Raw genomic sequence first — 115,343 nt, forward strand, 5'->3', positions numbered from 1 at the left:
CGCGTCCGCGCCGATGTCGCCGAAGAGGGTCCACCACCACCAGGCGTTCGTCCCGGAGTTGACCACCACGTCGGGCAGTACGGTCACCCCCCGCGTGCGGTCGTGTTACTGCATGACGGCCATGGCGAGCGCACGGCGAGCACGCATGGAGGCGCGCTCGGCCCGGCGCTGCATCCGGCGGGCGGTCGCCAGGCGGATCGCCCGGCGTTCCTGCTCGGCCTCAAGCAGCCGGTCGTGCATATGCGCACGAGCCAGGGCTTCTGGGATGAGTTGCATCTCTCGGGTCCTGTTCTGACGCGAGTCGTTCGCGTCGGTGGTGGTGAAGTCTGGGATCGCGGAGCCTGCGGGCTCGCTGGTGGACGGCTTCATCGGGGCCTGCTTCGTGGGGTCGTTCGTGAGGGGGCGGTCGATCGTTCCTGCGATGTTCATGCTGTGACCGGGTTCTTGCGCGGGCGACCACGCGGCCGCTTCCGGGCGACGACGACACCCTGGACGAACAGCTCCCCACCCCAGACACCCCAGGGCTCACGCCGCTCCTTGGCGCCGGCGAGGCAGGCCTCCATGAGCGGGCAGGTGCGGCAGAGGGACTTGGCGTACTCGACGTCGGCCGGCGACTCGGCGAAGAAGACCTCCGGGTCGTAGGAACGGCAGGGGACGGGTACGCCGAGGTTCTCGATGGCGTCGTCGAGCGCGGTGAGCGCGGTGAGCGGGATCAAGGCGGAGTCCTCCGTGGGGCCGGGCGGGGGGATCGTTTCGGAAGGCGGTACGGACGGGGCGTGCGCTTCGAGTTGCACGGTTCGTCTTCCTCGTCTGTTCGGTCCGGCCCTGTTGGACCGGTAGTCGCTTGGTACCGGGTTCTTTTCTTGTCCCGAGGCCCCTTCGCTCCGCTCTCCCCGTTCGGGGAAAACAGAAGGGCCGCGGATCCCGGATGGGGTTCCGCGGCCCTGAAGGCGCCGGCCTGATCGACGATCAGGCTGGATCACTCCAGGGTTCTGGCCCACGGAAGGCCCACATCTGGTGGTGCTGCGTCGTCTGCTTCCGGAATCCGGCACCGGCCGCCGCAAAGGCATAGGCGTGCGCCTGTGCCACTACTGCTTCCAGTGCCTTGGTCGGTCGCTCATTGCGCTCACGGACGGGAAGGACCGCGAGAGACAGGGCGGACGCCGGACGCGCGGCAGAAATGCCGGACATACCGGTGCCCAGGTTCGAAACGCCGAGCATGCACGTGGAGACGACCGAGAGATCGGTCATTTTGGCGGTGCTGATGGCCGTGCTGCTGTTGATGCTGATCACTTCAATCGCCTCCTCTCGGCGTCTCTGGGGACGGCGGCGCGAGCCGCTGTCCGACGGATATGCAAGTAGAACACGGAATCGGGGCCTCCGAGAAGGCCTCCGTCCCCGTGGCTAAGAACCTATGGGGATTGCTGGGGCATGCGCAAACTATTTTTCCGACGAGTTGGGATCAGTCCTCATCTTCTTCTTCCGCAACCTCCTGGCCTGCGCAGATGGTCAGCACATCGGCTCCGTACCGGTTGAGCTTGCGCATGCCGACGCCCGGGATGCGCGCCAACTCGTGCTCGTCGTCGGGCACCGCCTCGGCGATCGCCATCAGGGTTTTGTCCGTGAAGACGCAGAACGCCGGCTGGCCACTGCGCTGCGCCTGTACGGCACGCCAGTCGCGCAGCCGCTCATAGAGCCCCTCGTCCATGTCGGAGGGGCAGTCCTCGCAACGCATCAGCTTCAACTCGCCCGCGTCGGTGAGCGTGCGCCCGCACACCCGGCAGCGCGCCGGGGTGCGCTGGGTGCGTCTCGGGCTGACGCCGACGGGGCTTGTGAAGCCGCGCTCGACGCCTCCGGGACCGCCGCCGGCGGTTCGCCCCGTGGTGGCGGTGGAGCCGGGGCGCAGTCCGTCGAGGAAGCGGCTGGGGCGGCGGTTGGCGCGGCCGCCGGGCGAGCGGGAGAGCGACCAGGAGACATGGAGGCGCTCGCGGGCCCGGGTGACGCCGACATAGAGGAGCCGACGCTCCTCCTCGACCTGCTCGTCGGTCTTCGCGTAGCTGATCGGCATCATGCCCTCGGCGACACCGACCAGGAAGACGGCGTCCCACTCCAGGCCCTTGGCCGAGTGCAGGGAGGCGAGGGTGACGCCCTCGACGGTCGGGGCGTGCTGGACACTGGCCCGCTCGTCGAGTTCGGCCACGAGGTCGTTCAGGGTGGCGCCGGATCGCGCGGCGGCGAAGTCCTGCGCGAGGTTCACCAGGGCGGTCAGGGACTCCCAGCGCTCCCTGACGGCGCCGGAGCCGGCCGGCGGCTCAGTGGTCCAGCCCTCGCCCGACAGCACGGCACGTACCTGGGAGGGCAGGTCGACGGCGTCGTCCAGCTGTGAGTCGTTGCCGCCGAAGCGGGCGGCGCCCCGGAGCTTGACGATGGCCCTGCGCACCTCGGGCCGGTCGAAGAACCGCTCGGCGCCGCGCAGCTGGTAGGGCACTCCGGCGTCGGCGAGGGCCTGTTCGTAGGTCTCGGACTGGGAGTTGGTGCGGAACAGGATGGCGATCTCACTGGCCCGGACGCCCGCGTCCATGAGCTCCCGGATACGGCGGGCGGCACCCTCGGCCTCGGCGGGCTCGTCGGTGTACTCGGTGTAGACGGGCTCGGGACCGGGTCGACGCTGGGAGATCAGTTCCAGCCGGTGGTCTGCGGCGCGGCCGCGGGCCTGGGCGAGCAGACCGTTGGCGAGATGAACGACCTGAGGGGTGGAGCGGTAGTCGCGGACCAGCTTGACGACGGTGGCACCGGGGTGGCGGGTACGGAAGTCGAGCAGATGGTCGGGAGTTGCACCGGTGAACGAGTAGATCGTCTGGCTGGCGTCGCCCACGACGCACAGGCTGTCGCGCCGCCCGAGCCACAGCTCCAGGAGGCGCTGCTGGAGGGGGCTGACGTCCTGGTACTCGTCGACGACGAAGTGCTGGTACTGGGAACGGACCTGTTCGGCGATGTCGTGCCGGTCCTGGAGGATGGCGACGGTCAGCAGCAGGACGTCCTCGAAGTCGATGACGGCGCGGTCGCGCTTGAGGTCCTCGTAGGCGGCGTAGAGCTGGGCGATCTCGGCCGCGGCGCGAGGGGTCTCACGGCCGGCCTTCGCGGCTGCGAGGGCGTAGTCGGACGGCACGGTCTGGGTGACCTTGGACCACTCGATCTCGCCGGTGACGTCCCTGAGCTCGCCCCGGTCGAGGCGGATGCGGCAGGCGGCGGCCGCGTCCGCGACGAGCTGGATCTTGCGGTCGACGAGCCGGGGCATGGATCCGCCGACGGCTTTCGGCCAGAAGTACTGGAGCTGTCGCAGGGCCGCCGAGTGGAACGTACGAGCCTGCACGCCCGCGGCGCCGAGCTGGCGCAGCCGTCCGCGCATCTCCCCGGCGGCGCGGTTGGTGAAGGTGACGGCGAGCACGCTGGAGGGCTGGAGGATTCCGGCCCGCACCCCGTAGGCGATGCGGTGGGTGATCGCCCGGGTCTTGCCGGTGCCGGCGCCCGCCAGCACGCACACCGGCCCGTGCAGGGCGGTGGCCACCTCGCGCTGCTCGGGGTCGAGCCCTTCGAGCACCGCGTCGGCCGAGTCCGGTGTGCGCGGGAAGAGCGTGGAGTGCGTTGCTGCTGTCACACGGCCATGCTGCCAGGTCGGCGGAGACGGGTGAGCCGGTTGTCCACAGGCAACCAGCCGCAGTCGTACTAATGCGGCAGGCGTCACCTGGCCAGCAGCTTGGGTCGGGAATGGCGCCCCGGTCGCATACGTTCCCTCATCGGACGACCTCTTCCCCGAGCCACCGAAGGAGCGCGCGAGACATGCAGGGCACTGTGACGATGTACAGCACCACGTGGTGCGGTTACTGCCAGCGGCTGAAGAAGCAGATGGACCGCGAAGGCATCGCGTACACCGAGATCAACATCGAGCAGGACCCGGCGTCCGCGGCGTTCGTGGAGAAGGCGAACGGCGGGAATCAGACGGTTCCCACCGTGCTGTTCGCCGACGGTTCGACGCTCACGAACCCGTCGCTGGCACAGGTGAAGCAGAAGATCAGCGCGTAAGCACTGCGGGCATGGAGGCGGTTCCTGAGACGGCTCAGGGGCCGCCTTCTTGTGGTTTGTCCCACACCGCCGTGTAGCGCCACAGCAGGTGGCGCCGGTAGCGGCAGCCGGGCAGGAGGCGACGGGCAGCCCCGCGGGCCTCGGCCCAGTGCACGGGCGGGTCCTCCATGGGCATGTCCGCCGGGGCCCGCTTGCCGCCCCGCAGCCGTCTGATGAGCAGGCTCGCGGGCAGGCCGCAGCCGCTGATGACCCAGTCCAGGGCGGTCTCGTTGTACGCCATCCCGACGATCACCAGCCGTCCGCCGGGAGCCAGCAGCCGGACCAGGCCGGCGACCGCGTCCTCGAAGGGCGCGTGGTGCACCACGGCGACCGCGCTGACGAAGTCGTACTTGCCCTTGGGCAGGGTCGTTCCGTCGAGGTAGTCCGCCTCCAGGAACGTGATGTTCCCGGAGGCGACCGCGCGCGCCTGCCGGATCATCTCCGGTGAGCGGTCGACGCCCGTGACGGACGCGGCCTTCCGAGCCAGCTTGCGGGCGAGCAGGCCGTCCCCGCACCCGACGTCCAGCGCCTCCCGGCAACCGTCCGGGACGGCGTCGAGCACACGGGAGTGGTAGTGGACGTTGTGGTTCCAGTACGGGTCCGGCATGCCCGTCCTCTCAGACAAAACTCCTGGTCGGCAATGGCTTCCCGTACCAGAGCTCGATCAGACGGGCCGCGATGGAGATGCCGTACGGCGGGAGGACCTCGCCGGACTCGAAGGCGGCCTGGAGTTCATCCCGGGAGAACCAGCGGGCTTCGTGGATCTCGTCGCCGTCGACGTCGATGTCGGTGGAGGTGGCGCGGGCCATGAAACCGAGCATGAGGCTGGAAGGGAACGGCCAGGGCTGGCTGGCGACGTACTCGACCGGGCCGACGGTGATGCCGGCCTCCTCGAAGACCTCGCGCCGCACCGACTGCTCGATGGACTCGCCCGGTTCGACGAAGCCGGCGAGGGTCGAGAAGCGGCCCTCCGGCCAGTGCACCTGGCGGCCGAGCAGGATGCGGTCCTGATCGTCCGTGACGGCCATGATCACGGCCGGGTCGGTGCGCGGGTAGTGCTCGGCGCCGCAGGCCTGGCAGCGGCGGATGTGGCCGGCCGCGGCGATGACGGTGCGCTCTCCGCAGCGGGAGCAGAAACGGTGGGTGCGCTGCCAGTTCTCCAGGCCGACGGCGTGCACCATCAGGCCCGCCTCGCGCGCGGACAGCAGCAGGCCGGCCTCGCGCAGACCGGCGGGGCGCGCGGACTGGTCGATGCGGCCGGGCAGCGCGTCCTTCTGGAGGGCGAAGTAGCGGACGCCGTCCTCGTCGATGCCGAGGAAGTAGCGGTGCGCCTCGGTGAGCGGGGCCTCGAAGGACGGGGTCATGACGAGTTCGGTACGGCCGTCCGCCGTCTCGTCTATGAGGACCTGACCGCCGGAGACCACGAAGCAGCGGGTCGTGGGGTGGCTCCACGCCGCCGCGAGCCAGGCCTCGTCGAGCCGGTGGTGCGCGGCGCGGTCGATGCCGCTGGGAGCGGTGAGCGAGACAGGACGGTCGGCGGTGTGGTCGGTCCAGGTGGTCACGGGTGCTTCCAACTCCCCCGGTGCAGCGGATTGTTTCGGCGGGCGGTTCGGCGGGACGTATGGCGCGGGGCGACCGGGTCCGGCGGGGCTACGCGGTGCGGGGCGGCCCTTTCAGTGTGCCCCGCGCGCTGCCGGTCCGGCGGCGTGAGCCGGTCAGGGCGCATGGCTCCAGTGCTCGGCCAGATCACCCCACAGGTACGCGGAGGTCTCGACGCCCTTGAGCAGCAGATCGAGCTCGACCTTCTCGTTCGGCGCGTGCCAGCCGTCGGAGGGAACGGAGATGCCGAGGAACAGCACGGGCGCGCCGAGGACTTCCTGGAGGTCGGCGGCGGGGCCCGAGCCGCCCTCGCGGGTGAAGCGGACCGGCTGGTCGAAGGCGCGGCCCATGGCCCGTACGACGGACTGCAGCGCCGGGTGGTCCAGCGGGGTCAGGCATGGGCGCGTGGCGGCACCGAAGATGATCTCCAGCCGGATGCCGGCGGGCACCTGTTCGGCGGCCCAGGCGCGGACCGCCTTCTCGATGTGGACCGGGTCCTGCCCTGCGACCAGCCGGAAGGAGAGCTTGACCATCGCGGAGGACGGGACGACCGTCTTGCTGCCGGGGCCCTGGTAGCCGCCGCCGATGCCGTTGACCTCGGCGGTCGGTCGGGCCCAGACGCGCTCAAGGGTGGTGTAACCGGCCTCGCCGTGGGTGGCGTGCGACTTGGCCGTGCGCAGCCACCGCTCCTCGTCGAAGGGCAGCTCGGCGAAGAGCTCCCGCTCACGGTCGGTCAGTTCGACGATGCCGTCGTAGAAGCCGGGGACCGCCACGCGCGCGTGCTCGTCGTGCAGGGCGGCGACCAAGCGGGCGGCGGCCGTGGCCGGGTTGGGGACGGCTCCGCCGAAGGAGCCGGAATGGATGTCCTGGTCCGGACCGTACAGCCGGATCTCGCACTCGGCGAGGCCACGCATCCCGGTGCACACGGTGGGGGTGTCCTCGGACCACATGCCGGTGTCGGAGACGATCACGGCGTCGGCCGCGAGCCTTTGCGCGTGCTCCTCGACCAGTGCGCGGAAGTGCGGGGAGCCGGACTCCTCCTCGCCCTCGACGAGCAGCTTGAGGTTCACCGCTGGGGCGGTGCCGCCGGTGGTGGCGAGGTGGGCGCGGACACCGAGGGTGTGGAAGAGGACCTGGCCCTTGTCGTCGGCCGCCCCGCGCGCGTAGAGACGGTTGTCGCGGACGACCGGCTCGAAGGGGTCGCTGTCCCAGCCGTCCTCGCGGGCGGCGGGCTGTACGTCGTGGTGGCCGTAGACGAGGACCGTGGGCGCCGCGGGGTCCGCGGCGGGCCACTCGGCGAAGACGGCGGGCGCGCCCGGGGTCTCCCAGACCTCGGCCGTGGGGAACCCGGTCTCCTTGAGCTTGGCGGCGAGCCAGTCGGCGCTGCGGCGTACATCGGGTCCGTGGTCGGGCTGGGCCGAGACGGACGGGATGCGCAGCCATTCGGCGAGGTCGTCGAGGAAGGCGGCGCGGTATTGCTCGATGTACGTACGGACAGCGCTGACGACACTGTCAACGGGTTGGCTCATGGTCACGAGCCTATCGGCCCGCACCGACATCCTCGTTGGGCGGTTCCTCACAGTCCGCTTGCCGGGAACCGTCCGACCGCCCTCCCGGTTCCTGTGTCAGCAGCCGCTCCAGGGCGGCCCGGTCCGGCAGATTCCTCGGCCGTACGACGTCTCCGGAGCGGACGTACAGGAACGCCGCCGTGACCGATTCCACAGGGACGCCCTGCCGCTCGGCCCAGGCCAGCCGGTACACGGCGAGCTGGAGGGGGTCGGCGGTGCGGGTGCGGCTGGTCTTCCAGTCGACGATCTCGTACGTCGTGGTGTCCCCGTCGCTCTCCCGGTAGACGGCGTCGATACGGCCCCGGACCACGCGGCCCGCGATGGCGAGCTGGAAGGGCGTCTCGAGGCGGTAGGGGGTGCGGTGGGCGTACTCGCTGCGCTCGAAGGCGTCCTTGAGTGCTTCCAGATCGCGTTCATCGGCGATCTCGGCCTCGCTGCCGGGCAGGTCGTCCGGCTCCAGCAGGGGCAGGGTCAGGGCTTCGAAGCGGGCCTCGACCCAGGCGTGGAAGCGGGTGCCCTGACGTGCGGCGGGTTGCGGAGGGTGCGGCATGGGGCGCGCGAGTTCCTGCGCGAGCCCGTCGGGGTCGGCGGCCAGGCGAAGCACCTGGGACGCGGTGAGCGATGCGGGCAGGGGTACGTCGGTGACGGCTTCCCGCGCGCGCAGGAGTTCGCCGGTGAGGGCGTCGAGGTCGCGGTCCCAGGAGGCGATGGCGCGGGCTTCCTCGGGGGTGAGGGCTTCCGGCTCAGCGGGGTGGGGGCGGGCCGGCGTGGTGGGGATCTCCGGCGCGGTGGCCTGGTGCGGGACGGCGGGGCGGTCCGTCGTCAAGGTGTCCCAGTCCGCGGAGACGTCAACCCCGACGAGCTCGTCGTCGAAGGGAGCCTCTTCGGCGTACAGCGGCTCGTCGTCGTCCGGCGGCGGGGGCCAGTCCGGGTCGTCGTAGGTGTCCGGGTCGTGTACGGCCGCGGGGTGGGTGTCCGTGTGGGCGGCGAGGTCCTCCAGGTGGTCCAGGACCGTCTGAGCGGCCGCCCGGCGTCGGGCGAGGGCTCGGTCGTCCAGGGGGAGGGGCCAGACCTGGTCCTCGGTCCGGCTGTGCAGGACGGGGTTCTCCTCGTCCTCGGCGGGCTCGTCGGCCCATGCCTCGATCTCGCCGTGGCCGGCCGTGCAGTGGTCGTACAGGGCCTGGAGGAAGTCGGACGGTCCTCGGGGCTTCTTCTGTGAGGGCCCCCACCAGTGGCCGGAGCCGAGCAGGAGGGAGCGGGGCCGGGTGAAGGTGACGTAGCCGAGGCGGAGTTCCTCGGTGTGCTGGTGGTCCTTCATGGCCTCGTGGAAGGCCTTCATGCCCCGTGCGTCCCAGGACGCGATGTCGGGGAGGGTGTCGGTGTCGCCGCGCAGCGCGTGCGGCAGCACCTTGCCCTGGGCGGTCCACTTCTCGCGTCCCTGGGTGCTCGGGAACGTCCCGGTGACCAGGCCCGGGACGGCGACGACGTCCCACTCCAGGCCCTTGGACTTGTGCGCGGTGAGCACCTTGACGGTGTTCTCGCCGCCGGGCAACGCGTTGTCCAGGCCCTTCTCGTACTGGGCGGCGGTGCGCAGGAAGGCGAGGAAGGCGAGGAGGGTCGCCTCGTTGTCCCCGGCCGCGAACGAGGCGGCGATGTCGAGGAAGTTGGACAGGGTTTCGCGGCGGCGGGCGGCCAACGCGTGCGGGGAAGCCGACAGTTCGACCTCCAGCCCGGTCACGGCGAGGACGCGGTGCAGAACGTCCATCAGGGGGTCGGCGAGCGAGCGGCGAAGATCGCGCAGTTCGGCGGCCAGGCGCGCGAACCGCACGCGCGCGTCCGGCGAGAAGGGCAGCCCGTCGTCGTCCTCGTCGTCGCTGTAGAGGGGCGTCTCCAGGAAGGTCTCCAGGGCGTCGGCGAGCGATATCACCTCGGCCGGGTCGACCCCCTCGACGGCCTCGGCGAGCCGGCGGTCGGGGTCGTCGTCGCCGTCGACACGCGTGTGGGAGACCAGCCGCCGGGCGCGCCTGCCGAGGAGGGCGAGGTCGCGGGGGCCGATGCGCCAGCGCGGGCCGGTCAGCAGACGGACCAGGGAGGCGTTGGCGCCGGGGTCCTGGAGGACCTCGCAGACGGCGACCAGGTCGGCGATCTCGGGCAGGTGCAGCAGGCCCGAGAGGCCGACCACCTCCACCGGGACGTCCCGCTCGACGAGGGCGCCCTGGATCTCGGCGAAGTCGGTCGCCGTGCGGCACAGGACGGCGATCTCGCCGGGCTCCTTGCCGGTCCGCACGAGATGGGCGATGGAGTCCGCGAGCCAGTCGATCTCCTCGGCGTGGGTGGGCAGGAGAGCGCAGCGCACCATGCCGTCGCGTTCGGCGCCGGGGGCCGGGCGGAGGGCCTCCACGCCCGCGTGCATGGCGCGCAGGGGCTCGGCGAGGCCGTTGGCGAGGTCGAGGAGGCGGCCGCCGCTGCGGCGGTTCTCGCTGAGGGACTGGCGGGTGGCGGGCCGGCCGTCGGGATGGGCGAAGTGCTCGGGGAAGTCGTCGAGGTTGGCGACGGAGGCTCCCCGCCAGCCGTAGATGGCCTGGCAGGGGTCGCCGACGGCGGTGACCGGGTGGCCGGAGCCCGCGCCGAACAGCCCCGCCAGCAGGACGCGCTGGGCGACCGAGGTGTCCTGGTACTCGTCGAGCAGCACCACCCGGAACTCGTCACGCAGGACGCGGCCCACCTCCGGGATCCCCGCGAGGCGTGCGGACAGGGCGATCTGGTCGCCGAAGTCGAGCAGGTCGCGTTCGCGTTTGGCGGAGCGGTAGCGGACGACCAGGTCGGCGAGTTCACGGCGGGACGCGGCCGCCTCGGGGACCTTGCGCAGGGCGTCGTTGGTGAGTTTGGCGCCCTGCAGGGTGAGCAGCAGCTCGGCGTCGTGGGCCCGCAACTGCTCGGGGCGGACCAGGTGCTCGGCGAGTTCGGCGTCGAGGGTGAGGAGATCGCTGACCAGGTCGGCGAAGGAGCGGGTCAGGGCCGGGTAGGGGCCGGGGGCCTCGCGCAGCACGCGCGCGGCGAGCTGGTAGCGGGTGGCGTCGGCGAGGAGGCGGGAGGTCGGTTCGAGGCCGATACGAAGGCCGTGGTCGGTCAGCAGGCGGCCCGCGAAGGCGTGGTAGGTGGAGATCACGGGTTCGCCCGGCGGGTTGTCCGGGTCGATGACGTCGGGGTCGGTGACGCCCGCCCTGATGAGTGCCTTGCGGACGCGCTCGGCGAGTTCACCGGCGGCCTTGTTGGTGAAGGTGAGGCCGAGGACCTGTTCGGGGGCGACCTGGCCGGTGCCGACCAGCCAGACCACGCGTGCCGCCATCACCGTCGTCTTGCCCGAGCCGGCGCCGGCCACGATCACCTGCGGGGCGGGCGGCGCGGTGATGCAGGCCGTCTGCTCCGGGGTGAACGGGATGCCGAGGAGCTCCTTGAGCTGATCGGGATCGGTGATACGGGCGGGCATGTCGCAGAGGCTAGCGGCGCGCACTGACAGCGGAGGACGAATCGCCTCTCGCGGCGGAAGATGTGCAGGTCAGCACGTGTGGTGCGACTGATCACACCGGCATGCTCACCTCACTCCACGACGTGCCGTCCCTCCGGCTGGGCGCTGCACGACGCCCGGAACGCGCAGTGGCCGCAGTGCTGGCCGGCGCTCGGCGTGAACCGTTCGTCGAGGACCTTGCCGGCCGCCGTGGCGAGCAGGTCACCGACCCACTCCCCCTCCAGCGGCTCCTGGGCCTGCACCTTGGGCAGGGTCTCGCCGCCGTCCCGCTTGGGGGCGCCCTGGCGCAGTTGGACGAGTTCGGCGCCACCCGGCTCGGGCCGTACGCCGTCGAAGGCCTCGTCGACGGCGCCTTCACGGACGGCGAGCTGGTAGACGGCGAGCTGGGGGTGGCGTTCCACTTCGGCGGAACTCACCGGCTGCTTGCCGGTCTTGAAGTCGACGACGTACGCGCGCCCCTCGCCGTCGGCCTCGACGCGGTCCATCTGGCCGCGGATGCGCACCTCGACCTCGCCCGCTTCGAGGGTGACGTCGAAGTCGTGCTCGCTGGCCACCGGTGTGCGGCCGGTGCGGTCCATGACGTGCCACTTGAGGAAGCGTTCGAGCGCCACGCGCGCGTTCTCCTTCTCCTGCGCCGACTTCCAGGGCGCGTCGAAGGCGAGCGCGTTCCACACGGAGTCGAGGCGCTCCATGAGGACGTCGAGGTCGGCGGGGGTGTGCCCGGAGGCGACCTCGTCGGCGAGGACGTGCACGACGTTGCCGAAGCCCTGGGCGACCGTCGCGGGCGCGTCGGCCTTCACCTCGCGGCCCAGGAACCACTGCAGGGCGCAGGTGTTGGCGAGCTGGTCGAGGGCGCTGCCGGAGAGCACGACGGGCTCATCACGGTTGCGCAGCGGCACCTTGGACTCGGTCGGCTCGAACATGCCCCACCAGCGGTAGGGGTGGGCCGAGGGGACGAGCGGGCGGCCGTCCTCGTCGGCGAGGGCGGCGAGCCGGGCGAGGCGACGGGCGGCGGCCTGCCTCAGAGTGTCGGAGACGCGCGGGTCGACGGTGGTGGCGCGGAGTTCGGCGACGAGGGCGGCGACCGAGAGGGGGCGGCGCGGGCGGCCGGTCACATCCTCGGGTTCGACGCCGAGTTCGGTCAGGAAGCGGGAGGGCTGGTCGCCGTCGTCGGCCGGTGCCTTCACCGCCGTGACGACGAGTCGCTCACGCGCACGCGTGGCGGCCACGTAGAACAGGCGGCGCTCCTCGGCGAGCAGGGCGCCCGGGGTGAGCGGTTCGGCGAGTCCGTCGCGGCCGATGCGGTCGGCCTCCAGGAGCGAGCCGCGGCGACGCAGATCCGGCCACAGGCCCTCCTGGACGCCCGCGACGACGACCAGCCGCCACTCCAGGCCCTTGGAGCGGTGCGCGGTCATCAGACGGACGGCGTCGGGGCGTATGGCTCGCCGGGTGAGGGTGTCGGCGGCGATGTCCTCGGAGTCGATCTCCTCCAGGAAGTTCAGGGCGCCGCGGCCTCCGGTGCGCTCCTCCGCGCGGGCGGCCGTCGCGAACAGCGCACAGACGGCGTCGAGATCCCGGTCCGCGTTGCGCCCCGCGGCGCCGCCGCGCCGGGCGGCCCGCTCCAGACGCCCGGGCCACGGCGTGCCCTCCCACAGGTCCCACAGCGCCTCCTCGGCGCTGCCGCCGTTCGCGAGACGCTGCCGGGCCTTGCCGAGCAGTGCGCCGAGCCGCTGGGCCCCGCGCGCGTACGCGGGGTCGTGCACGGCCAGGCGTTCGGGCTCGGCGAGGGCCCGCGCGAGCAGCACGTCGGAGGGCGGCGGCAGGGCGTTGCCCGCGGCCCGCTCCTCGTCCCGCAGGGCCCGCCCGAGGCGGCGCAGGTCGGCGGCGTCCATCCCGGCGAGGGGGGAGGTGAGGAGGGTGAGCGCGGTCTCGGTGTCGAGCCAGGAGGTCTCCGCCGACGGTTCTTCGGGGGCGGGCCGCGGCTCGTCGTCCGGGTCCGGTTGCGGCTCTGCGTCGGACACTGGCTGCGGCTCGACGTCCGGCACCGGTTGCGGCTCTACGTCCGACCCCTGTTGCGACTCGCCATCCGACACCGGCTGCGGCTCTGCGTCCGACCCCTGTTGCGGCTCGCCGTCCGATACCAGCTCCGGCTCTGCGTCCGGGCCCTGCTGCGTCTCGCCGCCGGACACCGGCTGCAGCTCATCGCCGGACACCCGCTGGAGCTCATCTCCGGATACCTGCCGCGGCTCGTCGCCGGACGCCCGCTGCGGCTCGCCGGCGACGCCGCCCTCCGTAAGCCGTGCGGCACCCTCCGCCGCCTCCGCCGTGGCCACCGCGCGCAACGCCGTCAGCAGCGGCGCCACCGCCGGTTCGTGTCGCAGCGCCAGGTCGTCGCCATCGATGTCGAGGGGGACGCCGGCCGCCGTGAGAGCGCGCCGGGCCGTCGGAATCGTGCGGGATCCCGCGCGTACCAGGACCGCCATCTCGCCCCAGGGGACGCCGTCCTCCAGATGCGCCCGGCGCAAAATGTCCGCGATGTTGTCCAGTTCGGTGCCGGACGTCGGGTACGTGTACACCTCCACGCGTCCCCCGTCCCGGACCGGGGCGAGCTCGCGATGGGCGCGGACTTTCTCCGCCGGCAGCCGGGTCAGAGGCATGCGCTGGGTCACCAGGCGGGTCGCGGCCAGCAGGTCGGCGCCGGAGCGGCGGGCGGTGCGCAGGACCTCGACGGGGGCCGGCAGGCCGTCCGCGCGGGGGAAGGCGTACGGGAAGTCGAGGATGCCGTTCACGTCCGCGCCCCGGAACGCGTAGATCGACTGGTCGGGGTCGCCGAAGGCGACGAGGGTGCGTCCGCCGCCGGCGAGGGCGCGCAGCAGCCGTACCTGGGCCGGGTCGGTGTCCTGGTACTCGTCGACGAACACGGCGTCGTACTGGGCGGCGAGTCGCTCGGCGACCTCGGGGCGGCGGGCGAGGAGCACCGCGCGGTGGACGAGTTCGGCGTAGTCGAGGACGCCCTGGAGATCGAGGACGTCGAGGTACTCGGCGAGGAAGGCGGCTGCGGCCCGCCAGTCGGGACGGCCGATGCGGCGGGCGAAGGCGTCCAGGGCGCCGGGGCCGAGTCCCAGTTCGCGGCTGCGGGCGAGGACCGCGCGGACCTCGTCGGCGAAGCCGCGGGTGGTCAGGCAGGCACGCAGTTCGTCCGGCCAGCGCACGTGCGCGAGGCCGAGCCGCTCCAGGTCGGGCTGGCCCGCGAGCAGTTCGCGGACGGTGACGTCCTGCTCGGGCCCCGACAGCAGTCGCAGCGGCTCCACGAAAAGGTCGCTGTCCTGGTGGGCGCGGACCAGGGCGTAGCAGAACGAGTGGAAGGTCGTCGCCTGCGGAGCGCGCGCCGCTCCTATGCGCAGGGCCATGCGGTCACGCAGTTCGACGGCCGCCTTGCGGCTGAACGTCAGCACGAGCACGCGCGCGGGGTCCCCTCCACGGGCGATTCGCGACGCCACCGACTCGACGAGCGTGGTGGTCTTCCCGGTGCCCGGGCCTGCGAGAACGAGCAAAGGGCCGCTTCCGTGCTCAACCACGGCCCGTTGTGCGGCGTCCAGACGAGGGGGAGCCACGCGGGCCGGTGGGGTACGCACCAGTCGGTAAGCGCCACGGGTCCCCTGGCGCACCTGGGAGTGCGACAGACGCCTGGTGGAGGAAGAGGAGCTCACGTGGTTCGCCGGTCCTGGTGGGTGTGCTGTTGGGCGGCCCGCCGCGCGGGAGGGCGGTGGACGGGGGGTGAGGGGGACGCGTGCCGCCGACGCTACGCCGACGCCGAGTGCGGAAGCAGGGCTTCCGCTTCTTCCCGTGCGACCCATGCGGCCCACGGGACGCTCGCGACCCGTACGTCCCTCACCCCACGAACGTACGGCATGCCACAGACGTGCCGGGTTTCCCCCGTACGGGCCTCAGGGTGTTCCCGGGCCCCGGGGATGGCGGAAGCTGTCAGGTGTGACCCTCCGCCCGATGGCCGCCGTCCCAGCGCGCCCGCCTCATGTCGAGGCGCGGCAGATGGCCCTCGGTGGCCCTGCTCGCCTCCTTCAGGGGCGTGCCCTCGGCGCGGTACCGGTCGAGCGCCCGCAGTTCGTGTCCCGGGAGCAGGACGCCGTCCGCGCGGACGACACGCCACCACGCGACGGCTCCGCCGTACAGGGCCATCACCCGGCCGACCTGGCGGGGTCCGCCCTCCTCCAGCCACTCGGCGACGTCGCCGTACGTCATGACGCGCCCGGGCGGAATGCGTTCGGCGACGTCGAGGACCCGCTCGGCGTACTCCGGCAGCTCGTCCGCGTACTCCGGGCGGGCGTCGTGAGGAAGGCTCTGCTCGCTCATCCGCCCCATCCTGCACCACCCCACCGACAATGTGACGGGCTCGCGACCGTGCGTATACCTCCCCCGGGGACAGCGCTTCCGGCAGACTGTGCGCCCCCGCATACGCACCCTGACACCCTTGTGTGTCGGTGGGGCATGCCACCATCGTGCGGGCGGTGACTGGTGATACGAGATCAAGAAGAGACGATGAAGCCACAGGGTGTGCACCCGGAGGACGCCGAGAGCACCTCTGACGCTTCGTCGCGCCCCGACACCGCCGACGCCGAAGAAGTGCACGCCGACGCGGTCGAGAGCGACGAACCGCTCCTCCCCGCGCGCGTGCACCGGCCGTCCGACCTCATGCGGCTGCTGGTCGGCGTGCTGGCCGTCGTCATCCTGCTCGCGATCGCCGCGTTCGCGCACGGCACCACCTCCGGTCTCGAACAGGACATCAACAAGGGCACCGGGCAGGCGCCCGACCTGCTCATCAAGATCGCCGGTCTCGCCTCCAGCATCGCGATCCTCCTGGTCCCGGTCGCGTTCGCGATCGAACGGCTGATCAAGCGCGACGGACTGCGGATCGCCGACGGTGTGCTCGCCGCGGTCCTGGCCCACGGTGTGACACTCGCCACCGACCTGTGGGTCGCCAAGGCGGCCCCGGGCTCGATCCAGGAGGCGCTCACCCAGCCCTCCCCCGGCGACATCCACGCCCTCACCGATCCCGTGCACGGCTATCTGGCGCCCGTCATCGCCTATATGACGGCCGTCGGCATGTCCCGCAGGCCGCGCTGGCGGGCGGTGCTGTGGATCGTGCTGATGCTCGACGCGTTCTCGATGCTCGTCACCGGCTACACCACACCGTTCTCGATCATCCTGACGGTGCTGATCGGCTGGACGGTCGCCTACGGCACGCTGTACGCGGTCGGCTCACCCAATGTCCGGCCCACCGGGCGGACGCTGATCGCGGGCCTGCGGACCGTCGGCTTCCACCCGGTCAGCGCGGCCCGCGAGGAGGCCTCGGAGACCGCGGAGAATGGCGACCGCGGCCGACGCTACTTCGTCACCCTGGAGGATGGCCCGCCGCTGGACGTGACGGTGGTCGACCGGGAGCAGCAGGCGCAGGGGTTCTTCTACCGTGTGTGGCGCAACCTGACGCTGCGCGGTTTCGCCACCCGCAGCAGCCTCCAGTCGCTCCGGCAGGCGCTGGAGCAGGAGGCGCTGCTCGCCTACGCGGCGATCGCGGCCGGTGCCAACGCGCCCAAGCTGATCGCCACCTCCGAACTGGGCCCCGACGCCGTGATGCTCGTCTACGAGCACACCGGCGGGCGCACACTCGAGTCGCTGGCCGAGGACGAGATCACCGACGAACTGCTGCGCAACACCTGGCGTCAGGTGCAGGCGCTGCAGTCTCGGCGCATCGCGCACCGCAGGCTCGCGGGTGACGCGATCTTGGTGGATCGTTCCGGCGCGGTGATCCTCACCGATCTGCGCGGCGGTGAGATCGCGGCCAGCACCCTGCTGCTGCGCATGGACGTCGCCCAGCTGGTGACGACCCTGGGGCTGCTGGCGGGCGCGGAACGCGCGGTGGCCTCGGCGGTCAGCATCCTCGGCCCCGACGCCGTGGCCGACTGTCTGCCGATGCTCCAGCCCATCGCGCTGACGCGCTCCACGCGCGCGACGCTGCGCAGACTGGCCCGGGAGCGGGCCCAGCGGGAGCGCGAGGCGGTCCTGGACGCGTCCCAGCAGGCCAAGCAGGCCCGTCTGGAGGAAGCACCGGACGACACCAGGCCCGTACTCGAGAAGCCCGACAAGAAGACCGTCAAGGCGGAGGCCCGGGCGGAGAAGCGGGCTATCGACGAGGCCATCGAAGAGTCCCGCGAGGAGGACCTGCTGACGCAGATCCGCCACCAGGTGCTCCTGATCAGGCCGCAGGCGCCGGTCGAACCGGCCCGTCTGGAGCGGGTGAAGCCGCGCACGCTGATCAGTTTCATCGCGGGTGCCATCGGCGCGTACTTCCTGCTGACGCAGCTCACCCACATCGAGTTGGGGCCCCTCGTCGCCAACGCCGAGTGGGGCTGGGTCGCCGCGGCCGTGCTGTTCTCCGCGGCCAGTTACTTCGCCGCCGCCATGGCCCTGCTGGGCTTCGTGCCCGAGCGGGTGGGGTTCCTGCGGACGGTCGCGGCCCAGGTCGCCGGTTCGTTCGTGAAGATCGTCGCCCCGGCCGCGGTCGGCGGTGTGGCGCTCAACACACGCTTCCTGCAACGCCAAGGGGTGCGGCCGGGGCTCGCGGTGGCCAGTGTCGGCGCCTCGCAGTTGTTCGGGCTCGGCTGCCACATCCTGATGCTCCTGTCCTTCGGCTATCTGACCGGTACCGAGAAGACGCCGTCGCTGTCGCCGTCCAGGACCGTCATCGCAGGTCTGCTGACGGTGGCGGTGCTCGTGCTCGTGGTCACCTCGGTGCCGTTCCTCAGGAAGTTCGTCGTCACGCGCGTGAGGTCGCTGTTCGCGGGTGTCGTGCCGCGCATGCTGGACGTGCTCCAGCGTCCGCAGAAGCTGATCACCGGCATCGGCGGCATGCTGCTGCTGACGGCCTGCTTCGTGATGTGCCTGGACGCCTCCATCCGCGCCTTCGGCAGCGAGGGCACCTCGCTCAGCATCGCCAGCGTCGCCGTCGTCTTCCTCGCCGGCAACGCGCTCGGTTCGGCGGCCCCGACACCGGGCGGTGTGGGCGCCGTGGAGGCCACCTTGACGGTCGGTCTGATCGCCGTGGGGCTCCCCAAGGAGGTCGCCGCACCGGCCGTTCTGCTGTTCCGCCTGCTGACGCTGTGGCTGCCGGTGCTGCCGGGCTGGCTGGCCTTCAACCAGCTGTCCCGGAAGGGCGCCCTGTAGTCGTACCGCGCCGGCCGAGAGGGGTACCTCTTACGCCTCGCGCCCCGGGCATTCCCGCCCGCGCGAGCGCAGGATGGGTGCATGCCGAAGCCTCCTCGACCGCGCGTCGCCGCCCTGACCGCCACCGCCCTTCTGCTGGCCTCCGCCCTGGCGGGCTGCGGCAACGACGCCAAGGACGAGGACCTGTCGGCCCAGAAGCTGAGCTGGAAGGACTGCCCCGCCCCCTCCCGGACGGAGGGCGGCGGCGACGCCCCCTCACCGCTGCCGGGCGGCGACGAGTGGCAGTGCGCCACCCTCAAGGCCCCTCTCGACTGGGCGAAGCCCAAGGGCGACACGATCGGCATCGCGCTGATCCGGGCCGAGGCCAGTGGCCCGGAGAACGAACGCATCGGCTCGCTCGTCTTCAACTTCGGCGGTCCCGGGGGCTCGGGCGTCAGCACACTGCCCGCCTTCGGCTCCGACTACGCGAAACTGCGCACCCGCTACGACCTGGTGAGCTTCGACCCCCGCGGGGTCGGCCGCAGCGCCCCGGTGGAGTGCCTGAACGACCTCCAGCTCGACGCGTACTTCGAGCAGGACGGAACCCCCGACGACTCGGCCGAACGCGCCAAGCTGCTGGCCGACACCAAGGAGTTCAACGCTGCCTGCGAGGAGAACTCCAAGAAGATGCTGCCGCATGTGCGCACGACCGACGCCGCCCGCGACATGGACCTGATGCGTCAGGTCCTCGGCGACGCCAAGCTGCACTACTTCGGCATCTCGTACGGCACCGAACTCGGCGGCGTCTACGCCCACCTGTTCCCGAAGCACGTGGGGCGCGCGGTCTTCGACGGGGTCGTCGACCCGACGCAGAACAGCGAGCAGGGTTCGCTCGGACAGGCCGAGGGCTTCCAGCTCGCGCTCGACAACTTCGCCGAGGACTGCACCTCGCAGCCCACGGACTGCCCCGTCGGCGACACCGCGCGTGACGTCAGGAACCGCATCGCGAAACTCCTGACCGACCTCGACGGGACACCGATCCCCGGCATCGGGCAGCGGGTGCTGACCCAGACCGCCGCGACCAACGGCATCGCCCAGGCCCTGTACTCGAAGGACTTCTGGGAATACCTGACCGAAGGCCTGGAGCAGGCGTACGACGGTGACGGCAGGGTCCTGATGCTGCTGTCGGACTCGATGAACGGCCGCAGCGAGAACGGCGAGTACAGCAACATCGCCGCGGCCAACATCTCCATCAACTGCGCCGACACCAAGCCCCGGTACACCACCACCGAGGTCGAGCGGAAACTGCCCGAGTTCCGTGCCGCCTCACCGCTGTTCGGTGACTTCATGGCCTGGTCGATGCTGAACTGCACCGACTGGGCCGTGGCGGGCGCCGCCGACCATCCCGACGTGAGCGCCGCCGGCTCGGCGCCGATCCTGGTCGTGGGCAACACCGGGGACCCGGCGACCCCGTACGAGGGCGCCCGCAAGATGGCGGGGGCGCTCGGTCAGGGCGTCGGCGTCGAGCTGACGTACAAGGGGCAGGGGCACGGGGCGTACGAAAGCAAGAACAAGTGCGTCCAGGACGCGGTGAACGGCTATCTCCTGAGCGGGAAGGTGCCGGCGGCCGGGACCGTCTGCTCGTAGCGCGACCTCAGCCGCCCCGAAGTTCCCATGAAACCGCTGGTCAGAAGGTTATCCACAGGCCCCGGCGGGTGTCATGTGATCGGCCTACCATGGCCGGACCGACGTTCGTGGCTCGGCACGGACGGCTTGGGAGGGGGACTGGAATGGGGCGTTTCGTACGGTGGGTGGCCGTGACCGCCGCGGCCGCACTGCTGGCGGTCGGCTGCGGCGGCGGCTCGTCCGGCGACGGTGAGAAGGACGAGCGGTCGGGCAGCGCGAGGCCCACCACGACCGGCGCGAAAGCGCTGCCCACCGCGCTGACCTCGCAAAAGCTCGGCTGGGAGCGCTGCAAGGCCACCGCGAACTCCTCCGCGCCCGGCAGGGACTGGCAGTGCGCGACGCTGAAGGTGCCGCTCGACTGGTCGAAGCCGGACGGCGAGACGATCGGCCTCGCACTGATCCGCTCCCAGGCCCGCGGCGGCGACCGCATCGGCTCTCTCCTGTTCAACTTCGGCGGCCCCGGCGCGTCGGGCATCGCCGGAATGCCCGGGTACGCCGCAACCGTCTCCCTGCTGCGCGAGCGGTACGACCTGGTGAGCTGGGATCCGCGCGGGGTCGGTGCCAGCGAGGGCGTCCGTTGCCGCAGCGACCAGGAGACGCAGGCGGCCGAGGCGGTGGACCCCACTCCGGACACCCCGGCCGAGGAGCGGGCGTTCCTGCGGGACGCCGCCGACTTCGCCGAGGGCTGCGAGAAGGACGCGGGCCACCTGCTGGCCCACGTCTCCACCACGGACACCGCACGGGACATGGACCTGATGCGCCAGGTCCTCGGCGACACCGAGCTGCACTACTTCGGCATCTCGTACGGCACCGAACTCGGCGGCGTCTACGCCCACCTGTTCCCCGCGAACGTGGGGCGGCTGGTGCTCGACGCGGTCGTCGACCCCGGCGCCGACACGGTGGCCCACCGGAAGAACCAGGCCCGCGGCTTCCAGCGCGCGCTCGACGACTACCTGACAGCCAAGGGCCAGGACCCCGAGCAGGGCACCCGGAAGATCGCGGACCTGCTGGATCGGATCGACGCGGAACCGCTGGACACCTATTCCGGGCGGAAGCTGACCCAGGTGCTCGCGTTCACCGGCATTGTCTGGCCGCTGTACCGCCAGGACAGCTGGCCCTCGCTGACCAGCGCTCTCGACACGGCCGCCCAGGGGGACGGCTCCGAACTGCTGGCGCTCGCCGACGGTTACAACGAACGTGACCGCTCAGGGCGCTACGGCCTGCTCCCGCAGGCACAACGGGTCATATCGTGCTTGGACGACAAGCAGCGGCCCACGCTCGCGGAGGCGAAGAGGCTGCTGCCCGAGTTCGCGAGGATCTCGCCCGTGTTCGGCCCCTTCCTCGGCTGGGACGCGGCCGGCTGGTGCCACGACTGGCCGGTGTCCGGGCAGTACGAGACCCCGGAGGTGAGCGCGCCCGGGGCGGCACCGGTGCTGGTGATCGGCAACACGGGCGACCCGGCGACGCCCTACGAGGGTGCCCGGAGGATGGCGGACGAGTTGGGCAAGGGGGTCGGTGTGGAGCTCACCTGGAAGGGCGAGGGGCATGGGGCGTACGGGAACGGGAGCGACTGTGTGGACGCGACGGTGAACGCGTACCTGCTGAAGGGCACGGTGCCGAAGGACGGCAAGGTCTGCGCCCGGCGCCGGTAAGGGAAAGGGGCCCGGCACACGTGGTGCCGAGCCCCTCCCGGGCAGACGTGGGTCTAGTAGACCGGCTTGTCCGGCTCGATCTGGTTGACCCAGCCGATCACACCGCCGCCGACGTGCACGGCGTCGGAGAAGCCCGCGGACTTCAGGACCGCGAGGACTTCCGCACTGCGGACACCCGTCTTGCAGTGCAGGACGATCTTCTTGTCCTGCGGGAGACCCTCCAGGGCGGTGCCCATCAGGAACTCGTTCTTGGGGATCAGCTTGGCGCCCGGGATGGAGACGATCTCGTACTCGTTGATCTCGCGGACGTCGATGATCTCGATGTTCTCGCCGTCGTCGATCCACTCCTTGAGCTGCTTGGGAGTGATCGTCGCGCCGGCGGCCGCCTCCTGGGCCTCTTCGGAGACGACGCCGCAGAAGGCCTCGTAGTCGATGAGCTCGGTGACGGTCGGGTTCTCGCCGCAGACCGCGCAGTTCGGGTCCTTGCGGACCTTGACCTGGCGGTACTGCATCTCCAGGGCGTCGTAGATCATCAGTCGGCCGACGAGGGGCTCACCGATGCCCGCGAGAAGCTTGATGGCCTCGTTGACCTGGATGGAACCGATGGACGCGCACAGCACGCCCAGGACGCCGCCCTCGGCGCAGGAGGGGACCATGCCGGGGGGCGGGGGCTCCGGGTAGAGGCAGCGGTAGCAGGGACCGTGCTCGGACCAGAAGACCGAGGCCTGACCGTCGAAGCGGTAGATCGAACCCCACACGTACGGCTTGTTCAGCAGCACGCACGCGTCGTTGACCAGGTAGCGCGTCGCGAAGTTGTCCGTGCCGTCGACGATCAGGTCGTACTGGCTGAAGATGTCCATCACGTTCTCGGCCTCGAGCCGCTCTTCGTGCAGGACCACGTTCACGTACGGGTTGATGCCGAGGACGGAGTCGCGGGCGGACTCGGCCTTGGAGCGGCCGATGTCGGCCTGGCTGTGGATGATCTGGCGCTGCAGGTTCGACTCGTCGACCTCGTCGAACTCCACGATGCCGAGCGTGCCGACGCCCGCCGCGGCCAGGTACATCAGCGCCGGCGAGCCCAGGCCGCCAGCGCCCACGCAGAGCACCTTGGCGTTCTTCAGCCGCTTCTGCCCGTCCATCCCCACGTCGGGGATGATCAGGTGGCGGGAGTACCTGCGGACCTCGTCTACGGTGAGCTCGGCAGCGGGCTCGACCAGGGGTGGCAGCGACACGGGGACTCCGTTGGTCGGTCAATCACTACGGTTGTTCTTCCCGTAACACTGCCATGGGCTTCTTCATTCCGAGACACCCGTTCCGATCTGCGAGACGATTTCGTCCCAGTAGCCGGGCAGGGTCTCCCAGGGGTCGACGCGGCCGCCCCGGTCCGTGCGGTCGGTGAACCAGATCGTGGCGGCGCCCTGCCAGCGGGCGATCCGCAAAGCCTCCTCGAGGTGCGGGCCGGGCACTCCGTGGACGAGGTGGCAGAAGCGGTCGGGCGGGTAGTCGGCGGTCCACTCCGCCACCTGCGACCACCGGTAGTCGCTCCAGGGGCCGGAGAAGGTGACCAACTGGTCGGCGTTCTCGGCGTAGCCGGGGTGGGGGTGGGTGCCGTGGCCGAGGACGATGTGGGCATCGTCACGGACCGCGCGGAGCGTGGTGACGGTGCGGCGGACCTCGGGAAGGTCCTCGCGTCCGGTGGGGCAGCGGTCCAGAAGGAAGCCGTCGACCCGGTACCAGTCGATGTAGCGCTGGGCCTCGGAGACCGTCTCGCCGTAGCTGCGGGATCCGTAGGCGGTGTCGAGGTGGCCGAGGACGCGGACGCCCGCGTTGCGCAGCCGGCCGGCCGCTTCGAGGCAGTGCGGGTCCAGGCGGGCGCCGGGGCCGTCGGCGACGTTGAGGACGGCCCAGTGCACCGGCGTGCCGGGGCGGGTGAGTTCGGCCCACTCGGTGGGAGCGACCAGGGGGTGGGCGAAACCGGGGACGCCGAGGCCGGTGCGCAGTTCGGTGCTCGACGTGGTGCTCTTCGTGCTGGTCAGATGCGGCATGCCGCCTCCATCCAGATGTCGGCGAGAGACTCCTCGAGGTTGATGCGGGGGCGCCAGCCGAGCCGGTCGCGTGCGGTGCGCACGTCGGCCTGCTGCCAGCTGCCGCAGCCGTCGGGGTACGGGTACGCGACCGGCGCCGCGTGGTCGGACTCGGAGCGGGGATGCCCGATGGTCGCCCGCAGCGGGCCGGGAGGGCCGTCGAGTTCATGGAGGGCACCGCCGTATCCGGCCACCCGGGCCAGCACCGCGGCGGCGTCGCGGAGGCGGACGGCTCGGCCCGAGCCGATGTTGATGACGCCCTGCGCGGCGGAGAGTGAGGCCGCGTGGACGGCGCGGGCGACATCGCGGACATCGACGAAGTCGCGCTGGGCACCGAGTCCGCCGAGCTTCAGCTCCCCGTCGCCGGACTGCATCGCGCGGCGCATGGCCTCCGCGAGACGGCCGAGCGGAGAGCCGGCGGGGGTGCCGGGACCGGCCGGAGAGAAGACGCGCAGGACGACCGCGTCCAGACCGGAGCCGAGGACCAGTTCGGTGGCGGCGAGTTTGCTGACGCCGTACGGGCCACCGGGTCGGGGGACGGCGTCCTCGGCCGTGGAGGAGCCCGGCTGGCTGGGCCCGTACTCGGCTCCGCAGCCGATCTGCACCAGACGGGCCCCGCAGCCGCTGCGCCGCAGGGCCTCGCAGACGGTGGCGACGGCGACCGTGTTGTGGCGGGTGAGTTCGCGGGCACCGCCGCGGGTGGCGCCGGCGCAGTTGACGACGACGCCGGGGTGGACCGCGTCCAGGAAGCGGGTGAGGGCACCGGGGCTGCCGGACGCGAGGTCGAAGCGGACGTCCGCGTCGTCGCCGCGGCCGAGGGCGGTGAGCTGGACGGCGGGGTCGGCGAGCAGACGGTCGGCGACGAAGCGGCCGAGGTAGCCGTTGGCTCCGATCAGCAGGACTCTCATCGGGCTGCTCCCGGGGCCTCGGGGGCGGGTCGGGAGGTGGTCATTGCGGGTTCTCCTTCGGGAGGGACTTGCGAGTTGTCTCCGGCGGTGGGCCGGGTGCCTGCGGCGGTGTGTGCGGGTTCGACGGGGCGGTTCCCCCACGGTGGGTCGCACCCAGGAGGTCACGCCCACGGCGGGCGGGTGTTCACGCCCACGACGGCTGTGTGCTGCGCCTACGGCGGGTGGGTGGCTCGGGGGCGGGTCAGCACGGGGCCTCCGTCTGGGCGTGGGCCGACGCTCTCGTGAGCTTGCGGGTCCCGTGGATCAACAGGGCCAGGGCGCCCAGCCCGCAGGAAAGGGTCTGGATGCCACCCGGGCCCCAGAGGTCCACGAGGGCGTCCACCGGTGCGGCGAGGAAGCCGCAGCCCGGCAGGCGGTAGGTGAAGACCGCGGCCAGGGTGGTCGCCTGGGCTGTGCCGGCGGCGGTGAGGACCACCGCGGGGGCGTGGGTGAAGCCGTGGACGGTGAGGAGGCGGGCGAGGAAGAGGAGGGCGCCCAGGGCGATGACCTGCGGGTGGGCGGCCGGTTCGTCCAGGACGGCCCCTGACAGGGCCGTCAAAGCCGTCAGTGCGCACAGGTACAGGGCGAACGTGCCGAACAGCAGGGGGCGTACGGAGGCCGCGAAGTCCTCCAGGCCCCGGCTGGAGGTGAGTTTGCGGCGGGCGCGGGCCGCGAAGAGGTGGGCGGACCAGGCCGCCGGGACGCAGGACAGGGTGACTGCGAGGACGGGGACCGCGGCCAGGGGCCAGGGAGCGTCGGCGGCACCGGTGGGCAAGGCGTCGGGGCCACCGGTCACGGCCGCCGCGAGCAGGCCGTCGCCGAGGGCGGCGTACGCGAGGAGCCAGTAGGTCCAGGTGGAGGTGCCGGTGGTGGGTGCGCGGTCAGGGGTGCCGAGGGGGCCGCGGGACAGGGCCGCGCGCACGGCGAGGGAGACGGCCAGGAAGCCCACCAGGGCGGCGACCAGGCGGGGCTGGCCGTCGGTGAGGCGGATGCCGGCCACCGTGGCCCCGCAGAGGGCGCCGGGGAGGAGGGTGAGCAGGGCCCAGTCGGCGCGGGCCCGGGTTGCCTGCTCCACCGCGGGGGGCGGGGGCGTCTCGCCGTCCCTCGGGACACGGGCGTACATCTCCTCGGCGAGGGAGAAGACGTCCCGGTGCCGGAAGCGGACGGCGGTGCGGTCGGTGACGCCGTGGGCCTCCAGACCCGCCGCGATCTCCAGAGGGTCGACGGCCCGTTCGCACAGCTCGCGATGACGGTGCATCAGGGCCTTCACCGGGTCGGCGGCGGAACGGCGGGCGGAGGCGGGAGTGGTGGGCTTGACGCCGGTGGGGATCCCGGGGGCGCGGGGGGCGGGAGCCGGCAGGGCGGCGTTCTCGGAAACCTCGGGCGGGGGCGTGGGCGTGTCGGCGTCGTCCGGCTCGGCCTCTTCGGGCACCTCGGATACGCCGGGCTCCTTGGGCACGCTGGAGTCCCTCACAGCTCGCGGCGCCGACGTCGCCGCCGTTGCTGGTGCTCCCACGTGCCCTGTACCGCCATCCGTGCCGCGCTCGCCGGCCCCGGGCCTGTCGCCCACAGCCGTCTCCCCCGTCAGCCACTCCTTCTTCGACCCGCTGTCCCCCGCATCGGGGCTGCCCGGGGTGCCGGAGCGGTCGAGTCCCAGGTCGCTCATCCGGTCGCTCCTTCCGTGGCGGCGAGGGGAGGCGTCGCGCTGACCGGGGGCCCGGCGGCCCAGCCGGGGCAGCCCCGGGCGACGACGCGGGTGCTGCGCTCGGTCCAGCGGCCGGGTACGTGGGCTTCGGCGGGGGCGGCGAAGGGCAGTGGCTCTCCGGTGCCGTCCAGGACGACCCGGCGGACCGGGGTGCTGGAGACGATCTCCAGGTAAATGCTGTGAAATGCCGTGATGTTCTGTTCCACGGTGAACAGTTCGAGTGCGCGCGCCCGTGCGGCGGCTCCCAGGCGCTCACGGCGCTCGGCGTCGCGCAGCAACGTGACGCAAGCCTCCGCGAGCGCCTTCGGGTTGCGCGGCGGTACGACGAGCCCTGTGCCGCCGATGACCTCCAGGACCGCGCCGACGTCGGTGGACACGGTGGCCCGGCCGCAGAACATGGCCTCGACGAGACTCATCGGGAAGCCCTCGACGACGCTGGACAGGACGGTCACCGCACCCGAGGCGTACGCGTCGGCGAGCGTCGGCACCTCGGGTCCGCCGATCTCCTCGAAGGAGACGGGATTGTCGCCGACGGCGTGCAGCCCCGCCGCCTCGTCCGGGAAGAGCTGCGCGGCCAGCGCCTTGCAGTGCCCCAGATAGGCCGCACCCTCGGGACCGGTGGGGGCGCCGATGATTCTCAGCCGTGTCTTGGGTTCCTCCTTGCGGATCTCCGCGAAGGCGTGGAGCAGCGAGATCAGGTCCTTGGCGGGTTCCACCCGGCCGACCCAGACCAGCGTGTCCGGGTCCACGCACTCCGTGGACTCGCCCACCTGCGTGAAGCGGGTGGCGTCCATGCCCGGGTAGACCGTGCGCAGCTTCTCGCGGTCGGCGCCGCAGCGCTCCTGCCAGCGGCGGGCATGGGTGTTGCCGGGCGTGACGACCGCGGCCCGCCGGTAGGTCTCGGTGGCCAGCCGGCCGTGGAAGGCGGCGAGCAGCGTCCGTACGGCGGGCGGGGCCTCGGTGTCGGCAAGGTAGTGCGTGCGCAGCCGTACGCCGTACTCGGTCACCAGCAGCGGGACGCCGGTGAAGTGGTGCGCGAGGAGGCCGGGCAGGGCGGCCGGGCCGCCCGAGGCCGCGTGGCACAGGTCGACCGCGCCGAGGGCGTCGTCCTCGTACCAGTCGAGTGAGAGGGGGCGCAGGGCGCGCTCCAGGTGGGCGGCGACGGCGAGCAGATCCGGTACCCGCGCCGCGCGCGCCGTCTGCCGGGCGCCGGGCGCACGACAGCCACGCTCCAGGGCGCGTACGGCGGTCTCGGAGCGGAGCGCTCCCACCAGCCCGCCCTCGTCGCGGGCGAGTTCGGCGAGTCCGTACAGGGCGTTGGCGAAACGGTCCGCCTCCGTGGCCGACGACTCCCCCGAGGCGTCGCCGACCGTCCCTTCGCACAGTGCGGCCGCCAACTCGCCGTAGGACTCGGCGAACCGGCGGCGCGCGCGGCGCCCGTACACCACACCGTCGTCCTCGGCGGTCCACAGCGGGGCCGTGATGACCCTGCCGACCTGGGGCGGCAGCTGGACCCAGCCCTCGACCTCCTGGTGCTCGCTGCGGCTGAGCGCGTAGATGTCGAACTCGTGCTGCTCGAGCCCGCGCACGAGCCGGTCGCACCAGAGTCTGGCGTCACCGCTCACATACGGATAGCCACCCTCCGTAAGCAGTCCTATGCGCACGAGTGCACCCCCGATCTCCCGTATCAGGAGCCGCCGTTGGCCCGGCGGCTCGCAGCGGGACGAACGTATGCGGACAAGGCGGTGGCGCGACGGACGGTTGTCCATCGCGCCACCAAAAGGGGTGAACGCTCGTAACTTTCCCGTGCGGGTCGCGTTCGGTCGCGCTAAGAGATCACCCGGACACGGAACGTCAGGTCACGGGCCACTTCCCGGCGCTCAGCCCGGCGCCGGGCCGCGATCCGCGGATCGAGCGCCGGTACGGCGGCCAGGAGTTGCTCGGTGTACGGGTCCCGCGGGCTGTCGTAGACCTCGTCGGCCGGGCCCTGTTCGACGATCCGGCCACGGCGCATCACGGCGACACGGTCGCTGACCTGGCGTACGACGGCGAGGTCGTGCGCGACGAAGACCAGCGCGAGTCCGAGTTCCCGCTGCAACTCGCCGAGCAGGGCCACGACCTGGGCCTGGGTGGTGACGTCGAGCGCGGAGACCGGCTCGTCGCAGACGATGACGCGCGGGTCGGCCGCGAGCGCCCGGGCGATGCCCACGCGCTGGCGCTGGCCGCCGCTGAACTCGTGCGGGTAGCGGTCGTAGTGCGCCCCTTCGAGCCCCACGCGCTCCAGGAGTTCCGTCACCCGTTCCCTGATCCGCTTCTCGTCCCTCTCGCCACGCGCGCGCAGTGGGTCGGCGATGGACTCGCCCACGCTGCGGCGGGGGTTGAGGGAGGAGACGGGGTCCTGGAAGACCATCTGCACGGCCGAATTCACGCCCACGCGCGCGTGGCCGTCGTGGCGGACCTCCCCCGCCGTCGGCTCCAGCAGCCCGACCAGCATCCGTCCCAGCGTCGTCTTGCCGCTGCCGCTCTCGCCGACGACGCCGAGGGTCTCGCCCCGGCGGACGGTCAGCGAGACGTCGTCGACGGCCGCGAAGGCCTTCCTGCCACGGCCGAACTCGCGCCGCAGACCCTTCGCCTCGAGGACCACCTCACCGGATGCCCGGGACGGTGCCCGTTTCGCGTCCAGGCGCGGTACCGCCGCGAGCAGTGCGCGCGTGTACGCCTCCCCCGGGGCCCCGAGCACCGCGCCGACCGGCCCCTGCTCGACCGCGCGACCGTGCCGCATGACGAGCACGTCGTCGACGCTCTCGGCGGCGACACCCACGTCGTGCGTGACGAGCAGCAGGCCCATGCCGGTCTCCTGGCGCAGCGTGTGCAGCAGGTCGAGGATCTGGGCCTGGACGGTCACGTCGAGCGCGGTCGTCGGCTCGTCGGCGATCAGCAGGTGCGGCCGGCAGGCCAGTGCCATCGCGATGAGAGCGCGCTGGCGCATGCCGCCGCTGAACTCGTGCGGACGGGACCGGGATCGCCGTACGGCGTCCGGGATGCCGACCCGGTCCAGCACCTCCACCGCACGCGCGCGTGCCGTTCGTCGCGACACACGCGTGTGCACGCGATACACCTCGGCGATCTGGTCGCCGATCGCGTAGTACGGGTCCAGGGACGACAGCGGGTCCTGGAAGACCATCGCGGCCTTGGCGCCCCGCAGCCGCCGCAGTTCGTCCTCCGACGCCTGTTGTACGTCCACCCCGGCGACCTCGACCGAGCCGCCCACGCGCGCGCCCGTGCCGCGGTGCAGCCCGAGCAGGGCCGAGGCGACGGTGGACTTGCCGGAGCCGGACTCGCCGACCAGGGCGAGGGCGGCGCCCCGCTCCAGGCGGAAGGAGAGGCCGTCGACGGCGCGCAGGTCGCCGAACCCGACGGTCAGGTCCGTGACATGGACGAGACTCATGCGAGCACCACCCGTCGGTCGGCCACCGCGTACAGGACGTCCGCGACGGCGTTGGCGAGCACCACGAAGAAGCCGATGACCAGGACCATGCCGACGACGACCGGGAGGTCGACGACGTTGACGGCGTGGACCAGTTCCTGACCGATGCCGGGAAGGCCGAAGAGGGTCTCGGTGAGGACGGCTCCGCCGATGGCCGAGCCGACGTTGTTGGCGTTCAGGGCGATGACCGGCGCCAACGCGCCCCGCAGGGCGTGCCGTCCCACGACGGTCCGCTCGGCGACGCCGTACGCGCGGAAGGTGCGGATGTGGTCCTCGGCCAGCGTCTCCAGCATGGCCGCCCTGGTGAGGCGGGCGAACGCGGCGGCCTCGATGAGGGCGAGCGAGAGCCAGGGCAGCAGGAGGTTCCACGCCCATTGCTCGGGGTCGTCGGTGAGCTTCACGTACTGCGGGAAGGGCAGCAGTTGCAGTTCGCCGCAGACGACGATCATCAGGACCAGGCCGATGACGAAGACCGGGGTGGCCCAGCCCGCCAGGGTGAAGGCGGTCAGCACCCGCTCGGTGAACCGGCCGCGTCGCCACGCGGAGAGCACTCCGGTGCCGACACCGAGGACCAGCCAGAGCACCATCGCGCCGAACACGAGCGAGAGGCTGACCGGGAGCTTGGTGAGGATGAGGGTCAGGACCTGCTGGTCGGTCTGGTACGACAGCCCGAGGCAGGGCGCCGGGCAGTGCTCCACCGAGGTGCCCGTGGAGTAGTCCTGGCCGGCGATCAGGCCCGCCAGGAAGTGCCAGTAGCGCACCCACAGCGGGTCGTCGAGCCTGAGTTGCCGGGCCACCTGGTGCACCTGCTCCGGGGAGCAGCGTGGGCCGCAGGTGATCTGGGCGACGTTGCCGGGAGTGGCGTAGAAGACGACGTAGACGATCACCGAGATGGCCAGCAGGGTGATCACGGAGCCGACGGCACGACGGAGCAGAAAGCCACCGAAGCCGCTCATGCGGTTTCCTCCTTGGCGGCCTTGGCCTCGCGCCGGCGGCCGGTACCGACGCTCAGCCGCGAGGCCGCGCGCGGGTCGAGGGCGGTGCGGACGCCGTCGCCGAGGACGGTGAGGGCGAGGACGGTCACGAACAGCGCGCTCGCGGGCAGCAGCAGGTACTGGGGAGCCGCCTGGTACCAGACGTCCGCGGCGGTGAGCATCTGGCCCCAGGACGGCGTGGGCGGCTTCACCCCGACGCCGAGGAACGACAGGGCGGCCTCGACGCTGATGTTGACCGGCATGAGGATCGCGGCGTACGTGATGACCGGTGCGGCCAGCCCCGGCAGCAGTTCCCTGCGGGCGATGTGCCAGGTGTTCCAGCCACTGAGGCGGGCGGCCGAGACGTAGTCGAGCCCCTTCAGGGTGAGGGTCTGGGCCCGCACGATCTTCGCGATGTTGCCCCAGGCTATGAACCCGATGACGAGGGTGACCAGAACGGTTCGCGGGAAGCTGTCGGGGACGATCGCGAGCAGCGCCAACGACATGATCATCAACGGCATGGCGACGAAGATGTCGGTGATCCGGCTCAACAGTTGATCAACCCATCCACTGCCGAGCGCGGCGGCGACACCCATCACCACCCCCACGACGATCTGGATGACGGTCGCGGCCAGCGCGACGCCCAGCGACACCCGGGCCCCGTAGGCCAGGCGCGCGAACAGATCACGCCCTGTCTGCGGCTCGACGCCGAGCCAGTGGTCCCCGCTGACGCCTCCGAAGGACCCGATGGGCACGCCTCCGCGCGCGGAGTCGATCAGGGAAGGGTGGTAGGTGGTGGGGTCCTGGCCCTCCAGCACGGTGAGCAGGGGCGCCGCGAGGGCGACCAGGACGAGCAGTGCGACGACCGACGCCGCGACCATGGCGGCCCGCTGCGCCCGCAGCCGCCGCCAGAACTGACGGGCCCCCGAGGCCCCCGGGACGGATGCCACGGGGACCTCGGTGGCGACAAGTGCCTCGCTCATCGGGTTACTTGACCGCGACCTGCGAGATGTCCAGAACACCGGTCCAGTCGCTGATCACGACGTTCTTGACGTCCTTGCCGTACAGGCGCTTGTAGACCGGGTGGAACAGCGGCACGGTCAGTGCCTGCTCCCCGATCTTCTTGTCCAGTGCACCCCATCGCTTGGCGGCAGCGTCAAGATCGGTCAACTTGTTGATCGCGTCAATCTCGTCATTGACCGACTTGTCATTGAGCAAGCCCGTGTTGAAGTTCGCGCCGTCCTTGACGATCTGCCGGCCGTCGAAGATCGGGGCGAGGAAGGGACCGCCGGAGGGCCAGTCGGCACCCCAGTGGGCGAGGAAGAACCCGGGCTCGGTCTTCACGCTGTGGATCGTGTCCGAGTAGTCGTTCTCTTCCAGGCCCTGGAGCTTGACCGTGACGCCGGCCTTCTTGAGCGCGTCCTGGATCGCGGTCGCGATCTCGGGGCTGGTCTCGAAGTCCTTGGCGTTGGAGTGCGTCAGGGTGACCGTCAGCCCGTTCGGGTGACCGGCCTCCTTCAGCAGCTCCCTGGCCTTCGCCGCGTTGCCCGTCGCGCCCGCCGGGAAGAGGTCGTACGGCTCGTGGCCGAAGGACTTCTGGTTCGGCAGGAAGGTGGTGGCGGACTCGGCGAGCGCGCTGCCGCCGGCCGCGTTGACCACGGAGGAGCGGTCGATGGCGTACGAGATCGCCTGCCGCACCTTGACGTCGTCGAACGGCTTGACCGTCGGGTTGAACCCTATGTAGTTCGTGTAGCCGAAGTGCCCGGTGCCGACCCGGGAGGCGAGCTCCTTGTCGCCGGTCACCTTCGCGAGTTCGGCCGGGCCGAGGTTGGTGTCCGTGGTGACCGCCGCCGCGTCCGCGCCCTGGGACGCGGACAGCCGCTGGTTGATCACCGACGAGTCGATCCCGGACCTGACGTCGATCCTGTCCGGGTACGCCTTGCGCTCGGCGTCCGTCGAAGTGGACCAGTACGCGTTGCGCTCCAGGACGAGATGCTCGCCGTCGTTCTCGTTCGTGACGACCTTGTACGGGCCGGACGAGACGGGGTGCTCCTCGTACTTCGTACCGGTGTCCTTGGCCTTCGGGACGGGCGTGAACTGCGTCTGCGTGGCCAGGTACGGGAACTCGCCCTCGGGCTTGTTCAGGTGGAACACAAGGGTGCGGTCGTCCGGCGTCCCGATCGCCGCGAGGCCCTTCTTGTCCTTGTACGGCCCCTGGTAGTCGGCCGCACCGACCAGCCAGTCCCGCAGATAGGGCGCGCCGCCGGAGAGTTCGGGCGCGAAGGAGCGCTCGATGCCGTACTTGATGTCTGCCGAGGTGATCGCGGTGCCGTCCTCGTACTTGAGGCCCTTCTTCAAGGTGTACGTCCACACGGTCGCGTCCTTGCTGGGGCGCCCGGTGTCGGTGGCGAGGTCGGGGACGACCTTGGCACCGGCGGCGCCGTTCTCGCGGTTGCGGGTGGTGAGGGTGCGGAAGACGAGGGAGGGCACGTTGCCGCCGCCGGAGGTGTACAGGCGGGCCGGGTCGAAGTCCTGCTGCGGGTTGGAGTTCAGGACCGTCAGGGTGCCGCCCTTGTGGGGCGCGGAGTCGCCACCGGAGCTCTTGGCATCGTTGTCCTCAGGGCCGCAGGCGGCGGCGCCCGCTGCCAGTACCAGGCTTACGGATACCGCGGCCACACGGCGCGCTGTGAGGGACGGTTGACGCATCGGAGACGACCTCTCGAATGATGTGTCTCGAAGAGTGAGACGAATTGACGAAGGGTGAGACGGACGTGGACAGACGTCTGCCCCGGCGTCGGGTCGTCGGAAAAACGTGACTCGGGGTCACGGAGAAATGCGGGATTCGCGACGCGCGCGCCTGGGGGCGGGCGTCAGCGACAGAGAATGTCGGCCACGCAGAGCGGGGTCACACCGATGAGCGCCAGCTCGATGGCGGCGCTGCTCTCGACGGCATGACTAGACCACATGGGCAGCAATATGTACGACCGATCAACACATGTCAACGTGACGTATATGCCATCTGTCAACTCCCGGGGTACGCCCAGGGATTGGCCCGGCAGTGGATCCCGTCGTGGTCGAGGAACTTGGTCTGCTGCTGCATGACCGGCGCGAGTTCGCCGTCCTTGTCGCAGGTCACGTGGGAGTAGCCGAGGCGGTGGCCGACTTCATGGTTGATCAACATCTGCCGGTACGCATGGATCTGATCACCGTATGTGGTTGATCCCTGGGCCCATCGGTACGCATTGATCATCACGCGTTCGGTGGCGGCCGAGTCGCACGAGACGTTGTCCTCCGTGGTGTCGAGGCCGGACTTGGCGCACCAGTCGGCCGTGGTGCCGGGGCTGGCGAGCGTGATCACGAAGTCGGGCTTGCCGGAGTAGATGCGCTCGAAGGTCCGGGCCCCGTCGTGGGCCCAGCTGCGGTCGTCGTTGAGCGTCTTCTGCACGGCCTCGGCGAAGAGTTGGCCGTCGAGTCCGAGACCCTGTTCCACGTCCACGCGGTAGGTGTACTTCTGTCCCTTGCCGGGCGCCTTGTCGACCCCCTGGATCGCGTCGAACTTCCCCGAACCGTCGAGCTTGGCACTCAGCGGGTACTTCGTGTCCATCTTCTGCTCGTACGTCAGCGGCACCACGACGGCCGAGGACGACGGCGAGGGCTGCCCTGCCGCGCCCGTGCCGGCGTCCCGGGCGTCCCGCGCCTGGTCGGTCGCGGACCGGGCGCCCGAGGCGGTGTCGCGCCCGTCGGTGACCTGTCCGGCCACGACGACGGCGAGCACGGTGACGACGGCGGCGGCCGCGATGCCGGTGAACGCCCGGCCCTTGCCGCCCTTGGCCGGCGGCTGGTCGTCCGGCGGTGCGTCGCCGGAGTCCGGGCGGGCGCCCTCGTCGGTGTGGACGTCGGTGCGGACGTCGGCGTCGCCGGGCCAGTCGGTGACGGAGCCGTACGGGTCGGAGGGGTGCGCGGCGGACGGATGCGCGGCGCTGGGCTCTCCGCCCCCTCTGACGGGACCGTTCGCGGGAACAGGAGCGCGGCGTCCGCCGGGACCCCGAGGGCCGCCTGGCGCGAAGAGGTCGACGTCGTCGGTGAACGCGTCGACGTAGTCCTGGCGTGGCCCCGACCGCGATCCCGGCGGGCCCTGGCGCTGCCGTGGCAGAGCGACCTCCGGACCGGCGGCATGTCCGTCCGGCCCCGGACCGCTCAACTCCCCCCAGCCGCCCCCGGATTCACGCTGCTCGGGATGCCCACCACGGACACGGGGCACGCCCTGGGCGGGCGTGCCGTCGGGAAGCCGCGGGACTCCACGCGGGGGCGTCCCGTCCGGGGACCGCCGCACCCCCTGGCCGGACGGCCCGTCGGGCACACCCGGGACTCCACGCGCCTGCGTACCCCCGGGCAACCGGGGAAATCCATGCGCGGGCGTGCCGTCCGGAAGCCGAGGAACGCCCCGCGCGGGCGTGCCCTCAGGAACCCGACGGGAGCCAGACCCAGCCGTCCCCCCGTCCGGAACCCCGGGAAACCCATGCGCAGGCGTCCCGTCCGGAACCCGGGGAAACCCGTGCGCGGGCGTCCCGTCCGGGAGGCCCTGGCCGCCCTGCGCGGGTACCCGGTATCCGGCAGCGCCGCTCCCGGGTCCAGCCCCTGACGCCCCGTACTCGGGGCCCCGGCCCCACTGCCGAGCAGCCTGCGGCGCCGGAGCGGAGGGAGTGGGGGTCCGTTCCCGGCCCGTCGGCTCCGCGGCGAGGCCCTTGGCGCCCCGTACTGCCTCGGTGGCCGCCTGGACCGTATCGCTGTGTACCGAACTGCCTTTGTCGGACCCCTTCTTGGGAGCGGGCCCGCGTCGACTGTGGCGTCCCACGCCGCGCCTCAGCTCCCCACGATGGTGGTGTCGGCCCCGGTGCCGGAAGCCGTTGCGGCGTCTCTCCCGTCACCCGAGGCCCCCTCACCGGAGGTGCCCACGGAGCCGTCACGCCGGACAGAGCCTCCCACAGAACCGTCAGAAGCCCCCGTGTCCCCCTTGGCCCCCATGTCTCCCTTGTGCGCGACGAAGTCCCGGAACGCCCCCGCCACCGTCTCCGGGTACTCCATCATCGCCACGTGCCCCGCCTCCGGCAGGGTCAGCAGACGGGAGTCGCGGAAGGCGCGGGCCGCCTTCTGGGCCATGCGGAAGCCGACGAGCTGGTCGCGACCGCCGTACACGAGCAGCGTAGGGGCGAGGACCCGCTCGGCCTGGCGCCACAGCGCGTGCTGGCCGCCCAGCGTGTACGCGTTCACCAGCCCGCGCGCGGAACGCGTCAGCGCGTCCCAGAAGTACGGCAGTTGCAGGCGCCGCTCCATCTCCTCGACGGCGTACTGGAAGCCCTCGGGAGTGACCCGCCCGGGATCGCCGTAGCAGAGAGCGGTGACCCCGCGGACGCGCTGCTCGGCCGTCCAGTCCCTGCTGAAGCGAGTGAAGAGACCGGCCACACCCGGCAGCGCCAGCAGCCCCGTGGGCACGGCGCTGCGCTGGACGCGGATCTCCGGGAGGGCCGGCGAGACGAGGGTGAGGGTGCGCACCAGGTCGGGCCGCACCGCTGCGACGCGCGTGGACACCGCGCCGCCGAGGGAGTTGCCGAAGAGGTGGACGGGCCCGCGGCCGGACGCGTCGAGAAAACGGATCACCGCGCGCGCGTGAGCGGTGATCGAGTAGTTGCCGTCGTCCGGTGGCGGGGAGTCCCCGAAGCCCGGCAGGTCCACGGCCTCGCCGTCGACGTCGCCCTCCAGCTGCTCCATCAACGCCGACCAGTTCTGCGAGGAACCGCCGAGGCCATGGACGTACAGCGCGGGGGGCAGCCCCTCGCGCGCGGGTGGCCTCGAACGCACCGTCAGCGTGATCCCCGGCAGCCCCACCGACCTGAGCCGCTCACCCGCACCGACCCTGACGGGTGCCACTTTCGGTAGGACGGTGGCGGGCGGCACGAGAGGCAGCTCGGTCGAAGACATGCGGCAATGTTACGAGACGATCACGCAGTGGTTCACGTGTTCGCCATCACAGAGCACATGTGCGAGGCGTGCGAGGTGTGCGCAGTGCGGAACGCGCGGTCGGCACGGACATCGCATGGCGTCCAGATCGTGTGTCTCCTAGGCTCGTACGCAGGGCACCCGGATGTGGCCCCCTGTGTACATCAGGGACGTTCTAGGAAGGGAGCCCACCATGGCCTACGACCCCACCGACCCCGAGGCCCTCGCAGCCCTCGAGGCGCTGGAGAACGAGGACGACGCCGACGAGCTCGACGTCGAGGCGCCGGAGGTCGACGCGGCTGAGCAGCGCGCCGACGTCACACCCGACCGCGACGACCCGCTGACCGGCGTCGACCCCGACCGGGCCAACGAGGCCGACCTCGTCGAACAGGCCCGGGTCGTCTCGATCGACGAGGACGACTATCGGTGACCTCGGCAGGGCGTGAGGCGGCCGACGAAGCACTCATCAGGGCATTCCTGAGCAGGACCGGGACGGCCCTTGCCCGCCAGATGCCCGTTTGAAACCTTTGTGCGGCTTTCGTCACCGTCCGGTCCGTGAAATTCTGCGTTCGTACCGCGCACAGCACGGTTACCGAAAAGTACGATGGCGGCGCGGCGCACACCGCATGTGGACGACATTGGGAGGCGGCGTGACAGCCATCGAGCAGACAGAGGCGGCACGCCCGCGGGGGACGCGCCTGCCGCGCCGTGCCCGACGGAACCAGCTGCTGGGCGCCGCGCAGGAAGTCTTCGTGGCACAGGGCTACCACGCGGCCGCGATGGACGACATCGCCGAGCGGGCCGGCGTCAGCAAGCCGGTGCTCTACCAGCACTTCCCGGGCAAGCTCGACCTCTATCTCGCGCTGCTGGACCAGCACTGCGAGTCCCTGATCCAGGCGGTGCGCGCCGCGCTCGCGTCGACGACCGACAACAAGCAGCGCGTACGGGCGACCATGGACGCCTATTTCGCGTACGTCGAGGACGACGGCGGCGCCTTCCGCCTGGTCTTCGAGTCGGACCTGACGAACGAGCCCGCGGTGCGCGAGCGCGTCGACAAGGTCACCGTGGAGTGCGCCGAGGCGATCTCCGAGGTCATCGCGGAGGACACCGGCCTCTCGCGCGCGGAGTCGATGCTGCTCGCGTCGGGCCTCGGCGGTCTCGCCCAGGTGGTGGCCCGGTCCTGGCTGCACAGCGACCGCAGCGTCCCCCGCGACCAGGCGGTCCAGCTGCTGACGTCGCTGGCGTGGCGGGGCATCGCCGGATTCCCGCTGCACGGCACCGAGCACCACTAGGGACGCGGAGCACCACCAGAGGTCCTCAAGGATCACAGACGACCCGCACGCACGCGTGCGGGTCGTCTGTTCCCGCCCGTTGTTCGCTGTTGGCGTTCTTGCGCGGAGCGTGGACGTCCCCTCACCGGGCTAATGTGTGCTGGGTACGGCGCGGAAGGTCGCGCACTTCACTGACCGTCGGAGGGACATAGCCGTGGAGGTCAAGATCGGCGTGCAGCACGCGCCCCGCGAGATCGTTCTGGAGAGCGGTCAGAGCGCCGAGGAGGTCGAGCGGGCTGTGGCCGAGGCGCTGGCCGGCAAGTCTCAGCTGCTGAGCCTGGTGGACGAGCACGGCCGCAAGGTCCTCGTCCCGGCCGACCGTCTCGCGTACGTCGAGCTCGGCGAGCCGGCTCCGCGCAAGGTGGGCTTCGGCGCGCTGTAGGCAGACAGACGAAGAGGGGCCCGGCGACCGGAAGTCGCCGGGCCCCTCTTCGTGCGGTGGGCAGGATTCCCTCCCCGTATGGAGCACGAACAGCCCCGGCAGGAGGATTGCATTCCGCAGGTCACGGGTATGACGGGCTACGACCGTAATGCGCAGTGTGGCCGTGTGGGAGGGACCCCATGATGTTGATCGAAACGCTCGGCTCCGCTCTGCTCGGTCTCGTACTGGCAGGGGTGGCGGCGCACCGCCTCGCCCATCGCCTGCCGACCCGTTCCCTGGTCCTCGCGACGGGCACCGCGGGAGCCCTCTTCGGCGCCTTCGTGACCCACACCGCGCTGGACCCCGGCAACATCCTGCTGATCCTCCTGGGCGCGGCGGTGGTATCGGTGGCGTCGCTGTCGCTGCTCCTGCGGCCGTCAGGCAGACTCCGCCGCTCAGCAACCGCCTAGGCGACCCCCGCCGGTGGCGCGGGGTTCGCCCGGCCGGCCGCGGACGACCCGCGGCCGCCCGGCATCCCGGGGCCTCCGGGAACCCCACCCCTGCGGCGCTACGCCGCCAGGCCCAGCGCGGCCATCCGCTTGGTGTGCGCCTCGGTGATCCGGGAGAACATCCGCCCCACCTCGGCGAGGTCGAACCCGTCCGCGACGCCCCCGACGAGCATGGTCGACAGCGCGTCCCGATCCGCGACGACCCGCTGCGACTGCGACAGCGCCTCGCCCATCAACCGCCGTGCCCACAGGGCGAGTCGCCCGCCCACCCGCGGCTCCGCGTCGATCGCCGCCCGCACCTTCTCGACGGCGAACCCGGCGTGCCCGGTGTCGTCGAGCACCGCCAGCACCAGCTCGCGCGAGTTCGTGTCGAGCCGCGCGGCGACCTCCCGGTAGAAGTCACTGGCGATCGAGTCGCCGACGTACGCCTTGACGAGCCCTTCCAGCCAGTCCGACGGCGCCGTCTGCCGGTGGAAGCCGTCGAGCGCCGCGACGAACGGCTCCATCGCGAGCGTCGGCTCCTCACCGATCTCCGTCAGCCGGTCGCGCAGCTTCTCGTAGTGGTGGAACTCCGCCGACGCCATCTTCGCCAGCTCCGCCTTGTCCGCCAGCGTGGGCGCCAGCTTCGCGTCCTCCGCGAGCCGCTCGAAGGCCGCCAGTTCGCCGTACGCGAGCGCGCCGAGCAGGTCGACGACCGCGGCTCGGTACTGCGGGTCGGCGGAGGCCTTCGTCCAGTCCTGGGCGGCGACTCCGGTGGGTTCGGCAGGGGTCTCGGAGGCGTGGTCGGGCTTGTCAGAGGTCGTCATGAAGCGCACAATAGCCCGCTCTCCGGACGCCGGAAGGTCCTGGTCAATCAGTGTGACGACGACTACGTGACCAAATCGGCCATCACATGTGCGCGATTCCGGGGTATGGTGGTAATGCGCCTGCTGGTACGACAGTCCTTCATGAGTGCGCCACTTCATGAGTGCGCCGTACCTCGACAGGCCGCACGTATGAGGATGCCCGGTCGGAGGCCCGATCGGCTCCGACCCGACAGCCCTCCTCGCCCGTACGGCACAGTGCGTACGGAGTTCGGAGGGGGACCCTCAGCGGTACGAGCGCTAGAGCGTCGGCAGTGATCCCGTGCCATTACGGCTTAGCCCGTAAGGCAGCCGACGTCCCCAGCACGGTAGACGACACCCCGCGCTCGCCTCGCACCGCGCACACAGAAGAGGCAGCACCCTGACTACGACTTTCCGCGATCTCGGAATTCTGACCGAGACGGCCGAGGCCCTCGAAGCCGTCGGCATCATCACCCCCTTCCCCATCCAGGAGATGACGCTCCCGGTCGCCCTCTCCGGCTCCGACGTCATCGGCCAGGCCAAGACCGGCACCGGCAAGACGCTGGGCTTCGGTCTCCCGCTCCTGGAGCGCGTCACCGTCCCCGCCGACGTCGAGGCCGGCCGCGCCAGGCCCGAGGACCTCACCGACGCCCCGCAGGCGCTCGTCGTCGTCCCCACGCGCGAGCTGTGCACGCAGGTCACCAACGACCTGCAGACCGCGGGCAAGGTACGCAACGTCCGCGTTCTCGCCATCTACGGCGGCCGCGCCTACGAGCCCCAGGTCGAGGCCCTCAAGAAGGGCGTCGACGTCGTCGTCGGCACCCCGGGCCGGCTCCTGGACCTCGCGGGCCAGAAGAAGCTCAACCTCGGTCACATCCGGGCCCTCGTCCTCGACGAGGCCGACGAGATGCTCGACCTGGGCTTCCTGCCCGACGTCGAGAAGATCATCAACATGCTGCCGGCCCGCCGCCAGACGATGCTGTTCTCGGCGACCATGCCGGGCGCCGTCATCGGTCTCGCGCGCCGCTACATGTCGCAGCCCACGCACATCAACGCCACCTCGCCCGACGACGCGGGCAGGACGGTCGCGAACACCAAGCAGCACGTGTACCGCGCGCACAACATGGACAAGCCCGAGATGGTCTCGCGCATCCTGCAGGCCGACGGCCGGGGACTGGTCATGGTCTTCTGCCGCACCAAGCGCACCGCGGCCGACCTGGCCGATCAGCTCCAGCAGCGCGGCTTCGCGGCCGGCGCGGTCCACGGCGACCTGGGCCAGGGCGCCCGTGAGCAGGCGCTGCGCGCCTTCCGCAACGGCAAGGTGGACGTCCTCGTCTGCACCGACGTCGCCGCCCGCGGCATCGACGTCGAGGGCGTCACGCACGTCATCAACTACCAGTGCCCGGAAGAGGAGAAGACGTACCTGCACCGCATCGGCCGTACCGGCCGCGCGGGTGCCAAGGGCATCGCGATCACCCTCGTCGACTGGGACGACATCCCCCGCTGGCAGCTGATCAACAAGGCGCTCGAGCTCAACCACAACGACCCGCCGGAGACGTACTCCACCTCCCCGCACTTCTACGAGGAGTTGGGCATCCCCGCGGGCACCAAGGGTGTCCTGCCGCGGGCCGACCGCACGCGCGCGGGGCTCGACGCGGAGCAGCTCGAGGACCTGGGCGAGCCGGGCGGACGCGGTGCACGCGGCCGAGGTGACCGTGACCGCGGTGACCGTGACCGGGGCCGCGGACGGGGTGGCCGGGACGAGTCCCGCTCCGCCGACCGCGAGCGTGCGGACCGTACGCCGCGCCGTCGCCGCCGTACCCGCAGCGGGACCCCGCTGGACGCGAACGCCCCCGCCGAGGCGGTCGCCCCGTCGGAGACCGCCGCGACCGAGGACGCCCCCGCGACCCGCACCCCTCGCCGTCGGCGCCGCACCCGCGGCGCGGCGTCCGACTCGGCGCCGGCCACGGTGACCACGGCGACGGCGACGGTCGAGCCGGCCGTGTCCGAGGCCGCGGAGTCCGCCGTCACGACGGCGGAGGGCCCGGCCCTCGACACCGCCGAGACCCCGGCCAAGCCGCGCCGCCGCCGGACCCGCAAGTCCGCGGAGACGCCGGCCGCGGTGGAGACGGTCGTCGAGGCCGCACCGGTCACGGAGACCGCACCTGTCACGGAGACCGCTCCGGTCGCCGAGACCGCTCCGGCGACGGAGGCCCCGGCCACGAAGCCGCGCCGTACGCGCAAGACGGCTGCCGCGGCCCCCGCCGAAGCCGCCGTCGACACGGCCGAGGCCACGGAGACCAAGCCGCGGCGGACGCGGAAGACCGCGGCCACGACCGCCGCCGAAGCCGCCGTGGACACCGCGGAGGGCACGGTCACCAAGCCGCGCCGCACCCGCAAGATCGCGGCCGCGACGACGGAGACCGCAGCCGACACCGCGGAAGCCGTCGAGGCCAAGCCCCGCCGCACGCGCAAGACCGCGACTGCCGCCACGACCACCGCCGAGACCGCGGTGGACACGGCCGAGGCCACCGAGGCCAAGCCGCGTCGCCGCACCCGCAAGGTCGCCGAGCCCGCCGTGACCGCCGAGATCCCGGTCCAGACGGTCCCGGAGACGGAGTCGGCCGAGGCGGCCAAGCCCCGGCGTACGCGGAAGACGGCGAGCACCGCGAAGGCGGCCGAGGCGGCAGTGGACACCGCGGAGGGCACGGTCACCAAGCCGCGCCGCACCCGCAAGGCCACGGCGGCCCCGGCGGAGACCGCAGCGGACACGGCGGAGACCGCGGAGGCCAAGCCGCGCCGCACCCGCAAGACCGCGGCCGCCACCGCCGAGGTCGCCTCGGACACGGCCGAGGCCGAGGCCAAGCCCCGTCGGCGTACCACCCGCAAGGCCGCCGAGCCCGTGGTGACCGCCGACATCCCGGCCCAGGCGGGCCAGGAGCCGAAGGCTGCCGCACCGCGCCGCCGGACCCGCAAGACGGCCGCCGCGGAGCCCGCGGACAGCTGATCCCACACCGAACGGCCCGGCCCCTCACCAGGGGCCGGGCCGTCGGCGTTCCCGGCAGCGGCCCGTGGCAGCCCCCACGGCGCCGGTTTTCGTCGACCGGGCCCACGCGCCGGGCGTCCGCGTCGTCGTGTACCTGTGCTGCGCGGTCGGGTGCGGTCCCCGCCGCGCCGTGTCCGGTCGAGCCGTACGCCACCATCGACCCGCCGCGGTGCACCGCGCTCTCCGCAACACCGGGCGCGGGCGGCCGGGTCCACACCGGCGACCTCGCCCCGCCACCCCGCCCGATACCCTCACCCCGTGAGCACCCGAGCCGTCTTCCCTCCGCCGCCCGGCGCCCGCGTCCACCCCCTGCGCACCGCTCGCGGTGAGTTCGCGGCGGTGGATTCTGCCGTGGTCCCCGGTGTCGCCCGGAAGGGCACCGCGCTGCTGCTGCCCGGGTTCACGGGGAGCAAGGAGGACTTCACGCTGCTTCACGAGCCGCTCACCGCGCGCGGGTACCGGGTCGTGGCCGTGGACGGGCGGGGGCAGTTCGAGTCGGACGGCCCGGAGACCGACGAATCCGCTTACGCACGCGGCGAGTTGGCGCGCGACGTGCTGGCCCAGGCCGCCGCCCTCGACACCCCCGTGCACCTGGTCGGACATTCGCTGGGCGGTCAGATCGGGCGCGCCGCCGTACTGCTCGACCACTCCCCCTTCCTCTCCTTCACCCTCGTCTCCTCGGGCCCCGCGCAGATCTCCGACTCCCAGCAGCAGCGCGTGAAGCTGCTGCGGGACGCGCTCGGGGTGATGACGATGGCCGAGGTGTGGGACGCGATCCTGGCCATGGGCCCGCCCGAGGAGGTCGGCGGTCCCGCCAAGGGCATCGGGGACGTCGCACAGCTCCGCCGCCGCTGGCTCGGCAACAAACCCGCCCAACTCCTCGCGACGGGGCGTCAGTTGTGCACGGAGCCGGATCTGGTCGGCGAACTCGCCGCCGTCCCGCTGCCGTTCCACGTCCTGTCCGGCTCGCAGGACGACACCTGGCCGGTTCATCTCCTCGACGACATGGCCGTACGACTGCGCGCCCGCCGCACGGTGATCCCGGGAGCCGACCACTCCCCCAACGCCGACGAGCCCCTCCCCACGGCCCACGCCCTGGCCGACTTCTGGGACGCCGTCGGCCACTGAGCGGTCAGTACTGCCCCTGCAGGTGCTCCCAGAACCCGTCCCGCAGCGCCCGCCGCAGATCCGCCTGCCCCCGCAGGGAGTACTGGAGACGTCCCTCCGCCTCCACCAGCAGGTCCTGGTCCACCGAGCCCGGCAGATAGGGGTGCCCGGGCAGGAGTTCCTGCAGCGCCGCCCGCCCCCGCTCCCCGAGCCACTTCGCGGCGATCTGCGCGCCCACGAACCGGACGTCGTCGCGGGTGGGACGGGTGGCCGTCGCCTCGTAGGGGACGGCGGCCCGCCGCGAGACGTACGGCTTGACGAAGTCGAGGTCGAGGGTGCGCTGGCTGTCGACCTCCCACAGCAGCGGTTCCGCCTGGTTGCGGCCCTCCGGGGCCTCGATGCCCCACAGGTGGACGCGGGCGCCGTAGCCCTGGGCCGCCTCGACCGCCGAGACCAGGTCCTCGTCGCCGCCCAGAAGTGCCGCGTCGCTGATCGCGCGGTGCCGGGCCAGGGACTCCAGGTCGGAGCGGATCAGCGAGTCGACGCCCTTCTGCTGGTTGTTGGCGTTGAGGTTGCCCAACCGGACCTTCACGTCCGGGAGTTCGGCGATGGTCTGCTGCTCCGCCGTGTGGATACGGCGTCTCGCGCCGTCGTACCAGTAGACCCTCAGCAGTCTGCTGTCCGCGAAGATGGTCCGCGCCCGGTCGATGAGGGCCTCGATCAGGCCCTCGGCGTCGAGGTCGAAGGCGCGACGGTCCTCCGTGCCGGCGACGAGTCGTCCCGCGGCCGCGTAGAGATATCCCGCGTCGACGAAGATCGCATGCGTCGAGGGTGTCTTCGCCACCTCGGCGAGCATGCGCGTGAGCAGCTCGTTGGTGCGGTCGATGCGGGCGCTCAGGGACGCCAGGTCGTCGTTCATCGCCCCCATTGTCCCGGCGGTCACGCTGCGAACACAACCGGTCCCAAGGAGTCTCCGAAGACTCACTTACCGGTCAGTAGTTAGCCGTTCGAAAAATTTCTTTAGCGTAGGGAATGTTTGTAACACGCACCCCGTTGACTACCTGTGTACGCAGTAATTCTCCGCAGGAGGATGACCAGACGAAGGGAGAAGCCATGCGCTTCGAAATCATGCGACTCGACGACGTCGACGGCACGCCCGTGGACAGTACTGTCGTGGACGCCGCCTCCGTCAACCGGATCGTTCAGCAGGCCGCGTCCGTAGGACAGCGGCTCTGGATCCGTCCGGCCGACACTTCGGCCTCATAACCCGAACACTACAGACGCGGATCACCGCTGAAGCTTCAGAGCCCCCGCCTGGCATCGACGCCGGGCGGGGGCTCTGCGCATGCGCACGGGCCGCTCAGCTCCCCTGGATCACCTGGGTGATCCCGTTGATGATCTGCTGCACTGCGATCGCGGAGAGCATCATGCCCGCGAGCCGGGTCACCAGCACGACCCCGCCGTCCTTGATGACCCGGATGATCAGCAGCGAGTACCGCATCACCAGCCACAGCACGACGTGGATGGCGAGGATCGCCGTCCACACCGAGACCTGCGTGGCGACGCTGTGGGCCTTCTGCACGGCCAGGATGACGGAGACGATCGCACCCGGACCGGCCAGCAACGGCATGCCCAGGGGTACGAGCGCCACGTTGACGTCCTTGGTCTGCTTCGGCTCGTCGGTCTTGCCGGTGAGCAGGTCGAGTGCGATCAGCAGGAGCAGCAGCCCGCCCGCGATCATCAGCGCGGGTACGGAGACGTGCAGGTAGTTCAGGATCTGGTGGCCCAGCAGCCCGAAGACGGCGATGACACCGCCCGCCACACAGACGGCCTGGAAGGCCATCCGCTTCTGCACCTTGCCGGGCCGGCCGGCGGTCAGCGCGAGGAAGATCGGGGTGATCCCGGGGGGATCCATGATGACGAACAGGGTGAGGAAGAGCGAGCCGAAGACGGCGACGTCGAACATGACGGAACTGGCCTTACCGAAAGGGAGGGAACACGGAGCCGGGCACGGGCACGGCCTGCGGCGCCGGGTGATGGGGAGCGGGGTCGGGCCTCAGATTCCGCCGGTGCCGGGGACGGGGAACGCCCCCGTCGCCCGTCGCGTGATCTCCCCGTAGACCTCGGGGTGCGTCGTGTACTCGCCGAGGGCGACCGTCTTGCGGCTGCCGTGGTAGTCGCTGGAGCCGGTGACGAGCAGTCCCAGGTCGGCGGCGAGTCCGCGCAGCCGTACGCGCGTGTCCTCGTCGTGGTCCATGTGGTCGACCTCGATGCCGTCGAGGCCGGCGGCGGCCATCTCGGCGATCGCGGACTCCGGGACGGTGCGGCCGCGCTTGCTGGCGCCCGGGTGGGCGAACACGGTGACCCCGCCGGCCCCCTTGACCAGCCGGATCGCCTCGAAGGGGTCGGTCTCGTGCTTCTTCACATGGGCCCGGCCGCCGTCGGCCAGCCAGTCGGTCGTGAAGGCCTCGTCCACACTCGGTACGACCCCGAGCTCGACGAGCGCGGTGGCGACATGCGGCCGCCCGACGGACCCGTCTCCGGCGATCCGCGCCACCTGCTCCCAGGTGACCGGCACGCCCAGCTCCTGAAGCCTGGCCACCATCGCGCGCGCCCGGGGCACCCGGTCGTCCCGCACCAGCTCCCGCTCTGCGAGCAGTTCCGGCTCCTCGGGATCGAAGAGGTAGGCCAGCATGTGCATCGAGACCCCGTCGATCCGGCAGGACAGCTCGGCCCCGGTGACGAGGGTGAGTCTCGCGGGCAGGGCGGCCATGGCCTCGCCGTACCCACGGGTCGTGTCGTGATCGGTGAGGGCGACGACGTCCAGCCCGGCAGCGGCGGCGTTGCGCACCAGCTCGGCGGGCGTGTCGGTCCCGTCGGACGCGGTGGAGTGGCAGTGCAGATCGATACGCACGACACGGACTCCAGACGCTGACAGGACAGAAGAGGACGCTCAAGGATAACCGGATTTTCGGGCTCCCCTGTCACACCCGCAGCAGGGGTACAACCCCTACAGTCAGGGCTTCAGCAGTCGGGGCGACAGTGCCCCACAGGGCACCAGTTCGACTTCCGCCCCGGCATCGCGCAGATCCGTCAGCACCAGCTCGTCGTACATCAGCAACCCGGACTGCTCGGGCCATACGACCGCCCACAACCACAGCCCCAGCGCCTCCCCCGCGAACACCGCCCGGTCCTCCGGCGCCCCGGAGACATGCCACAGCGGAGTCGGCCGGCCGGCGGCGAGCACCTTCGCCTGCGCCGGCTTGTCCACGCTCATGTACGGCCCCGGATCCGGTCCGTCGATGCCCGCGTAGCGCGCCCCGAGCCCGACGCCGAGCTCCTCGGCCACCAGAATCAGCTCGCCGACACCCCCGAGCGGCCCGGGTCCCGTGCACGCCACGGCCGTGGCACGACCGCCGCTGCGGTCGTCACCCGCGCAGGCCACGCCCGTGAACAGCCAGCCGACCGGCAGCGGCCACGGCATCCACACCGGCACCTGCGTGCGATGCACCACGACATCGAGGGCCTCGACGCTCGGCGGGATCACGGGCTGCAGCGGATGCACCGTCCCGTGCACATCGCACTGCCAGGAATCGGCGAAGAGTCCGGGAGCCCTGACCCGGCCACCACACTTCGGGCAACTGGGTTCGCCCCTCATAGGGCCCCACGGTCCTACCCTCGCTCCGCCACGTCAAGGACGATCACCCGTCCGGACGGAACGGGTTCACCCCGGCTTCACCAGGAAGAACTAGGTGTAGCTTGCATTATTTAGCAGACCTAACTTAGTATGTGCATATACCAACTATCTCCGTGTGGAGTGGAGGAACGACCATGGACCCCTTCGATGCGGGAGCCGGCGGCATCCTGCGCCAGCCGAAGGCCGTGTGGGCGACGGCGGGCGCATCCGTCGTCGCCTTCATGGGCATCGGACTCGTGGACCCGATCCTGCCGTCGATCGCCCAGGGCCTGGACGCCACGGCGAGCCAGGTCTCCCTCCTGTTCACCTCGTACTTCCTGATCACCGCGATCGCGATGCTGGTCACCGGATTCGTCTCCAGCCGCATCGGCGGCAAGAAGACCCTGCTGCTCGGCCTCGCCCTCGTCGTGGTCTTCGCCGGGCTCGCGGGCACCTCGGGCTCGGTCCAGGAACTGGTGGGCTTCCGGGCCGGCTGGGGCCTCGGCAACGCGCTGTTCGTCTCCACCGCCCTGGCCGTCATCGTCGGCGCGGCGGCCGGCGGCAGCGCGGCGGCGATCCTGCTGTACGAGTCCGCCCTCGGCCTCGGCATGGCGTGCGGCCCGCTGCTCGGCGCCCTGCTCGGTGACGCCAGCTGGCGCTACCCGTTCTTCGGTACGGCCTTCCTGATGGCCATCGGCTTCCTGTGCGTCACGGTGTTCCTGAAGGAGCAGCCGAAGCCGGCCCGCAAGACGTCCCTGCTCGACCCGATCAAGGCACTCGGTCACGGCGGGCTCGCCTCGGCCGCGGTGTCGTCCTTCTTCTACAACTACACGTTCTTCACCGTGCTGGCCTTCACGCCGTTCGTGCTGGACATGACCCCGTACAAGTCGGGTGCCGTGTTCTTCGCCTGGGGCGTACTGCTCGCCGTCTTCTCGGTGTTCGCCGCGCCGCGCCTCCAGGAGCGGTTCGGTTCGCTCAAGGTGCTCGGCGGTTCGCTCGTCCTGCTCGCGCTCGACGTGCTCGTCCTCGGCTACGGCAACCACACGGCGGCCATCGTCTGCACAATCCTGTCCGGCGCCTTCATCGGCGTGAACAACACGGTCTACACGGAGCTGGCGCTCGGCGTCTCGGACGCCCCGCGGCCCGTGGCGAGCGCGGGCTACAACTTCGTGCGCTGGTTCGCGGCGGCCGCGGCGCCCTACTTCGCGCCGAAGATCGAGGAGTGGACCGACATCCACGTCCCCTTCGTGGTGGCGGCGGTGACCGCGGTGCTGGGCGCGCTCGTGGTCGTCGTGCGGCGCAAGGCCCTCACCCACGAGGCGGAGGAGCTGGAGCCGAGGCACGCGACCGAGGACAGCGTCGCCGTCTTCGCCAACTGACGACTTCCGGCCACCACTTGGTGACCTTGCTCACGCGAAGGTCACTCCAGCGGGACGGACTTGCGGGACGGATCCCTCAGGTCCGTCCCGTTGGTCAGCCAGCGCTCCTGGAGGGCCTGGGCGCCGTGGACGCGCTTCCAGGCCGCCTCGTTCGGCGTCATGGGGAGCAACGGCAGGAAGTGGACCGGGTCGAGGGGCTCGTCGAGCTCCAGGTCCTCGACCAGGCCGCCCGGCTCGGCGACCAGGACCGAGGTGAACGGGGCGCCGGGCCACAGGGGTTCACCCACGTCGAGGGACGCACCCGGCGCCACGACCACGCCCTCGACCTGCGGGGACGCGGCGAGCACGGCGAGCGGACGGAGCACCTTGCCGGTGTCGGCGAGCCCTGCCCGTACGGAGAGGAGCAGCTCGGCGCGCGGGCCCTTGACGGGGTCGGCGAGCATCGCGGTGGGGTCGCCCATCGGCTGGGCCGACATGCCGAGAGTGGCGTAACGGACGATGTCCCCGTCGCTGAAGCGGAGCACCTCGATGCGGTCCGTGCCGAGGAAGGTGACCGCCGCGCGCGCGTCCGGCTCGCCCAGCGCGCTGCGCAACCGGGCCTCGACCAGAGGAAGAACATCTGCCATGCGGCGAGCATAGAACTCGTCAGCACCGGGCAAAGCAGCGCCTTGACACTTCGGCCTGCTGGTACTCTGGCCCGGTCGTCGGGGCAGCACGCAGAAGCGTTGCGCATCGAGTCCCGACGCCAGCGAGACTCCCTTGCGGGAATGGATCGTCCCTTACGAGGGACCGGCCGGAGGAGGTGGGGCTGTCATGGATCGAAGTCGACCTGGTAGTACCACTCGTTCTTCCGGCCGCTGATGCAGCTCTGTGACTTTCGGCAACCGCCGCCTTTCACGTTCGCGTCTTCGTGCGGAAGAGCACTTCGTTCGTTTTGCCTGATCTGTCTGATCTGTAGCAGTAGCTGAATCAGTACTTCAGCAACGAAGTCCGCCACCGCGATGATGCGGTGCTCCCCGCTTTGTGGACGTGCCAAACACCCACAGCAGGACGTCCTCATTCCGGGTAGTTCCACCCGTCGCCGGGGCCCTTTGTTGCCCGTCACGAAGGAGCCTGCCATGTCGATGATCCGTGACCTGCGCGCCGCCGTGCGCCCGTCGCGTCCCTCGCTGCGCAAGGACACCGGCGCGTACGACGCGACGCGCGACCCCTCGACGCCCTCCGCCGTCGTCGACTGCGCCGTCTACCGCGACGGCCGGCGCGTGCAGAGCGACCAGCAGCTGAGCCCGCACGAGGCGATGCGCCAGGTGCGCCGCGACGGCGGGTTCGTGTGGATCGGTCTGCACGAGCCGAGCGAGGCCGAATTCTCGGGTATCGCTGGGGAGTTCGGGCTCCACCCGCTCGCCGTCGAGGACGCCGTCCAGGCCCACCAGCGGCCCAAGCTGGAGCGCTACGACGACTCCCTGTTCACCGTCTTCAAGACCATCCACTACGTCGAGCACGACGAACTCACCGCCAACAGCGAGATCGTCGAGACCGGCGAGGTCATGTGCTTCACCGGCCGGGACTTCTTCATCACCGTCCGGCACGGCGGCCAGGGCTCGCTCAGGGCGCTGCGCCACCGTCTCCAGGACGACCCCGAACTGCTCGCCAAGGGCCCCTCGGCGGTGCTGCACTCGATCGCCGACCATGTCGTCGACGGCTATGTCGCGGTCGCCGACGCGGTGCAGGACGACATCGACGAGGTGGAGACCGAGGTGTTCACCCCGGGGCGCGGCGGCAAGGTCTCGCGCGGTGTCGACTCGGCCCGGATCTACCAGCTCAAGCGCGAGGTGCTGGAGTTCAAGCGTGCCGTCGCCCCGCTGCTGCGGCCCATGCAGCTGCTCAGCGAGCGGCCGATGCGGCTGGTGGACCCCGACATCCAGAAGTACTTCCGGGACGTCGCCGACCACCTGGCCCGGGTCCAGGAGCAGGTCCTCGGCTTCGACGAGCTTCTCAACTCCATCCTCCAGGCCAACCTCGCGCAGGCGTCCGTCGCACAGAACGAGGACATGCGGAAGATCACGTCCTGGGCCGCGATCATCGCCGTACCGACGATGGTGTGCGGGGTCTACGGCATGAACTTCGACTACATGCCGGAGACGCACTGGAAGCTCGGCTACCCCGTGATCATGGCGATCACCGGAGTCATCTGCCTGGGCATCCACCGCACCCTCAAGCGCAACGGCTGGCTCTAGGGTGGGCCTCATGACAAGTGAGCTGCTCGACCGGGCCCTCGTCGAGGAGGCCACGAAGAAGTCCGGCCTCATCTGGGTCAAGGGTTCCGAAGGTTCGGCGCGCGCTCTGTGGCACGTGTGGCACGAGGGTGCGGCGTGCCTGGTCGGCGACGGGTCCGGGGAGCAGCCGCTGCCGGGGCTGAGCGACGGGGGCGCCGCCGAGGTGACCGTCCGCAGCAAGGACAAGGGGGGCCGGCTGGTCTCCTGGACGGCGAAGGTCGTGGAGCTCGCTCCCGGCTCCGAGGCATGGGAAGCGGCTGTCGCCGAGCTCAAGGGGAAACGGCTGAACGCCCCCGACGGCGAGGCCATGACGGAACGCTGGTCCCGCGAGTGCCGGGTGCTGCGGCTCGAACCGACCGGGGTCACGGCGGCGCTGCCCGACGGCGACCTGGCCGAACCGCCGCTGCCGACACCGGCGACCACGCGTGAGCCGATCCCCGCGGGTCTTCCCCGGCTGCTTCTGAAGCGCCGCAAACGCGGCTAGGACGTCGGCAGCTGCTTGCCGTAGTCCACGGTCTCGTCCTTGTTCGGCGCGGTCAGGGGGAAGTTCCTGCCCCAGGCCGAGAAGGTCAGGGTGCCCGCGCCGCCGGCCCGGGCCAGGCGCAGGGGGTACGGCTGCCCCTCCAGGGAGACGTCCAGCGTGCCGCCGTCGCCCTTGTCGCCCGTGATGCGGATCGTGCGGGTACCCGCCTGCTCGTGGTGGCCGTCGGTGTCCAGGCCGCCGTGCAGCGTCAGAAGTCCGTCGAGGAGAACGTCCTTGTCCGTGAAACCGCTGAACTTCCTGTACGCCGGGTCGCCCGACGGCACCTTGACGTACTTGCCGTCGAGCTTGTCGGCGGCCGCGTCGGAGTCGTCGCCCTTTCCGTCGGCCTGGGTCCAGAAGTCCGCGCCGGCCTTCAGATACAGCTCCTTGCCGATCCGCAGCAACTGGAAGGTGGTTCCCTCCGCGGTGACGGATCCTGAGCCGCCGTCGGAATTCAGGCGCATGTCGAGTTTGTACGTGCGCCCGCTGGTGACCACGTTCCCCGACAGGCGCAGCGCGTCGGCGGACTCGGCGGCCGCTCGCGTCTTCGACTGGATCTGGTCGGCGGGCAGTTTGCCGACCCCGTTGGTGCCCGCGTCGGGGTCCTCGCTGCAGCCCGTCAGGCCCGTTCCCGTCACGACCAGGGCGCACATCGCGCCCACCACAACGGTCCTGCGGGCACGGCCCCGGGGAATCGCGGTCACAGGTGGGGCTGCCTTTCCGACGACGGTCCTTCAGCGGCGTACGGCAGCGTACCGGGGCTCCGGGCCCCGGGCGGAGCCAGACCGTCCGCACCGCTCACCAGGGCGTATCCGATCGGTACGGGCTAGCCTGAAGCCCTCCCGAGCGGGCAATCCGGACAACGAACGACGAACCGAAGGAAGCACAGCCATGGCAGCGGGAGCCCCCCGGATCTTCGTCTCGCACCTCGCCGGTGTCGCCGTCTTCGATCCCAACGGCGACCAGGTGGGCCGCGTGCGGGATCTGGTCGTCGTCCTGCGCGTGGGGCGCCGGCCGCCCCGGGTGCTCGGCCTGGTCGTCGAACTGTCCACCCGGCGCCGCATCTTCCTGCCCATGACCCGGGTGACGAGCATCGAGTCCGGACAGGTCATCACCACCGGCGTCCTCAACGTCCGCCGCTTCGAGCAACGCCCCACCGAGCGCCTCGTCTTCGGCGAGCTCCTCGACCGGCGCGTCACCCTCGTGGAGAGCGGCGAACAGGTCACCGTCCTCGACGCGTCGGTGCACCACCTGCCGGCCCGCCGGGACTGGGAGATCGACCGCGTCTTCGTCCGCAAGGGCGGCAAGGGCGGGGCGTTCCGGCGCAAGGGCGAGGCGCTGACCGTCGAGTGGTCCGCCGTCACCGGCTTCACGCTGGAGGAACACGGACAGGGCGCCGAGAGCCTCCTCGCCACCTTCGAGCAGCTGCGCGCGGCCGACCTCGCCAACGTCCTGCACCACCTCTCCGCCAAGCGGCGCGCCGAGGTGGCCGCCGCCCTCGACGACGACCGCCTGGCCGACGTGCTGGAAGAGCTCCCCGAGGACGACCAGATCGAGATCCTCGGCAAGCTGAAGGAGGAACGGGCCGCCGACGTCCTGGAGGCCATGGACCCCGACGACGCGGCCGACCTGCTCGCCGAGCTGCCCACGGAGGAACAGGAGCGGCTGCTGAGCCTGATGCAGCCGGGTGACGCGGCCGACATGCGGCGTCTGATGGCGTACGAGGAGCACACGGCCGGCGGTCTGATGACGACGGAACCGATCGTCCTGCGGCCGGACGCGACCGTCGCCGACGCGCTCGCCCGCGTCCGCAACCGGGACCTCTCCCCGGCCCTCGCCGCCCAGGTCTACGTGTGCCGCCCGCCCGACGAGACCCCGACCGGCAAGTACCTCGGCACGGTCCACTTCCAGCGGCTGCTGCGCGACCCTCCGTACACCCTGGTCAGCGCGCTCGTCGACGACGACCTCCAGGCCCTCGACCCGGACGCGACCCTGCCCGTCATCGCCGGGTTCTTCGCGACCTACGACATGGTCGCGGCGCCCGTGGTGGACGAGGCGGGGGCGCTGCTCGGCGCGGTGACCGTGGACGACGTACTGGACCACATGCTGCCCGAGGACTGGCGGGAGACGGAGTTCGACGCGGAGGGGGCGGCCCACCATGACGCCTGAGCGCGAGACCCCGAACCGCGAGCGCATGCCTTCCGGTGCCCGCGAGCGCACCCCTTCCGGCGCCACGGCGACCGGCCGTCCCCGCGCCCGCCTCGACCAGCCGCGTTCGCCGCGCCGCAGGCTGCTCCCCGAATGGGATCCGGAGGCGTTCGGACGGCTGTCGGAGCGGATCGCCCGCTTCCTGGGCACCGGGCGCTTCATCGTCTGGATGACGGTCGTCATCATCGCGTGGGTGCTGTGGAACATCTTCGCGCCCGGCGACCTGCGCTTCGACAACTACCCGTTCATCTTCCTCACGCTCATGCTGTCCCTCCAGGCCTCCTACGCCGCCCCGCTGATCCTGCTCGCGCAGAACCGGCAGGACGACCGGGACCGGGTCAACCTCGAACAGGACCGCAAGCAGAACGAGCGGTCGATCGCGGACACCGAGTACCTGACCCGCGAGATCGCCTCGCTCAGGATCGGCCTCGGCGAGGTAGCGACCCGCGACTGGATCCGCTCGGAGCTCCAGGACCTGATGAAGGAGCTGGAGGCCAGGCAGGACGGGCACGGCGTATTCCGGGCAGAACGGTCGGATCGGCCGTCGGGACGTGACGTAGACGACCGTTGAGAGCCGTACAGGGGTTCCGGTACGGCGCCGTACCATCGTCGTATGGCTAGCGAAGACGCGGTGCGCGAGGCACTGGCGACGGTGAACGACCCAGAGATCAACCGCCCCATCACGGAACTCGGGATGGTCAAGTCGGTCGAGATCGGGACGGACGGGGCGGTCGCGGTCACCGTGTACCTGACGGTCTCCGGGTGTCCCATGCGCGAGACGATCACGCAACGCGTCACCGACGCGGTCGCGGCCGTCGAGGGCGTCACCCGCGTCGACGTCACGCTCGACGTGATGAGCGACGAGCAGCGCAAGGAACTGGCGACCGCGCTGCGCGGCGGCCAGACCGAGCGCGAGGTCCCCTTCGCCAAGCCGGGCTCGCTCACGCGCGTGTACGCGGTCGCCTCCGGCAAGGGCGGCGTCGGCAAGTCCTCCGTGACGGTGAACCTGGCGGCGGCGATGGCGGCCGACGGTCTCAAGGTGGGCGTCGTCGACGCCGACATCTACGGCCACTCGGTGCCGCGCATGCTGGGCGCCGACGGCAGCCCGACCCAGGTCGAGAACATGATCATGCCGCCGTCGGCGCACGGCGTGAAGGTCATCTCCATCGGCATGTTCACCCCGGGCAACGCCCCGGTGGTGTGGCGCGGACCGATGCTCCACAGGGCCCTCCAGCAGTTCCTGTCGGACGTGTACTGGGGCGACCTGGACGTGCTGCTCCTGGACCTCCCGCCGGGCACGGGCGACATCGCGATCTCGGTGGCGCAGCTGGTCCCGAACGCGGAGATCCTGGTGGTGACCACACCTCAGCAGGCCGCCGCGGAGGTCGCCGAGCGGGCCGGCTCCATCGCCGTCCAGACCCACCAGAAGATCGTCGGCGTCGTCGAGAACATGTCCGGCCTGCCCTGCCCGCACTGCGGCGAGATGGTCGACGTCTTCGGCACGGGCGGCGGTCAGTCGGTGGCGGACGGCCTCACCCGGACCACGGGTGCGACGGTCCCGGTCCTCGGCTCGATCCCGATCGACGTGCGCCTGCGCGAGGGCGGCGACGAGGGCAAGCCGGTGGTGCTGACCGATCCCGACTCTCCGGCGGGCGCGGCCCTGCGGGGGATCGCGGGGAAGCTCGGGGGACGCCAGCGGGGTCTTTCGGGGCTTTCGCTGGGGATCACTCCGCGGAACAAGTTCTGAGACGCACCTGACGGAAGGCGTTCCACGGGCCCGGTAGGGTCCGTGGAGTGCCGAGCGTCAAAGTCAGCGTCATCGTTCCCGTGCACAACACCGGGAAGTACATCGACGAATGCGCGCCGACGCTGTTCCGGCAGAGCCTGCCCGCCGACGAGTACGAGGTCATCTACGTCGACGACGGCTCGACGGACGACACTCCGGCCCGGCTGGACAAGATCGCCGCCGCACACGCGAACGTCCAGGTGCACACCCGGCCGAACTCCGGCTGGCCCGGCGCACCGCGCAATCTCGGGATGCGGCACGCGAACGGCGAGTACATCCAGTTCGTCGACCACGACGACACGCTCGGCCCCGAGGCCCTGGAGCGGCTGTACGAGCACGCCAGGCGAAACCACGCCGACGTGGTGCTCGGCAAGATGTCCAGCACGATGGTGCGGCCCCGGCGGCTGTTCCGGCACACGGTGGACGTTTGCACGATCGAGAACGACGAGCTCATGCAGAGCATGTCGCCGCACAAGATGTTCCGGCGCGCCTTCGTCGAGCAGCACGCTCTCCGCGGGGCGCGGTCGCTCCCGCTGCCGTACGTGGCGGCCACGGCGTCCGGTGGCCCGGCACGTCTCAAGGTCACCGTGTCCGCCCTGACGGTGGACGCCGAGCTGGTCCCCGGTGACGGCGGGACGGCGGCCCTGCTGCGGCTCCCCGCCCGTGTCCGGCTCCCGGCCGGACGCCACCCCGTCACCTTCCCGGAGGCCGGCGCTCCCGTCGCTCACGCCGTGGTCCGCGACGGCACCCTGCTGCGCCTCGAGGGCCCGGCCCACGTGGCCGGCATCGGACGCCGGCTCCTCGACGCGGTCGCCGACAACCGTCAGGTCCGGCGGGTACGGCGACGACTGGGCCGACAGGGCTGTGGTGGGGCACCGCGCGGATCGGGCCTCGGTGCCCCCTCGCGCTAGGCGTACGCCGAGATGTCCTTGATCATCGCGAACCCGAGCCCGTACGCGCTCATGCCTCTCCCGTACGCCCCCACGTGCACCCCCTCCTGCGTGGAGCCCGCCAGAACCCACCCGAACTCCGACTCGCGGTAGTGGAACGGTGTGGGCACGCCGTCCACCGGGAGGGACAGGGTGGACCAGTCGGGTCCATCGAGGTCGTCCGCCAGGGTCCAGGCCGTCTCGGTCTGCTGGTCCAGCCAGTCGTCGCGCAGGGAGTGGTCCATCTGCCCGGGCCAGGTGAAGGACAGCAGCCCCACCCCGGCCAGCCAGGCGGCTGAGGAGACCGACGTGGCCTCCAGCAGCCCCGTGCCGTCCGCGCTCCTGCGGGACGGGTTCGCGGCTACGGTCACCACCACCGCGAACTTCTCCTTCGGCTCCCCCGTGGAGCCCGCCTCGTTCTTCACCGAGGGCTCGTCACCGTGTCCGATCGAGCCGTGCTCGACGGCCCCGTCGGCCGACGTGCCGACCTGCATCAGCCAGCGCGGCCCCGTGAAGGCCTCGTCGAGGCCGTACCAGGGGAAGGGCGCCTGAAGGTAGCCGTCGACCGTGCGCCGGGCGGAGGGAACCTGCTGGCCACCCTCCGCGGCCGGCGCCTGCGCGACTGCCCCACTCGTCGTCTCCATGTGCCGGACGCCTCCTACTAGTGCTCGTCGGACCGGACCGGCCCGCCCCCCTTCGGGCGGCGTCGCTGGTTCGCGTACGGCCCGCACAACAACTCGGCAGCATAGCCACACCGCTCCGAGCTGCGGGGAAACCGCCCGGCGCGCGGGGCGCACGGGGGGTTGCTTCGGGCCGTACGGGAGCCGTACGAGGGCATAGGAGGTGAGAGCGGGGTATGAAACGCGTCACGCAGGACGGGGAAAGGCGCCCCCGAGCCGAACTGCTCGGCAGGCGCCTACCGGTGGGGCGTACGGCTCAGGTGGCGTCCGCGTCGAAGGTCGGGCGGTCGTCCTTGCCGAGCTCCTCGGGCTTCTTGGTCATGTCGATCCGGCCACCGGAGGAGGACGCGGACGGCGAGGTGTCCGTGCTGTGCACCGCGTCGGTGACCTCGGCCATCTCCTTCTTCAGGTCGAAGCCGTTGCGGATCTCCTTGAGCCCCAGCTCGTCGTTGTCCAGCTGCTTGCGGATGAACGTCTTGGGGTTGAGGTCCTCGAACTCGAAGTCCTTGAACTCCGGGCCGAGCTCGGACCGGATGTCCTGCTTGGCGCTCTCCGAGAACTCGCGGATCTTGCGCACCGTCCGCATGACGTCCTGGATGACCTTCGGGAGCTTGTCCGGACCGAAGACGAGCACGGCGAGGACAACGAGCGTGATCAGCTCGAGCGGTCCTATGTCATTGAACACCTGAAGCTCCTTGCGATGTCCTCGGTCCTCGGCCCTCGGTTGGTCTGTGCGGGTCTTCCGTGGTCCGGGCCGGGTCCACGGTACCTGGGGATCCCGTACGACCGGTACTGTCCCGAGGGCTCGGAGTGCGGGCGGGTGGGCGGTTTTCCGGGTTGTTTGCCTTGTGGAGCGGGGTTTGCGGGCGTCTCTGTGAGGTTTCTGTTAATCGGTCCTTTGTCGTTCCTCTGTGAATCTCCGTCGATTTTCTAGTCGCCGTCCGAGGATCCGAGGACCAGAGAGACGTCTTTTTCTCTGCCGTCGCGCTTCACGGTGAGTTCCAGGCGGTCGCCGGGACGGTGGGCGCGGGTCTTCACGATGAGTTCGTCGCCGGAGTGGATACGGCGGCCGTCGACCTCGGTGATGACATCGCCCGCCCGCAGCCCGGCCCGGTCACCCGGGCCGCCCTCGGTCACGGCGGGTCCGCCGTCACCGCCCCTGGTTCCTACGCGGGCGCCGTCGCCCGTGTAGTCCATGTCGAGGGTGACACCGATGACGGGGTGGGTCGCCCTGCCGGTGTTGATCAGTTCTTCCGCGACCCGCTTGGCCTGGTTGACGGGAATGGCGAAGCCGAGACCTATCGAACCGGCCTGTCCGCTCCCGGAACCGGAGCCGCCGTCAGCGGAACGGATGGCGGAGTTGATGCCGATGACCCGGGCGCGGGAGTCGAGGAGCGGGCCACCGGAGTTGCCGGGGTTGATGGGCGCGTCGGTCTGCAGGGCGTCGACGTACGACACGTCGCTCCCGTCTCCGCTCTCGCCCCCGGCGGTGATGGGCCGTTCCTTCGCGCTGATGATTCCGGAGGTGACGGTGCCCTCCAGGTCGAAGGGGGCGCCGATGGCGACGACGGGGTCGCCGACCTGGACGCCGGCGGAGTTGCCGAGCGTCAGGGGCCGCAGCCCGCTGACACCGCTCACCTTGACGACGGCGAGGTCGTACCCGCTGTCCCGCCCCACGACGGTGGCCTCGGCGACGTCCCCGCTGTGGAAGGTCACCGATATCCCGCCGTCGGCTCCGGCCGGCTCCACGACGTGGTTGTTGGTGAGGATGTGACCGCGATCATCCAGCACGAACCCGGTCCCGGTCCCGGACTCCTCGGCCCCGCTCACATGCAGGGTCACGACACTGGGCAGGGCCCTCGCGGCGATCCCGGCGACACTGTCGGGAGCGCGCCCGACGGGCTCCTCATCGGCCTGCGGCAACTCCACGACGTCACCCCCCACACCATTGCGCTCGAGATACGCCCCTACGACTCCACCGACCCCGCCCGCCACGAGCGCGAGCAGGAGAGCGCCGACGAGAAGCGCCCGCCGGGCCCGGCGACGCCGGGTGCCTTCGGTGTCCACGACGACACCGGTTTGCTGGAGGGGGGCGGGGACGGGGGCCCAGGGGTCGTAGTTCTGCCAGGGGGTGGGCGGGTCGTGCTGCGCGGGCGTCAGCGGCGCGGATGTGTCATGGACAGGCGGGGCGGACACGGGCGGGGTCGGTGTCGCCGTGCCGTGTGCGGGCGCGGGCGCGGGTGCGGTCGCCGGGTGCTGGACCAGTGGGGCGACCGGCGGGGCGACCGGTGGGGCGGGGGCCCAGGGGCCCGGTACGCCGTACGGCGGGGTGCTGGTGAAGTCGGGGTCGTGTGCAGGCTCTGGACGGTCTGTGGCGGGCTCGGCAGGAGCCGGGCCGACGGGACCGACAGGCGCGGCGTCGACCTGCTCGGTGGAGCGCTCGCCGACGGGAACGTCGGCCGCAGCAGCCTCCTGCGGCGGGGCAGCCGTCGGCACGGGCCGTGCCCGTGTGAAGTCCCCCTGCGCGTCGGACGGGTTCCGAGGGGCCGTGAGTTCGTAGTCGCCCTCCGAGTCCGCCCCGCCGCGCGGGGCTCTCAGCACGAAGTCGCCGTCGGAACGTGTCGTGTCAGTCGTCGGCGTATCGCTCTTCGTGGGCCTGCCCTCGTCCATGCTCTCCCCACAGCTGACCGGCCGCGGTGCGCGGCGCGTCGACCTGTCCGTGGATTCAACCAGGTTCGGGCGCCGCGGAGCAGGGCGCCGGTCAGCGGGTGGTGCTGGGGGGCGTGGGCGCTGACGTGGTGGGGGGGACGGGTGCGGCGAGGGAGCCGGAGGTGGTGAGGTCCGGGGTGGTGGACAGGGACGTCAGGGTGAGCGGCGGGGTGGCACCGAGCGGACGTATGAGCGGGGACATCGCGGCTGCACCGGCGACCACGGGCGCCGTGAGGGTGTGCAGGGCCGCCTCCTGCACCTGGGCGGGGATACCCGGCAGCAGCGGTGCGGACGCTGTGGTCGGGCTGACCGGGGTGTCACCCGGCATCCGCTGTCCCTGTTCCTGCGCGAGCAGCGGACCCACGCCACGGCGGCGCTGGTTCTCCGGCACCGCGGCTCCCGTGCCCGGTGTGCGCGCCGGAGTCACATTGCTGCCGGCCCCGCGGGCGTCGGTGTCGCCCGGCATGCCCGCGGTGACGCCGCCCAGCGCGATCGCGGCCAGCGACACCGCGCCGGCGGCGACGACCGCGAACCGCATGCCGCGCGAGGCCGACCGGTCGGCCTCGTGACGGCTGACGTCATGGATGCGGAAGCCCCGGCCGACGGAGGGCGGCAGGACCGTGCCGTGCGGGCGGGCGGGGACGTAGTCGAACTCGAAGCGCTCGCCACGTCTTACCCCGAAGGCTCCGGTGGTGCCGGGTCGTCCCGACAGACCTCCGAATCCTCCCCCGCCGAACGGCGAGTTGTCGCCGTCCTCCGGATCACCTCCCGGCAGCCCCTGGAGGCGGGCCAGGAAGCTCTCGGAGGGCGGGGGCGGGGCGGCCTCCGCGAAGACGTTCTTCAGGCGGCGCTGGGCGTCCGCCTCAGCCTTGCACTTCGGGCAGGTGGCGAGATGCGCGAGAACACGCTCCCGCGTGGCATGACCGAGCTCACCGTCCACCAGGGCGGCGAGTCGGTCTCCCAGATGCTGTTCCGCGAGGCTCCCCTCGCCGGGTTTGGGCAGTGATCCACTCACGCGGACGCGCCCCCTCCCCCCAGTGCGGGGACCCGGGCCATGAAGGAGCGGCGCTCGGCTCGGGCCTCGGGTGAGCGGTGGGCGAGGGCCTTGCGCAGCTGGGAACGGCCGCGGTGGATCCGCGAACGGACGGTGCCGAGCTTGACGCCGAGCGTCGCGGCGATCTCCTCGTACGACAGTCCCTCGATGTCGCACAGGACGACCGCGGCGCGGAACTCCGGCGCGAGGGTGTCGAGTGCCTGCTGGACGTCCGCGTCGAAGTGGGCGTCGTTGAAGACCTGCTGGGGTGACGGCTCGCGGCTGGGCAGTCGCTCCGCCGCGTCCTCGCCGAGGGCGTCGAAGCGGATGCGCTGCTTGCGGCGGACCATGTCCAGGAAGAGATTGGTGGTGATGCGGTGCAGCCAGCCCTCGAAGGTGCCCGGCGTGTACGTGGACAACGAGCGGAAGACGCGGACGAAGACCTCCTGCGTGAGGTCCTCGGCGTCGTGCTGGTTACCGGTGAGGCGGTACGCGAGGCGGTAGACGCGGCCGCTGTGCGTGCTGACGATCTCCTCCCAGGTGGGCGGAGTCCACGCCTGCCCGTCCGCGTCGGTGGCAAAGGTCGCGGTCTGGGCGTAGTCGCCGGCGTGGCTGTGGTCAGCGGTGTCGTTCACGGATCTCGGCCTGCCCGCCGATCCGAGGAAGCGCCGCAGCACTCCCCCACGATCCCCAGGCGCGGCCGCACCTCCCCTGTCGGCTCTGGTTGTCTCCAGTGGAGCCCCTACCATAGCCACCTCGCCCGTTAGCTCCGGATAAGCGGTTTTACGAGAATTTGATCTGGGCTGATACCACTCGGTCCCCTGCGTCAGCAGTTGCTCGAGGGCCCGCTCGACTTCGTGATCCAACTGTGTCCCCCCGGGTGCGTCTCCACCCCTCTAAACGCCCGGTCCCATCTGCGGGTTCCCGACGGCAACGGATACAGTCACGCCCAGGCAACCACGGGGCAAGGAGAGGGTCATTACCGGCAACCGGCAGACGAGCTGGGCGTTCGCCGACGCCTACGTCGCCGAGGACGAAGTCGTGCTCTGGGCCCGCGACCGGGCCCGCGAGGCGGGGCTGCGCTCGGTGTCGCCCGGCGCGGGCGCGGCGCTGCGGTTGCTGGCCGCCTCCGTGGACGCCAAGGCGGTCGCCGAGATCGGCACCGGGACCGGCGTCTCCGGCATTCATCTGCTGCACGGCATGCGCCCGGACGGGGTGCTGACCACCGTCGACCCCGAACCGGAGCACCAGCAGTTCGCCCGCCAGGCCTTCCGCGCCAGCGGCTTCGCCAGCAACCGGGCCCGCTTCATCCCGGGCCGGGCCCTGGACGTGCTGCCCCGTCTCGCCGACGCCGGTTACGACCTCGTCTTCTGCGACGGTGACCGGCAGGAGGTCATGGACTACCTCGCTGAATCGTTGCGCCTGCTGCGTCCGGGCGGCCTGGTGGTCTTCGAGGGCGTTTTCGCCAACGGCCGCACGGTGGATTCGGGACCGCAGCCGACGGAGGTGCTGCGCCTCAGGGAACTGCTGCGGGCCGTACGCGAGAGCCAAGAGCTGGTGCCGTCGCTGCTGCCGGTGGGCGACGGACTGCTCTGCGCCGTCAAGCGCTGAGCCGGTGGCCCGGGCCCCGGACCCGGTGGGGGCCGTACGGCCATTCGTGGAACCGCCCGGACAAACCGCTGCCCCGGCATCTCATGAGATGCCGGGGCAACCGAAAGGGTATGGTCGCTTCCGCGTCAGCCGACGACCTTCTTGAGGGCGTCACCGAGCGCGTCGGCCTCGTCCGGGGTCAGCTCGACGACGAGCCGACCGCCGCCTTCGAGCGGAACGCGCATGACAATGCCCCGCCCCTCCTTGGTCACCTCGAGCGGGCCATCGCCCGTCCGCGGCTTCATGGCCGCCATGCTCGTTCCCCTTCCTGAAACCAGCTCATCGTCAAAGCCGACGGCCCCGGGAGGGCACGCGCGTCAAAGTGGGACACGCGCCACCGGCATCGAACACATTGCTTCCAAGCCATTATCCCGCATCTCAGGACCCGATGACCAACATCAGTCGGCATCGCTTGGGCAACGCGCCCGAGCAAAACCACTCAATTCGGCGATGTGGCTGCGATACTCCGCCGCCGCGCGGATCCCAGCCGGTCATGAGCGCTCCGGAATTGTTTGACGCAGGTCACACGTACGGTCCGGTCCTCGGACGGCGATCTCCGCCATGCTGTCCCTCGGACATCGGATGCAGCGGACACACCGGAGGGGATACGCCATGGCCGACACCGTGCTCTACGAGGTGCACGACGGACTCGCGACGATCACGCTCAACCGGCCGGAGGCGATGAACGCGCTGAACATCGCCACGAAGGTCGCGCTGCGGGAGGCCGTGGAGTCGGCGGCCTCGGACGACGCCGTGCGGGCCGTGCTGATCACCGCCGCCGGGGAGCGGGCCTTCTGCGTGGGGCAGGACCTCAAGGAGCACATCGGGCTGCTCGCCGAGGGCTCGACGAAGGTGATGAGCACGGTCAAGGAGCACTACAACCCGGTCGTGCGGGCCCTCACGGAGATGCCGAAGCCGGTGGTGGCCGGGGTGAACGGGGTCGCGGCGGGCGCCGGCTTCGGGATCGCGCTCGCGGCGGACTACCGGGTGGCGGCGGACACGGCCGCGTTCAACACGTCGTTCGCGGGCGTGGCACTGACCGCGGACTCCGGTATCTCGTGGACGCTGCCGCGCGTGGTGGGGCCGGGGCGCGCCGCCGACCTGCTGCTCTTCCCGCGGACCATGTCGGCTCGGGACGCGCACGATCTGGGGATCGTGAACCGTCTCGTACCGTCCACCGAGCTGCCCGCGGAGGCCGAGAAGGTGGCGCGGGCCCTGGCCGAGGGGCCGACGGTGGCGTACGGCGCGATCAAGGAGTCCCTCGCGTACGCGCTGTCGCACAGTCTGGCGGAGACGCTGGACAAGGAGGACGAGCTGCAGACGCGGGCGGGCGCCTCCGAGGACCACACGATCGCCGTGCGGGCCTTCGTGAACAAGGAGACGCCCAAGTACCTGGGCCGGTAGGGCTCAGCGGGTTCTCGCGACGCACGTCTCCAGGTGGTCGTCCACCAGTCCGCACGCCTGCATCAGCGCGTACGCCGTCGTCGGGCCCACGAAGCGCAGGCCGCGCTTCTTCAGGGCCTTGGACAAGGCCGTCGACTCCGGGGTGACCGCGGGGACGTCGGCCAGGGTCCTGGGGACCGCGTGCGAGGCCGGCGCGTGGGACCAGATCAGCTCGTCCAGCTCGCCCGGGGACCATTCGGCCAGCACGCGCGCGTTGGCCATCGTCGCGTCGATCTTGGCGCGGTTGCGGATGATCCCCGGGTCGAGGAGCAGGCGGTCCCGGTCGGCCTCGCCGAAGGTCGCCACCTTGGCGATCTCGAAGCCCGCGAAGGCGGCGCGGAAGCCCTCGCGGCGGCGGAGGATGGTGATCCAGGACAGCCCGGACTGGAAGGCCTCCAGGCTGAGGCGTTCGTACAGGGCGTCGTCGCCGTGGACCGGGCGGCCCCACTCCTCGTCGTGGTACGTCACGTAGTCCGGCGTGGACAGGGCCCAGGGGCAGCGCGGCGCGCCGTCCGGGCCGGCCAGGGCGGTGCCGTCGCTCACTGCTGCTCCCCGTGGCCCTGCTCCGGCTTCCGCAGGGCGACGTGGGCCGCGGCCCGGGCGCCGGCCAGCGCGGACTCCAGGTCGGCGATCCGGGCGTCCCGCTCGGCGAGCTCGGCGCCGAGGCGGCTGAGCGCGTCGTCGACGTCCGCCATGCGGTAGCCGCGGGCGGTCAGCGGGAAGCGCAGGTCCTCGACGTCCGCTCGGTTCACCGGCCGGTCCGGCGGCAGCGGGTCCTGGAGCCGCTCCGGGGCGACGTCGGGCAGCGGGCCGTCGCTGTCGCCGCCGCCCACCACGGCGAGCGTCACCGCGGCGACCACGACCGCGAGCGCGATGACCAGGAACAAGAACATAACCATCGCTGAGGTCCCCAGGGTCCCTGCCGGCGGCCGGCCACCGGCGTCGAATGTGTCAGGGTCCGATCGTGCCATGCGAGTCTGACAGTTAGGGTCGCAGGCGGCCGCAGACGCCGAACACATGGACGTAGGAAGTGAGGTCACAGGGGATGCTCAGGCTGGGCAGGCGTGCATTCGACGCGCACGAACCGGTGATCATGGCGATCGTGAACCGGACCCCCGACTCCTTCTACGACCAGGGAGCCACCTTCCTCGACGAGCCCGCCCTCGCGCGCGTGGAGCAGGCGGTGGCCGAAGGGGCCGCCATCATCGACATCGGCGGGGTCAAGGCCGGCCCGGGCGAAGAGGTGTCCGCGGCGGAGGAGGCCCGGCGGACCGTCGGGTTCGTGGCGGAGGTGCGGCGGCGGTTCCCCGACGTGATCATCAGCGTCGACACCTGGCGGGCGTCCGTCGGCGAGGCGGTGTGCGAGGCGGGGGCGGATCTGCTGAACGACGCGTGGGGCGGGGTCGATCCGGGACTGGCCGAGGTCGCCGCGCGGTACGGGGTGGGGCTGGTGTGCACGCACGCCGGGGGCGCGGAGCCTCGTACACGGCCGCATCGGGTGACGTACGACGACGTCGTGGCCGACATTCTGCGGGTGACCGTGGGGCTGGCCGAGCGGGCGGTCGCGCTGGGGGTGCCCCGGGAGTCGGTGCTGATCGATCCCGGACACGACTTCGGGAAGAACACGCGGCACAGTCTCGAGGCGACCCGGCGGCTCGGGGAGATGGTCGAGACGGGCTGGCCTGTGCTGGTGTCCTTGTCCAACAAGGACTTCGTGGGCGAGACCTTGGACAAGCCGGTGAAGGAGCGGGTGGTGGGGACGCTGGCGACCACCGCGGTGTCGGCGTGGCTGGGGGCTCAGGTGTACCGGGTGCACGAGGTCGCCGAGACGCGGCAGGTGCTGGACATGGTGGCGTCGATCGCGGGGCACCGGCCGCCGGCGGTCGCGCGTCGGGGGCTGGCCTAGGGCTTTCTCGCCCCCGCCTCCCCTACCCGTCCCGTCCCGTCCCGTCCTGCGGGGGCTCCGGCTCCAGGCCCCCGCTCCTCAAACGCCGGAGGGGCTGGACTCCAGCCCCTCCCGCTCTATCGGCCGGCCTCCTTCGACACCAGCGCCACCGCCTCGTCCACGTCGTCCGTCACGTGGAACAGCAGCAGGTCCTTCTCCGACGCCTTTCCCTGGGCGATCAGGGTGTTCGTGAGCCAGTCGACCAGTCCGCCCCAGTACTCCCTGCCGAAGAGCACGATCGGGAAGCGGGTGACCTTCTGGGTCTGGACGAGGGTCAGGGCCTCGAAGAGTTCGTCCAGGGTGCCGAGGCCGCCCGGCAGGACCACGAACCCCTGCGCGTACTTCACGAACATCATCTTGCGGACGAAGAAGTAGCGGAAGTTGAGACCGATGTCGACGTAGGGGTTGAGCCCCTGCTCGAAGGGGAGCTCGATGCCGAGGCCGACGGAGGTGCCGTTGGCCTCGCAGGCACCCTTGTTGGCCGCCTCCATGGCGCCGGGGCCGCCGCCGGTGATCACGGCGAAGCCCGCTTCCACCAGGCCCCGGCCGAGCCGCACTCCCGCCTCGTACTCGGGGGAGTCCGCCGGTGTCCGCGCCGAGCCGAACACGCTGATCGCGGGCGGGAGTTCGGCGAGCGTGCCGAAGCCCTCGATGAACTCCGACTGGATGCGCAGGACGCGCCAGGGGTCGGTGTGGACCCAGTCCGAGGGGCCGCCCGCGTCCAGCAGGCGCTGGTCGGTCGTGCTCGCCGTGACCTGTCCCCGCCTGCGGAGGACAGGTCCCAGGCGCTGCTCCTCCGGCGGCTGCTTCTTGCCCTCGGGGTTCCCGGTAGCCATGTGCGCTCCCTCCGCTTGCCTGGTCTTTCCGTCTCAGCGTAGATCTACGCGGGTTACGGAGGGGGGACGTCCGCGTGTCCGCCATGAAGCGCCACCGGGCGCGACCCCGCGGGAAACGGCCTCACGACGTCAGCCAGGCCCTCAGCTTCTCCTCCGCCTCGGGGATCAGCGACGCCTTGACCCGCTCGTCGACCTTGTGCGCGAGCAGCGGCTGACCGGGGCTGTAGTTCACCGCGGGCACGCCGAGGGCGCTGAAGCGGGACACGTCCGTCCAGCCGAACTTGGGGCGGGCGACGCCGCCGACCGCGGCCATGAAGGCCTGGGCGACGGGGTGCGTGAGGCCGGGGCGGGCGCCGCCGGTGTGGTCGTCGACGGTGAACTCGTCGACCCCGCAGTCCGCGAAGAAGTCCCGCACGAAGGCCTCCGCCTCGACCTCGCTGCGGTCGGGCGCGTAACGGAAGTTGACCGTCAGGGTGCAGGAGTCGGGGATGACGTTCGTGGCCACGCCGCCCGTCACGCCGACCGCGTTGAGGCCCTCGTGGAACTCCAGTCCGTCCACGACCGGCTTGCGCGGCTCGTAGGCCGCCAGCTTCGCGAGGGCGGGAGCGGCCTTGTGGATCGCGTTGGACCCCATCCACGCGCGCGCGGAGTGTGCCCGCTCTCCCTTGAACGTCAGCAGCACCCGCAGGGTTCCCTGGCAGCCGCCCTCGACCTGGTTGTCCGTCGGCTCCAGGAGGACCGCGAAGTCGCCCTCCAGCCACTCGGGGTGGGCCTCGCCCACGTGTCCCAGGCCGTTGAGGTGGGCCGCGACCTCTTCGTTGTCGTAGAAGATGAAGGTGAGGTCCCGGTTGGGCTCCTGGACCGTCGCCGCGATGCGCAGCTGGACCGCGACCCCGGACTTCATGTCGCAGGTGCCGCAGCCCCACAGGTAGCCCTCGTCGTCGAGGCGCGAGGGGACGTTGCCCGCGATGGGGACCGTGTCGATGTGGCCGGCGAGGATGACGCGTTCCGAGCGGCCGAGGTTCGTGCGGGCGACGACGTTGTTGCCGTGGCGGTCGACCGTGAGGTGCGGCAGGGCGCGCAGGGCGGTCTCGATCGCGTCCGCGAGGGGCTTCTCGGTGCCGCTCTCGGAGGGGAAGTCGACGAGCTGCGCGGTCAGCCGGGCTGCGTCCAGCGAAAGGTCAAGAGGGGTGTCGGCCATGCTCCCGACCCTAACGCCCCCGCTCCGCGCGCTCACTGTCCCCGTCCGGCGCAGACGTCTCAGTACTCTCCAGTATCTTGTCCGGATGCCAGAGCCGTTGCCCCCTACTCGCAAGCGCCGTGGCCGTCTCCTCCGCTTCGCGGCGGCCCTCGTGGTCCTGTGCGCGGTCGCCGGTTACCTCGTGGTGCAGTACGTCACCGGAGGCACCGACGGGCCGAGCTGCACAGTCGTCTCGGGCGGTGCCGACGGGCCGTCGTACGAGTTCACACCCGAGCAGGCGGTGAACGCGGCGACGATCACCGCCGTCGGTACCGGGCGCGGGCTGCCGGAGCGGGCGGTGACCATCGCGCTCGCCACCGCGCTCCAGGAGTCGGGGCTGCGCAACATCTCGCACGGCGACCGGGACTCCCTCGGGCTCTTCCAGCAGCGGCCCTCGCAGGGCTGGGGCACCCCGAAGGAGATCCTGGACCCGACGTACGCGGCGGGCGAGTTCTACAAGCACCTGGTCAAGGTGAAGGGCTACCAGGACCTCCCGCTGACCGTCGCCGCCCAGCGCGTGCAGCGCAGCGGCTATCCGGAGGCGTACGCCAAGCACGAGCCGGACGCCACCGTGCTCGCCGCGGCCCTCACCGGCACCTCGGCGGCCACCCTGACCTGTGACGGCCGTCAGGAGACCACCCGGGCGGCCCAGGACACCGCCACGGGCCCCGACGCGGTGCGGTCGGCCCTCGTACGGGACTTCGGGCGCGACGCGCTGGAGACGACCGCCGCGGAGGTGGGCGCCAAGGCCGCGCCGAGCCCGACGCCGACCACGGGTGACGCGCGCACGGTGACCCTCCCCGTGCGCAAGGACACCAGCCCGGGTTCCGATCGCAGCCTCAGGGAACGCGGCTGGCAGCTCGCCCACTGGGCCGTCGCCAACTCGTCGGCACTGCGCATCGAGCGGGTCTCCTACGCCGGGCGGCAGTGGACGGCCGGGAGTACCGACAGCGAGTGGCGGACGGCGGGCGGCGAGGGTGGCACGGGGTCGGTGCGGATACTGACGGCACGGTAGTTCGGACGATCACCTGGAAGGGTCACGTCCGGCCGCCGCCGGAGCGGGTGGGCGCAGGTTTTCGTCACCTCACCCCCGTATCCGCCAAAACCCTTGAGAACAAAGGGCTGCAGGGATTCGAAGGACTTTCGGACCGGAAGCTTTTTGTCCGTTTTTATCCGCAGGTGATAATGCGACGCATTGCCAACTCTTTACGTTGCGCGTCCGCAACCTTCGTCGGCTTCGAGCGGTAGTCACGGCGTCCTAGCAACGTTTCCTCCGTCGAAGGAGCAACATGTCCCTCCCCCTGACCCGCAGGATCGCCCGTGCCGCGCTGCTCGTCGCTGCCGGAGCGGCCGCCGGGGTCGGTGCGGCCGGCTCCGCCAGTGCGGCCCCCGCCGCGCTGCCCGCCACTCCGAACCTCGGCGGGCTGACCGCTCTGGACGGGGCGCAAGTCGGCAACACGGTGGACGCCACGGCGCAGACCCTGGCCGGGACCGCGGGCAAGACCGGTGGCAAGGCGGTCCAGAAGGCGGTGCCGTCCGCGGGCAAGACCGTGAAGAAGGTGGCGCCGGTCGCGCAGAAGACGGCGGGCGAGGCCGCGGGCTCCGCCGGGAGCGTCCTCGGTGACACGACGTCCACGGCGACGAAGGGCGGTCTGCCGACCGACTCCCTCACCAAGGGCGGCGGCCTGCCGGCGGCGGGCACCCTGCCGGTGAAGGGCCTCCCGGTCGGCTAGTACCACGCGCATACGGTGATGGGGGTCCAGGAAAGCCGTCCTGGGCCCCCTCGCCGTATGCGCGTGGCACCTACGCCAGGCGCTGGACCGCCGCCCCCACCCGCTCGTCCGTCGCCGTCAGCGCGACCCGTACGAAGTGCTCGCCCGCCTCGCCGTAGAAGTCGCCGGGGGCCACCAGGATGCCGAGGTCGGCCAGGTGGGCGACCGTCGACCAGCAGGACTCGTCCCGCGTGGCCCACAGGTAGAGGCTGGCCTCGCTGTGCTCGATGCGGAAGCCGTGGTTCAGGAGTGCCTCGCGCAGCAGCGACCGGCGAGCCGTGTAGCGCGCCCGCTGTTCGTGGACGTGGGTGTCGTCGCCCAGGGCCGCCACCACCGCCGCCTGGGTGGGCGCCGACGTCATCATGCCGCCGTGCTTGCGGATCTCCAGGAGGGGAGCCAGGACGGCCGGGTCGCCCGCGAGGAAGGCCGCGCGGTAGCCGGCGAGGTTGGAGCGCTTGGACAGCGAGTGGACGGCCACGATGCCGTCGTAGGAGCCGCCGTTGACGTCCGGGTGCAGGACGGAAACCGGGTCGGCCTCCCAGCCGAGCTCCAGGTAGCACTCGTCGGAGAAGACCAGGATGCCGTGGGACCGGGCCCAGGCGACGATCCTCGTCAGCTCGTCCTTGGACAGCACCTTGCCGGTCGGGTTCGACGGGGAGTTGAGCCACAGGAGCTTCAGGCCCGCCGGGTCCAGCTCGGTGGGGTCGTCGTAGACCTCGTGGCCGGCGCGGGCGAGGCGGGCGCCGACCTCGTACGTCGGGTAGGCCAGGCGCGGGTACGCGACCCGGTCGCCGGGGCCGAGGCCCAGCTGGGTGGGGAGCCAGGCGACGAGTTCCTTGGAGCCGACGATCGGCAGGACGTGGCGGTGGGTGATCTCGCGGGCGCCGAGTCGCCGCTCGACCCAGCCGGTGATCGCGTCGCGCAGCGCCGGGGTGCCCCACACCGTCGGGTAGCCCGGGGAGTCCGCCGCGTCGATCAGGGCCTTCTGGACGAGATCGGGGACCGGGTCGACGGGGGTGCCGACCGACAGGTCGACGATGCCTCCGGGGTGCGCGGCGGCCGTCTTCTTGTACGGCTCCAGCTTGTCCCAGGGGAAGGTGGGAAGGCGGTCGGAGACTGCGGACACGGCGTGCGCGCTCACTTTCGGGTCGTACGGGGAACACTTCGGTCCCGCAGGCCACGATCGAGAACGATCAGGCCGTACGGGACCGAGGCGACACGGAAAGGTGCCGGCTGATCAGGCCTGCGGCGGCAGCGCGGCGATGAACGGGTGGTCCCGCTCGATCAGACCCAGCTTGCTGGCGCCGCCGGGCGAGCCGAGCTCGTCGAAGAACTCGACGTTCGCCTTGTAGTAGTCCTTCCACTCGTCCGGAGTGTCGTCCTCGTAGAAGATCGCCTCGACCGGGCAGACCGGCTCACAGGCACCACAGTCGACGCATTCGTCCGGGTGGATGTACAAGGACCGGGAGCCCTCGTAGATGCAGTCGACCGGGCACTCCTCGATGCAGGCCTTGTCCTTCACGTCGACACAAGGCTGCGCGATGACGTAGGTCACGCTGTCGTTCCTCCTCCATAGGGCGCTGGCGGGCCTCCTCAGGCTCCGCCGCCTCGCGCGCGGGAGCGCGGCGTCGTCGATGCCCGCACCTAGTATCTCCGTTCTTGGGCACGATCCGAACAGGAGGGGTGAACTGACCTGTGGAAATCTCCGCCGCGGGCCGTCTCGTCGTCCGCATCTCTGCAGCTGACGTGGGCAAACGTGTATCCGTACGCCACCTTGCCGAAACCGGGGTCACGCGGGAGAAGTTCACCGACACGGTCGGTGTTCTCACATCATGGGACGACGGTGTGCTGATGATCACGCGCCGGGACGGGCAGAGCGTCCGCATCGCGGAATCTGCGCTGGTGGCGGGCAAGGTCGTGCCCGCCGAGCGGGCCCGCCGCCGGGGCCCGGCCGCCTCGTACGGGGAACTGGCCCGGATCGCCGCACGCGGCTGGCAGCCGGTGGAGAGCGAGCGGCTCGGCGAGTGGGAGCTGCGCGCCGCCTCCGGATTCACCCGCCGCGCCAACTCCGTCCTCCCGCTCGGCGACCCCGGCCTGCCCCTCGACGAGGCCCTGACCGCCGTACGACGCTGGTACGGCGACCGCGGACTGCCGGCGTACATACAGACCGCGACCGGCGCCGCGGGCACCCAGGAGGTGCTGTGCGCGGAGCTGGAGACGCGCGGGTGGACGCGGGAGGTGACGGCGGAGTTGTGGACCGGGGCGCTGGCGCCGGTCGCCGACCGGTCGCCCGACGAGGCCGTGGCCCTGTCCCGGCAGGCCGACGCGGACTGGCTGGCGCGCTATCAGCGCAAGGGAGTGAGCGAGGTGGCGCTGCGGGTGCTGGGAGGGGGGTCCCCCCGCTCGAGCGGGGCCGAGAGTGGGGGAGGGCCGTCGGTGTGGTTCGCCACCGTCCCCGGTGAGGACGCTCCGGCCGCGATCGGGCGGTGTGTCGTCGACGGCCGGTGGGCCGGTTTCGCCGCGGTCGAGGTGGATTCCGCGCTACGGCGACGGGGGCTGGCCTCGACCGTGATGGCGGCGCTGGCCCAGCGTGCCCTCGACGAGGGGGCGTCGGCCGCGTGGCTCCAGGTCGAGTCGGACAACGCCGGTGCACGGGCCCTGTACGAGCGGATGGGGTTCGCCGCGCACCACGCCTACCACCACTACCGCGAACCGGACGTCTTGGGCGTGACGCGGTAATAGCGATCTCCGTGAGAGGGCACCAGCCAGCTATGCGTCCCCCGTTTCCGCCGTCACCCGAACGTTCCGCCGAGCTCCGGAGGCGGTTCGCCGCAGAGGCGCGCTCGGAGCGACCCGACCTGTCCGCGCTGTGTCTGCTCGTGGCGGCGCAGGCCGACGGGGCGCTCGACGAGGCCGGCATCGACGCGACCCAGATCGAACTCGACGCGCTGGCCGGTCAGTTGCCGTTCCGGCCGGGCGGGCCGCGGTCGTGGGCGGTGTCGTTGCGGGAGTTGCTGGGCGACCGGTGCGGGTTTCGCGGCTCCGCCGCGGACTATCAGCGACTGGAGTCCTCGTTGCTGCACGAGGTGCTGGTGCGGCGGCGCGGTTTGCCGATCCTGTTGTCGGTGGTGTGGATGGAGGTGGCCCGGCGGGCGGGAGCTCCCGTGTACGGGGTCGCTCTGCCGGGGCATTTCGTCGTGGGGTTCGGGTCGCCGGAGGAGCAGGTGCTGGCCGATCCCTTCGACGGGGGGAGGGTGTTGAGCGGGGGTGATGCGGAGGTGCTGGTCGCGGGGGCGACAGGGGGGTCGCTGGATCCGGCGATGCTGGGGCCCGCGCCTCCGCTGGAGGTGGTGCAGCGGATCCTGAACAACGTGCGTGCGTGGGCCGCGGCTCGGCCGGAGCGGTCGGATGTGGGGCTGTGGGCCGTGGAGTTGGCCCTGCTGTTGCCTTCGCATCCGGCGCGACTTCGGTACGAGCGGGCGCAGTTGCTGGTGCAGCGCGGTGACTTCGTCGAGGGGGCCGGGGAGTTGGAGGCGTACGCGGGGGTGGTGGCCGCCGTGGATGAAGCGGCGGCGGCCAAGGTGCGACAGCAGGCTCATGCAGCACGGGCGATGTTGAACTAAGGCCGTCGTAGCGTCTACAGGTGCATCGTGGCCGGTCGGGCGCCCACGCGGCGGAGCCGCACATAGATACAGCCCCGTGCCCCTGGGTGGGTCACAGCCAGCCCTTTTCTCTTGCGATCCGGACTGCCTCCGCCCTGTTCCGCACCGCGAGTTTCTGGATCGCCGTCGAGAGGTAGTTGCGGACCGTGCCCTGGGAGAGGTGCAGGGCCTCTGCCAGTTCGGCGTTGGTCGAGCCGTCGGCCGCCGCTCGCAGGACCTCGCGCTCACGGTCCGTCAAAGGGTTCGCGCCCTCCGCGAGAGCCGCTGCCGCCAGCGTGGGGTCGATGACCCGCTCCCCCGCCAGTACCTTGCGTACCGCTTCCGCCAGTTGGGCCGCGGGGGCGTCCTTGACCAGGAAGGCGTCAGCGCCCGACTCCATCGCGCTGCGGAGGTAGCCGGGGCGGCCGAAGGTCGTGAGGATGACGAGCTTCACCGCGGGAAGTTCCTTGTGGAGCTGGGCCGCCGCCTCTATGCCCGTCGCGCCCGGCATCTCGATGTCCATGAGGGCCACGTCGATGTCGTGGGCGCGGGCCGCCGCCAGGACCTCGTCGCCGCGGGCCACTTGGGCGACGACCTCGATGTCGTCCTCCAGGCCGAGCAGGGCGGCCAGGGCCTCGCGGACCATCGACTGGTCCTCGGCGAGCAGGACCTTGATCGTGCGGCTCGTCATGAGGCGGATCCTACGTCGGCCGCGGCACCGGCGGGCACGCGGGCGACCAGCCGGAAGCCTCGCCGGGTGCCGGTGGCCTCCAGGGTGCCGCCGGCCTTCTCCAGGCGCTCGGTGAGTCCGGTGAGGCCGTTGCCGGGGCCGTTGCCCGCGCCGCCCGAGCCGTCGTCCTCGACGGTGAGTTCGAGCCGCGGACCGTCGAGGGTCTGGCGGTGCAGCAGCTCCACCGTGCAGCCGCGGGCGCCGCTGTGGCGTACGACGTTGGTGACCGCCTCGCGCAGCGCCCAGGCGAGGGCCGACTCGCTCTCCTCGGGGACGCCGGTGAGGTCGGGTTCGGCGGGCAGCGCGGCGGTGACCCCGGCGGCCGTCAGGGCGACCTGGGCGCCCGCGAGTTCCGCGGCCAGGCGGGCGCGCCGGTAGCCGGAGACCGCCTCGCGGACGTCCACCAGGGCCTGCCGGCTGACCTGTTCGATGTCGGCGACCTGCTGGGCCGCCTTGTCGGGATGGGCGGGAAGCATCCGGCCCGCCAGCTCGCTCTTGAGGGTGATGAGGGACAGGGAGTGGCCGAGGAGGTCGTGCAGGTCCCTGGCCAGGCGCAGCCGCTCCTCGTTGGCGGCGAGCTGGGCGACCCGCGCCCTCGCCTCCCGCAACTCGACGGTCGTACGGACGAGTTCGCGAACGCCGGTCATCGCGAACCCGCCGAGCAGGGCCGGGATGAGGAGGGCGCCGATGTACTCCGTGCCGTCGGCGACGACCAGGGCGAGCCCCGCCATCAGGGCGGACGCGGCGGGGATGGTCCAGCGGGCGAGCCGCAGCGGCAGGGCCGCGCCGGACGCGATCGAGACGTACACGAAGAGGACGAGCCACTCGCGGCCCAGGGTGAGGACGAGCAGGGTCGACTCGGCCGAGAGGACCGCGAGGGAGACGAGCACGAAGTCCTGGGCATCGCGGCGGCCGGTCCTGAACAGCAGGGCCAGGTACCAGGCGACGAAGCCCGCGAGGCCGAGCCAGCCGAGGACGACGGCCACGACCCCGTGGCCGCCGTGCAGGAGGTCCGAGACGGGTGCGCTCAGATAGACCAGCCAGATGCCCGTCCACAGCATCTTGACCATCATCTGCTTGCGGGTCTCCGGGCGCTGCCCGATCCCGACGCCGGTGCCGCTCACGCCTTCAACGTGTCCTTCCGGTACAGCCAGGCCGCGCCGCCCGCGAACAGGGCGAAGGAGACGGCCAGGATGGCGATGTCCTGTGCGTGCGGGGCGCGGCTCTGTTCGATGGCCTGCCCGAGGGCAGCGTACGCGTGCGTGGGCAGCCACTCGGCGATGTCCTGGAGCCACTGCGGGAAGGTCGTCGTGGGCATCCACAGGCCGCCCAGCATCGACAGGCCGAAGTAGGTGATCATCGTGATCGGGCGGACCGCGTCCCCGCTCGCGAGGTAGCCGATGGCCACGCCGAGCGCGGCGAAGACCAGGCTTCCGGCCCAGATCGCGCCGGTGAGGGCGAGCCACTGCCAGGCGTCCAGACGTACGTCCTTCACAACCGCGGCGACCACGAACACGACCACGATCGAGGGCAGGCTCACCACCGCCGCGCTCGCCGTCTTGGCGAGGACATAGCCGCGGCCCGGGAGGCTCGTCAGCCTCAGCTGCCGTACCCAGCCGCCCTCCCGTTCCTTCGCTATGCGCTCGCTGTTGCCCATCAGGACGGCGGTCAGGGCGCCGAAGGAGGCCATCGAGACCATCATGTACGTCGCGACCGTCAGGCCGGTGCCGTCGACCTTGTCGGTGGTCCCGGAGCTGCCCGCGATGATCAGGAACAGCAGCGACGGGTACAGCACCGAGAAGAACAGGAACTTGCGGTTGCGCAGGGCGCGAACGAGTTCCAGCTTGATCAGGCTGTTCATGAAGTACGGGCCTCCTCGGCCTCGGTGATGGCGACGAAGGCCTGCTCCAGGCCGAGCCCGGCGACTTCGAGGTTGCGGGGGTAGACGCCGAGGCCGTACAGGGCGTGGACGGTCGCGTCGGCGTCGGTGGACTGGATGCGGACGGTGTGGCCGCTCACGTCGATCGAGGTGAGGAAGGGGAGGTCGCGCAGCGGTCCCTCGTCGATGACGCCCTCCAGGTCGAAGGCGATCCTGCGGGCGCCCGCCTTGGCCTTGATCTCGGCGGCCGTGCCGTCGGCGAGCAGGCGGCCCCGGTGCAGGACGAGCACCCGGTCGGCGATGGCGTCGGCCTCTTCGAGGTAGTGGGTGGCGAAGAGGACCGTACGGCCCTGGTCGGCCTGTTCGCGCATGGTGGCCCAGAAGGCCTGGCGGGTGGTGACGTCCATGCCGGTCGTCGGCTCGTCGAGGACGATCAGGTCGCTGTCGCCGGCCGTCGCGAGGGCGAAGCGGACGCGCTGGGCCTGGCCGCCGGAGAGCTTGTTGACCTTGCGGTCGGCGATCTGTGCGATGCCTGCGCGGGCGAGGACGTCGTTCGGCTTGTAGGGCTTGGGGTGCAGGTCGCAGGCGAGCCGTACCAGCTCGGCGACCGTGACCTCGTCCATCAGGCCGCCGCTCTGGAGCATCGCGCCCACGCGTCCGGCGACGATCGCCTCACGCGGGGTGGTGCCGAAGAGCCGGACGCTGCCGCTGTCGGGCTGCTTGAGGCCGAGCAGCAGATCAAGGGTGGTCGACTTGCCGGCGCCGTTGGGGCCGAGCAGCGCGACGGTCTCCCCCGGGCGCAGGGTCAGGGTCAGTCCGTCCACGGCGCGTACCTCGCCGTACGCCTTGCTCACCTGGTCGAACGCGACCACCGGGGCTGTCGTTGTCATACGGCCATGGTGGCTCCGCGAGCGCGGTGGCGTGCAGTGTCGGCCGTCCGGAGTGCCGCATGACAGATGTCATGTCTGCGGCACTCCGGTGTGCCGTGCGCCGAGCGGTCAGCTCGGGTTCGTGTCGATGACCCCGATGCGCTCGGCCGGAGTCTTGCCGCGCAGCGCCTTGCGCAGGGCGGAGGCCACGTCCTCGGGCAGGACGTCCCGCTTTCCGCTCGCGCCGTCGATCTGCACGCCCGCGAAGGTGGTGCCGTACGCCTCCTTGAGCGCCTCGAGGTTGTACGTCTCCACGAGTTTGCCGTCGACCGCCTTGAACCCGAGGATCTTCGGCAGGGACAACGAGCCGAAGTCGATGCTGTGCGTCGCGTCGGTCCGGATCGTGACGCGCTCGGACATCGCGGGCTCCGCGAACTCCTTCATCACCCGGTCGACCTCGGCGTTCGAGATCGTCGGCTGCTTGGTGGTCGTCGGCAGCGTGACCGAGCCGGCGGTGCCGGTCTCCACCTGGGTGCGGTAGGCGTCCTCGACCGCGTTGGTCGACCTGGCGACGTCGATGCCCTTGCCGGCCTTGCCGTAGACGGCGACGGCCTTGCCGTTCTCGAACTTGATCGTGCCGTCGGTCGCCGAGCCGGAGCCGCCCGAGGCGTCCTCCAGGGCCGCCTGGAGCTTCTCCTCGTCGACCGGCATGACCGGGTCGACGACCCGGTGGTTGCCGAAGAGGGAGCCGATGACGGAGATCGGGTTGTAGTCGCTCTTCGCGGCCGCGGCGACCGTGGCCTGGTCGTCGAGCTGGAGCCCGGCCTGGTCCGGCTTGAGGGAGACGGTGTCGCCCCCGACCGACAGCTTCAGCGCCTCGTTCACCCGGTCGCCGAGGGCGTCGTCGAGCTTCTTGACGGCGTCGTCGCGGGTGCCGCCGCCGATGTCCACGCCGAGCACGGTGGTGCCCTTGGGGACGTCGGAGCGGTTCATCAGGAGACCGGCGCCGTAGGCACCGGCGCCGAGGAGGACCACGGTGCCGCCGACCAGCGCCAGCTTGCTGCGGCCCTTCTTTTTCTTCTTCTTTTTCTTCGACGCGGCGGCCGGGGCCTCCTGCGACGCGGTGTCGGGCAGCTTCGGAGGCGTACGGCCGTCGGTGCCCGGCCCAAAGGGGGCGTTCCGGGCGCCTGACGGTACGACCGGCATGCCGCTGGTGACGGTGTGCCCGGAGACGTTGTCCCGGGCGCCGTGGCTCGGAGCGCCCGGCCCGGGGGCCGGCTTCTGAGGGGTGAGGATCGCGGTGTCGTCGCTCAGACCGCCGCCGGGGCCGAGGCCCGGGCCGGGGGCACCGCCGGGGCGACCGAGGGTGCCGGGGCCGCCGCCCTGAGCGGACTGGCCTGCCTGAGCGCCTGCGCCGCCCTGGGCACCCGGGCCGACGAGACCGCCGGAGATTCCGGGACCGCCCGGACCGCCGAGGGTGCCGGGAGCGCCAGAACCGCCGGGGCCGCCCGGGCCGCGGGATCCCCCCGGGGCGCCGGTGCCGCGGGCGCCGCTGCCCGGGGCGCCGGGGCCGCCCTGACCGCCGAAGCCGTCGGGGCCGTTGAACGATTCGCCGCCGAAGGACTCGGCCCTGGCGAAGGGGTCCGGGCCGGCGGGCGGCACGACCGGGCCGTCGCCGGTGACCGGGCCGCCGGTCGGGCCTGCGGGGCCCTGGGATCCACCCGGGCCGCCGGGACCCTGCGTTCCGCCGAAGCCGCCGCCGTAGTCGATCTGGCCGTTCTGCCCGCCGTGGCCGCCCTGCGCGCCGAAGCCGCCCTGACCGTTCGGGCTCTCCTGCCCGCCCTGGCCGGCGAAACCGCCCTGACCCTGCTCCCCGACCGGGCCGTCGGAGCCGTTGCCGTTCTCGGCGAAGTACGGCAGTTCGTCGCGGCGGGGTTCGGTGCCGCGCTGGCCGCCTCCCAGCGGGCCGCCGTTCAGCGCCTCGGTGACGTCGAAGGAGCCCGTGCCGCCACCGTGGCCCGGAGCGACCGGACCGCCCGTGGCGCCCGGAAGTCCGGCGCCGTTCGTCGCGCCGGAACGGGAACCGCCCGGCACGCTCATGGAACCGACCACCCCACCCGGGCGCGCACCACCGTGACGGGGACCGGGCGCACCGGGACCACCGGCACCTGCACCCGGCGCTCCCGCGCCCGAACCGCCCGGCAGACCGGCTCCGTTGGTGGCGCCGCCGCCCTGAGGGCCCTTGGCGGGGCCGGACTTGCGGGGCGCGAACCAGTCGCTCGCCTTCTCGTCGGCGGCGGGGGCCGCGGGATCGGCGGGCAGTTCGACGGTGCCGGTGGTCGAGGAGGGACTCGGCGTCGGCTCCTCGGCTTCAGGACCGCTGTCGCCGGAACTCTCCGTCTCCCCGACGGGCTGACGCACGACGACCGGCGGAATGGGCCGCGAACCGGGGATGTTGATCCGGATCCGGGTCGTCAGCGTGGTCTCGGTCTTGCGTTCCTCCGGCTGCGTGGCCGAACGGCCCGCGTCCGGACCGCCGTCGGAAGCCATGGGCGTCCCGTACGGCGGCGTGCCCGAGGGGTAGGCGGCTCCGCCGCGCCCGTTGGGCCCGGAGGACGGACTGTCAGTTTCACGACTCAAGGCAGGTTCTCCCGGTTGGCTCCGCCGCCCGTTTCGACCTCACTGCTTCGGGCGTCGGCGGCGCGCACCACCATACTGGCCACTTCTGGCCTGTATCCCACGACCGCCGGGGAAACCCACACGGGACTCGCACGCGCGCGATGCGGAGAAGTGGTACGTCACTTGCCAAGTCGGACGGCGTCGCCGCCCGGTTGCCGCCCCTGCCCAAGGGTGGCGCAGATCACAGCCACAGCCATACCTCCGAGCAGGAAGAGATAGGAGCCACTTCCTGCGGCGAAGACGAAGTCGCCTTCCGGACGGCTGGCGGTGAGAAAGATGACGGCGAGCATCCAGCCGCCGGCGGGCGCCACGGCTCCGGCGCGGCTGCCGGCGGCCCGTGCTCCCCCGAGCAGCAGTCCCGCCTCCCCGAGCAGCGCGAGCAGCAGTCCGCCCGGGAACCAGCCCCCTTGCACCAGCGCTCCGGCGAGCCCCACGACCGCGCCGAGCACGAAAAGGCCGAGGTAGCCGGCGACCCGTCCGGCGGAGGGACGTTGCAGGGGCTGGGCCAGCATCGACGTACGGTCGCTCATGATGCGCTCTCGATCCCGGAGAACAGGTCGGTCTCCCTGGTATCCCCGTGTTCCCCTCTTACCAATTCGTAGTACTCGGTGGTGAAGAGAGGTTGCGCGAGTTCGTTGGAGAGCGCGAAGTACGCCCCGGACACGTCGATCTGGGTCGCGTGCGCGGCCATCGCGGCGCTCTTGGCGGCGGCGTACGCCGTGCCGTCGATCTCCGTGGTGATCCGCTCGTCGTCCACCACGCCCGGTACGTCGTCGAGGACGGCGGCCTTGGCGAAGGGGAGGCCGGGCAGGTCGGCGTGGAGCCGGGCGAACGCCTGCTCGCCGACCGCGCGCGGTACGCGGTTCCAGTAGACCTTCGGGATCCGCCAGCCGGCGTCGGCGGCGAGCTCGACGGCCCGCGTGGCGACGCGGTGGGCCTGGATGTGGTCGGGGTGGCCGTACCCGCCGTTGTCGTCGTAGGTGACGAGGACCTGGGGACGGGCCTCCAGGATCACCTCGACGAGATGCCCGGCCGCCTCGTCGACGTCGGCCCGCCAGAAGCAGTGCGGGTTGTCGTTGTCGGCGGTGCCCATCATCCCGGAGTCCTGGTAGCGGCCGCGGCCGCCGAGGAAACCGAAGTCCTCGACGCCCAGTCGCTCCATGGCCGCGGCCAGCTCGCGCTCGCGCTCCTCGGCGAGCGCCACACCGGTCAGATGCCGCAGCTGCGGCGGGATGACCTCGCCACGCTCACCGAGGGTGCAGGTGACCAGGGTCACCCGGGCGCCCTCGGCCGCGTACCTGGCCATGGTCGCGCCGTTGTTGATCGACTCGTCGTCCGGGTGCGCGTGCACCAGGAGAAGGCGCCGAGCGGGCTGTTCCGTCATGGCCCCAGCCTACGAGGAGCCACCGACAGTCCCGCTCAGCCGGTCTCAGAACTTGATACTGCCGATCATGCCCGCGATGTTGGTCGTCAGCTCACTGATCGTCGGTGCGATCGAAGAGGCGGCGAGATAGAAGCCGAGCAGGATGCACACCACGGCGTGCCCGCCCTTCAGTCCCGACTTCTTCACCAACAAGAAGACGATGATCGCCAGCAGCACTACCGCCGAAATTGAGAGTGCCACGGCGGCTCACCTCCAAAGATCCCAAGAGCGCGGGGGGTCGGACCAGGGGGCAGATAAATCCATACAGCAGCCAGCGGATTCATACCCACTATGCGGTAGTGATCATAACTATCCGGGCCTGCGCATCCGTCGGCGCACGGCCGCACAAGGGGGCGCATGGCCAATATGGTCGGGGCATGACGACCGAGCCTGACTCCTTCCCCCGACGGCACGCCCGTACCCAGCGCTTCACGCTCGGCGCGCCGCGCGCGTTCACCGTGGCGCCCGACGGATCGCGTGTCGTGTTCCTGCGCTCGAACTCCGGCACGAACCGGGCCCATTCGCTGTGGGTGCTCGACACGGTGGACGGCGGAGAGCGCGTGGCGGCCGACCCGCGCGCCCTCCTGGGCGGCACCGAGGAGCGCCTCTCGCCCGAGGAGCGGGCGCGCCGCGAACGCAGCCGCGAGGGCGCTGCCGGCATCGTCGGCTACGCCACCGACGCAGCCGTCGAGCTGGCCTCTTTCGCGTTGTCAGGGCGGCTTTTCACAGCGGAGCTGCGGGCCGGAACGGCACGTGAACTGCCCGTCCCGGGACCGGTGATCGACCCCCGCCCGGCCCCTGACGGTCGGCACATCGCGTATGTCGCCCGGGGCCGCCTGCGGGTCGTGGGCGCCGAGGGCGAGGACGACCGGGCGCTCGCCGCTCCGGAGTCGGACCACGTCACCTACGGCCTCGCGGAGTTCGTCGCGGCCGAGGAGATGGGCCGGTCACGGGGCTTCTGGTGGTCGCCGCAGTCGGACCGGCTGCTGGTCGCGCGCGTGGACGACACGCCGGTGCAGCGCTGGTGGATCTCCGATCCGGCCCACCCGGAGCGTGATCCACAACACGTCCCGTACCCGGCCGCGGGCACCCCCAACGCGGACGTACGGCTGTTCGTGATCGCTCTGGACGGGGTGCGCACGGAGGTCTCCTGGGACCGGCGGCGCTATCCGTATCTGGCCCATGTGCACTGGTCAGCCGCGGGTGCTCCACTGCTGCTCGTACAGGCGCGCGACCAGCGCAGTCAGCTGTATCTGGCGGTGGACCCGGAGTCCGGCGCGACCCGGATGGTGCACGCCGACGAAGATCCAACTTGGCTGGATCTTTTCCCCGGGGTGCCCTGCTGGAGCCCTTCGGGACAGCTCGTGCGGATCGCCGACGAGGGCGGCGCGCGGGTGCTCGCGGTCGGTGAACGACCGCTGACCGGACCGCAGTTGCACGTCCGCGCGGTACTCGACGTCGCCGCGGACGACGTGCTGGTCTCGGCCTCGGCCGGAGCGGAGGCCGAGTCCTCGGAGACCGGCCAGGTGCACGTCTACCGGGTGAACGAGCTCGGAATGGAGCGCGTGTCACAGGAGCCCGGCGTGCATTCGGCGGTGCGCGCCGGGGGCGTGACCGTGCTGGTGTCGGCGACCCTCGACCGGCCGGGCGCCCGCGCACGGGTACTGCGCGACGGCAAGGAGACGGCGACTGTCACGTCGTATGCGGAAGATCCCGGTTTGACCCCGCGCGTGACGCTTGTCGAGGGGGGCGCACGGCGGATCCCGTGCGCCGTGCTTATGCCGCAGGACTACGCCGGTGACAGCCCCCTTCCGGTTTTGCTGGACCCGTACGGGGGTCCGCACGGGCAGCGGGTGGTCGCCGCGCACAACCCGCACCTGACCTCGCAGTGGTTCGCCGACCAGGGTTTCGCGGTGGTCGTGGCCGACGGCCGGGGCACCCCGGGCCGCTCCCCCGCGTGGGAGAAGGCGGTCCGGGACGACCTCGCGGCGGTGGTCCTCCAGGACCAGGTGGACGCGCTCCAGGCGCTGGCCGGGGACTTCCCGCTGGACCTCGCCCGGGTCGCGATCCGCGGCTGGTCCTTCGGCGGCTATCTGGCCGCCCTCGCGGCGCTGCGCCGTCCGGACGTCTTCCACGCGGCGGTGGTGGGCGCCCCGGTCAGCGATCTGCGGCTGTACGACACCCATTACCAGGAGCGCTACCTCGGCCTGCCGGACGAGCAGCCGGAGGTCTACCGCCGCAACTCGCTGGTCGACGACGAGGGTCTGGTCGACGCGGCCGAGCCGCACCGCCCGATGATGATCATCCACGGCCTCGCGGACGACAACGTGGTGGTCGCCCACTCCCTGCGCCTGTCCTCGGCCCTGCTGGCCGCGGGCCGCCCGCACGAGGTGCTGCCCCTGTCCGGCGTGACCCACATGACCCCGCAGGAGACGGTCGCGGAGAACCTGCTGCGGCTTCAGCTGGGCTTCCTGAAGCGGTCGTTGGGGATGGCGTAGGCACGGCAGCGGGCCGGGACGACATGGGCGTCCCGGCCCGCTTACGGCACCCGCACGGCCGTACGTCGTAGAGACTGACGCGTCCGTATATCGGAACCGGGTCGGCCAAGTTGCCTCCGTGTTACTGCGTCCCCTCGGGCGGGACGACCTGCTTCTCCTCCGCGAAGTGGCAGGCCGAGTCGTGCGCGGCCGGTCCGCTCGTGTGCCGGAACTCCGCCGGTACCGCCAGCACGGGGACCTCCAGCGCGCAACGCTCCCGCGCCTTCCAGCAGCGTGTCCGGAAGCGGCATCCGGACGGGATGTTCGTCGGGGACGGGACGTCGCCGGCGAGGATGATCCGCTCGCGGTGCTCGCGGGCCTCCGGGTCGGGCACCGGCACGGCGGACAGCAGCGCCTGGGTGTAGGGGTGCGTCGGATGGTCGTAGATCTCGGCGTCCCGGCCGATCTCCACGATCCGCCCCAGGTACATCACCCCGACCCGGTCCGAGATGTGCCGGACGATCGACAGGTCGTGCGCGATGAAGAGGTACGACAGCTCGAACTCGCTCTGCAGCCGGTCGAGAAGGTTGATCACCTGGGCCTGGACGGAGACGTCCAGGGCGGAGACCGGTTCGTCGGCGACGATGACCTCCGGGCGCAGGGCCAGCCCCCTCGCGATGCCGATGCGCTGGCGCTGGCCGCCGGAGAACTGGTGCGGATAGCGGTGGATGTACTCGGGGTTGAGGCCGACGACGTCCAGCAGGTCCTGGACCTTCCTGCGCCGGTCGCCCTTGGGGGCCACCTCGGGGTGGATGTCGTACGGCTCCCCGATGATGTCGCCGACCGTCATACGGGGGTTGAGGGAGGTGTACGGGTCCTGGAAGACCATCTGGATGTTGCGGCGGACCGACTTGAGCGCCTTGCCGGAGAGCTTGGTGATGTCCTCGCCCTTGTACTTGATCAACCCTTGCGTGGGGCGCTCAAGATTGACGAGCATCTTGGCCACGGTTGACTTGCCGCAGCCGGACTCCCCGACGATGCCGAGGGTTTCTCCCCTGTTGAGCGTGAAGTCCACACCGTCCACGGCCTTGACGGCACCGACCTGTTTCTTGAACAGAACGCCCTGGGTCAACGGGTAGTGCTTGACCAGTCCACCCACTTCCAGGATCGGCTCAACCATTGAGGCACTCCGTCCAGAAGTGACAGGCACTCGTCCGTCTGTCGTCAACGTCGTACAGAGGCGGTACGTCCGTCCGGCACACGTCCCGGGCCATCGGGCACCGTGGGTTGAACGCGCAACCCGGCGGGATGTTCATCAGGTTGGGCGGCAGTCCCTTGATGGCGTACAGCTCCTGCCCCTTCTGGTCGAGACGGGGGATGGAGTCGAGGAGTCCGCGTGTGTAGGGGTGGGCCGGCGCCTTGTAGATGTCGTGGACCGGGGCCTGTTCGACGATCCGCCCGGCGTACATGACGGCGATGCGGTCGGCCACGTCCGCGACGACACCGAGGTCGTGGGTGATGAGGATGAGCCCCATGTTGTACTCGCGCTGGAGCTCGGCGAGCAGGTCCATCACCTGCGCCTGGACGGTGACGTCGAGTGCGGTGGTCGGTTCGTCGGCGATGATCAGCGCGGGTTCCAGGGCGAGCGCCATCGCGATCATGATGCGTTGGCGCATACCGCCGGAGAACTGGTGCGGGTAGTCCCTCACCCGCTCCTTGGCGGCCGGGATGCGCACCCGGTCCATCAGCTCGACGGCCCTGGCCCGGGCGTCCTTCTTCGACATGCCCCGGTGCACGACGAACATCTCGCCGAGCTGGTCGCCGACGGAGAGCACGGGGTTGAGGGAGGACAGCGCGTCCTGGAAGATCATCGCCATCTCGGCGCCACGGATCTTGCGCCGCTCGTCCTCCTTCAGCTTCAGCAGGTCCTCCCCCCGGAAGAGGATCTCGCCCCCGGTGATCCTTCCGGGAGGAATGTCGAGGATCCCCATGATCGCCTGCGCGGTCACCGACTTCCCCGACCCCGACTCCCCGAGCACCGCCAGGGTCTCCCCCGCGTCCACGCCGTAGTCGACGCCGTTGACCGCCCTGGCCACCCCGTCCCTGGTCCTGAACTCCACCTGCAGATCACGCACTTCGAGCAGCACGACGACTCACCTCAGCTTCCGGTCGGGGCGTCGCGGATGGCGTCGCGGGGTGGCGGGAACGGGGGGTTCGGCTGAGGGGGTCGCTCCCGGAGCACGCCCGGGTACGGCGGCGTCGGGGAGGGCGAACAGGAGTGAGCGGAAGGGCCACAGACCCCACCGTTCCGACGGGACGCAACCGCGGTGATTCCTGCCCGGCGGCGCCCCCGATCCCCGCACGGACCGCCCGTAGGGCATCCCCGGCCACCCGCGCCCAGCTCCCCCGGGCCCGCATCGCGGACACCGCAGCGGACACAACGAAGCAGCGCGGGCGGAACGGCCACCGGGACACCGCCCCGGCGGCGCCCCCGACACGCCGCGCCGCATCCCCCGCCTCCCCGCACGAACCGCCCGCATTGCACCCCAGCCACCCGCGCCCGAGTCCTCCCCCCGGGCCCGCATCGAGGACACCGCAGCGGACACGACGAAGCAGCGCGGGCCGCCGGCACAGCCGAACACGCCACGCCTCCCGGCCCAGGTCGGACGACGGCGAGGCCGGGCCCACCGCACCGCCCGCCCACGTCCGCTCACCTCAGCTTCGGGTCGAGGGCGTCGCGGACCGCGTCGCCGAGCATGATGAAGGCGAGGACGGTGACCGCGAGGGCGCCGGCCGGCCACAGGAGCATGTGCGGGGCGTTGCGGATGTAGGCGGAGGCCGCGGAGATGTCGATGCCCCAGCTGACGGTGGGGGGCTTGAGGCCCACGCCGAGGTACGACAGGGTCGCCTCCAGCGAGATGTACGTGCCGAGGGCGATGGTCGCCACGACGATCACCGGGGCGACCGCGTTCGGGGTGATGTGGCGCAGCAGCAGGCGGGAGTTGGAGGCGCCCAGCGCCCGGGCCGCCTGCACGTAGTCGTTCTGCTTGGCGGTGATCACCGAGCCGCGCGCGATGCGGGAGATCTGTGGCCAGCCCAGCAGCACCATGAACCCGATGACCGGCCACACCGTGCTGCTCGTGACGACCGACAGGAGCACCAGACCGCCCAGCACCACCGGGATCGCGAAGAAGATGTCGGTGACGCGGGACAGGATCGAGTCCCAGAAACCTCCGAAGAACCCGGCGAGGCCGCCGAGGACCGACCCGAGGATCGCGACGCCCAGCGTGGCGCAGACGCCCACCGTCACCGACGTACGGGCGCCGTACACCGTGCGTGTGTAGACGTCGCAGCCCTGGCCGTCGTAGCCGAAGGGAGCGCCGGGCTGCGAGCCCTCCTGGGCCTTGGACAGGTCGCACTTCAGCGGGTTCCCCGACGCGATCAGCGACGGCCACAGGGAGATGACGACCAGGAAGAGGATCACCAGGGCGGAGATGATGAAGACGGGGTTGCGGCGCAGGTCGCGCCAGGCGTCGGACCACAGGGAGCGGGGTCTGTCCTGAGGGCCCGATCCGTCGGGGCCCTTCTCCAGGGTGTTCGCCTCACTGACGGCGAGATCCATCGCGCCGCCCATTCCGGTCCCGGCGATCGCACCCTCTGGTTCCTGGGGCTCAGGCATAGCGGATCCTGGGGTCGAGGACGGCGTACAGGAGGTCGACGAGCAGGTTGGCCACCAGGAACACCAGGACGAGGACGGTGACGAAACCGACCACGGTCTGGGTGTTCTGGCGCAGGATGCCCTGATAGAGCTGGTAGCCGACGCCGTGGATGTTGAAGATGCGCTCGGTGACGATCGCGCCGCCCATCAGGGCGCCGATGTCGGTGCCGATGAAGGTGACGACGGGGATGAGCGAGTTGCGGAGCAGGTGGCGCGTGATGACCCTGCCGCGCGGCAGCCCCTTCGCCACCGCCGTACGGACGTAGTCGGACCGCCGGTTCTCCGCGATGGACGTGCGGGTCAGCCGGGTGACGTACGCCAGCGACACCGACGCGAGGACCAGGCCGGGCACGATCAGTTCGCCGAAGGTGGCGTCCGTGGACACCGACGGTTTGATCCAGCCCCACTCGACGCCGAGGAGCAGCTGGAGCAGCAGACCGGTGACGAAGGTGGGGATGGAGATCACGACGAGGGTGAGGAGGAGGACCGAGGTGTCGACGGGCCGGCCGCGCTTGAGTCCGGTGATCACGCCCAGTGTGATACCGACGACGATCTCGATGAGGATCGCGACGATCGTCAGCCGGATGGTCACGGGGAACGCCGTCGCCATCAGCTCGGTGACCTTCTGGCCGTTGAACGCGGTGCCGAAGTCGCCGGTGAAGACGTTCCCCATGTAGGTCAGGTATTGCTGCCAGAGCGGCTTGTCGAGGCCGAACTCCTTCTTGAGCTGGGCGGCCGTCGCCGCGTCGCACTGCTTGTCGCCGCACAGGCCCGCGATGGGGTCGCCCATCACGTTCACCATGAGGAAGATCAGCAGGGTCGACCCGATGAACACCGGGATCATCTGGAGCAGACGCCGGAGGACGTACCGTCCCATGGCGGGGTCAGCCGACCTTGATCTCGTTGTAGACGGGGACGCTGAACGGGTTGAGCTTCACGTTCGAGAGCCGCTCCGAGTAGCCCGCGCTGCCGTTCTGGTACCAGAGCGGGATGGCGGCCATGTTGTCCCGTACGACCTTCTCGGCGTCCTGGAACTTGGCGACGGCCTTGCCGGTGTCGGTCTCGGCGTTGGCCTCGTTGACGAGCTTGTCGAAGTCCTTGTTGGACCACTTGCCGTCGTTGGAGGAGGCGTTGGTGTAGTAGAGCGGCTGGAGGAAGTTCTGGATGAGCGGGTAGTCCATCTGCCAGCCCGCCCGGAAGGGGCCGCTCATCTTCTTCGCGGTGATCTGGCTGCGGAAGTCGGCGAAGGTGCCGACGGGGTTGCCGACGCAGGCCTTGTCGTTGTCGAGCGCGTTGTTGATGGAGTTGCAGACGGCGTCGATCCACTGCTTGTGGGAGCCGGTGTCGGCGTTGTACGTGATCTTGATCTGGCCGCCGGGGAGTCCGCCGCCTTCCTTGATGAGCTTCTTGGCCGCGGCGGGGTCGTAGTCGCAGGCGTCGCCGCACAGCCCGTCTTGGAAGCCGCCTTCCTTGCCGAGGACCGGGGAGGTCCAGTCGGTGGCGGGGGTGCGGGTCTTCTGGAAGATCGTCTCGGTGATCTGCGCGCGGTTGATCGCGCGGGAGAGTCCGGTGCGGACCTTCTCCGTACCGGGCTTGTTCCAGTTCTTGTCGTAGAACGGGAAGGCGAGGGTCTGGATGATGCCGGCCGGGGTGTTGATGTAGCGGCCGCCGAGGTCGCTCTTGACGTTCTTCAGCTGGGCGGCCGGGACGTCGTCGACGAGGTCGAGGTTGCCCGCCATGAGGTCGGTGTAGGCGGTGTTGTTGTCGGTGTAGACCTTGAGGGTCACCCCGCCGTTCTGCGCCTTGTCCGTGCCGGGGTACCCGCTCCACTTCTTCAGGGCCATCTGCGAGCCCTTGGTGTACGACTCGATGGTGTACGGCCCGTTGCCGACGGGCTTGCTCAGCCAGCCCGCGTGGTCGGTGAAGAAGGCCTGCGGGAGCGGGGCGTAGGCGGGATAGCCGAGGGTGTCGGGGAAGGTCGAGAACTTCTGGTTGAGCTTGACGGTGAAGGTGTTGGTGCCGGTGACCTTGAGCCCGGAGAGGGTGTCGGCGGTCTGCTTGCTGCCGTCGTCCGGGTGCGTCTTGTCGTAGCCGTCGATGTAGCCGAAGAAGTAGGCGTTTTTCTGGTTGTTCTTGAGGGAGGCCCCGTAGTTCCAGGCGTCCACGAACGACTTGGCGGTGACCTTCTCGCCGTTGCTGAAGGTCCAGCCGCTCTTGACCGTGATCGTGAAGTTCTGCGAGTCGCTCGTGTCGATCTTCTCGGCGAGCATGTCCTCGGCCTTGCCGGTCTCCGGGTTGTACTTCTTCAGGCTCCGGAAGATCATGTCGAGGACCTTGCCGCCCTGCACCTCGTTGGTGTTGGCCGGCTCCAGCGGGTTCTGCGGGTCGCCCCAGGAGGAGCTCAGCGTCACGCTGCCGTCGCCGCTGCCACCGCTGTCGCTGCCGCTGTCCCCACCGCCGCAGGCCGACGCCGCGAGGGCTACCGCCGCCGCGCATGCGGCCCATCTGGCGTGCGTGGCTCCACGCATGAAGTGCCTCCTCGAAACTGATCCGTTACCGGCCAATATCGGATCATGAGGGGCATTTCGCACTCCTGGGTAGGCCTTTGGGGGGGGCCGGTGGGCGGGGGTGCCGGTGGGCGGGGGTGCGGGTGGGCCGGGGTGATGGGGGGCAGGGCGTTGGTGGGTCGGGGGGCGGGACGCTGATGTGCGGGGGCAACTGGGCGAGGGGGCTGACGGGCCCGGGGGTCTGACGTGCCGAGGGCTGACGTGCCGAGGGCGACCGGGCGAGGGGCCGCTGGGCCAGCGGGCCAGCGGGCTGAGGGGCTGACGGGCCAGCGGGCCGACGGGCCAGCGGGCTGACGGGCTAGGGGCTGACCCGCCAGGGCACGGATGGGCCAGAGGCCGCTGGGCCAGCGGGCTGACGGGCCGACGGGCCAGCGGGCTGACGGGCCAGCGGGCTGACGGGCTAGGGGCTGACCCGCCAGGGCACGGATGGGCCAGAGGCCGCTGGGCCAGCGGGCTGACGGGCCGACGGGCTCGGGCGCGGCTGGGCCAGTGGCTGGCTGTCAGAGGCGCCGAGCCAGGGCGCTGAGGCGCCAGGGCCACCAGACCTGGCCGTGCGGCCCAGAGTGCTGACGGTGGGGGGTGAGAGCCGGTGGAGCGGGGCGTCGACAGGTCAAGGGGTGGGCCGCAGCACAGACGCGCCGGTGGCCACCAGGCGAGGTTCGTCCGGCCAAGGTGCCGACAAAGCGGGTGGCGCGGGCGGGGCGGAGCGCCGGGGCGTCGGCACGTCACGGGGCGGATCACAGACGCGTCAGGGGCCAACAGGCCAGGCCCGCCCGGCCAAGGTGCCGGCTGATCAGGACGCCGGACGGGCGGGGGCCGACAGGTAACGGTGTCGAGGCGCTGACCCGCCAGGGCCACCAGACCGGGCCGTGCGGCCCAGAGTGCTGACGGTGCGGGGTGAGGGCCGGTGGAGCGGGGCGCCGGCAGGTCAAGGGACCGGAGCACAGACGCCCTCAAGGGCCACCAGGTCCTCCTGGCAGCGCGGGGCGCCTGGAGGACGCCGACAAGTCAAGAGGCAGAGGCGCGCCAGGGGCCAACGGGCCAGGACCGCCCGACCAAGGCGCCCGCAAAACAGAACACCGACACACCAAGGGCCCGAGCACAGACGCGCCGAGGGCCACCGGACCAGCACCGCCCGGCCGAGGCGTCGGCAGGGCAACGGGTCGGCGTGGAACGACGGCCGGGGGCGGAGGCGGTTCGCCTTCGCCCCCGGTCCGGGGTTGGTTGTGTCGCGTCGTCAGTCCTTGGCGGGCGCGTCGGACTCCGCGGCCTTCTCCAGGGCCCTCAGCGCCGGGTCCAGGATGACGTCCTCATCGCGGGCCTCGGTGGTCGGGTCCTCCGGGAAGTGGCAGGCCGTGAGGTGGCCGGCCGTGTTGCCGGAGATCTGGACCAGCGGCGGCTCGTCCGTGGCGCACTTGTCCTGCGCCTTCCAGCACCGGGTGCGGAAGCGGCAGCCGGACGGCGGGTGGATCGGCGAGGGGACGTCACCGAAGAGCCGGATCCGCTCCCGGCCCTCGCTCTCGTCGTCCAGCTCGACCTCGGGAACCGCGGAGAGCAGGGCGTGGGTGTACGGGTGCCGCGGCCGGTTGTAGATCGAGTCCCGGTCGCCGACCTCGACCACCTTGCCGAGGTACATGACCGCGACGCGCTGCGAGAAGTGCCGTACGACGGCCAGGTCGTGGGCGATGAACAGGAAGGCGATGCCGAGCTCTTCCTGGACCTTCTTGAGCAGGTTGACCACCTGCGCCTGGATCGACACGTCGAGCGCGGAGACCGGCTCGTCGGCCACGATCAGCTTGGGGTTCAGGGCGAGCGCGCGGGCCACGCCGATGCGCTGGCGCTGACCGCCGGAGAACTCGTGCGGGAAGCGGTTGTAGTGCTCCGGGTTGAGGCCGACGAGCTCGAGCAGCTCCCGGACCTTCGTCTCCCGGCCGCCCTGCGGCTCGATGCCGTTGACCTCCATCGGCGACTTGATGATCGCGCCGACGGTCTGCCGCGGGTTGAGCGAGGAGTACGGGTCCTGGAAGATCATCTGGATCTCGGACCGCACCGGCGCCAGCTGCCTGCGTGAGGCGTGCGTGATGTCCTGACCGGAGTACGTGATCTTGCCGGCCGTGGGCTCCAGGAGCCGCGTGATCAGCCGACCGGTGGTCGACTTGCCGCAGCCGGACTCGCCGACCAGACCGACGCTCTCGGCGACGCCGACCGTCAGGTCGACGCCGTCGACAGCCTGGACGGCGCCGACCCTGCGCTTGATCGGGAACCCGCCGTAGATCGGGAAGTGCTTGGTCAGGCCCTCGACCTTGAGGAGCTCCTCGGTCGAGGTACCGGTGGAACCCTGCTGGGTGGGGAGGGTGAGGTTGTCGCTCATGTCTCGGTTCTCCCTAGCGCAGCCGGGGCTGGATCTTGTCGATGAAGATGGTCTGCTTCTGCTCCGCGGTCAGATGGCACGCGGAGGCGCGTCCCTCGGCCAGCGGCGGCCGGACGTCCGTGCACAGCGTGCCGGCCACCTCGTCCTTGAAGGCGCACCGCGGGTGGAAGGGGCAGCCCGAGGGCGGGTTGAGCAGCGAGGGCGGAGAGCCGGGGATCGGCACCAGTTCCTCGTGGACGTCGCTGTCCAGCCGCGGCATCGAGCTGAGCAGGCCCCAGGTGTAGGGGTGGCGGGGAGCACGCATGACCTCGCGGACGCTGCCTCGCTCGACGGCCCGGCCCGCGTACATCACCAGCAGGTCGTCGGCCATGTTGGAGATGACGCCCAGGTCGTGGGTGATGAAGACGATCGCGGAGCCGAACTCCTGCTGGAGGTCCTTGAGCAGGTCCAGGATCTGGGCCTGCACGGTGACGTCCAGCGCGGTGGTGGGCTCGTCGGCGATCAGCAGCTCGGGGTCGCACATCAGCGCCATGGCGATCATGGCGCGCTGGCGCATACCGCCGGAGAACTGGTGCGGGTAGTCGTCGAAGCGCACCTTGGGCTGCGGGATGCCGACCTTCTCCAGCATCTGGACCGCCCGGTCCTTCGCCTCCCTCTTGGAGGCGCCGCGGTGCTTCATGAACGGCTCGGACAGCTGGCGGCCCACCGTGTAGAACGGCGACAGCGCGGTCAGCGGGTCCTGGAAGATCATCGCCATCTTGTTGCCGCGGAGCTGCTCCAGCTCCCGCTCGGTGGCGGTGACGAGTTCCTTGCCGTCGAGGACGATCTCGCCGTCGATGGTGGTGTTGCGCGGGTTGTGCAGGCCCAGGACCGTCAGGTTGGTGACGGACTTGCCGGACCCGGACTCGCCGACGATGCCGAGGGTCTTGCCGCGCTCGACGTCGAAGGACAGGCCGTCCACAGCCTTGACGATGCCGTCCTCGGTGGAGAACTGCACCTTCAGATCGCGCACTGAGAGGAAGCTGTCCGAGCCGGAAGGGGCCGGAGCGTCCTCGGTCTTGGTCAGTGTGGTCACGGGGGTTCGTTCTTCCTAGGAGAGACGGACGCGCGGGTCGATGAGGGCGTACGCGATGTCGGTCAGGATGTTGACGATCAGGATGAAGAAGGCACCGAACAGCATGACGCCCATGGTGAGCGGCAGGTCCTTGTGGACCGCGCCGTCCACGGCCAGGCGGCCGATCCCCTGGAGGGAGAAGGTCAGCTCGGTGACGACGGCGCCGCCGAGCATGGCGCTGATGTCGATGCCGAGGACGGTGACGATCGGGATCATCGAGCCGCGCCAGGCGTAGCGGAAGAACACGTACTTCTGCGACATGCCCTTGGCGCGGGCGGTGCGGACGTGTTCCTCGGCGAGCTGCTCGATCATCGAGGAGCGCGCCATACGCGTGTACTGCGCGGTGAAGATGGTGGCCATCACCAGCACCGGCAGCAGCATGCCGGTGAACCACTTCCAGGGGTCCTCGGTGATCGGGTGGTACGCGGGGTTGTCCATCCAGCCGGTGCTGTACACGAAGATCAGCAGGACGATCGGCCCGAGCACGTAGATCTGGAACGAACTGAGCACCATGGACACACCGGTGGCGACCTTGTCGACCAGGGTGCCGCGCCGGTAGGCGGCGATCATGCCGGCTCCGACACCGACGATGACGAAGACGACGGCACCTCCCGCGGTGAGCGTGAGGGTGGTCGGGAAGCGGTCCATGATCGTCGACCAGACCATGTCGCCCGAGTAGAACGACTGGCCGAGACAGGGCGCGCTGCAGTGTCCGGCCGGGTAGTCACGGCCCATCACGATGCCGGACATGAAGTCCCAGAACTGCTGGTGGATCGGCAGGTTGAGACCGAGTGCCTGGCGGATGTCCTCCAGTCTCGCGGGCGAGCAGTCCTTGCCACAGGCCAGGGAGGCGTAGTCGGAGGGCGCGGCGACGAACAGGAAGAACGTGGCGGCGCCGATGAGGAAGAGGGTGACCAGGGCACCGACTGTGCGCCGGAGGATGAACTGAAACATGGCGGGAGGGCTGCTCTCTGCGGAGACGGTGGGAGGTTTCACGGAGGTGCGGGGGTGCGCTCCGCCTGGTGCGCACCCCCGCGATCAGCCGTAGAGAGTTACGACTTCACGAACAGGCGGTTGATGTCGATGAGGCTGGACACCGAGCCGTAGCGGGCGCCGCCGATGTTCGACCCGGAGAGCTGGAACTGCTTGGTGTACCAGAGCGGGGCAGCCGGAACGACCTTCTCCAGCAGGTAGTGCTGGGCTTCCTTCCAGGTCTTGGCGGCCGCGGTCGGGTCCTCGGAGAGGGCCTTCTTGATCAGGCCGTCGACCGTGGCGTCCTTGACGTGGGAGTAGTTCGGCGAACCGTCGGAGACCTGGGTGCCGTCGTAGATGGGCGTGATGACCGTGCCCGCCGACGGCCAGTCCTGGCCCCAGCCCGAGATGTACATGTCGTACGGGTTGTTGAGCTTGCCGATCTGCTCGTAGTAGCTCGCGCCGTCGACTTCCTTGGCCACGACGTCGAAGCCGACCTTGGTCAGGGCGTCCTCGATGGCGACCTTGCGCTTCTGGCCGGCCTCGGTGTTGGCGTAGGCGAAGACGACCTTCTTCTCGGCGGCCGGGACCGTCTTGAGGATCTCCTTGGCCTTCGCGATGTTGCCCTGCGGCATCTTCAGACGGCCGTAGGGGTCGTAGGTCGCCTCGTAGCCCGGCAGGGTCGGGGCGAAGTAGTTCGGGGCCACGTCGCCGCCATAGGCACCGCCCTCACCGGCGATGAGCGACTTGGAGTTGACCGCGTAGGTGATGGCCTGACGGACCTTCAGGTCCTTCATACGGGTCAGGTTGAAGGTCAGCTGCATGACGTAGGGCTGGTAGCCCTTGACCGTCCGCTTGCTGACGGCCGCGTTGCCGATGACGTCCTGGATCTGCGTGGCCTCGACGCCGCCGGTGAGCTGGATGGCGCTCTTGTCCGCGCCCTGGTCGGCGATCAGACGCTTGGTCTGGGTCGACTCGGTGATGCCGAACTGGAAGTCGAAACCGTTCGGGTACTGGTGGCGGACGGAGTCGGTCTTCGGGTCCCAGTTCGTGTTCTTCGCGAGCACGAGCTCCTTGCCGACCTTGTTCGAGACGATCTTGTACGGGCCGGTGGCGACCGGGGCCTTGTCGTAGTTCTCCTTCGTGTCCGTCTTCTCCGGGACGACGGCGTAGCCGGCCATGGCCAGCGTCTGCGGCAGGTCCGGGCGAGCCTGGTCGAAGTGGAACACGACGGTCTTGTCGTCCGGGGTGTCCAGGACGGAGGCCGGCAGGTGCTTGCCGTCGAAGCCGCCGCCCGGCAGGAGCTTGCGGTAGTCGGAGGCGTACTTGCTGCCGGCGAGCCAGGTCTGGAGGTAGGGCGGGCCGTCGAAGATGAACTTCGCGAACTGTCGCTCGACGGTGTGGCGGACGTCGGCGGACGTGATGGCCGCGCCCTTCTCGTCCTTGATGCCGTCCTTCAGCGTGAAGGTCCAGGTCTTGCCCCCGTCCGAGGACTTGCCCGAGTCGGTCGCGAGGTCACCGACGACCGTGACGCCGCCCTTGCCGTCCTCCTTGAACTGGGTCAGGCGACGGAAGAGCAGGTTGGCGACCTGACCGGCGTCGGAGACGTAGATCTGGCCCGGGTCCAGGTGCGAGAGACCCGCCTCCTGGTACACGTTGATCGTGCCGCCGGCCTTGGCGCCCGGGATGTCCTCGGCAGGACCCGTCGACCCCGCGGCGTCGGCGTAGGTGACCGCCTTCGACTGGACCGAGGCTTCGCTCTGGTCCTTCTTCGAGTCGGTACCGGAGTCGCCGCCCTCGTTCTTGGAGCAGGCCGTGAGAGCCAGGGAACCGGCTGCGAGGGCGACGATTACGGCGCGCGCTCTGCGCGAGCTGATGGGCTTCATGAGGCGAATACCTACCTGTCGGTTGTTATCCATGAGTACTGCCTGACGCGGCTGGTAGGCCGACGCGGGGGCGGCAGCCACCCCCCACCAATGGACGAGTTAGCGCCCGGACTTGGGGTCGAAAGCGTCCCGGACCGAGTCTCCGAGGAGGTTGAAGGCCAGAACGAAGATCACCAGCGCCAGGCCGGGGAAGAAGAGGAACGCCGGGTCCTGCTCGGTGTAGTTGGCAGCGGCGGCGAACAGTCGTCCCCAGTCCGGAGTCGGCTCGACGAACCCGACTCCGGCGAAGGAAAGGAAGGCGATGGTGAGGATGGTGCTGGGCAGCTGGTACGTGAACTGCACCAGGATCGGCGTCACCACGTTCGGCAGGATCTCCTTGCGGACGATCCGCCAGGGGGAGGCGCCGGAGACCTTGGCGGCCTCGACGAACTCCCGCTCACGCAGGGACAGCACGGTGGAACGAACCAGCCGCGCCATACCCATCCAGCCCAGCAGCCACAGCACGATCAGCATCGCCAGTGCGCGGAAGTACGTGGGGGTCTCCTCCCGCGGGTCGACGAAGAACGCGGTGACCACGGGCATGAAGGCGATGAAGAACAGCTGCTGGGGGAAGGACAGGAAGAAGTCGGTGACCCGGCCGATCCAGTAGTCGGTACGGCCACCGAAGTAGCCGCCGATCAGACCGATGATCACGCCCGTGACCATCAGCAGGACGGTCACACCGAGCGCCATGAACAGCGACGTCCGCATGCCGTACACGAGCATGGCGAACAGGTCACGGCCCAACTGCGGCTCCACACCGAACCAGTGGTCTCCCGAGACGCCGCCGAAGTAGCCGAGCGGAAGCCCGAACTGGTCCAGGATCGGCTTGTCCGCGTAGGTCGGGTCCTGCCCGTACAGCGTGTACGGGTCGGTTCCGCTCAGCTTGACCAGCAGCGGCGCGAGCAGCGAGACCACGAAGTAAGAAATCACTACCACGGCACAGATGACCCCGGTACGGTCACGCTTGAAGCGCTGCCACATCAACTGGCCGGGAGAGCGACCCTCGAGCTTCTGCTCGGCCTTGACAGGCTCGGCGTTCGACTCGAGCTCGGGGTCCAAGGCGACTGGACTGGTCATGTGTGTACTTCCCCCGGGGGGTTGGAGAGTTGAGCGCAGCACAGATACCGGCAGGTTCTGTGGTTTGGGGGAACTTTCGCCAAAGTGTTCAACGCGCGTCAAGGGCGGAAGACATAGGGATCTCCCTACCGGCGATATTTTGAGGAAAAATTGCAAAGATTGACACCTGGTCGCGCTTGACACGTGAGCGGACAGACCGTCAAAACGGACATACCGCAATGGATTTCGGTTCACATGTCCGAAACACGATCGGGTCCTTACCGATATCCGGACGCTGTCTCATAGATCGCGGACAGGCTTTCGTGGGCACACCGAAGGCCCGGTTCCCCGAGTGGCGGAGAACCGGGCTACCGACTGTCGCCGGCGGTTCGGTCAGCCGTGCTTGGCGCGGCTCGCGGCGCGGGCGCGCTCGCGGGCGTCCAGGTTGACCTTACGGATGCGCACCGCTTCCGGGGTCACCTCGACGCACTCGTCGTCGCGGCAGAACTCCAGGGACTGCTCCAGGGAGAGCTTGCGCGGCGGGACGATCGCCTCGAACGAGTCGGCCGAGGACGACCGCATGTTCGTGAGCTTCTTCTCCTTGGTGATGTTCACGTCCATGTCGTCGGCGCGCGAGTTCTCACCGACGATCATGCCCTCGTAGACCTCGGTGCCCGGGTCCACGAACAGCACGCCGCGCTCCTGGAGGTTCGTCATCGCGAAGGCGGTGACGGCACCGGAGCGGTCGGCGACCAGCGAGCCGTTGTTACGGGTCTGCAGGGTGCCGAACCAGGGCTCGAAGCCCTCGTGGATGGAGTGGCCGATGCCGGTGCCGCGGGTCTGGGTCAGGAACTCCGTGCGGAAGCCGATCAGACCGCGGGAGGGCACCACGAACTCCATGCGCACCCAGCCGGAGCCGTGGTTCGACATGTTGTCCATACGGCCCTTGCGGACGCCCATGAGCTGCGTGACCGCGCCCATGTGCTCCTCGGGCACGTCGATGGTCATGCGCTCGACGGGCTCGTACACCTTGCCGTCGACTTCCTTGGTGACCACCTGCGGCTTGCCGATGGTCAGTTCGAAGCCTTCCCGGCGCATGGTCTCGACCAGGATGGCGAGCGCGAGCTCGCCCCGGCCCTGGACCTCCCAGGCGTCGGGGCGCTCGGTGTCCAGGACGCGCAGCGAGACGTTACCGATCAGCTCGCGGTCCAGACGGTCCTTGACCTGACGGGCGGTCACCTTGCGGTCCTTGACGGCCGCCTTCGCGTCGGCGCCCTTGCCGGTGCCGCCGCGGCCGACCAGCGGCGAGGTGTTCGTCCCGATGGTCATGGAGATCGCGGGCTCGTCGACCGTGATCAGCGGGAGCGGGATCGGGTTCTCGGGGTCGGCGAGGGTCTCGCCGATCATGATGTCGGGGATACCGGCGACCGCGCAGATGTCACCCGGGCCGGCCTTCTCGGCGGGCTTGCGGGTGAGCGCCTCGGTCATCAGCAGCTCGGTGATCCGCACGTTGGACATCGTGCCGTCGCGCTTGATCCACGTGACGGTCTGGCCCTTGCGCAGCTCGCCCTGCTCGACGCGGAGCAGCGCGATACGGCCGAGGAAGTTGTCGGCGTCCAGGTTGGTGACGTGCGCCTGGAGCGGGGCCGCCTCGTCGTACTCGGGAGCCGGGACGTGCGAGAGGATCGTGGAGAAGAACGGCTCCAGGCTGTCGCTGTCGGCCGGGACGGTGCCGTCCTCCGGCTTGGTCAGCGAGGCCACACCGTCACGCGCGCAGGCGTAGACGATGGGGAACTCGATCTGGTCCTCGTCGGCGTCGAGGTCGAGGAAGAGGTCGTACGCCTCGTTGACGACCTCGTCGATGCGCGAGTCGGGGCGGTCCGTCTTGTTGATGCAGAGGATGACGGGCAGCCGGGCCTGCAGCGCCTTGCGCAGCACGAAGCGGGTCTGGGGCAGCGGGCCCTCGGACGCGTCGACGAGCAGCACCACCGCGTCCACCATCGACAGACCACGCTCGACCTCGCCGCCGAAGTCGGCGTGGCCCGGGGTGTCGATGATGTTGATGGTGACGACCTCGCCGCCATCCTTCGGGTGGTACTTCACGGCCGTGTTCTTGGCCAGGATCGTGATGCCCTTCTCACGCTCCAGGTCGTTCGAGTCCATCATGCGGTCGTCGAGCGATTCGGCGGCGTGCGCGGCGAAGGCACCGGCCTGCTTCAGCATGGCGTCGACGAGGGTCGTCTTGCCGTGGTCGACGTGGGCGACGATGGCGACGTTGCGGATGTCGTGGCGCGTGGCCATATTGCGGCGTACTCCCAGAGTGGTGAGAAGGCCCTGCTGCGTACGTCCGTGTGACGCGGGCCTGCCGGGCTTGACACGCCACGGCCTCACCCCATCGTACGTTGCCTCATGGGTGGCGGCTCGCCGGGCTCAGTTGGCGGAGGGGCCGGACAACGGCTTCGCGCCCTTTTTCAGGAAGCCCATGTCCTCGTAGACCGGCGTCTGGAATCCGAAGGAACCGGCGTTCACCACGTTCTTCTTCGCGGCCGTCAGCTGTGGCCGTTGGTACAGCGGGATGGATCCGGCGGCGGCCCAGATCCGGGCGTCGGCCTTGCGGATCAGGCTCCGGCTCTTCCCCTCGTCGAGCGTGGCGAGGGCCTGGTCGAACAGCTGGTCCACCTGGTCAGTGCCGACCCTGGTGTAGTTCTGCTCGACGTTCAGCGACCCGTCCGCGGCCGGCACCGGCTTCGCGAAGATCGGGCGGGCGTCGGTGGCGGGGAAGGCGGACGCCGGCCAGGAGTACAGCGCGAGGTCGTACTGCCCGGACGCGATGTGGTCCTTGAAGTAGCTCTCGTCGGAGACCTTGGAGATCGCGGTCCGGATGCCGACCTTCTCCAGCATCGAGGAGATCCGCCCGGCCACTGTGCGCAACGTCTCGGACCCCGGCCCCGACGGGAGCACGAACCGCAGGGCGAGCGCCTTGCCGTTCTTGGCCAGCACCTTCGTCGCCGCGTCCGCGGGAGCCGCGGTGCCCTTGGGGGCGTACGCCCCGGGCGCGCCGCCCTGCTTCAGCTTGTTCGTGTACTGCTTGCCGTCCTGGGCGAGATGCCGCGGGCCGTCCGCGCCCTTGCGGTGGTCCTTGGGGTCCTTGTCGTCACTCTTGTCGTCCTCGCCGACGATGTACGCCCCATCGTCCCCGTCCCGGTCCCCGTCCGCGGAGTCCCGTCCGGCCTTCTTGCCTTCGGTCCCCGCCGCCTTCCCGCCCTTCTTCTTCTTCTCTTTCTCGACCGGCCCGCCGGCCACCCACCCGGCGTCCGCGAGCAGCGCCCGGGCCTCCTTGGTGTCCGGCCCGCCGATGGCGCCGCTGTTGTCGGCGTAGGCGTCCTGGCCGGAGAGCGCGAGGTGACTGCCGACCGGCACGGCGGGCAGTCCGAGCGGCGAGAGGACGACGCCGGCCAGCGCCTTGCGGTCGATGGCGCGGGCCACGGCCCGACGCACCCGCTCGTCGGCGAGCGGCCCCGAGGCACCGTTGAGGGCGAGCTGGGTGTAGGCGGGCTCCAGGGACCTGCGGACCTCGAAGCCCTTGAGGGCCGCCTGCTCACGCGCGTACGCGGCGAGCGCCTTGCGCTCCTTCTGCCGGGCGCTGATCTCCTCGTCGGCGGCCTCCTCGTCGTCCCCGTGGGCGACGGCCCAGGCGCGCAGCGCGTCGGCGGCTCCCAGGTTGCCGCCGGAGCGGCGGTCGGGAAGTCCGCCCGGGCCCGCGAGCGGGCTGCGGCCGGCCTTGGCTCCCGCGCGGGCGGCGAGGCCGATGCGGCCGAGCGCCTCGGGGTCGATCTCGGCGAGCTCGATCGTGCCGGCGGCCAGCGCGGTGACCCGCTTGTCGCGCGGTACGGCGCGCAGCACGATCTCGTTCAGCTTGGCGGGGTGGCCCCACCAGCGCGGATTGCGGGTGAGGGTGACCTCGTCCTCCTTGCGGTCGACCTTCTTCACCTGGAAGGGACCGGCGGTGACCTTGAGCTTCTTGCGGGCGGAGTCGTTGAAGGCGTCCGGGCTGCCCATGACGTCCTTCGGGTACAGCGGCGAGAACAGCGAGCGCCAGTCGGCGTACGGCCGCGCGAAGGTGACCCGGACCTCCAGGTCGTTGGCCCCGCGCTCGATCTTGTCGATGCGCTCGTAGCCGGCGTTGCGGGCGGTCCAGTACGCGGAGTCCTTGCCGGACAGGGCGCGCCACTGGGCGGCGAAGTCGGCGGCGCCGATCTCCCGGCCGTCGCTCCACACGGCCTGCTGGTTCAGCTTGTACAGCACGACCTGCTTGGGCTCGGTCTCGACGACCTTGGCCGACTCCAGGTAGTCGGGGTTGATCTGCGGCCGCCCGTTCGCGTCGAGCCGGTACATCGAGGGCAGGACCGCCTGGGCGACGGTCGTGGTGGTCGCGTCCGCGTCCGCCTGGAAGGTGTTCAGGGTCTCCGGTACGGCGTCCACCGCCCAGTGCAGGGTGCCGCCGTCGGTGACCTGGTCGCGGGCGGCGGGCGCGATGTCCTGCTCCGCGAGCGGCTTGCTCGCCTTGTCCTCGGAACTGCACCCGGAGAGCGCGGTCACCGCGAGCGCGCCCGCGGTGAGGAAACCGACCGAGCGCGTGACCGCGCGCAGTGCGACGCCGTTGTGGGACATCTCTGCTTACCTCCGGGAGCCGCGGGCGTTATGATCACTTTTGGCGGTATATGGAGCTGATCACATCTATTGCGGCCACTGAAGAGGAAAGGGTTCGGCAACGGACGGCGACACGGCGACAACGACCGGGAAGCCCACCCGTGCGGCGCAATCGACGGCGCACGAGGGGCGCGCACGGAGGCACACGATCCGCCAATCCATGCACGTCCCTTCACACCGGCAGGTGTGACGCGCAACACTCGCAGGCGCATGACCGTTCCCGTCCAGGGCAACCCCGCCCACGGAAGTGAGGTCACGTCATGTCCGTGCACGACGAACTGGCAGCGGCCCAGCGCTCGCTCGACGAGGTGCTCAGGTACGTCAAGCGCCTGGAGCAGCAGCTGGGCAGCGGAGGTCTGGAGATGCGCCGCGTCCGCATCGACGCGGACCGGCTCCGCGAGAGCCTCGCGCTGCTGAGGGAGACCGATCCGGCGCTCGCCAAGGCCCGCCGCCCGGATCTCGTCTCCATCTCCGACACCCCGTACGACAACACCCTGTGGACGGACTCGGACGACGAGGGACTCGGCGCCCGCGACCGCCGAGCCCCCTGAACCCGACCGGAGTCAAGCGTTGGCCACTGGTACGGAACCTCCCGACACCGAATCCCATAGCGTCCGCGGCGGCGTACGCACCGGTACGCGCGCCGCGATCGACGCTCCGCACCTGCGCACCGACCGCTGGTGGCTGGCACCCGCGGCCACGGCCGCGGGGCTGCTCGCCTTCATCGTGTACTCCACCTGGCGGGCGTTCGCCGACACGGACTACTACGCGGCCCCGTATGTCTCGCCGTTCTACTCGCCGTGCCTCGCCGAGCGCTGCGCGCCCATGCGCCACGGCCCCAACTGGGAGCTCTTCGGCGGCTGGTGGGGCATCTCCCCCGCGATCATCATCCTGATCTTCCCGCTCGGCTTCCGCCTGACCTGCTACTACTACCGCAAGGCCTACTACCGGGGCTTCTGGGCGTCCCCGCCGGCCTGCGCGGTGGCCGAGCCGCACAAGAAGTACACCGGTGAGACCCGCTTCCCGCTGATCCTGCAGAACATCCACCGGTACTTCTTCTACGCCGCGATCCTGGTCGCCGGGATCCTGACCTACGACACCGTGCTCGCGTTCCGCAACGAGAAGTACGAGTGGGGCCACATGGGCCTCGGCACCCTGGTGTTCCTGGTCAACATCGCGCTGATCTGGGCGTACACCCTCTCCTGCCACTCCTGCCGGCACATCGTCGGCGGCAAGCTGAAGCACTTCTCCAAACACCCCGCGCGCTACCGGGCCTGGCAGTTCGTGGGCAAGCTCAACGCCCGGCACATGCAGCTGGCCTGGGCGTCGCTGGTGAGCGTGGCACTCGCCGACTTCTACGTGTTCCTGGTCGCCTCCGGCGCTTTCGACGATCCGAGGTTTTTCTGATGTCCGTGGTCGACCGGCAGGAGTGGGACGTCGTCGTGGTGGGCGCCGGGGGTGCCGGTCTCCGTGCCGCCATCGAGGCCCGCGAGCGCGGTGCCCGTACCGCCGTGATCTGCAAGTCGCTGTTCGGCAAGGCGCACACGGTGATGGCCGAGGGCGGCATCGCGGCCAGCATGGGCAACGCCAACTCGAACGACAACTGGCAGGTCCACTTCCGCGACACCATGCGCGGCGGGAAGTTCCTCAACCAGTGGCGGATGGCCGAGCTGCACGCCCAGGAGGCCCCGGACCGGGTCTGGGAGCTGGAGACCTGGGGCGCCCTGTTCGACCGTACGAAGGACGGCCGGATCTCGCAGCGCAACTTCGGCGGCCACGAGTATCCGCGCCTCGCCCACGTCGGCGACCGCACGGGCCTCGAACTGATCCGCACGCTCCAGCAGAAGATCGTCTCCCTGCAGCAGGAGGACCACCGCGAGACCGGCGCGTACGAGTCCCGCCTGAAGGTCTACCAGGAGTGCACGGTCACCCGGATCCTCAAGGACGGCTCCCGCGTCTCCGGTGTCTTCGCCTACGACCGTGAGACCGGCCGTTTCTTCGTCCTCGAGGCCCCGGCCGTCGTGATCGCGACCGGTGGCATCGGCAAGTCCTTCAAGGTGACGTCGAACTCGTGGGAGTACACCGGCGACGGCCACGCGCTGGCGCTGCTCGCCGGCGCGCCCCTGCTGAACATGGAGTTCGTGCAGTTCCATCCGACCGGCATGGTCTGGCCGCCGTCGGTGAAGGGCATCCTCGTCACCGAGTCGGTCCGTGGCGACGGCGGGGTGCTCAGGAACTCCGAGGGCAAGCGGTTCATGTTCGAGTACATCCCCGACGTCTTCAAGGAGAAGTACGCCCAGTCGGAGGAGGAGGGCGACCGCTGGTACGAGGACCCGAACAACAACCGGCGTCCCCCGGAGCTGCTCCCCCGCGACGAGGTGGCCAGGGCGATCAACTCCGAGGTGAAGGCGGGCCGCGGCTCCCCGCACGGCGGGGTCTTCCTGGACGTGTCGACACGCATGCCCGCCGAGGTCATCCGCCGCCGGCTCCCCTCGATGTACCACCAGTTCAAGGAGCTGGCCGACGTCGACATCACGGCCGAGCCGATGGAGGTCGGCCCCACCTGTCACTACGTGATGGGCGGTATCGCGGTCGAGTCGGACACGGCAGCCGCGCGCGGGGTGCCGGGCCTGTTCGCGGCCGGTGAGGTCGCGGGCGGCATGCACGGCTCGAACCGGCTGGGCGGCAACTCGCTCTCCGACCTCCTGGTGTTCGGGCGCCGGGCGGGCTGGCACGCGGCGGAGTACGCGACCGGGCTCGCGGCGGCCCGTCCGCCGGTGGACGAGACCCAGGTCGACGCGGCGGCGGCCGAGGCACTGCGGCCGTTCTCGGCGGAGGGCACCGAGCCCGCCGTAGGGCCTCCGGAGAACCCCTACACCCTTCACCAGGAACTCCAGCAGGCGATGAACGACCTGGTCGGCATCATCCGCCGCGAAGGCGAGATGGAGCAGGCCCTGGAGAAGCTCGCGGATCTTCGGGTACGGGCCCGGCGGGCCGGGGTCGAGGGGCACCGGCAGTTCAACCCGGGCTGGCACCTCGCGCTGGACCTCAGGAACATGCTGCTGGTCAGCGAGTGTGTGGCGCGGGCCGCGCTGGAGCGGACCGAGTCGCGCGGCGGCCACACCCGCGAGGACCATCCGGCGATGGACCGTGAGTGGCGCCGGATCAACCTGCTGTGCCGACTGACCGACCCGACGGGCGGATTGGCGGCCACGGACCCGGTCCGGGGCCAGATCGATCTCACCCGCGAGACCACCGACCCCATCCGCGCCGACCTGCTCGCCCTCTTCGACAAGGAGGAGCTGGTCAAGTACCTCGCCGAAGAGGAGCTGTACGAATGAGCGGCTACACGGCCCACTTCAAGGTGTGGCGGGGCGATGTGAAGGGCGGCGACCTCGAGGACTTCAAGGTCGAGGTCAACGACGGCGAGGTGGTGCTGGACATCATCCACCGCCTCCAGGCCACCCAGGCGCCCGATCTCGCCGTCCGCTGGAACTGCAAGGCGGGCAAGTGCGGTTCGTGCTCGGCGGAGATCAACGGGCGGCCCCGGCTGATGTGCATGACCCGCATGTCGGTGTTCACCCCGGAGGAGACGATCACCGTCACTCCGCTGCGGGCCTTCCCCGTCGTCCGTGACCTGGTCACGAACGTCGGCTTCAACTACCAGAAGGCGCGCGAGGTCCCGGCGTTCGTGCCGCCGTCCGGTGTCGGCCTCGGCGAGTACCGGATGATGCAGGAGGACGTGGACCGCTCGCAGGAGTTCCGCAAGTGCATCGAGTGCTTCCTGTGCCAGGACACCTGCCATGTGGTCCGCGACCACGAGGAGAACAAGACCGCCTTCGCGGGGCCGCGGTTCCTCATGCGGGTGGCCGAGCTGGACATGCACCCGCTGGACGCGGCCGAGGACACCGGCCTGGACCGCAAGAAGACGGCCCAGGACGAGCACGGTCTCGGCTACTGCAACATCACCAAGTGCTGCACGGAAGTGTGCCCCGAGGGCATCAAGATCACGGACAACGCGCTGATCCCCCTGAAGGAACGGGCCGTCGACCGCAAGTACGACCCGCTGGTGTGGCTGGGCTCGAAGATCAGGAGGAGGTCTTCCTAGCCCTGGCCGGCTTCATGGCCCGCCGCTGGACGTACAGCCCGGCGGCGAACACGGCCAAACCGTTGGTGATCGCGGCCAGGGAGCGCGCCGGCGAAGGCGGGCAGATCGGCGCCTCGGTCCCGTCAACGCCCTCAGGGGCGCGGGGAACTGCGCGACCAGCCACGACGGAGCCGCAGGACGCGAGACGGCACGTGGCGGCACTCCCGGCGGGGCTCTACCGCGCCCAGTCCCTCTCGTACGCCGTCCAGTCCGCTTCCGTCGCCGCGAAGTCGACGTACAGTGCCACGCCGAAGTTCGCGCGGGTCGCGTCCGTGCGGGAGAGGCCGAGGCGGACGCCCCGGACGGCCGCGGGGACGGTCTCGGCGTGGGCCCAGTGGTCGAAGTTGTTCTCCCGGTAGAAGGGCAGGCCCATCAGCAGGTCGGTGGAGTCGGGGGTCACCTCCAGGGCCAGTGCGGTCTGCTGGGCCACATAGCCGCCGTACAGGCTCTGCAACGGCGTGCTCGTGTCGTACGACATCACCGCGATCTGGTCGACCCGGCGCGCGACCTGGCCGAAGTAGGCCTGGGACCACCACTTGGGGTGTCCGGCGAGCGTCCCGGCGACGGAGTGCAGCGCGGGGAGGGGGTCGATCTGGTGGGCGGCGACCGAGAGGGGGACGCCATGGGCGCGGGTGACCCGGTGGAGGGCGTCGAGGAGGTCGAGGTAGTGCTCGTCGCCGGAGTGCAGGGGCTCCAGGTCGAAGTGGGCTCCGTCGAATCCGGCGGCGAGGATCTGCCGGGTGGACCGGACGACGGCGGCGCGGGTGTCCTTCTCGGCGAGGCGCATGCCGTCCGGGCTCTCGGTGGCGAGCTTGTCGCCCAGCCAGGCCTGGACGCGGATGCCAGGGGCCGCCTTGTGCACGGCCCCGATCAGCCACCGCGCCTTCGGGTATGCCGACCCGGGCAGCGTCCCGTCGTCTTCCAGGGGCCCCGCGTGGACGTACAGGTCCCGGATCCCGGTGTCCCGCAGGCGCCGGGCCAGGGCGGTGACGTCGGCGTCGGTCTTGCGGCCGTCCACCCAGGCGTGACCGAGCCAGATCGCGTCCTTGCCGCGGGTGCGGGTGCCGTCGGCGGGGTCTCCGGCGTAGTTGAGGCGGAGGGCGGCGGCGACGGTCAGGAGGGGAAGGAGGACGACGATCGCGAGCCCGAGGAGGGCCCGGCGGATCCAGCGGCGGCGTCTCGGCTTCGGCGCCCGTGCCTCCTTCGCCGCCTCACCGTCCCCGTCGGCCTGTAGGTCCTGCGCCTGTGACATCCGCTCCCCCGTCCGCTCCCGTACCCCCACCCGTCCCGCCCCGCTCGCGCCCCCGCATTCAGGCCCATACGCTCCGAAACGTGACGCCATCCTTGATACGGGGCCGACCGCGGCGCGGCCGCTCGCACATATCCGTGCGGGTGGCGCATGCCCTGCTGGGTGTGGTGGTCGGGGTCGTGTGGCTGGTGTTGCCGTGGATGACGATCAACGACGACGCTCCGGTTGCAGGCGCCCGGGTCAGCGCCGCCGCCCCGGCCGAGGACGAGTCCTCCGGCACCGACCTCGTCCTGCCGGTGGCCGCCCTCGCCGTGGTGGTGGTCCTGGCCGCCTACGGCTCCGTCCGCCGGATCCGCCGCGCCCGCAGCCGTACGACACCGGCGGCCGCCGGCACGACCCACGTCGGCGCGTACCCCTCCCCCGCGGCCGCGCCCCCGCTCGCCGGCCTCGACGACCGCTCCCGGGCCGCGCTGGTCGACGCCGACAACCGTCTCCGCGCCTTCCGCGAGGAACTCGTCTTCGCCGAGGCCGGGTCGGGCCCCGGGGCGATGGCCCCCTTCGCCGGGGCGGCCGAGGCGGCGGAGGCCGAGCTGGCGGCCGCGTGCGCGATACGGCGGCGCTACGAGGAGGGCGTACCGGAGGAGGCGGCCGCCCTGGCCGGTGTCGTGGGCCGCTGCGAGGAGGCCGAGCGGCGGCTGACCGGCGCGGCGGAGAGCCTGGGCGCCCTGCGGGGGCTGGACCGCGACCCCGCTACGGCCCTGGCCTCGGCCGAGACCCGGTTCCGTGAGCTGACCGCCCGCACGGCCGAGGCGGGGAACACGCTCACGCACGACTCCGTCACCGGGTATGTCGAGCTGGCCAAGGACCACCTGGTCACCGCCACCGTCCACCTCAACCGGACCCACCAGGCCACCGCCTCCGGCCGGCCGGACGAGGCGGCCCAGCACCTGCGCGCGGCGGAGACCGCGATCGCCCGGGCGGACGTACTGGTGACGGCCGTGACCCGGCTGCGCTCGGCGCTCACCGAGGCCGCCCGGCTGATCCCGTCGGCCCTCACGGGCGCGGAGGCGGAGCTGGCCCCCTTCCGCGACGGCACCGCGCACGAGGGTGAGACCCACGCCCGTCTCCTGCACGCCGACGCGGTCCTGGCCGCCGTACGACAGGAGACGACGTCCGGGCAGCCGTACGACCCGCTGGGTGTCCTGCGCCGGATCGTGCACGCGGCCGCGCCGCTCGCGACCGGCCGGTCCGGGGTGCTCGCGGTGGCCGCGCTGCTGGTCGCCCGGGAGTCCGTGGCCGCGGCGGACGACTACGTCACCGTCCACCGCGAGGCGGTCGGTGCCGCGCCCCGTGTCCTGCTGGCGGAGGCGCGGCTGACCGACGATCTCCCGCGGGCGGACGTCCTGGCCCGCGAGGCGCGTGAGCTCGCCGAACGGGACGTACGCCTGCGCGGGCACCCCGCCTAGAAGAGGCTCAGCAGTGCCTCCGCCGGGTCCACCATGCCGTTCTCCCCGTCCGGCAGCGGCAGTTCGAACCACACCGTCTTGCCGCGCGGGGTGCGCCGGGAGCCCCAGGCGGCGCTGAGGAGGCCGACCAGTTGCAGGCCGCGGCCGCCCTCGTCGGTGTCGCGGGCGCGGCGGCGGCGCGGCTGGACGAGGCCGGAGTCCCAGACCTCGCAGACCAGGGTGCGGTCCAGCAGGAGCCGTAGCCGTATGTCGCCCTCGCCGTACCGCAGGGCGTTGGTGACCAGTTCGCTGACCAGGAGTTCCGTGGTGTCGACCAGCGGTTCCAGATCCCAGCTGAGCAGCTGGCCGCGGGCGTACTCGCGGGCCCGGCCCACGCTGCGCGGCTCGCGCGGCAGCGTCCAGTCGCCGACGGAGCCGGCGGGCAGGCCCTGGACCCGGGCCATCAGCAGCGCGATGTCGTCCTCACCGTGGTGGGTGTCGAGGGTGTTGAGGACGTGGTCGCAGACGTCCTCCAGCGGGGCGGAGGGGTCGGTGAGCGCTCCTACGAACGCCTGGAGACCTTCGTCGAGGGGGTGATCGCGGCTTTCGACCAGTCCATCCGTGTAGAGCGCGAGCAGGGCGCCTTCGGGTAGTTCGACCTCGACCTCCTCGAAGGGCTCGCCGCCGACGCCGAGCGGCATGCCGGGCGGCACGTCGAGCATCAGCGCGTCCTCGCCGGGCTCCACCAGGACGGGCGGCAGATGGCCGGCGTTGGCGAAGGTGCAGCGGCGGGTCACCGAGTCGTAGACGGCGTAGACACAGGTCGCCAGGTACACCTCGGACAGGTCCGCCTCACGGGGGCGGCGGGCCGCGCGGGTGGCCTGCTGGACCCCGCCGGGGGCGCCGAGACCGCGGGCGATCTCGTCCAACGCGGAGAGCACTTCGGCCGGTTCGAGGTCGAGGAGGGCCAGGGTGCGCACCGCCGAACGGAGTTCACCCATCGCCACGGCCGCCCGCAGGCCACGGCCCATCACATCGCCGACCACCAACGCCGTACGGTGACCCGGCAGTTCGATGACGTCGAACCAGTCGCCGCCGACCTCGCTGGGGCGGTCCGCGGAGGAGTTGCCGGGCAGATAGCGGCAGGCGATGTCCAGACCGGAGGCGACCGGGTCGCCGGGCGGCAGCAGGGACCGCTGCAGCATCAGCGCCCGCTCGTGCTCCCGCCGGTACAGGCGCGCGTTGTCGATACAGACCGCGGCCCGGGCCGCCAGCTCCACCGCGAGATCCCGGTCCCGGTCCCCGAACGGCTCGCTGCCCTTCGTCCGGGAGAACTGCGCGAGTCCTACGACGGTGTCGTGGGCGACCATCGGCACCGCGAGCGTGGACTGCACGAGGCCGCCCTCCTCGGCCGGGATGTACTGCGGGCGGGCGGTGCGCAGGGCGTCCGCGCAGGGCGAGTTGAAGGGGTAGTGGTGGACCGCGCCGACCGAGACGGGGGCGCCGGAGCCGGCGAAGGGGGCGTCGGAGACCGCGCTGGCGAAGGCGACCCGGCGCAGTTCGGCGCTGCCGTCGGCGAGCCCCGGCGGGGTCTCGTCGCCGGCCAGCAGGCCCTGGTAGAGGTCGACGGTGGCCAGGTCGCAGAAGCCGGGGACGACGACGTCGAGGAGTTCGCGGGCCGTGGTCTCCAGGTCGAGCGAGTTGCCTATGCGGGCGCCCGCCTCGTTCAGGAGGGCGAGGTTGCGTCGGGCGGCGGCGGCCTCACGCGCGGCGGCGCGGCGGGCGGTGATGTCGGTTCCCAGCCAGGCGATGCCGATGGGCCGGCCGGACCCGCTGCGCACCCGGTACAGGTTGATGGACCAGTGGCGGCGCTCGTCGGAGCCCGGCAGAAAGCCCGTGACATGCATGTCGGTGATGGAGTCGCCGGTCTCCAGGACCCGGCGCAGGGTCGCGGTGACCCGCTCGGCCTCGGGGCGCGGCAGATAGTCGTGGACGCCCCTGCCGCGGTGATCGTCCGGGCTGCCCCCGAAGAGGGAGGCGAACCGGTAGTTGACGCGTCGAACCCGCAGGTCGGGGTCGATCAGCACGAACCCGAAAGGAGATTGACCGAAAATCGCCTGCGAGGCGGCGAGATCGGTCTCGATGCTGCGCAGCGTGCGCACGTCGACGACGATGCAGACCGCGGCCTGCTCGCCCTCCTCGGTCCGCGTCGGCATCACGTAGACCTCGGCGAGGCCCTCGCGGCCACTCTCGCCGTCGGCCGCCGACGGGGGCACACGGAAGGGGACCACTCCGGTCCACTCGCGGCCGTCCAGGATCTCCGCCATCTTGCGCTGGCCCTGCGCGCGCAGGTCCGGGTCGATGAAGGCGTCGATGGGGTCCATGCCGACGGCGTGCTCGGCGGAGATACCGAAGAGCTGCTCGGCGCGCAGGCTCCACTGCTCGACCAGGCCGTCGGGGCCTATGGAGAAGGACGCGACCTTGATGTAGTCGTAGATCGAGCCGGGCGGGCTGCTCTGCCACATGGCGTCACCGGACGGCCCGTCACCGTGACGGACATGCGCCATGGCGGCAGCAGCGGCCTCCGCCCTCGCGCCGTCCGACGGGTCCTTCGACTCCGTGGCCTTCGCTGGTATCTCGCTCACGCGAACCGTCCCCTCCAGCTCACCGCGTCCGGTACCGGTCACCGGGGGCGGCTGCCCGCAGTATCCAGCACTACGGCGCCGCACAACACGGTGTTCACGATCACAGCACGATCCCGACGGTTTTCGGTCCGGGCTGCGACAACACTTCCAGTCTTCTAACCAGCGGACACGGCGTCGAATCACGTCTGCCGACAACCGCCACTGGCCTGAACCAGTCGATGGACAGCGGGCGGGGTGTCGTACAGGCGTTCTGGGGGTTCTCGGCGTTTCGTGGCGTCTTGGCGTTCTTCACCGTGATCAGGTCCTGTTCATCCCGGCATCGAGAGTTCGAACCAGACGGTCTTGCCCGTCACGCCGGGGCGGGTGCCCCAGCGGTGGGCGGCGTGGGCGACCAGTTGCAGGCCGCGGCCGCTCTCGTCGTCCAGGTCGGCGACGCGTTCGCGGGGCGGGTCGGGGAGGGGGTCGGAGACCTCGACCAGCAGGACGCCGTCGACACCGTCGGGGCGGACCAGCCGGACGCCGATGGGGCCGGTGGCGTGCCGCAGGGAGTTGGTCACCAGTTCGCTGACCAGCAGGGCGGCGATGTCAACGAGGCCGTCGAGATTCCAGGCGGCCAGCCGGTCCCGGACGGCCGTCCGGGCAGCGCGTACGGCACCCGGGTCCGCCGGGAACGTCCACTTGGCGCAGTCGCCTTCGGTGTCGATCACGCCGATCACATCCCGGGCCAGCCCATGTCCGCTTTCGTGGGGTTAAGGGGCACATACCCGATATCAGGGGCGCGGTACCGTGCCGAATGGCGTAAGTAGGGGGCGCCTAAGAGCTCGGGGGGCTCTGTTGCGGGGCGGGTGCGGGTGCGTCGCGGTCAGTCGCGCCCCGCGGCGGAGCGGCCACCTTGTGACAGCCCGGCGGCGCCCCTGAAGGCTTCCCGTACCGCCGGCACGTCCTGGTCGAGCCAGTGCACGTCCCAGATCTGCTCCGGCGTCAGCCAGCGCAGTTCGTCGTGGTCCTGTAGCGGCTCGGGGTCCGGCGAGCCGGGGAGGAGGCGGGCCTTCCACGCCTGCAGGACGTAGGGGGGCTTCAGAGGCCACTCACCCGGGACGCGCTCCACGACCTCCGCCGCCACGCCCAGCTCCTCGCGGAGTTCACGGGACAAGGCCTGCTCCGGCGACTCCCCCCGCTCCACCTTGCCGCCCGGCAGCTCCCAGCGTCCGGCCAGTTCGGGAGGTGCGCTGCGGCGGGCGGCGAGGAGGCGGTCGCCGTCACAGAGGGCGGCCGCCACCACCACGATCCGTTCCGTCATGCGCCGGAGCCTACGGGAGGCTCCGTCAGTCGGCCGAACTCGCGCCGTTCGGGCCGATGCGCTCGACCCAGTAGAGCTGTTTGTGGCCGCGGGCATCGAGGCTGTCGGCGATCTTCTGGGCCTCGGCCCGGGTCGCGTACCTGCCCACGCGGTAGCGATTGCCGTTGTCGTCCTGTCGTATGACGAGCCAGGGAAGAGTGATCGTGCCGTCGTTCATTGCGCCCCACCGCTCCTTCCCGACCTGCGCCGGGCCCCACCCGATAAGGAAACCGCACTCCGCATATGCCCGAGCCTACGCCCAACCTTTACGCAGCGAACACGCGTTTTCACAAAGAGGTACGCAACCAGCCAGGACGGACTCCTCCGACAGGGGGCGCGCGCTGATGAACACGCCCCCGGTGGACGGCGATGACTCCCGTCGGGGACGCCTCCGAAACAGCGGTGTCGACCTGCGAGAACGGCCGAATTCGAACGGCGTTCGCCTGCGGGCCGGTTGAGTGTTCGCCCCGGGCAACTTCCCCGGGGCGCGCACTACTTCACCGGGAGGTGGTAAGCGACCTGGTAGCGGTCGGCCGGAATGACCACGTCGGCCGTCTCCACCGGGCGGCCCGAGGCGTAGTAGGTGCGGTGGACCACGAGGACGACATGCCCGGGGACACCCCCCAGGGCGAGCAGCTCCTCGGCGAGGCCGGGGCGGGCGCCCACCTCCTCGGTGACGTTGTCCACGACGACGTCGATGGCGGCCATGCGCTCGACCACGCCCATGCCGCCGAGGGGACCTTCCTCGGGGAGCATCACCGGAGTGCGCCCGGTGACCGCGAGCGGCTCCCAGGAGGTGGAGAGCATGATCGGCTCACCGGCCTCCCGGAAGACGTATTTCGTGCACATCACCCGGTCACCGGCCCGGATGGCGAGCCGCTCGGCGATGGCCACCGAGGCCTCGGTCTGCCGGCTGCTGGACTCCCAGGTGCCGCGCCCCTCCCCGTCGGCCTGCTCCTGCCGGAAGGGGGTGGCACCGGAGGCCGGGCGGTAACCGGAGCGGGCGATACGGCGGGGCACGGGCCGCTCGCGGACGTACGTCCCGGAGCCGGAGCGGCCCTCGACCAGGCCCTCGGCCATCAGCACCTTGCGGGCCTCCAGCGCGACGGTGTCCGAGACGCCGTACTCCTCGCGGATCCGGGCCTGGGACGGCAGGCGGGTGTGCGGTGGCAGCGAACCGTCGACGATCTTCTTGCGGAGATCACCCGCGACGCGCAGATACGCCGGCTGCTCACCGAATGTCACTGGCCGCTCCCATCAGGTTGTACAGACAGCAACAGCGTGGCAACCGTGGGTTCGACCATGCAAGCAGAGGCCAGAGAATCACTCGATGTGATGACATGTTCCGGTGGGGGGCTTTACGCAGGCACTTTCTCCCCGCTATGGCGGCGATCACACATTGAGTTCGCCGCCGCCCGACTCGCCGCCCCCGTCGCCGTAGTCGGCGTCGTCCGTCGGCCGTTTCGTGGCCAGCCTCAGAGCCTTGCGTGCGGTGACCGTGCTGGGGCCGTCGACGTAGTCGTACCCCTTGTCGTAGTGGATGTAGAAGGCGTCCACGTCGTCGTCATCGGCCGCGTCGACCGCCTTCGCCCACTCGTCGCGCGCGTCCTCCATGTCCTTCACCAGGGCCGCGACCTGCTTGTCGGCCTTGGTCGGCCAGGACTGCGCGCGGAGGGCCTTGATCTGGTCGCCGAAGCTGTCGTGGACGTCCCGCGACCAGTCCCGGTAACCGGCCAGGTCGTCCTCCGGGTAGTCCTCGGGCTCCTCCCACAGCACGGTGTCGAGGGCGTTGAGGGACTTCAGGAGAGAGACCTGGTACGTGTCGAGCGTGGTCTCGTCGGCGCGCAGCGAGCCGGTCAGGGTCGCGTTGTCGTCGGTGTTGCCGAAGATGCAGGTGACCTCGCGGTCGCCGAGGCGCCAGCTCTGCCGGGTCGGGCCGAAGTAGTACACGTCCACGTTCGCGGGCAGCGCCCAGGTGTCCATGGCGTAGGTGTCCTGGAGCGGGGAGCACTTCCGGTCGGCGGCGTCGGAGACCGCGTTGTCCCCCGGGAAGGCGGAGCCGCCGGTCATCGTGAACTCGCCGAACACCTCGCCGTCGTGCTCACCCGCGCAGGGCACCTCGTCGACGTCGTAGGTCAGGCCTTCGAGGGACTCCCCCGGCGCGTCGAAGCAGTGGCCCCTGACCACCGAGAAGGCCGTGCCCTGCGTCGCGCCCTTCTTGAACCCGTCCCAGGCCTCGGAGAGCCCGCCGGTGGCGAGCGCCGTCACCCACAGGGCGAGTCCGAGCGAGGACAGGATCGATCCGGTGATCGCCAGCGCCTTGCCGGACTGGCCCTTCTTCTTGATCTGCGCCAGCGCGATCACGCCGAGCACCAGTCCCACGGCCGGGAAGCAGCACAGGACGCCGAGCACCAGGGAGGCGACGGCGAGGCCGTTGACGGAGGAGGGGCGGGCGTAGGGGCTGTAGCCCTGTCCCCAGGTCTGATACGGCGGACCATAGGGTTGCCCGTACGGCTGCTGCCCATACGGCTGCTGTCCCTGCGGCGGCGGCCC

The 115,343-nt window shown here is 71.0% G+C and carries 99 protein-coding genes (1 of these 99 running past the window's edge); 31 read left to right on the top strand and 68 right to left on the bottom strand.

The genetic code is table 11. The features are described 5' to 3' along the window. Positions 1–105 precede the first annotated feature (105 nt). From ABZT02_RS24745 to ABZT02_RS24760, 4 genes are all read right to left on the bottom strand, one after another. On the bottom strand, positions 106–429 hold the full coding sequence (locus ABZT02_RS24745; RefSeq protein ID WP_356020744.1) for a hypothetical protein: 324 nt from the start codon (positions 427–429) through the stop codon (positions 106–108). Continuing rightward, positions 426–794: a WhiB family transcriptional regulator gene (locus ABZT02_RS24750; protein WP_356020746.1), complete on the bottom strand. Its 369-nt coding sequence runs from the start codon at positions 792–794 to the stop codon at positions 426–428. Before ABZT02_RS24750 ends, ABZT02_RS24745 begins: the two co-directional genes overlap by 4 nt. A gap of 175 nt (positions 795–969) precedes the next feature. Further along, the gene (locus ABZT02_RS24755) at positions 970–1,293 is read right to left on the bottom strand and encodes a hypothetical protein (RefSeq protein WP_356020748.1); all 324 of its coding nucleotides are present in this window, start codon (positions 1,291–1,293) and stop codon (positions 970–972) included. Between the two features lie 169 nt (positions 1,294–1,462). Then, positions 1,463–3,658 carry an ATP-dependent DNA helicase UvrD2 gene (locus ABZT02_RS24760; protein ID WP_356020751.1) on the bottom strand — a complete coding sequence of 732 codons (2,196 nt, stop codon included), beginning with the start codon at positions 3,656–3,658 and terminating at the stop codon, positions 1,463–1,465. Between the two features lie 182 nt (positions 3,659–3,840). Here ABZT02_RS24760 and ABZT02_RS24765 point away from each other — a divergent pair, with 182 nt between their 5' ends. Continuing rightward, a complete protein-coding gene (locus tag ABZT02_RS24765) occupies positions 3,841–4,083 on the top strand; it encodes a mycoredoxin (protein ID WP_355743206.1) in 243 nt (80 codons plus the stop codon). 34 nt (positions 4,084–4,117) lie between these two features. Here the strand turns inward: ABZT02_RS24765 and ABZT02_RS24770 are convergent, their stop codons facing one another. The 6 genes from ABZT02_RS24770 to ABZT02_RS24795 form a co-directional block, all read right to left on the bottom strand. Then, positions 4,118–4,729 carry a class I SAM-dependent methyltransferase gene (locus tag ABZT02_RS24770; protein ID WP_356020753.1) on the bottom strand — a complete coding sequence of 204 codons (612 nt, stop codon included), beginning with the start codon at positions 4,727–4,729 and terminating at the stop codon, positions 4,118–4,120. 10 nt (positions 4,730–4,739) lie between these two features. Further along, positions 4,740–5,684 (bottom strand): NAD(+) diphosphatase, encoded by a 945-nt coding sequence (gene nudC, locus ABZT02_RS24775; protein WP_037719777.1) that lies wholly within the window; start codon positions 5,682–5,684, stop codon positions 4,740–4,742. A gap of 153 nt (positions 5,685–5,837) precedes the next feature. Further along, positions 5,838–7,250, bottom strand: a complete 1,413-nt coding sequence (locus ABZT02_RS24780) for a dipeptidase (RefSeq protein WP_356020756.1) — start codon at positions 7,248–7,250, stop codon at positions 5,838–5,840. A gap of 10 nt (positions 7,251–7,260) precedes the next feature. Next, positions 7,261–10,779: an ATP-dependent DNA helicase gene (locus ABZT02_RS24785; protein ID WP_356020759.1), complete on the bottom strand. Its 3,519-nt coding sequence runs from the start codon at positions 10,777–10,779 to the stop codon at positions 7,261–7,263. Positions 10,780–10,889: 110 nt separating this feature from the next. Further along, a complete protein-coding gene (locus ABZT02_RS24790; RefSeq protein ID WP_356020761.1) occupies positions 10,890–14,528 on the bottom strand; it encodes a UvrD-helicase domain-containing protein in 3,639 nt (1,212 codons plus the stop codon). Positions 14,529–14,802: 274 nt separating this feature from the next. Then, on the bottom strand, positions 14,803–15,189 hold the full coding sequence (locus ABZT02_RS24795) for an MGMT family protein (RefSeq protein WP_356020763.1): 387 nt from the start codon (positions 15,187–15,189) through the stop codon (positions 14,803–14,805). Positions 15,190–15,375: 186 nt separating this feature from the next. Between ABZT02_RS24795 and ABZT02_RS24800 the strand changes: the two genes are divergently transcribed. The 3 genes from ABZT02_RS24800 (at position 15,376) to ABZT02_RS24810 (ending at position 21,374) form a co-directional block, all read left to right on the top strand. Then, entirely contained in the window at positions 15,376–18,057 is a 2,682-nt protein-coding gene (locus ABZT02_RS24800; RefSeq protein WP_356020765.1) for a lysylphosphatidylglycerol synthase transmembrane domain-containing protein, read from the top strand. Between the two features lie 81 nt (positions 18,058–18,138). Beyond that, positions 18,139–19,683: an alpha/beta hydrolase gene (locus ABZT02_RS24805; protein ID WP_356020767.1), complete on the top strand. Its 1,545-nt coding sequence runs from the start codon at positions 18,139–18,141 to the stop codon at positions 19,681–19,683. A gap of 143 nt (positions 19,684–19,826) precedes the next feature. Next, a complete protein-coding gene (locus tag ABZT02_RS24810) occupies positions 19,827–21,374 on the top strand; it encodes an alpha/beta hydrolase (RefSeq protein WP_356020769.1) in 1,548 nt (515 codons plus the stop codon). Positions 21,375–21,427: 53 nt separating this feature from the next. Here the strand turns inward: ABZT02_RS24810 and moeZ are convergent, their stop codons facing one another. From moeZ to ABZT02_RS24870, 12 genes are all read right to left on the bottom strand, one after another. Beyond that, positions 21,428–22,606, bottom strand: a complete 1,179-nt coding sequence (gene moeZ, locus ABZT02_RS24815) for an adenylyltransferase/sulfurtransferase MoeZ (RefSeq protein WP_356020772.1) — start codon at positions 22,604–22,606, stop codon at positions 21,428–21,430. A gap of 63 nt (positions 22,607–22,669) precedes the next feature. Further along, the gene (locus tag ABZT02_RS24820) at positions 22,670–23,419 is read right to left on the bottom strand and encodes a spherulation-specific family 4 protein (RefSeq protein WP_356020774.1); all 750 of its coding nucleotides are present in this window, start codon (positions 23,417–23,419) and stop codon (positions 22,670–22,672) included. Further along, positions 23,407–24,366 carry an NAD-dependent epimerase/dehydratase gene (locus ABZT02_RS24825; protein WP_037719791.1) on the bottom strand — a complete coding sequence of 320 codons (960 nt, stop codon included), beginning with the start codon at positions 24,364–24,366 and terminating at the stop codon, positions 23,407–23,409. Before ABZT02_RS24825 ends, ABZT02_RS24820 begins: the two co-directional genes overlap by 13 nt. A 241-nt stretch (positions 24,367–24,607) precedes the next feature. After that, positions 24,608–26,071, bottom strand: a complete 1,464-nt coding sequence (locus tag ABZT02_RS24830) for a hypothetical protein (protein ID WP_356020777.1) — start codon at positions 26,069–26,071, stop codon at positions 24,608–24,610. Continuing rightward, positions 26,068–27,774, bottom strand: coding sequence for a DUF3492 domain-containing protein (locus ABZT02_RS24835; RefSeq protein ID WP_356020779.1), 1,707 nt, complete (start codon positions 27,772–27,774; stop codon positions 26,068–26,070). The genes ABZT02_RS24830 and ABZT02_RS24835 overlap by 4 nt, the downstream gene beginning before the upstream one ends. A gap of 164 nt (positions 27,775–27,938) precedes the next feature. Next, complete coding sequence (locus ABZT02_RS24840; protein WP_356020781.1) at positions 27,939–29,558, bottom strand: ABC transporter ATP-binding protein; 1,620 nt, start codon at positions 29,556–29,558, stop codon at positions 27,939–27,941. After that, positions 29,555–30,553 carry an ABC transporter permease gene (locus tag ABZT02_RS24845; RefSeq protein WP_356020783.1) on the bottom strand — a complete coding sequence of 333 codons (999 nt, stop codon included), beginning with the start codon at positions 30,551–30,553 and terminating at the stop codon, positions 29,555–29,557. The genes ABZT02_RS24840 and ABZT02_RS24845 overlap by 4 nt, the downstream gene beginning before the upstream one ends. After that, complete coding sequence (locus ABZT02_RS24850; protein WP_356020785.1) at positions 30,550–31,554, bottom strand: ABC transporter permease; 1,005 nt, start codon at positions 31,552–31,554, stop codon at positions 30,550–30,552. The genes ABZT02_RS24845 and ABZT02_RS24850 overlap by 4 nt, the downstream gene beginning before the upstream one ends. A 4-nt stretch (positions 31,555–31,558) precedes the next feature. Then, positions 31,559–33,277, bottom strand: coding sequence for an ABC transporter substrate-binding protein (locus tag ABZT02_RS24855; protein WP_356020788.1), 1,719 nt, complete (start codon positions 33,275–33,277; stop codon positions 31,559–31,561). Between the two features lie 164 nt (positions 33,278–33,441). Beyond that, the gene (locus ABZT02_RS24860) at positions 33,442–33,537 is read right to left on the bottom strand and encodes an Ms4533A family Cys-rich leader peptide (protein ID WP_329230691.1); all 96 of its coding nucleotides are present in this window, start codon (positions 33,535–33,537) and stop codon (positions 33,442–33,444) included. Between the two features lie 56 nt (positions 33,538–33,593). Beyond that, positions 33,594–35,426: a DUF3152 domain-containing protein gene (locus ABZT02_RS24865; RefSeq protein ID WP_356020790.1), complete on the bottom strand. Its 1,833-nt coding sequence runs from the start codon at positions 35,424–35,426 to the stop codon at positions 33,594–33,596. An 8-nt stretch (positions 35,427–35,434) separates the two neighbouring features. Then, positions 35,435–36,550, bottom strand: coding sequence for an alpha/beta hydrolase (locus ABZT02_RS24870; protein WP_356020792.1), 1,116 nt, complete (start codon positions 36,548–36,550; stop codon positions 35,435–35,437). 211 nt (positions 36,551–36,761) lie between these two features. Between ABZT02_RS24870 and ABZT02_RS24875 the strand changes: the two genes are divergently transcribed. From ABZT02_RS24875 to ABZT02_RS24890, 4 genes are all read left to right on the top strand, one after another. Continuing rightward, positions 36,762–36,998: a hypothetical protein gene (locus ABZT02_RS24875; protein WP_356020795.1), complete on the top strand. Its 237-nt coding sequence runs from the start codon at positions 36,762–36,764 to the stop codon at positions 36,996–36,998. 220 nt (positions 36,999–37,218) lie between these two features. After that, positions 37,219–37,860, top strand: coding sequence for a TetR/AcrR family transcriptional regulator (locus tag ABZT02_RS24880; RefSeq protein WP_355743267.1), 642 nt, complete (start codon positions 37,219–37,221; stop codon positions 37,858–37,860). Positions 37,861–38,053: 193 nt separating this feature from the next. Then, positions 38,054–38,281: a DUF3107 domain-containing protein gene (locus ABZT02_RS24885; protein ID WP_020119766.1), complete on the top strand. Its 228-nt coding sequence runs from the start codon at positions 38,054–38,056 to the stop codon at positions 38,279–38,281. Positions 38,282–38,463: 182 nt separating this feature from the next. Continuing rightward, complete coding sequence (locus tag ABZT02_RS24890; protein ID WP_356021207.1) at positions 38,464–38,730, top strand: hypothetical protein; 267 nt, start codon at positions 38,464–38,466, stop codon at positions 38,728–38,730. Between the two features lie 98 nt (positions 38,731–38,828). Here the strand turns inward: ABZT02_RS24890 and ABZT02_RS24895 are convergent, their stop codons facing one another. After that, positions 38,829–39,584 carry a ferritin-like fold-containing protein gene (locus ABZT02_RS24895; RefSeq protein ID WP_356020798.1) on the bottom strand — a complete coding sequence of 252 codons (756 nt, stop codon included), beginning with the start codon at positions 39,582–39,584 and terminating at the stop codon, positions 38,829–38,831. 502 nt (positions 39,585–40,086) lie between these two features. Between ABZT02_RS24895 and ABZT02_RS24900 the strand changes: the two genes are divergently transcribed. Further along, positions 40,087–42,600 (top strand): DEAD/DEAH box helicase, encoded by a 2,514-nt coding sequence (locus tag ABZT02_RS24900; protein ID WP_356020800.1) that lies wholly within the window; start codon positions 40,087–40,089, stop codon positions 42,598–42,600. Between the two features lie 297 nt (positions 42,601–42,897). Further along, positions 42,898–43,767: an alpha/beta hydrolase gene (locus tag ABZT02_RS24905; protein ID WP_356020802.1), complete on the top strand. Its 870-nt coding sequence runs from the start codon at positions 42,898–42,900 to the stop codon at positions 43,765–43,767. Positions 43,768–43,771: 4 nt separating this feature from the next. Here the strand turns inward: ABZT02_RS24905 and ABZT02_RS24910 are convergent, their stop codons facing one another. Further along, positions 43,772–44,665, bottom strand: coding sequence for an NYN domain-containing protein (locus tag ABZT02_RS24910; protein ID WP_356020804.1), 894 nt, complete (start codon positions 44,663–44,665; stop codon positions 43,772–43,774). A gap of 194 nt (positions 44,666–44,859) precedes the next feature. Here ABZT02_RS24910 and ABZT02_RS24915 point away from each other — a divergent pair, with 194 nt between their 5' ends. Further along, positions 44,860–45,012 carry a hypothetical protein gene (locus ABZT02_RS24915; protein ID WP_356020807.1) on the top strand — a complete coding sequence of 51 codons (153 nt, stop codon included), beginning with the start codon at positions 44,860–44,862 and terminating at the stop codon, positions 45,010–45,012. Between the two features lie 94 nt (positions 45,013–45,106). Here ABZT02_RS24915 and ABZT02_RS24920 read toward each other — a convergent pair whose 3' ends face one another. From ABZT02_RS24920 to ABZT02_RS24930, 3 genes are all read right to left on the bottom strand, one after another. Continuing rightward, positions 45,107–45,712: a MarC family protein gene (locus ABZT02_RS24920; protein WP_053851370.1), complete on the bottom strand. Its 606-nt coding sequence runs from the start codon at positions 45,710–45,712 to the stop codon at positions 45,107–45,109. A 90-nt stretch (positions 45,713–45,802) separates the two neighbouring features. Then, positions 45,803–46,660, bottom strand: coding sequence for a PHP domain-containing protein (locus ABZT02_RS24925; RefSeq protein ID WP_356020810.1), 858 nt, complete (start codon positions 46,658–46,660; stop codon positions 45,803–45,805). A gap of 102 nt (positions 46,661–46,762) precedes the next feature. Then, positions 46,763–47,404 (bottom strand): DUF6758 family protein, encoded by a 642-nt coding sequence (locus ABZT02_RS24930; RefSeq protein ID WP_356020812.1) that lies wholly within the window; start codon positions 47,402–47,404, stop codon positions 46,763–46,765. Positions 47,405–47,577: 173 nt separating this feature from the next. Here ABZT02_RS24930 and ABZT02_RS24935 point away from each other — a divergent pair, with 173 nt between their 5' ends. Continuing rightward, the gene (locus ABZT02_RS24935; RefSeq protein ID WP_356020814.1) at positions 47,578–48,801 is read left to right on the top strand and encodes an MFS transporter; all 1,224 of its coding nucleotides are present in this window, start codon (positions 47,578–47,580) and stop codon (positions 48,799–48,801) included. 41 nt (positions 48,802–48,842) lie between these two features. Here ABZT02_RS24935 and ABZT02_RS24940 read toward each other — a convergent pair whose 3' ends face one another. Next, positions 48,843–49,427 (bottom strand): suppressor of fused domain protein, encoded by a 585-nt coding sequence (locus ABZT02_RS24940; protein WP_356020816.1) that lies wholly within the window; start codon positions 49,425–49,427, stop codon positions 48,843–48,845. Between the two features lie 492 nt (positions 49,428–49,919). Between ABZT02_RS24940 and ABZT02_RS24945 the strand changes: the two genes are divergently transcribed. After that, positions 49,920–51,038, top strand: a complete 1,119-nt coding sequence (locus ABZT02_RS24945) for a magnesium and cobalt transport protein CorA (protein ID WP_356020818.1) — start codon at positions 49,920–49,922, stop codon at positions 51,036–51,038. Between the two features lie 10 nt (positions 51,039–51,048). Further along, a complete protein-coding gene (locus ABZT02_RS24950) occupies positions 51,049–51,561 on the top strand; it encodes a hypothetical protein (RefSeq protein WP_356020820.1) in 513 nt (170 codons plus the stop codon). Here ABZT02_RS24950 and ABZT02_RS24955 read toward each other — a convergent pair. Further along, the gene (locus ABZT02_RS24955; protein WP_356020823.1) at positions 51,558–52,304 is read right to left on the bottom strand and encodes a hypothetical protein; all 747 of its coding nucleotides are present in this window, start codon (positions 52,302–52,304) and stop codon (positions 51,558–51,560) included. The two genes, ABZT02_RS24950 and ABZT02_RS24955, sit on opposite strands and share 4 nt — an antisense overlap. A 187-nt stretch (positions 52,305–52,491) precedes the next feature. On the opposite strand from ABZT02_RS24955, the gene ABZT02_RS24960 reads away from it, so the two are divergent. The 4 genes from ABZT02_RS24960 to ABZT02_RS24975 are packed head-to-tail and all read left to right on the top strand — an operon-like array spanning position 52,492 to position 56,505. After that, on the top strand, positions 52,492–53,769 hold the full coding sequence (locus ABZT02_RS24960; protein WP_356020825.1) for a CBS domain-containing protein: 1,278 nt from the start codon (positions 52,492–52,494) through the stop codon (positions 53,767–53,769). Continuing rightward, positions 53,759–54,379, top strand: a complete 621-nt coding sequence (locus ABZT02_RS24965) for a DUF1003 domain-containing protein (RefSeq protein WP_356020827.1) — start codon at positions 53,759–53,761, stop codon at positions 54,377–54,379. The genes ABZT02_RS24960 and ABZT02_RS24965 overlap by 11 nt, the downstream gene beginning before the upstream one ends. Before the next feature lie 42 nt (positions 54,380–54,421). After that, positions 54,422–55,555, top strand: a complete 1,134-nt coding sequence (locus ABZT02_RS24970) for an Mrp/NBP35 family ATP-binding protein (protein WP_356020829.1) — start codon at positions 54,422–54,424, stop codon at positions 55,553–55,555. 47 nt (positions 55,556–55,602) lie between these two features. Further along, positions 55,603–56,505 (top strand): glycosyltransferase family 2 protein, encoded by a 903-nt coding sequence (locus ABZT02_RS24975; RefSeq protein ID WP_356020831.1) that lies wholly within the window; start codon positions 55,603–55,605, stop codon positions 56,503–56,505. Here ABZT02_RS24975 and ABZT02_RS24980 read toward each other — a convergent pair. The 5 genes from ABZT02_RS24980 to sigE form a co-directional block, all read right to left on the bottom strand. Beyond that, positions 56,502–57,167 (bottom strand): hypothetical protein, encoded by a 666-nt coding sequence (locus tag ABZT02_RS24980; protein WP_356020834.1) that lies wholly within the window; start codon positions 57,165–57,167, stop codon positions 56,502–56,504. The two genes, ABZT02_RS24975 and ABZT02_RS24980, sit on opposite strands and share 4 nt — an antisense overlap. A 292-nt stretch (positions 57,168–57,459) precedes the next feature. Further along, positions 57,460–57,888, bottom strand: a complete 429-nt coding sequence (locus ABZT02_RS24985) for a sec-independent translocase (RefSeq protein WP_356020836.1) — start codon at positions 57,886–57,888, stop codon at positions 57,460–57,462. Positions 57,889–58,133: 245 nt separating this feature from the next. Further along, complete coding sequence (locus ABZT02_RS24990; RefSeq protein WP_356020838.1) at positions 58,134–59,873, bottom strand: trypsin-like peptidase domain-containing protein; 1,740 nt, start codon at positions 59,871–59,873, stop codon at positions 58,134–58,136. A 91-nt stretch (positions 59,874–59,964) separates the two neighbouring features. Beyond that, entirely contained in the window at positions 59,965–60,927 is a 963-nt protein-coding gene (locus ABZT02_RS24995) for a zf-HC2 domain-containing protein (RefSeq protein WP_356020841.1), read from the bottom strand. Continuing rightward, the gene (gene sigE, locus ABZT02_RS25000; protein WP_037943029.1) at positions 60,924–61,622 is read right to left on the bottom strand and encodes an RNA polymerase sigma factor SigE; all 699 of its coding nucleotides are present in this window, start codon (positions 61,620–61,622) and stop codon (positions 60,924–60,926) included. Before sigE ends, ABZT02_RS24995 begins: the two co-directional genes overlap by 4 nt. Positions 61,623–61,923: 301 nt before the next feature. Between sigE and ABZT02_RS25005 the strand changes: the two genes are divergently transcribed. Further along, a complete protein-coding gene (locus ABZT02_RS25005) occupies positions 61,924–62,556 on the top strand; it encodes an O-methyltransferase (protein WP_356021209.1) in 633 nt (210 codons plus the stop codon). A 125-nt stretch (positions 62,557–62,681) separates the two neighbouring features. Here the strand turns inward: ABZT02_RS25005 and ABZT02_RS25010 are convergent, their stop codons facing one another. Beyond that, positions 62,682–62,849, bottom strand: coding sequence for a DUF3117 domain-containing protein (locus ABZT02_RS25010; protein WP_003966491.1), 168 nt, complete (start codon positions 62,847–62,849; stop codon positions 62,682–62,684). Positions 62,850–63,207: 358 nt separating this feature from the next. Here ABZT02_RS25010 and ABZT02_RS25015 point away from each other — a divergent pair, with 358 nt between their 5' ends. Beyond that, positions 63,208–63,999, top strand: coding sequence for an enoyl-CoA hydratase-related protein (locus ABZT02_RS25015; protein WP_356020844.1), 792 nt, complete (start codon positions 63,208–63,210; stop codon positions 63,997–63,999). Between the two features lie 3 nt (positions 64,000–64,002). Here ABZT02_RS25015 and ABZT02_RS25020 read toward each other — a convergent pair whose 3' ends face one another. After that, the gene (locus ABZT02_RS25020) at positions 64,003–64,581 is read right to left on the bottom strand and encodes a DNA-3-methyladenine glycosylase I (RefSeq protein ID WP_356020846.1); all 579 of its coding nucleotides are present in this window, start codon (positions 64,579–64,581) and stop codon (positions 64,003–64,005) included. Beyond that, complete coding sequence (locus tag ABZT02_RS25025) at positions 64,578–64,937, bottom strand: DivIVA domain-containing protein (RefSeq protein ID WP_356020848.1); 360 nt, start codon at positions 64,935–64,937, stop codon at positions 64,578–64,580. Before ABZT02_RS25025 ends, ABZT02_RS25020 begins: the two co-directional genes overlap by 4 nt. Positions 64,938–65,083: 146 nt before the next feature. Between ABZT02_RS25025 and folP the strand changes: the two genes are divergently transcribed. Beyond that, positions 65,084–65,944, top strand: a complete 861-nt coding sequence (gene folP / locus ABZT02_RS25030; protein WP_356021212.1) for a dihydropteroate synthase — start codon at positions 65,084–65,086, stop codon at positions 65,942–65,944. Positions 65,945–66,060: 116 nt separating this feature from the next. Here folP and ABZT02_RS25035 read toward each other — a convergent pair whose 3' ends face one another. Next, positions 66,061–66,819: a TIGR00730 family Rossman fold protein gene (locus ABZT02_RS25035; protein ID WP_356020851.1), complete on the bottom strand. Its 759-nt coding sequence runs from the start codon at positions 66,817–66,819 to the stop codon at positions 66,061–66,063. Positions 66,820–66,940: 121 nt separating this feature from the next. Continuing rightward, complete coding sequence (gene dapE / locus ABZT02_RS25040) at positions 66,941–68,020, bottom strand: succinyl-diaminopimelate desuccinylase (RefSeq protein ID WP_356020853.1); 1,080 nt, start codon at positions 68,018–68,020, stop codon at positions 66,941–66,943. 85 nt (positions 68,021–68,105) lie between these two features. Here dapE and ABZT02_RS25045 point away from each other — a divergent pair, with 85 nt between their 5' ends. Together ABZT02_RS25045 and ABZT02_RS25050 are read left to right on the top strand one after the other, a co-directional pair. Then, complete coding sequence (locus ABZT02_RS25045) at positions 68,106–69,074, top strand: heavy metal transporter (RefSeq protein WP_356020855.1); 969 nt, start codon at positions 68,106–68,108, stop codon at positions 69,072–69,074. 274 nt (positions 69,075–69,348) lie between these two features. Next, positions 69,349–69,792, top strand: a complete 444-nt coding sequence (locus ABZT02_RS25050) for an ATP-binding protein (protein ID WP_356020857.1) — start codon at positions 69,349–69,351, stop codon at positions 69,790–69,792. Between the two features lie 70 nt (positions 69,793–69,862). On the opposite strand, the gene ABZT02_RS25055 is transcribed toward ABZT02_RS25050, so the two are convergent. Beyond that, on the bottom strand, positions 69,863–70,957 hold the full coding sequence (locus ABZT02_RS25055; protein ID WP_356021214.1) for a bifunctional succinyldiaminopimelate transaminase/glutamate-prephenate aminotransferase: 1,095 nt from the start codon (positions 70,955–70,957) through the stop codon (positions 69,863–69,865). Between the two features lie 111 nt (positions 70,958–71,068). Next, the gene (fdxA, locus tag ABZT02_RS25060; protein WP_007384503.1) at positions 71,069–71,386 is read right to left on the bottom strand and encodes a ferredoxin; all 318 of its coding nucleotides are present in this window, start codon (positions 71,384–71,386) and stop codon (positions 71,069–71,071) included. A gap of 140 nt (positions 71,387–71,526) precedes the next feature. Between fdxA and ABZT02_RS25065 the strand changes: the two genes are divergently transcribed. Next, positions 71,527–72,570, top strand: coding sequence for a GNAT family N-acetyltransferase (locus ABZT02_RS25065; RefSeq protein WP_356020860.1), 1,044 nt, complete (start codon positions 71,527–71,529; stop codon positions 72,568–72,570). Positions 72,571–72,602: 32 nt separating this feature from the next. Further along, on the top strand, positions 72,603–73,454 hold the full coding sequence (locus ABZT02_RS25070) for a transglutaminase-like domain-containing protein (protein WP_356020862.1): 852 nt from the start codon (positions 72,603–72,605) through the stop codon (positions 73,452–73,454). A 91-nt stretch (positions 73,455–73,545) separates the two neighbouring features. Here ABZT02_RS25070 and ABZT02_RS25075 read toward each other — a convergent pair whose 3' ends face one another. The 8 genes from ABZT02_RS25075 to ABZT02_RS25110 form a co-directional block, all read right to left on the bottom strand. Beyond that, a complete protein-coding gene (locus ABZT02_RS25075; RefSeq protein WP_356020864.1) occupies positions 73,546–74,163 on the bottom strand; it encodes a response regulator transcription factor in 618 nt (205 codons plus the stop codon). Continuing rightward, complete coding sequence (locus ABZT02_RS25080) at positions 74,160–75,326, bottom strand: histidine kinase (protein ID WP_356020866.1); 1,167 nt, start codon at positions 75,324–75,326, stop codon at positions 74,160–74,162. The genes ABZT02_RS25075 and ABZT02_RS25080 overlap by 4 nt, the downstream gene beginning before the upstream one ends. Then, complete coding sequence (locus ABZT02_RS25085) at positions 75,323–76,063, bottom strand: ABC transporter permease (RefSeq protein WP_356020869.1); 741 nt, start codon at positions 76,061–76,063, stop codon at positions 75,323–75,325. Before ABZT02_RS25085 ends, ABZT02_RS25080 begins: the two co-directional genes overlap by 4 nt. Next, complete coding sequence (locus ABZT02_RS25090) at positions 76,060–76,971, bottom strand: ABC transporter ATP-binding protein (protein WP_356020872.1); 912 nt, start codon at positions 76,969–76,971, stop codon at positions 76,060–76,062. Before ABZT02_RS25090 ends, ABZT02_RS25085 begins: the two co-directional genes overlap by 4 nt. A gap of 108 nt (positions 76,972–77,079) precedes the next feature. After that, positions 77,080–79,500: a hypothetical protein gene (locus ABZT02_RS25095; RefSeq protein WP_356020874.1), complete on the bottom strand. Its 2,421-nt coding sequence runs from the start codon at positions 79,498–79,500 to the stop codon at positions 77,080–77,082. 248 nt (positions 79,501–79,748) lie between these two features. Further along, positions 79,749–80,159: a DUF6113 family protein gene (locus tag ABZT02_RS25100; RefSeq protein WP_356020877.1), complete on the bottom strand. Its 411-nt coding sequence runs from the start codon at positions 80,157–80,159 to the stop codon at positions 79,749–79,751. Next, positions 80,156–81,013, bottom strand: coding sequence for an N-acetyl-1-D-myo-inositol-2-amino-2-deoxy-alpha-D-glucopyranoside deacetylase (gene mshB, locus ABZT02_RS25105; RefSeq protein WP_356020879.1), 858 nt, complete (start codon positions 81,011–81,013; stop codon positions 80,156–80,158). The genes ABZT02_RS25100 and mshB overlap by 4 nt, the downstream gene beginning before the upstream one ends. Before the next feature lie 45 nt (positions 81,014–81,058). Further along, entirely contained in the window at positions 81,059–81,253 is a 195-nt protein-coding gene (locus tag ABZT02_RS25110) for a hypothetical protein (RefSeq protein WP_007384493.1), read from the bottom strand. A gap of 176 nt (positions 81,254–81,429) precedes the next feature. Here ABZT02_RS25110 and ABZT02_RS25115 point away from each other — a divergent pair, with 176 nt between their 5' ends. Beyond that, on the top strand, positions 81,430–83,550 hold the full coding sequence (locus ABZT02_RS25115; protein ID WP_356020882.1) for a prolyl oligopeptidase family serine peptidase: 2,121 nt from the start codon (positions 81,430–81,432) through the stop codon (positions 83,548–83,550). Between the two features lie 121 nt (positions 83,551–83,671). On the opposite strand, the gene ABZT02_RS25120 is transcribed toward ABZT02_RS25115, so the two are convergent. The 12 genes from ABZT02_RS25120 to ABZT02_RS25175 all read right to left on the bottom strand — a co-directional run bounded on the left by ABZT02_RS25120 (position 83,672) and on the right by ABZT02_RS25175 (position 101,926). Beyond that, complete coding sequence (locus ABZT02_RS25120; RefSeq protein ID WP_356020885.1) at positions 83,672–84,709, bottom strand: dipeptide ABC transporter ATP-binding protein; 1,038 nt, start codon at positions 84,707–84,709, stop codon at positions 83,672–83,674. Continuing rightward, positions 84,702–85,676, bottom strand: coding sequence for an ABC transporter ATP-binding protein (locus ABZT02_RS25125; protein WP_356020887.1), 975 nt, complete (start codon positions 85,674–85,676; stop codon positions 84,702–84,704). Before ABZT02_RS25125 ends, ABZT02_RS25120 begins: the two co-directional genes overlap by 8 nt. Before the next feature lie 563 nt (positions 85,677–86,239). Next, on the bottom strand, positions 86,240–87,208 hold the full coding sequence (locus ABZT02_RS25130; RefSeq protein ID WP_356020889.1) for an ABC transporter permease: 969 nt from the start codon (positions 87,206–87,208) through the stop codon (positions 86,240–86,242). After that, positions 87,201–88,124 (bottom strand): ABC transporter permease, encoded by a 924-nt coding sequence (locus ABZT02_RS25135; RefSeq protein ID WP_356020891.1) that lies wholly within the window; start codon positions 88,122–88,124, stop codon positions 87,201–87,203. The genes ABZT02_RS25130 and ABZT02_RS25135 overlap by 8 nt, the downstream gene beginning before the upstream one ends. Positions 88,125–88,131: 7 nt before the next feature. Next, the gene (locus ABZT02_RS25140; RefSeq protein WP_356020894.1) at positions 88,132–89,775 is read right to left on the bottom strand and encodes an ABC transporter substrate-binding protein; all 1,644 of its coding nucleotides are present in this window, start codon (positions 89,773–89,775) and stop codon (positions 88,132–88,134) included. A gap of 1,276 nt (positions 89,776–91,051) precedes the next feature. Next, on the bottom strand, positions 91,052–92,185 hold the full coding sequence (locus ABZT02_RS25145) for a dipeptide ABC transporter ATP-binding protein (RefSeq protein ID WP_356020896.1): 1,134 nt from the start codon (positions 92,183–92,185) through the stop codon (positions 91,052–91,054). A gap of 13 nt (positions 92,186–92,198) precedes the next feature. After that, positions 92,199–93,260: an ABC transporter ATP-binding protein gene (locus ABZT02_RS25150; RefSeq protein ID WP_356020898.1), complete on the bottom strand. Its 1,062-nt coding sequence runs from the start codon at positions 93,258–93,260 to the stop codon at positions 92,199–92,201. Positions 93,261–93,275: 15 nt separating this feature from the next. After that, positions 93,276–94,253, bottom strand: coding sequence for an ABC transporter permease (locus ABZT02_RS25155; protein WP_356020900.1), 978 nt, complete (start codon positions 94,251–94,253; stop codon positions 93,276–93,278). A gap of 98 nt (positions 94,254–94,351) precedes the next feature. After that, positions 94,352–96,157, bottom strand: coding sequence for an ABC transporter substrate-binding protein (locus tag ABZT02_RS25160; protein WP_356020903.1), 1,806 nt, complete (start codon positions 96,155–96,157; stop codon positions 94,352–94,354). Positions 96,158–96,256: 99 nt separating this feature from the next. Beyond that, positions 96,257–97,276: an ABC transporter permease gene (locus ABZT02_RS25165; RefSeq protein WP_356020905.1), complete on the bottom strand. Its 1,020-nt coding sequence runs from the start codon at positions 97,274–97,276 to the stop codon at positions 96,257–96,259. Positions 97,277–97,648: 372 nt separating this feature from the next. After that, complete coding sequence (typA, locus tag ABZT02_RS25170) at positions 97,649–99,556, bottom strand: translational GTPase TypA (RefSeq protein WP_356020907.1); 1,908 nt, start codon at positions 99,554–99,556, stop codon at positions 97,649–97,651. 129 nt (positions 99,557–99,685) lie between these two features. Next, positions 99,686–101,926, bottom strand: a complete 2,241-nt coding sequence (locus ABZT02_RS25175) for an ABC transporter family substrate-binding protein (protein WP_356020910.1) — start codon at positions 101,924–101,926, stop codon at positions 99,686–99,688. 299 nt (positions 101,927–102,225) lie between these two features. Here ABZT02_RS25175 and ABZT02_RS25180 point away from each other — a divergent pair, with 299 nt between their 5' ends. Genes ABZT02_RS25180 through ABZT02_RS25195 form a run of 4 tightly spaced genes read left to right on the top strand, consistent with a single transcriptional unit; the run spans position 102,226 to position 106,073 of the window. Then, positions 102,226–102,516, top strand: coding sequence for a hypothetical protein (locus ABZT02_RS25180; protein ID WP_355743401.1), 291 nt, complete (start codon positions 102,226–102,228; stop codon positions 102,514–102,516). Positions 102,517–102,535: 19 nt separating this feature from the next. Beyond that, positions 102,536–103,372: a hypothetical protein gene (locus ABZT02_RS25185; protein ID WP_356020912.1), complete on the top strand. Its 837-nt coding sequence runs from the start codon at positions 102,536–102,538 to the stop codon at positions 103,370–103,372. Next, positions 103,372–105,306, top strand: a complete 1,935-nt coding sequence (locus ABZT02_RS25190; protein WP_356020915.1) for a fumarate reductase/succinate dehydrogenase flavoprotein subunit — start codon at positions 103,372–103,374, stop codon at positions 105,304–105,306. The genes ABZT02_RS25185 and ABZT02_RS25190 overlap by 1 nt, the downstream gene beginning before the upstream one ends. Next, entirely contained in the window at positions 105,303–106,073 is a 771-nt protein-coding gene (locus tag ABZT02_RS25195) for a succinate dehydrogenase/fumarate reductase iron-sulfur subunit (RefSeq protein ID WP_356020917.1), read from the top strand. Before ABZT02_RS25190 ends, ABZT02_RS25195 begins: the two co-directional genes overlap by 4 nt. Before the next feature lie 214 nt (positions 106,074–106,287). Here ABZT02_RS25195 and ABZT02_RS25200 read toward each other — a convergent pair whose 3' ends face one another. After that, complete coding sequence (locus ABZT02_RS25200) at positions 106,288–107,364, bottom strand: hypothetical protein (protein WP_356020920.1); 1,077 nt, start codon at positions 107,362–107,364, stop codon at positions 106,288–106,290. Between the two features lie 80 nt (positions 107,365–107,444). On the opposite strand from ABZT02_RS25200, the gene ABZT02_RS25205 reads away from it, so the two are divergent. Further along, a complete protein-coding gene (locus ABZT02_RS25205; RefSeq protein WP_356020922.1) occupies positions 107,445–108,827 on the top strand; it encodes a hypothetical protein in 1,383 nt (460 codons plus the stop codon). Here the strand turns inward: ABZT02_RS25205 and ABZT02_RS25210 are convergent. The 6 genes from ABZT02_RS25210 to ABZT02_RS25235 form a co-directional block, all read right to left on the bottom strand. Next, positions 108,824–111,451: a SpoIIE family protein phosphatase gene (locus tag ABZT02_RS25210; protein WP_356020925.1), complete on the bottom strand. Its 2,628-nt coding sequence runs from the start codon at positions 111,449–111,451 to the stop codon at positions 108,824–108,826. The genes ABZT02_RS25205 and ABZT02_RS25210 overlap by 4 nt on opposite strands. A 308-nt stretch (positions 111,452–111,759) precedes the next feature. Further along, positions 111,760–112,167: an ATP-binding protein gene (locus ABZT02_RS25215; protein ID WP_356020927.1), complete on the bottom strand. Its 408-nt coding sequence runs from the start codon at positions 112,165–112,167 to the stop codon at positions 111,760–111,762. A 146-nt stretch (positions 112,168–112,313) separates the two neighbouring features. Next, positions 112,314–112,751: a (deoxy)nucleoside triphosphate pyrophosphohydrolase gene (locus tag ABZT02_RS25220; protein WP_356020929.1), complete on the bottom strand. Its 438-nt coding sequence runs from the start codon at positions 112,749–112,751 to the stop codon at positions 112,314–112,316. Positions 112,752–112,776: 25 nt separating this feature from the next. Then, a complete protein-coding gene (locus ABZT02_RS25225; RefSeq protein ID WP_007384464.1) occupies positions 112,777–112,968 on the bottom strand; it encodes an SPOR domain-containing protein in 192 nt (63 codons plus the stop codon). 314 nt (positions 112,969–113,282) lie between these two features. Continuing rightward, on the bottom strand, positions 113,283–114,035 hold the full coding sequence (locus ABZT02_RS25230; RefSeq protein WP_356020933.1) for a GntR family transcriptional regulator: 753 nt from the start codon (positions 114,033–114,035) through the stop codon (positions 113,283–113,285). A 147-nt stretch (positions 114,036–114,182) separates the two neighbouring features. Further along, a protein-coding gene (locus tag ABZT02_RS25235; protein ID WP_356020935.1) for a DUF4190 domain-containing protein crosses the window boundary here: on the bottom strand, positions 114,183–115,343 show its 3' portion. 75 nt of this gene lie beyond the right edge of the window; the window shows 1,161 of its 1,236 coding nt (coding positions 76–1,236); its start codon lies off the right edge, out of view; it ends in the stop codon at positions 114,183–114,185.

Source organism: Streptomyces sp. NPDC005402 (genome assembly GCF_040606575.1).
Classification (GTDB): Bacteria; Actinomycetota; Actinomycetes; order Streptomycetales; family Streptomycetaceae; genus Streptomyces.

Bases quoted from the DNA above. Each gene is read 5' to 3' on its own strand.
- ABZT02_RS24960 (WP_356020825.1), top strand. From the start codon at position 52,492: ATGGCAGCGGGAGCCCCCCGGATCTTCGTCTCGCACCTCGCCGGTGTC.
- dapE (WP_356020853.1), bottom strand. From the start codon at position 68,020: ATGGCCGACACCCCTCTTGACCTTTCGCTGGACGCAGCCCGGCTGACC.
- mshB (WP_356020879.1), bottom strand. From the start codon at position 81,013: ATGACGGAACAGCCCGCTCGGCGCCTTCTCCTGGTGCACGCGCACCCG.
- ABZT02_RS25095 (WP_356020874.1), bottom strand. From the start codon at position 79,500: ATGGCTTCCGACGGCGGTCCGGACGCGGGCCGTTCGGCCACGCAGCCG.
- ABZT02_RS24900 (WP_356020800.1), top strand. From the start codon at position 40,087: ATGACGCTCCCGGTCGCCCTCTCCGGCTCCGACGTCATCGGCCAGGCC.
- ABZT02_RS24855 (WP_356020788.1), bottom strand. From the start codon at position 33,277: ATGCGTCAACCGTCCCTCACAGCGCGCCGTGTGGCCGCGGTATCCGTA.
- ABZT02_RS25175 (WP_356020910.1), bottom strand. From the start codon at position 101,926: ATGTCCCACAACGGCGTCGCACTGCGCGCGGTCACGCGCTCGGTCGGT.
- ABZT02_RS24990 (WP_356020838.1), bottom strand. From the start codon at position 59,873: ATGGACGAGGGCAGGCCCACGAAGAGCGATACGCCGACGACTGACACG.
- ABZT02_RS24910 (WP_356020804.1), bottom strand. From the start codon at position 44,665: ATGAACGACGACCTGGCGTCCCTGAGCGCCCGCATCGACCGCACCAAC.
- ABZT02_RS25010 (WP_003966491.1), bottom strand. From the start codon at position 62,849: ATGGCGGCCATGAAGCCGCGGACGGGCGATGGCCCGCTCGAGGTGACC.
- ABZT02_RS24820 (WP_356020774.1), bottom strand. From the start codon at position 23,419: ATGCCGCATCTGACCAGCACGAAGAGCACCACGTCGAGCACCGAACTG.
- ABZT02_RS24780 (WP_356020756.1), bottom strand. From the start codon at position 7,250: ATGAGCCAACCCGTTGACAGTGTCGTCAGCGCTGTCCGTACGTACATC.
- ABZT02_RS24920 (WP_053851370.1), bottom strand. From the start codon at position 45,712: ATGTTCGACGTCGCCGTCTTCGGCTCGCTCTTCCTCACCCTGTTCGTC.
- ABZT02_RS25220 (WP_356020929.1), bottom strand. From the start codon at position 112,751: ATGACGGAACGGATCGTGGTGGTGGCGGCCGCCCTCTGTGACGGCGAC.
- ABZT02_RS25140 (WP_356020894.1), bottom strand. From the start codon at position 89,775: ATGCGTGGAGCCACGCACGCCAGATGGGCCGCATGCGCGGCGGCGGTA.
- ABZT02_RS25200 (WP_356020920.1), bottom strand. From the start codon at position 107,364: ATGTCACAGGCGCAGGACCTACAGGCCGACGGGGACGGTGAGGCGGCG.
- ABZT02_RS24745 (WP_356020744.1), bottom strand. From the start codon at position 429: ATGAACATCGCAGGAACGATCGACCGCCCCCTCACGAACGACCCCACG.
- ABZT02_RS25085 (WP_356020869.1), bottom strand. From the start codon at position 76,063: ATGAACAGCCTGATCAAGCTGGAACTCGTTCGCGCCCTGCGCAACCGC.
- ABZT02_RS24890 (WP_356021207.1), top strand. From the start codon at position 38,464: ATGTTGATCGAAACGCTCGGCTCCGCTCTGCTCGGTCTCGTACTGGCA.
- ABZT02_RS25160 (WP_356020903.1), bottom strand. From the start codon at position 96,157: ATGAAGCCCATCAGCTCGCGCAGAGCGCGCGCCGTAATCGTCGCCCTC.
- ABZT02_RS25015 (WP_356020844.1), top strand. From the start codon at position 63,208: ATGGCCGACACCGTGCTCTACGAGGTGCACGACGGACTCGCGACGATC.
- ABZT02_RS25195 (WP_356020917.1), top strand. From the start codon at position 105,303: ATGAGCGGCTACACGGCCCACTTCAAGGTGTGGCGGGGCGATGTGAAG.
- ABZT02_RS24965 (WP_356020827.1), top strand. From the start codon at position 53,759: ATGACGCCTGAGCGCGAGACCCCGAACCGCGAGCGCATGCCTTCCGGT.
- ABZT02_RS24765 (WP_355743206.1), top strand. From the start codon at position 3,841: ATGCAGGGCACTGTGACGATGTACAGCACCACGTGGTGCGGTTACTGC.
- ABZT02_RS24825 (WP_037719791.1), bottom strand. From the start codon at position 24,366: ATGAGAGTCCTGCTGATCGGAGCCAACGGCTACCTCGGCCGCTTCGTC.
- ABZT02_RS24850 (WP_356020785.1), bottom strand. From the start codon at position 31,554: ATGAGCGAGGCACTTGTCGCCACCGAGGTCCCCGTGGCATCCGTCCCG.
- ABZT02_RS24915 (WP_356020807.1), top strand. From the start codon at position 44,860: ATGCGCTTCGAAATCATGCGACTCGACGACGTCGACGGCACGCCCGTG.
- ABZT02_RS24980 (WP_356020834.1), bottom strand. From the start codon at position 57,167: ATGGAGACGACGAGTGGGGCAGTCGCGCAGGCGCCGGCCGCGGAGGGT.
- ABZT02_RS24785 (WP_356020759.1), bottom strand. From the start codon at position 10,779: ATGCCCGCCCGTATCACCGATCCCGATCAGCTCAAGGAGCTCCTCGGC.
- ABZT02_RS25090 (WP_356020872.1), bottom strand. From the start codon at position 76,971: ATGACAACGACAGCCCCGGTGGTCGCGTTCGACCAGGTGAGCAAGGCG.
- ABZT02_RS24950 (WP_356020820.1), top strand. From the start codon at position 51,049: ATGACAAGTGAGCTGCTCGACCGGGCCCTCGTCGAGGAGGCCACGAAG.
- ABZT02_RS24795 (WP_356020763.1), bottom strand. From the start codon at position 15,189: ATGAGCGAGCAGAGCCTTCCTCACGACGCCCGCCCGGAGTACGCGGAC.
- ABZT02_RS25035 (WP_356020851.1), bottom strand. From the start codon at position 66,819: ATGGCTACCGGGAACCCCGAGGGCAAGAAGCAGCCGCCGGAGGAGCAG.
- ABZT02_RS25025 (WP_356020848.1), bottom strand. From the start codon at position 64,937: ATGGTTATGTTCTTGTTCCTGGTCATCGCGCTCGCGGTCGTGGTCGCC.
- ABZT02_RS25050 (WP_356020857.1), top strand. From the start codon at position 69,349: ATGTCCCTCCCCCTGACCCGCAGGATCGCCCGTGCCGCGCTGCTCGTC.
- ABZT02_RS24810 (WP_356020769.1), top strand. From the start codon at position 19,827: ATGGGGCGTTTCGTACGGTGGGTGGCCGTGACCGCCGCGGCCGCACTG.
- ABZT02_RS24930 (WP_356020812.1), bottom strand. From the start codon at position 47,404: ATGAGGGGCGAACCCAGTTGCCCGAAGTGTGGTGGCCGGGTCAGGGCT.
- ABZT02_RS24830 (WP_356020777.1), bottom strand. From the start codon at position 26,071: ATGAGCGACCTGGGACTCGACCGCTCCGGCACCCCGGGCAGCCCCGAT.
- ABZT02_RS25135 (WP_356020891.1), bottom strand. From the start codon at position 88,124: ATGGGACGGTACGTCCTCCGGCGTCTGCTCCAGATGATCCCGGTGTTC.
- typA (WP_356020907.1), bottom strand. From the start codon at position 99,556: ATGGCCACGCGCCACGACATCCGCAACGTCGCCATCGTCGCCCACGTC.
- ABZT02_RS24805 (WP_356020767.1), top strand. From the start codon at position 18,139: ATGCCGAAGCCTCCTCGACCGCGCGTCGCCGCCCTGACCGCCACCGCC.
- ABZT02_RS24935 (WP_356020814.1), top strand. From the start codon at position 47,578: ATGGACCCCTTCGATGCGGGAGCCGGCGGCATCCTGCGCCAGCCGAAG.
- ABZT02_RS25155 (WP_356020900.1), bottom strand. From the start codon at position 94,253: ATGTTTCAGTTCATCCTCCGGCGCACAGTCGGTGCCCTGGTCACCCTC.
- ABZT02_RS24945 (WP_356020818.1), top strand. From the start codon at position 49,920: ATGTCGATGATCCGTGACCTGCGCGCCGCCGTGCGCCCGTCGCGTCCC.
- ABZT02_RS24800 (WP_356020765.1), top strand. From the start codon at position 15,376: ATGAAGCCACAGGGTGTGCACCCGGAGGACGCCGAGAGCACCTCTGAC.
- ABZT02_RS24870 (WP_356020792.1), bottom strand. From the start codon at position 36,550: ATGTCTTCGACCGAGCTGCCTCTCGTGCCGCCCGCCACCGTCCTACCG.
- ABZT02_RS25190 (WP_356020915.1), top strand. From the start codon at position 103,372: ATGTCCGTGGTCGACCGGCAGGAGTGGGACGTCGTCGTGGTGGGCGCC.
- ABZT02_RS24845 (WP_356020783.1), bottom strand. From the start codon at position 30,553: ATGAGCGGCTTCGGTGGCTTTCTGCTCCGTCGTGCCGTCGGCTCCGTG.
- ABZT02_RS25045 (WP_356020855.1), top strand. From the start codon at position 68,106: ATGCCAGAGCCGTTGCCCCCTACTCGCAAGCGCCGTGGCCGTCTCCTC.
- ABZT02_RS25180 (WP_355743401.1), top strand. From the start codon at position 102,226: ATGTCCGTGCACGACGAACTGGCAGCGGCCCAGCGCTCGCTCGACGAG.
- ABZT02_RS25075 (WP_356020864.1), bottom strand. From the start codon at position 74,163: ATGACGAGCCGCACGATCAAGGTCCTGCTCGCCGAGGACCAGTCGATG.
- folP (WP_356021212.1), top strand. From the start codon at position 65,084: ATGCTCAGGCTGGGCAGGCGTGCATTCGACGCGCACGAACCGGTGATC.
- ABZT02_RS25145 (WP_356020896.1), bottom strand. From the start codon at position 92,185: ATGAGCGACAACCTCACCCTCCCCACCCAGCAGGGTTCCACCGGTACC.
- ABZT02_RS25100 (WP_356020877.1), bottom strand. From the start codon at position 80,159: ATGAGCGACCGTACGTCGATGCTGGCCCAGCCCCTGCAACGTCCCTCC.
- ABZT02_RS24875 (WP_356020795.1), top strand. From the start codon at position 36,762: ATGGCCTACGACCCCACCGACCCCGAGGCCCTCGCAGCCCTCGAGGCG.
- ABZT02_RS24860 (WP_329230691.1), bottom strand. From the start codon at position 33,537: ATGTGGTCTAGTCATGCCGTCGAGAGCAGCGCCGCCATCGAGCTGGCG.
- ABZT02_RS25120 (WP_356020885.1), bottom strand. From the start codon at position 84,709: ATGGTTGAGCCGATCCTGGAAGTGGGTGGACTGGTCAAGCACTACCCG.
- ABZT02_RS24840 (WP_356020781.1), bottom strand. From the start codon at position 29,558: ATGAGTCTCGTCCATGTCACGGACCTGACCGTCGGGTTCGGCGACCTG.
- ABZT02_RS25130 (WP_356020889.1), bottom strand. From the start codon at position 87,208: ATGCCTGAGCCCCAGGAACCAGAGGGTGCGATCGCCGGGACCGGAATG.
- ABZT02_RS25225 (WP_007384464.1), bottom strand. From the start codon at position 112,968: ATGAACGACGGCACGATCACTCTTCCCTGGCTCGTCATACGACAGGAC.
- ABZT02_RS25165 (WP_356020905.1), bottom strand. From the start codon at position 97,276: ATGACCAGTCCAGTCGCCTTGGACCCCGAGCTCGAGTCGAACGCCGAG.
- ABZT02_RS24970 (WP_356020829.1), top strand. From the start codon at position 54,422: ATGGCTAGCGAAGACGCGGTGCGCGAGGCACTGGCGACGGTGAACGAC.
- ABZT02_RS24770 (WP_356020753.1), bottom strand. From the start codon at position 4,729: ATGCCGGACCCGTACTGGAACCACAACGTCCACTACCACTCCCGTGTG.
- ABZT02_RS25070 (WP_356020862.1), top strand. From the start codon at position 72,603: ATGCGTCCCCCGTTTCCGCCGTCACCCGAACGTTCCGCCGAGCTCCGG.
- ABZT02_RS24940 (WP_356020816.1), bottom strand. From the start codon at position 49,427: ATGGCAGATGTTCTTCCTCTGGTCGAGGCCCGGTTGCGCAGCGCGCTG.
- ABZT02_RS25115 (WP_356020882.1), top strand. From the start codon at position 81,430: ATGACGACCGAGCCTGACTCCTTCCCCCGACGGCACGCCCGTACCCAG.